We start from the raw sequence: 114392 nt of genomic DNA on the forward strand, positions 1-114392 counted from the left end.
ATCGTCGCGACGACGATTTCGAGCCTGTCGGCCGCGCCGAGCCCACCTCGTCCGCGCATGAGCCGGCCGCGGGCCTCGAAGAAGCTCCCCAGCCCGACATCGAATCCTGGCAGGGCCGCAGTTTCGAAACACAGGCCGCCCCCGCCGCCGAGGAGGCGCCCGCCGAGGTCGCCGTCGACGCCGCGCCTGCGGAAGAGGCCGCTCCCGCCGTGGAGGTCGAGGCCGTCGAAGCGCCCGCCGAAAAGCCCAAGCGCGTCCGCAAGCCGCGCGCCAAGAAGGTGAAGGCCGAGGAAGCGCCCGTCGAAGCCGCGACCGAAGGCGAACAGCCGACCGCGGACGCGTCCGAACCGTCCGACGACGACAAGGGCTCGACGCCCCCGCCATGCCCATGGTCGCGGACGTCGATTCGATCTCCGAAGACGCCCGCCGTCGCGGCGGCGATGACGAGGACGACGACGATGATGACGACATCGACGAAAAGGAAGTGATCGAATCCGTCGGCGCCGAAGACGCCATGGAGGAGGTTCCCGATCGCGTCGTGCGCAAGCCGCGCAAGCAGTACCGCATCCAGGAAGTGATCAAGCGCCGGCAGATCCTGCTCGTGCAGGTCGCCAAGGAAGAGCGCGGCAACAAGGGCGCGGCGCTGACCACCTACCTGTCGCTCGCCGGCCGCTATTCCGTGCTGATGCCGAACACGGCGCGCGGCGGCGGCATTTCGCGCAAGATCACCAGCCCGCAGGACCGCAAGCGTCTCAAGGAGATCGCCCGCGAACTCGAAGTGCCGCAGGGCATGGGCGTCATCCTGCGCACCGCCGGCGCCAACCGCACCAAGGCCGAAGTCAAGCGCGACTTCGAATATCTGATGCGCCTGTGGGAAAACGTCCGCACGAAGACGCTGGAATCGACCGCGCCGTGCCTGGTGTATGAAGAAGGTTCGCTGATCAAGCGCTCGATCCGCGACCTCTACAACAAGGACATTTCCGAAGTCATCGTCTCCGGCGAAGAAGGCTATCGCGAAGCTAAAGACTTCATGAAGATGCTGATGCCGAGCCACGCCAAGGTGGTTCAGCCCTATCGCGACATTCATCCGATCTTCTCGCGCGCCGGCATCGAAGCCCAGCTCGACCGCATGCTGCAGCCGCAGGTGACGCTGAAGTCTGGCGGCTACATCATCATCAACCAGACCGAAGCGCTCGTCGCCATCGACGTCAACTCCGGCCGGTCGACCCGCGAACATTCGATCGAAGACACCGCGCTCCAGACCAATCTGGAAGCCGCCGAAGAAGTCGCCCGCCAGCTTCGCCTGCGCGACCTCGCCGGTCTCGTCGTGATCGACTTCATCGACATGGAAGAGAAGCGCAACAACCGCCTGGTCGAAAAGCGCCTCAAGGACCACCTCAAAAACGACCGCGCCCGCATCCAGGTCGGCCGCATCTCGCATTTCGGCCTGCTCGAAATGTCGCGCCAGCGCATTCGCGCCTCGGTGCTCGAAAGCACAATGCAGGTCTGCCCGCATTGCAACGGCGCGGGTCTGGTGCGCTCGCAGTCGTCGGTGGCGCTGCATGTTCTGCGCGGCATCGAGGAGTTCCTGCTCAAGAGCACGACGCACGACATCATCGTCAAGACGCCGGCCGACACCGCGCTTTACCTGCTCAACCAGAAGCGCGGCACGATCGTCGATTATGAAAACCGCTTCGGCGTCTCCATCACGGTCATGGCCGGCGATGAAGGCGGCGCGCAGCACTTCATGATCGAGCGCGGCGAAGCCGTCGAGAATCCGGTCAAGATCGAGCAGCTCATCCACTTCCCCGTCGAGGAAGAGGAAGACGAAGAGATCGTCGAGATCGAGGACGAAGAAGACGACATCGAGGAGAGCGCTGCGCCGGCGGCCCCGCAGCAGGCGCGCTCCGACGACCAGTCGAACAAGAAGAAGAAGCGTCGTCGTCGTCGTCGCGGCGGCAAGCGTGACGGCGCCGACAACAACGGCGCGAACGGCTCGGACGACAATGGCGACGAAAGTGGCGACGACGATGACGACGCCAGTGAAGCCGACGACGCCAACGGCTCGGCGGAAGAGGTCGAGGGCGCCGACGCGTCGTCTGCCGACGCCGCTTCGGAAAGCGACAGCCGCAAGCGCCGCCGCCGCGGCAAGCGTGGCGGACGCCGGATGCGCGAAGGCGACGTGAACGGCTCGTCCGAAACCAACGACGCCGACGGTGAAGCCGCCGACGGGTCGGAGACGCAAGACGCGGCACCGGAGAACGCGGCCGAACCATCGGCGACAGAAGCGCCCGCTCCGCGTCCGCGACGGGCTCGCGCCAACCGGGCCGAAGCCGCAGCCGCCCCGCAAGCCGTCGAGGCCGTCGTGGTCGAGGCCGCGGCGGAAGAGGCAGCCGAGCCAGTCGTCGCCTCCGAACCCGATGTCCCTTCGGAGCCTGCGGCTTCGACGGTCGCCGAAACGACGACGAAATCCGAGCCGGCCCCCGCGGCCGAACCCGCACCCGAGGACGATGCGTCGGCCGACGAAAAGAAGGTTCGATCCAATCGCGGCGAGGCAGCGCTGCAGGCCTCGCAGCCGGTGGTCGTCTCGTCGTCCGGTCCCGAAAAGACCGAGGACGACGGCAAGCCGAAGAAGGGTGGATGGTGGCAAAAAGGGGTTTCTTTGATGCCCTCATCCGCCTGATCAAAGGCTGAGTTCAGGAGGTCCGTCTCGACATCGAGGCGGATCTTCGCATTTGTGAAGGGTGATTTTTCACGATCCCGCGAGAGCGGCCCCAGAACCGCCTTTTTCTATTTCCACGCCCGAGAGCGACGACTATAAACGGCCCGCCATACCGGCCGCACGAGAGGAAATTCGACGATGAAGACAATGACCTGGGCGGCCGCGCTCGTTTCGCTGATGGCAGCGTTCCAACCCGCGATCGCCGCCGACAGCTTCTCAAGTCAGCAGAAGGACGAGATCGGCGCGATCGTGCGGGACTATCTGCTCGCTCATCCCGACGTCTTGATGGAGATGCAGCAGGCGCTCGAGAAGAAGCAGAACGAAGCGCGCATGGCTCAGGCCAAGGTCGCCGTCGACGCCAACAAGGACCTGATCTTCAACGCGCCCTACGACCTCTCCGTCGGCAATCCGCAGGGTAAGGTCACCGTGGTCGAGTTCTTCGACTACAATTGCGGCTATTGCCGTCGCGCGATGAAGGACATGGACACGATCGTGAAGTCCAATCCCGATGTCCGTTTCGTGTTGAAGGAATTCCCGATTCTCGGACCCGACTCGGTCGCGGCCCACAAAGTATCGGACGCATTCCGCGCGCTGGCTCCGGAAAAATATGGCGATTTCCACCGCGAACTGCTCAGTGGCGACCATGCCGACGAAGCGCGCGCCCTCGATATCGCCAAGACGCTCGGCGTGAGTGAGGAGGCGATACGCGCCGAGATGGACAAGCCGGGTTTCGACGCGCGCGTCCAGGACGCCTACAAGCTGGCGACCGAACTCGGAATCTCCGGTACGCCGTCCTACGTCATCGGCAACGAGACGATTTTCGGCGCGGTCGGGGCCGACGCTCTCAACCAGAAAATCGCCAATGTCGGCCAGTGCGGCAAGACAGTCTGCTGATTTGTTGCAAAAGCCGGGAAAAGCGAATACATGGCTTTCCCGGCCGCCCCGCCTGTGTACAACCCCTCCGGCACCACGCGGCCCTTTCCCTGTCACCCTCCCCGGTCTATAGGAGGGGATGCGTGCATGCAGGAAGAATGGATGACCCAGACTGTCTATATTTTGAACGGCCCCAATCTCAATATGCTCGGCAAGCGGGAGCCGGGAATTTATGGAGCCGCCACGCTCGACACGATCGCGGAGGATTGCCGCAAGACGGGCGCGGAACTGGGTTTTTCGGTGGACTTTCGCCAATCCAATCACGAGGGCGTGCTGATCGACTGGCTGCACGAGGCCAATGACAAGGCCGTCGCCGCGCTGATCAATCCCGGCGCCTACGGTCATACTTCGATCGCGCTGCACGACGCGATCCGCGCCATTTCCATCCCGGTGATCGAACTGCACTTGTCGAACATCCATGCGCGGGAAGAATTCCGCCACAAGACATGGACTGCGCCGGCGGTGAAGGGCGTGATCTGCGGTTTCGGGGCGCATTCGTACACACTGGCCATGCAGGCCGTCAGGACGATCGTCACATAACGATAATAGGACATTGAAAAATGGCTGAGAAGAAGACGGGCATTGATCAGGCGCTGATCCGCGATCTGGCCAACATCCTCAAGGACACGGATCTCACCGAGATCGAGGTCGAACAGGCGGATATGCGCATCCGCGTTTCGCGCAACACCCAGCAGGTGTTCGCCCAGGCTTCCATGCCGGCTTACGCGATGCAAGCGGCGCCGATGGCTGCGCCCTTGGCCGCCGCTCCCGCCGCCGTTGCCGCCGAAGCCGCGCCTGCCGCGCCGGCCGGCTTCAAGCTGACGTCGCCGATGGTCGGCACCTGCTACCACTCGCCGGCCCCCGGCTCCGCGCCCTTCGTGACCGTGGGCCAACAGGTCAAGGAAGGCCAGACCGTGCTGATCATCGAAGCCATGAAGACCATGAACCAGATTCCGGCGCCGCGTTCCGGCAAGATCGCGGCGATCATGGTCGGCGACGCCGCGCCCGTCGAATTCGGCGAGCCCCTGCTTGTGATCGAATAAGGCGGATCCCATGATCTCCAAGATCCTCATTGCCAATCGCGGCGAAATCGCCCTTCGCGTGCTGCGCGCCTGTAAAGAGCTCGGCATCGCGACGGTCGCGGTGCATTCGACCGCCGATTCGGACGCGATGCATGTGCGTCTCGCCGACGAAAGCGTCTGCATCGGCCCGCCGCCGTCGCGCGACAGCTATCTGAACATCCATCAAATCGTCGCCGCCTGCGAAATCACCGGCGCAGACGCCGTGCATCCCGGCTACGGCTTCCTGTCGGAAAACGCCAAGTTCGCCGACATACTCGACGCGCACGGCATCACCTTCATCGGGCCGACCGCCGATCATATCCGCATCATGGGCGACAAGATCACCGCCAAGCAGACGGCGCAGGATCTCGGCATTCCCGTGGTGCCGGGCTCGGCCGGCGAAGTGCTGTCGGACGAGGACGCCCTCAAGACGGCGCGTGAAATCGGCTATCCCGTGCTGATCAAGGCAACCGCCGGCGGCGGCGGACGCGGCATGAAGGTCGCCAAGACCGAAGAAGATCTGCTCGAAGCCTTCAACACGGCGCGTTCGGAAGCGGCCAACGCCTTCGGCAACGATTCCGTCTATATGGAGAAATATCTCGGCAAGCCCCGGCATATCGAGATCCAGGTGTTCGGCGACGGCGCCGGCAACGCCATCCATCTCGGCGAACGCGACTGCTCGCTGCAGCGCCGCCACCAGAAGATCTGGGAAGAAGCCAATTCTCCGGCGCTCAACGTCGAGCAGCGGATGAAGATCGGCCAGATCTGCGCCGACGCGATGAAGAAGCTGAAATATCGCGGCGCCGGCACGATCGAGTTCCTCTATGAAAACGGCGAGTTCTATTTCATCGAAATGAACACGCGTCTGCAGGTGGAGCATCCGGTCACCGAAGCCATCACCGGCATCGACCTCGTGCATGAGCAGATCCGCGTCGCTTCCGGCAACGGCCTGTCCGTGACCCAGGACGAGATCGTCTTCCAGGGCCACGCGATCGAATGCCGCATCAATGCCGAGGATCCCCGGACCTTCGTCCCCTCGCCCGGCACGATCACGCATTTCCACGCCCCAGGCGGCCTGGGCGTGCGCGTCGATTCCGGAGCCTATGCGGGCTACAAGATCCCGCCTTATTACGACAGCCTGATCGGCAAGCTGATCGTGCATGGCCGCACCCGTGTGGAATGCATGATGCGCCTGCGCCGCGTGCTCGACGAATTCGTCATCGACGGCATCAAGACGACGCTGCCGCTGTTCCAGGATCTCGTGTCCAATGCGGACATCGCCAATGGGGATTACGATATCCATTGGCTCGAGCATTACCTGGCCAATGACTGACGGGATTGCGTGATGGCGCGTTTATCGCATACCGCCGCCATCACGCCCGAGATCCTGCTCCGCGCCTATGCCGCGGGGCTTTTTCCGATGGCCGAATCGGCCGACGACCCGGATATCTTCTGGGTTCAGCCCGAGATGCGCGGCGTCATCCCGCTCGACGGCTTCCACGTTTCCAAGAGCCTCGCCAAGACCATTCGCAAACGCCCGTTCGACATCCGCTTCAATACGGATTTCAACCAGGTGATCGCCAGATGCGGCGAGCCTGCGCCTGACCGTCCCTCGACCTGGATCAACCCGTTGATCCTGATGCTCTACAAAGAGCTCCATAAGCTCGGCTACGCCCATTCGGTGGAGGCATGGGAGGGAGGCGAGCTTGTGGGCGGCCTCTACGGCGTATCGCTCGGCTCGGCCTTTTTCGGCGAGAGCATGTTTTCCCGCCGCACCGACGCTTCGAAGATCTGTCTGGTGCATCTGGTCGAGCGGCTGCGCGCAAAAGGCTTTACCCTGCTCGACACGCAGTTCACCACCGAGCATCTGAAGAGTTTCGGCGCGATCGACGTGCCCAAACGCGATTATGAGAAACTACTCGACCAGGCGATGCAATCGCCGGATCTCGATTTCTGAGTCTTTCCGGCAGGCTTAGTTGAAGTTCGGCTCGTCGAAATTCTGCTCGGGAGCCGTCAGGTCCGGCAGATTCTGCATTTCCACGGGCGCGTCCGGGTCCAGCAATTCGCCATCGGCGGGCGGCGCGGGTTGCATCGTCGGAGCTTGCGTGTCCGGCGCATTCTCGGTCGGCGTTTCGGTCTTCGGATCGGGGATCGGCGTCGTATCGATCTTGAAGCCGTCGGGACGCGGCACGTCCGAGGATTGTTTGCAGCCGGTCAGCCAGATGTCGTAGATCGGGTGATCGACGGCATTGAGGCCAGGAGAGGCGGCGAACATCCAGCCGCTGAAGATGCGGCGGATCTTGCGGTCGAGCGTGATCTCGTCGACTTCCACGAAAGTCGACTGCTTCTGCGCTTCGGTTTCGTCGCGGCTGAAGCAGACGCGCGGCGTCACCTGAAGCGCGCCGAACTGCACCGTTTCGTCGATATAGACGTCGAATGTGGTAGTGCGGCCGGTGATCTTGTCGAGGCCAGCGAACTCGGCCACCGCATTCTTGATCTTCGCCGCATCAGCAGGCGTGGCGGCGAGGCTTGCGCCAACCAGAAAGGCTGCGGACAAAACAGTCCGCAGCGTCGTCGATCGCGTCCTAATCGAAGTCATCCCGTTCACGTATCGCAGTCTCCGGCCATGCGGTGTGCGTTAGACGGCAATTATGGCCGGATGAAGGAGGCCTCAGCCGCGCGGGGTCCAGGCGTCGTAATCGCCGGTCACGCGATCGCGTTCGCCACCCGTGGCGAGCGAGCCCTTGGGTCGGTAGGCGGCGGCCGAACCGGTCGGATTGGCGCGATGCGCCTTTTCCCCCATTCGCGCGCCGCATAGGTCTGCTCGGTCGGCGGAACGTCGGTGCGGTAATGCATCCAGCCGTGCCAGCCGGGCGGAATGGCGCTGGCGTCGGCATAGCCGTTATAGACCACCCAACGACGCGTACGGCCTTCGCTGTCCTTGCCGCCGGTGTAATAGGTGTTGCCGAACTCGTCCTGTCCCACCTTCTTGCCGAAGCGCCAGGTGTGAAACCGCGTGCCGATGGTCTGACCGTTCCACCAGGTGAAAATCTGCAGGAGAAGCTTCATGAGTCCGGAACCCTGAATATGCGGCGCGAGACTCCCCGCGCCCGAAAGAATGCTCTGCTTATGCCGCTGCGCAGCAAGAAAGTCCAGCGCCCTCTCACGCAAAATGGACCTGCGCCGGCTTGCAAATCGACTTCGGCGACGCCAATGTCCGCACCGGGGAACGAGACGCGAGGGGAGCGCGGAAGATGATGATGCGAATGATCATGCGGGTGACGGTCGCCCTGACTCTGGCGGCTGCGGCCGCGAACGGCGTGCGCGCCGACGGCATCGCCATCGTGCAGGCGGTCGAACAGGCGACCGGGGTGTGCAACGGCGCCACGGCGGCCGAAGCCTTCGAATGCGCCAGGACAAATGCGTCGCCGCCGGCGCCGCAGCGCGCGAGGACTGCCTGGAAATGACCTGGTGCCAGAGCGGCTGGACCGTCGACGTGTTCATGCAATCCACCGAAGGCCCGCATTGGCACGAATATCATTGCGGCTGGTCGAGCCGCGCGGAAGCCGAAGCTGCGGGCTCGCTCGCCTGCAATCCCGAACGCAAGACGCAGTTGATGGAATGCGCCACCGTCCAGATCTACGATCCCGACGGCAAGGCGATGATGGAGAATTGAAAATGACTGATCTCGGCGACCTCGCCGCCCGCGCGCTGGGAGAAGTCAGCGCCTGCCTCTACAAGACCGATGAAGCGGAGCTGGAGGCGTTGATCTCGCATCTGATCATTCCGCGCCGCATCGCGATCTACGGCTGCGGCCGCGAAGGGCTGATGATGCGCGCATTGTGCATGCGGCTCCATCACCTCGGCCTCGATGTCCACATGGTCGGCGACATGACCACGCCGCCGCTCGGCGAAGGCGATCTGTTTTTGGCGAGTTGCGGCCCCGGCTATCTCGCGACCGTCGATTCTCTGGCGCGGACGGCCAAAGCCGCCGGCGCGGCGATCGCGGTGATCACCGCCGAACCAGACGGAGCGACGATCAGGCTTTGCGACGCCGTGCTGACCATTCCCGCCCAGACCATGGCGCGCGACGAGGATCAGCCGACATCCTTCCTGCCGATGGGCAGTCTGTTCGAAGCGGCGCAATTCATGCTGTTCGAGATTCTGGTGATCCGGCTGCGTGACCGGATGGGCGAGACGGCCGAGACCATGCGCGCCCGCCACACCAATCTGGAATGATCAGAAGCTGAGCGACTTCTCGAGAATGAGCGCGGGGATGCCGGAAGTTTGCGCCCCGCAATTCTTGGTCCAGCCAATTTCCGCGAAGCCGAGCCCCGTATAGAAAGCGACGGCGCGCTCGTTCTTCGGCTCGACGTCGAGCCGCATGCGCTTGGCCGAGGGAAAACAGGTCTCGACTTCGGCGAACAGGTCGCGGCCGATGCCCTGCCCCGTGAGCCCCGGCTCGACATAGATCATGTGCAGAACGGCGACGTCAGCCTCGTCTTCTGCCATCGCCGCATAGGCCATGCCGCCGATGACCTTGCCGTCGTCGGCCACCACGAATTCCGAATCGGGGCGCTTGAGCCGCGTCTTCAGGGCTTCGACGGAATGCCAGGCTGCGGTGATCTCACTGACCTTGTCGGCGCCGTACAGCGCGTCATAGGTCGCATGCCAGCTCCGCCCGAGAAGGGCGGAGACGGCTTTGAGATCGCCTTCGGAGGCTGTGCGGACGAAGAACATCCGCGATCAGTCTTCGAGACCGAGCTTGGCCTTGACCAGCGCCTGAACCGCCTGCGGATTGGCCTTGCCGCCGGTCGACTTCATCACCTGGCCGACGAACCAGCCGGCCAGCGTCGGCTTGGCCTTGACCTTCTCGACCTGGTCGGGATTGGCGGCGATGATTTCGTCGACGGCCTTTTCGATGGCGCCGGTGTCGGTCACCTGCTTCATGCCGCGGGCTTCGACGATCTCTGCAGGATCGCCGCCTTCGGTGAAGACGATCTCGAACAGATCCTTGGCGAGCTTGCCGGAGATCACGCCGTCCTTGATGAGATCGAGGATGGAGCCGAGCTGCGCCGGGCTGACCGGGCTGTCCTCGATGCCCTTGCCCGCCTTGTTGAGCGCGCCGAGCAGGTCGTTGATCACCCAGTTGGCGGCGATCTTGGCGTCGCGGCCTTCGGCGAGCTTTTCATAATAATCGGCGATCGCCTTTTCAGACACCAGCACCGAGGCGTCATAGACGGTCAGGCCGAGATCACGAACGAACCGCTCCTTCTTGTCGTCGGGCAGTTCCGGCAGGTCGGCCAGCAGCGAAGCGACGAAGGCGTTGTCGAATTCGAGCGGCAGCAGGTCCGGATCGGGGAAGTAGCGATAGTCATGCGCGTCTTCCTTGGAGCGCATCGACCGGGTCTCGCCCTTGCCGGCGTCGAACAGCCGGGTTTCCTGATCGATCGCGCCGCCCTCCTCCAGAATGGCGATCTGGCGGCGCGCTTCATATTCGATGGCCTGGCCGACGAAACGGATCGAATTGACGTTCTTAATCTCGCAACGTGTGCCGAACGCGCCGCCCGGCTTGCGCACGGAAACGTTGACGTCGGCGCGCATCGAGCCCTCGTCCATATTGCCGTCGCAGGTGCCGAGATAGCGCAGGATGGTGCGCAGCTTGGTGAGATAGGCCTTGGCTTCGTCGGACGAGCGCATGTCGGGCTTGGAGACGATTTCCATCAGCGCCACGCCGGAGCGGTTGAGATCGACATAGGACATGGTCGGATGCTGGTCATGCAGCGACTTGCCGGCGTCCTGCTCGAGATGCAGGCGCTCGATGCCGATTTCGATATCCTCGAACTGGCCCTGCCGATCCGGGCCGAGCGAAATGACGATCTTGCCCTCGCCGACGATCGGATCCTTGAACTGCGAGATCTGGTAGCCCTGCGGCAGGTCGGGATAGAAGTAATTCTTGCGGTCGAACACCGAGCGATGATTGATCTGAGCCTTCAGGCCGAGACCGGTGCGCACGGCCTGCTTGACGCATTCCTCGTTGATGACGGGGAGCATGCCCGGCATGGCGGCGTCGACGAGCGACACATTGGCGTTCTGCGGCCGGCCGAACTCGGTCGAAGCTCCCGAAAAGAGCTTGGACTGGCTGGTGACCTGGGCATGGACTTCCATCCCGATCACCACTTCCCAATCGCCGGTGGCGCCGGCGATGAAGCGTTTCGGATCGGGGGTGCGGACATCGACTATGCTCATTCTTGAAGCCTTCTTGCATGCATAAAGCGTGGAACTTTCCGGTAGAGCAAATGCGTTTGGGAGGCAAGCGTGGAGTCCTCACCGGACTGACGCAGGCTTGCAACGGGCGGGAAAAAATGCGGGACAACAGTGTGCGGCGCAAAAGCCGCCGGGGCGCCGAGGCTTCTATCAGAGTTTTCTTTCTGATACCGTTTTCGCGGAAAGCAGGTATATAGAGGCCATGTTGAGTTTAAAGGCGCATATACGGGCCTCGTCCTTGATCGCACTTCTGGTCCTTCCGGTTTATGAAAAGCCGGCAATGGCCTTCGAGATCTTCGGGATGAAGTTTTTCGAAGACGAAGACGATGCGGCGGCGGTGTCCGACCCGGTGCGCTATGCGCTGAATTTCGATCCGGGCGAGGACGATCTGCGCAAGGATCTCGAAGGCGCGTCGCTGCTGTTCCAGGAGCAGGAAAAGCCCGTGTCCGGCGATCTCGGCGTGGTCATCAAGGCCCGCGACGATCGCGACCGTCTGCTTGCCGCTCTTTACGAACAAGCGCGATACGGCGCCGTCATCGATATCAGCGTCAACGGCGTGCCGGTCGACGACTTGCCGCCGGTTCCCGATTTCCCGCGTGACAGACCCGTGCCTGTGTCCGTGAAGGTAGCGCCCGGACCTGTCTTCAAGCTTGCCGAGACGAAACTGGGCGTCGACGCCGCACAGTTCGATCCCCGCGATCTCGGACTGAAGACAGGCGAGGCCGTGGGCGCAGGACAAGTGATCACCGCCGCCGGTCGCGTGGTGGAGAATCTCGAAAAGGAGGGCCGACCGCTCGCCAAGCTCACCGGCCGCGAACTTGCCGCCGACCACAAGACCAGTGAGACGACGGTGACCATCAACGCCGAGGGCGGCCCTGTGGCGGATTACGGCAACGTCTCCATCAAGGGCTCTCGAACCGTCGACCCGGAATTCATCCGGCAATGGGCGCGCCTGAACACGGGCGAGCGTTACGACCCCGAAAAAGTGAAGGAAGCGACGGAGAGGTTGCGAAAGCTCGGCGTCTTTTCCTCCATCGCCATCACCAAGTCGCGCCGTCTCGACCAGAGCGGCCGTATTCCGATGGCGATTACGGTTGCGGACGGCAAGCAGCGCTATTTCGGCGCGGGCGCCGAATTCTCGACCATCGACGGCATCGGCCTCTCCGCCTATTGGGGCCACCGCAACCTGTTCGGCGGCGCCGAATCGCTGAAGATCAGCGGCGCGGTGTCGCGCCTCGGCAGCACGCTGGACTGGAAAGAGCTCGGCTACGACTTCTCGATCCTGTTTTCAAAACCCGCCGCCTTCAACCAGATCACCACCTTCAATGCCGGGGTGATCGCCAAGAACGAAAATCCGGACGCCTATCGCGCCTCGACCATCTCGATTTTCGCCAACACCAGTTTCGACGTGACCAGCAAGGATGTGGCGACGGCGGGCGTGGACCTCACCGCCAACCGGACCAAGGACGTGTTCGGCAAGAACGACTATCTGATCGCCTCCGTGCCCTTGAGCTGGACTCGCGACGCCACCGACAATCCGCTCGACGCCACGGAAGGCTACAAGCTCGACCTCTCCGCCATCCCGAGCTACGAAGCGCTTGAAGGAACTCCCTTTTCTTCCTTCGAGGGATCGGTGTCAGGCTATTGGGGTCTCGGCGAAGAGAACGGCGTGGTGCTGGCCGGCAAACTGTCGCTGGGCACGCTGGTCGGCGTCGACCAGTTGAAGGATGTGCCGGCCATCAGACGTTTCTATGCCGGCGGCGGCGGCTCGGTGCGCGGCTACGGTTATCAGGAGATCAGCCCGCGCAATGGCGACGGCGACGCGACGGGCGGTCGTTCCTACGCGATCACCTCGATGGAAGCGCGGGTGAAGGTGACGGAAAAGATCTCCGTCGTGCCTTTCATCGACATCGCCTCGGTCAACAAGGCGCTCTATCCCGATTTCAGCGATTTCCGCGCCGGCTATGGCGTGGGCTTCCGCTACGCCACCGGCCTCGGCCCGATCCGTGTCGATGTCGCCCTGCCCAGCAAGAAATATGATGGCGGGTCGTCCTTCGGCATTTATGCCGGCATCGGCCAGTCATTCTGAGGAGGCGTTCGTGGCCCATATGAGTTTCACCGCCTTCCTGTTTCGCAGCCTGCGCTATGGATTGATCACGCTGCTGTGCCTGATCGCGCTGATCGCGGTTCTCGTCGGCGCGCTCGGCTTCACCGCGCGCGGCAATCAGTTTCTCGCCGACCAGGCGGCCGCCTTCCTCGAAAGCCCCGATCTCAAGCTCGACATCGACGGGCTGAGCGGTCTGCTCGACGGCTCCGTGCATATCGACGGGCTCACCGTCGCCGACAGCCGCGGCGTCTATGCCACAGTTCGGGATGTCGATCTCACCTGGCGTCCTCTCGACCTTCTGAAGGCCCGGGTGCAGATCGATGCGCTGCGGGCAGGCGAGGTCGCCGTGTCGCGACCGCCCGTGACCACAGTGGAGACGGTTGACGACGGCGCGTCTTCCGGCCTGCCTGTGGAGATCGCGCTCGACAGGCTCGCACTGCCGCGCATCGATTTGGGGGCGGCGTTGATCGGCCGCGACGCGTCCTTGTCGGCCGAAGGCTCGGCGAAACTCCTGGCCAACGCCGTCGCTGCGACGCTCAACGCCTCGGAGCGCGCCCGTCCCGAAGCCCGCGCCCGGGCGGTCGTCGACTACCGACTGGACAGCGGCGCGCTGAAAGCGGATATCGACGTCGTCGAGCCCGCCGGCGGTCTGATCGCCAATCTCCTGCAATTGCCGGACCGCCCGGATGTGGCGCTGTCGCTGAAGGGCGACGGCACGCTCGACAACTGGCGCGGCGCCGCCACCGGCATGGTGAGCGGCCGGACCGTGCTGCGCATCGAAGGCGGCGGCGGACGCGCATCCGACGGCGCCGTCACCGTGTCGGTAACGGGCGGCGGCCAGTTCGCCGAACTTCTTCCGCCGGAGATCCGGCCTTTTTTGACCGGCGACACGCGCCTCGATCTCGACGCCTCGCGGTCGGTCGACGGGGCGATCACCATTTCCAAGAGCGCAATCGCCAATGACCGCTTCCGCATCGACGCGCAAGGCAAGCTCGATCCCAAGGGCGAGGCCGATCTTACGCTGACGCTTGTCCCCGCAGGCAACGGCTTGGCGCTGCAAATGCCGGGCGACGACGCCGTCTCGGCGACGGTGCGGAGCGCAAAGCTCGCCCTGTCCGGCCCCTATGGCGCGACGAAACTGTCGGCGGAAATCGACGCAGCGGAGATCAAGACGCCGCAGGCCGGTTTGGCCGATGCGAGGGTGACGGCTCGAAGCGACAGCCTCGATCTCGCCACGGCGTCGGGACGCATCGAATTTGCGGGCGACATCGGCGCGCTGACGATGAGCGACGCCACCGCCGCCAAGCTCTTGAACGGCCCGGCGCGCTTGTCGGGCGCAGCCGTGGTGGACGCCGGCGCCATAACAATCGAGAAATTCAGGCTGGAAGCCGCAAAAGCGTCGGTCGACCTCGCCGGCCGCTTTGACAGAACACAGGGATCGGTTACCGCGGATTTCGCCGTCGACGCCGATCTCGCCGCGATCGCTCCCCCACAGGCGCGCGCCGCGCTGGCTGGACAAACCAAACTCGCGGGCTCCGTCGTCTATTCCGCGCAAGCCGGCGTGGCGTTGGACAATCTCAAGCTCGACGCCGAGGCGCTCGATGCGACCGGCAAAGCGACATTAGGCGCGGATCAGAGCTTGACCGGCGCTTTGGATCTGGCGCTCTCCGACGCCAGCCTCTTCGACCCCAATGCCTCCGGCGCCGCCAAGGCGACGGTGACGCTCTCGGGTTCACTGAACGCGCCGAAAGCCGAGATCGTGCTGTCTTCGGATCAACTGGCTTATGCCGGACAGACGCTCGCGAAACCCGCGGCGACCGTGTCGGCTGGATTGAAAGACGGCGCTCTGGAGGCGACGGTCGACCTTGCGGCCGAGTATCGCGGTCTGCCGCTCTCGCTCACGAGCGGCGTGAGCACGGCCGACGGCGCCGTCGCCGCAAAGAACCTCACCGCCTCGCTCGGCAAATCCTCGGCGGCGGGCGATCTCACCCTCAACGCCCGCGGCGTTCCCGAAGGACAAATCGCCTTCAAGCTGGAGGACCTCGACCAACTCGCCGGTCTCGCCGGCCAGACGGCTCAAGGCGCGCTGGCGGGAACGGCCAAACTTTTCGACAACAACGGCAAGATCGGCCTCGATCTCCAGGCCTCGGGCGACAGGATCGCCGCCCAAGGCGCGGACCTCGCCTCGCCACAACTGACGTTGCGTTCGGATGATCTGCTGGCGCAAGCCGTCACGGGAGACGTCGCCGCCAAGTCCTTGACGGCGCAGGGCGCGACGGTCGTTTCGCCCAAGCTCGACCTGGCCTTTGCGGAGCAGAAGCTGCGTTTCGATCTCGCTGCAGAACTCGACAAGGCGCCGCTCGCGGCGACCGGAACCGTCGACCTCTCCACCCCGTCGCCGCGTGTGACGATGGACCGGCTGGAAGCCGCCCCGCGCGGCGTTCCCCTGAAATTCGGCGCCGGCAAGACCTTGGCGCTGACGGAAGGCGGCAGCGTCACGCTCGACGCGCTGAATATCGCGATGGGCTCCGGCGCCGTCACCGTCAGCGGATCCGCGGGGGCGGAATTGGATCTGACCCTGGACATCAAGGACCTGCCGCTCGATCTCGCCAACCGCTTCGTCGCCGATCAGGCGATCGGCGGCTTCGCGTCGGGCAAGGTCAGGATCACCGGCAAGGCCGCCGATCCCATAGCGGATTTCGATCTCAAAGCCACGGCGCTCAGCGCAAACGCGTTGGCGACCAATGGCCTGCCGCCGCTCGACGCCGATGTCAGGGGCCGCTACGCCGCCAAAATCATAGATGCGACCATCGCAACCACAATCCGCAACGAGCCGGTCACGCTGAAAGCGCGCGTCGACATCTCCACGCCCGGGATCAAGATCGACGGCCTCGACATCCGGGCCGCCGGCGCAAAGATCACTGGCTCCGTCTCGCTGGACACGGCGAACCAGCCGACCGGGACGTTCCAGTTCGACATACCGGACGCAGGCAAACTGGCGGCGCTGGCCGGCCGAAAGGCAGAGGGCGCCTATGACGGCTCGGTCCGCATTGCTCCGATCGACAAGGGTCTGTCCGTCAATGTCACGGCCAAGGGCGATGTGCGCGAGCAGCCTTTGTCGCTGTCGCTCGACCTGACGCGCCAGTCGGGCGTCATCGCGCTGCCGGCGTTCGACCTGTCGCTCGGCCCCAACAAGGCGAACGGCGCGCTGACGCTCAACCCGGACCTGCTGCCGACCGGCAAAATCAATTTCGACCTGCCCGACCTGTCGCTGCTCGCCGCCATGGGCGGGCAGACGGCGGAAGGCGCGCTCAAGGGCCAGGCCGACATCCGCGCCGAAAACGGCCGTCTCGCCGCCGACGTCACCGCCAAGGGCGTGCTGCGCGGTCAGGAGATCGACATCAATCTCAAGGGCGCCCAAACGGCTGCGGGCGGGATTTCCATCCCTTCCCTCAACGCCATGATCGGCCCCAACCGCATCGAAGGCGCGATCGAACTCGACAGCCGGTACAAGCCTGAGGGACAGGTGCTATTCACGCTGCCCGATCTCGGCCTGATCGGCGCTCTGGCGGGGCAACCCATCACCGGCGCGCTGGAAGGCGAAAGCAAGTTCGCCAGCAAGGGCGACGCGATCGAAGCCACCGTCAAGGCCCGCAGCAACAGCTTCTCGGGCTTCGGCGCCGAGATCAAGGGACTGAACGCCGATATCTCGTCGCCCGATCTGCTGCGCGGCGTCGTGACGGGCTCGGTGAAGGCCGATCGCATCGCCCAGGGGGCCAACGCCGTGGACGCGCTGGCGCTCGACTTCGACCGCCAGGGCGCCGCGACGCAATTTGCGCTGACGGCGAAACTCGATGGCGCGCCGGCCGCCGCCAAGGGCAAGCTGACGCCCGAAGGCGATGGATTGCGGCTCGATCTCCAGACGCTGTCGGCCGCCCCGCGCGGCGTGCCGGTCAAACTTACGGCGCCCGCCTCGCTCGTCATCGCCGGCGGCGCTGTCGATCTCGGCGAGATCAAACTGGCGCTGGGCGGCGGCTCCGTCACCGTCAAGGGCGCGGCGGGCGGCGAAAAACTGGCGCTCGACGCGCGCATCTCCGCTCTTCCCGCTCAGCTGGCCAACAGCTTCTCGCCGGGTCTCGGCGCGAGCGGGGCGATCAGCGGGACCGCATCCGTCGCCGGATCGCCGTCGCAGCCGAGGATCGGCTTCGACCTCGCCTGGAAGGGGGCCGAAACCAGCCAGACCCGCGCCGCCGGCCTCGGCGCCTTCGCCATCACCGCCAAAGGCGCCACCAAGGGCGATGCGCTCAGCCTCGATGTGACGGCCAATGGCGGCGGCGGGTTGAACGGCCGCGTCACGGGCTCGGTGGGACTGACCGGCGCCCGCAGCCTGGCTTTGAAGGCCCAGGGCAAGCTGCCCTTCGCGGCGCTCGGCAGCCTCACGGCGCCGCAAGGGCTTGCGCTGAAGGGCGCCGCGGATTTCCAGCTGTCGATCTCAGGCGCAGCGACCAGCCCCAACATCACCGGCCGCATCTCGACCAGCGGCGCCGAAGTCACCGTCATCCGCCAGAACTTGGTGATCAACAAAATCGCCGCCACGATCGATCTCGACGGCAAGCAGGCGCGGATCTCCAGGCTCACCGGCAACTTTGCTTCGGGCGGCTCCCTGGCGGTGGGCGGGACCATCGGCATTGCGCCGGGCTCCAATTATCCCGCCAATCTCACCATCGATCTCAACCGAGCTGTCTATACGGACGGCCGCATCGTGGCGGCGAAATTGAGCGGCAAGCTGACGCTGACCGGCCCGCTTGTCGCCGGTCCCCAGCTCGGCGGCGAAATCCGCATCGCCCGCGCCGACATCACCGTGCCGCAGAGTCTGCCGGGCTCGCTCGGCAAACTGAACATCCGCCATGTCGATCCGCCCGCCGATGTCGCGGCGCAAGCCAAGGCGATCGGCTCCAAGAAGGCGAGCGCCGATCAGGGCGACACGGGCGCCGACGACGCCGGCTTCAAGCTGAACCTGACGATTTCGGCCCCGCGCCAGATCTTCGTGCGTGGCCGCGGCCTCGACGCCGAACTCGGCGGCCGCGTGCGCGTGGCGGGCACGGCGGCCAATCCCCGTGTCATCGGCGCGTTCAATATGCGGCGCGGACGCCTGTCGATCGTCGGACGTCGGCTCGATTTCACGTCGGGCTCGATCTCGTTTACCGGCGGCATGATGCCGGCGCTGGATCTGGTGGCGACGTCGAACCTGAGTTCGACGACGGCGACCGTCAGCGTGGCCGGCCCGGCGAGCGATCCCAAAGTGACGTTCTCGTCGTCGCCTTCGCTGCCGCAGGACGAGATCCTCGCGCAGCTGATCTTTGGCCGGTCGGCTTCCAGCCTTTCGGCGGTTCAGATCGCGCAGCTGGCGGATGCGGTGGTGGCTCGCTGGCCGGCGGCCAGTCGTCGTCGCTGTTCGACAAATTGCGCCAGGGGCTGGGGTCGACGACCTCGATCTCGGCACCGACGAGAACGGCAATACGGCGCTGTCGGTCGGCAAATACATCAACAAGCGCACCTATCTGCAATTCCAGCAGGGCTCGGATTCGAGTTCGACGCGGGCGATCATCAATCTCGATGTCGGCAAGGGCGTGAAGCTCAAGGGCTCGGCGGGCGCGGATGGCTCCACCGGCGCCGGCGTGTTCTATGAAAAGGAATATTGACGATTAGAATTCGCCGTAGACCCGCTGGGTCTCCTGTGGCTGCAGGCGCTTGACGAGACCCACCGTATCGACGTCGCGGTCGAGCTGCGGCGACCAGGAGGCGGTCATCCAGCTGATCTCGTAGCCGTGGTGGCGCAGGAATTCGATCGCCTTCTCGTTCTGCGAATGCGTCTCGATCGTGGCGACCTCATAACCCTGCCCCTCGATTTCGCTTTCTAGACGGGCGAGCAGCAGTTTGCCGAAGCCTTGGGACTGCCAGATCGGATCGACCCAGAGATCGCTGATGTGATTGTCGAGCCGCTCCCGCGCCGCCCAGGCGGCTGCCTGCCCGCCCTGTTCGGCGACGTCGATGGTCAGGAAATTGTTGACGGTGAAAGCGAGGAAGGCGCGTTCGGCATTGCGGCGCAGAAGCCCGATATCGATCCAGCCGGCGACCGCGCTTTCCCAGGCGCGCATGCCGATCGCGGCCAGAGCCATCGCTTCGTCTTCCCGCGCATTCCGGATGCTGGCCATCCGTCCTCCTATCCTGTTCACCTGCAATCGAAATACGGATTCGGGCTTTGGTCAAGCAAGCGTTTGGGAAGGCTGCCCTGTTGACGCGTTTTTAAGCATGTTTTATGAAAACCGGGTCATAGGAGACTGGATGTCGAACTCGTCGGAGCTTGTCTGAACCGTCCTGCCCGGATTTTTTCCGCGCAGGAGTGAAATCACCGCCCGCCTCATCCGAGGCCCGGGCCGTTGTTTCTCGCTCGTCTCTCGAGCCTTCAGGGTTCCGACCATCATGGACATCACCCGCGCCGAACAGCGCATCCTCCACCTGCTCGCCCAGGGCGGCTTCATCGAACGCGACCGCCGCGCCAGCAAGATCTCAACCGTCCGATGCTTCACCCGCGACGGCTGGCTCTATCCCGGCCTCGACATAGACCTCTTCCGCAAATTGAAGCGGCTGAGAGCGATCTCGTCGACATCGGGACAGCCTTATCGCATCACCGAACGCGGATTGGCGCTGGTGCGGGCGCAGCTGGACAATCAGTAGGAATGGGTTGCCGCTCCGCCGCCTGTTGCTCGGGGCGGCAAAACCTTTCCTTCGTCATGCTCGCCCCTGTGGCGAGCATCTGCCCACGCCGCAACACCCGCATCCTCGCCGGCCCCACGGCAGATTCTTGGGACAAGCCCAAGGATGACCACGGCGGAGGCTACAGATCGGCGCGCTATCAAATCTTGCGCGCCTTGCGCAACTCGAAAAATTCGATCTTTCTCTTCTTCAACTCTGCCTGGAACGCATCCGACACTAACAGACTGTCCGGATACCGCCGCTCCCGCCACACATGCAGCCCTCCCAGGGCAGATGTGTCGATGGTTGCGTTAATGTGGCCTTTGTCGGCCGGAAAATATCTAAAGAACATGATTTCATGGTTCTTGGGCGATCCGAAACTTTGTCGAACATCCGATTGGTCATCGACGACGCTGTTTTGTTTTGCATGAATGTTCAGGATGAACCAGCGTCCAGGCTCTGCGCGATTGTCGATGGTGATCGGCATGAATTGGTGCGTACCGGGGTCCATCTCCTCCATGAGCGCCTGTAGCTTTTCGGAGATTATCAATGCCCCGCTCGCCGTTTTGAATATGTCCCGCAAACGCGCTTTTGGACTCTCCAGAACCAAGTGCTCTGGCGTTTCCTCCACAGTTAACAGCCGTACGCCGTTCTTGAAAACTCTCGCAACCTCGACGCGCGCATGAAGATCAGGGACCTTTGTCTCGAAATCAGTTAACGTGGCGATGATGAAATGCGGGGCTTCGGTTCCAAATCTTACAATGTAGGTCATGCATTCTCTCTGCCGCTCCAAACCATACCATCCGAATTAATAAGCACGGGCATGCGGACGCAACTAATTTCCCAACTTGGTTAAACCTCGCTCGACATACGCGCAGCTTGATCCCGAATGCGCGCTCTTCCGTCACACTCGCCCCGATGGCGAGCATCTGCCCACGTCGCGACATCCGCACCCTAACGGCCCCGCAGCAGATCCCTGGACAAGCCCCGGGGATGACGACAGCGGAGGCGACGTGACCATTGCCTATCAAATATCCCGCGCCTTCCTGAGCTCGAAAAATTCGATCTTTCTCTTCTTCAACTCAGCCTGGAACGTATCCGACACCAACAGGCTGCCCGGATATCGCCGCTCCCGCCACACATGAAGCCCTCCCAGGGAAGATGTATCTATGGTTGCGTTGATGTGGCCTTTGTAGGCCGGAAAATATCGAAAGAACATGATTTCATGGTTCTTGGGCGATCCGGAACTTTGTCGAACATCCGATTGGTCATCGACGACGCTGTTTTGTTTTGCATGAATGTTCAGTATGAACCAGCGTCCAGGCTCTGCGTGATTGTCGATGCTGATTGGCATGAATTGGTGAACACCTGGGTCCATCTCCTCCATGAGCGCCCGTAGCTTTTCGGAAATGATCAGGGCGCCATTGTGCGTTGTAAATATCTCACGCAAACGAGCGCGCGGCTTGCTCAGGACCAAGTGTTCCGGCGTTTCCTCCTGTTTCAAGAGACGGTTGCCGTTCTTGAAAACACGGGAAGTGTCCGCCCTGGAATGGATATCCGGGACTTTTTCTCGAAATCGGTCAGCCTCGCTGAAATGAAATGCGGGGCCTCGAGCGTAACTCTTACAATGTAAGTCATATATTCTCTTTGCCGCTCGAAACCATACCAACCGAATTAATAGGCATGGGCATGCGAACGCAACCAATTTCCAAAACTTGGCTAAACGTCGCTCGACATACGGGCAGCGTAAGTCCGATAACGCGCTCCTCCGTCATGCTCGCCCTTGTGGCGAGCATCTGCCCACGCCGCAACACCCGCATCCTCGCCGCACCCACGGCAGATCCTTGTGACAAGCCCAAGGATGACGGCGGAGGTGGAACCCATAAGAAAAAGCCCGCCGGAGCAGCGCTCGGCGGGCTTTGTCAAACATTATTTCGTCGGCTTACCACCACTTGGGCGCTTCGAACTTTCCGGCCGCCTGTTCGATCGCATGGGCGGTCTTGAACAGGGTTTCCTCGTCGAACGGCTTGCCGATCAGCTGCAGGCCGAGCGGCAGGCCCTTCTGGTCGAGGCCGGCGGGGACGGCGATGCCGGGGAGGCCGGCCATGTTCACCGTCACCGTGAAAATGTCGTTGAGATACATCTTGACCGGGTCGTTGGCCAGTTCCTGATCGGCGATGCCGAAGGCGGAGGATGGGGTGGCGGGGGTCAGGATCGCGTCGACGCCGGCGTTGAAGGCCAGTTCGAAATCGCGCTTGATCAGCGTCCGCACCTTCTGGGCGCGGATGTAATAGGCGTCGTAATAGCCGGCCGACAGCACATAGGTGCCGATCAGGATGCGGCGCTTGACTTCCTTGCCGAAGCCTGCGGCGCGGGTCTTCTCATACATGTCGAGAATGTCCTTGCCCTCGACGCGCAGGCCGTAGCGCACGCCGTCGTAACGGGCGAGGTTCGACGAGGCTTCAGCCGGCGCCACGATATAGTAAGCCGGCAAAGCATATTTGGTGTGCGGCAATGAGATGTCGACGATCTCGGCGCCGGCGTCCTTCAGCCAGGCGATGCCCTGCTGCCAGGCGGCGTCGATTTCCTCCGGCATGCCCTCGACGCGATATTCGCGCGGAATGCCGATCTTGACGCCCTTCATCGACTGGCCGAGCGCCGCTTCGTAATCCGGAACCGGCAGGTCGACGGAGGTCGTGTCCTTGGGGTCGACGCTCGCCATGGATTTCAACAGGATCGCGGCGTCGCGCACGTCGCGGGCGATCGGGCCGGCCTGGTCGAGCGACGAGGCGAAGGCGACGATGCCCCAGCGCGAGCAGCGGCCATAGGTTGGCTTGATGCCGACGGTGCCGGTGAAGGCGGCCGGCTGGCGGATCGAGCCGCCGGTGTCGGTGGCGGTGGCGCCGGCGCAGAGCTGGGCGGCGACGGCGGCCGCCGAGCCGCCCGAGGAGCCGCCGGGCACGAGTTCGGCGTTGGAGTTCTTCGCCTTCCAGGGGTTCTTGACCGGACCGTAATAGGAGCTTTCATTGGACGAGCCCATGGCGAATTCGTCCATGTTGAGCTTGCCCAGCATCACCGCGCCGTCGTTGAAGAGGTTCTGGGTGACGGTGGATTCATATTCCGGCTTGAAGCCGTCGAGGATATGGCTGCAGGCCTGGGTGTGCACGCCCTTGGTGGCGAACAGATCCTTGATGCCCAGCGGAATGCCTTCGAGCGCGCCGGCATTGCCGGCGGCGATGCGGGCGTCCGAAGCCTTGGCCTGCCCTCGGGCGATCTCGGGCGTGACGGTCACATAGGCGTTGATCGCGGGATTGGCCGCTTCGATCGCGCTGATATAGGCGTCGGTCAGCTCGACGGCGGAAATCTCCTTGGCGGCGAGTTTTCCGCGGGCTTCGGCAATGGTGAGGCGTGTCAAGTCGCTCATCGGTCGGTCACTTCATGTCTGGCGGGTCACCGCGCGTCAAAAGGGGAATGTCGAAAGTGGGAGGCGGATAACCGCCTCGACCTTATTCGACCACTTTCGGAACCTGGAAGAAATTGCTGTCGGTCAGAGGCGCATTGGCGACGACACGCTCGGGAATATTGCCGTCGGTCACCACATCGGCGCGCTTCTTCATCGCCATCGGCGTCACGGAGGTCATCGGCTCGACGCCGTCGACATCGACTTCCGACAGTTGTTCGACGAAGCCCAGAATGGCGTTGAGTTCGCCGGTGGTCTTCTCGGCTTCTTCCTCGGTCACGGCCAGACGCGCAAGCCGCGCCACACGCTTCACCGTCGCCACATCAACAGACATGTCCTACTCCAAATATCATTCGCCTCGCCCGCTATAAAGCCGCCCGCCACGGCGCGCAACGGCTTTTTCCCCGACGGACGAGGCGATCGACAGATCAGAAGCTCAGGACTTCGCCGACCTTGGGCGCCGCGACCTTCGTCTTGTGGCCCTCCATGCCGGCCACGAATTTTTCGGCCGTCGGATCGAGCAGGCCAAAGGTGGCGTAGTGGCAGGGAATGGCGGTTTCGAACGAGAAGAAACGCTGGCAGGCGAGTGCGGCCACCGCCCCGCCCATGGTGAAGCGATCGCCGATCGGCACGAGTCCGATCTGCGGCTGGTGTAACTCATTGATCAGCGCCATGTCGGAGAAGATGTCGGTGTCGCCCATGGCGAGCACCGAGGCCTCGTCGTCGAAATGCAGCATCAGGCCATTGGCGTTGCCGAGCGCGTGCGAGACGCCGTCTTCGGTGACGTGGGCGGAGGAATGCAGCGCATTGGTGAAGGTGGCGGAAAAACCGTTGAAGGCGATGGTGCCGCCGGTATTGCCCTGCTCGACCTTCTGGACGCCGCGATGGCCGAGCCAAGCGGCGAGATCGGCGTTGGCCAGCACTGTCGCGTCGAGTTCGCCGGCCAGCGCGATCGTGTCGCCGACATGGTCCATATGGCCATGGGTGAGCAGGATATGGGTGACGCCCTTGGCGGCATCCTTGAGATCCTGGCCGGCAAAGGCCGGATTGTGGCTGAGGAACGGATCGATCAGGATCGTGGCGGACGCCGTTTCAAGGCGGAAGGCGGCATGGCCAAGCCAGGTGAGTTTCATATGTCGACCTTTCTGAAAAATGACTCGCAAACTGTTACGCAAGACAAGCGCAAAGGTTCGTCAGCCGTGTGAAGCTCTGGCTTTTTTATGTGGATGGCGCTAGTCCGGCAAGATGAGCATTTTGAGCATCGAAGACCTGTCCACCTTTCTGACGCCCGGCGAAATCGTCGCGGGGCTCGATCTCGGCACGACCACCATTGGACTTTCGGTGTCCGACAAGGGCCGCAGCTTCGCCAATCCCAGGCCGGTGATCAATCGCAAGAAGTTCACGATCGACGCCCAGGTGCTGCTGGCCTTCGCCGAGAAGGAACAGGTGAAGGCCTTCGTGATCGGCCTGCCGATCAATATGGACGGCAGCTCCGGCCCCCGCGCCCAGGCGACGCGCGCCTTCGTGCGCACCATGGGCGACAAGACCGACATCCCCTTCACCTTCTGGGACGAACGGCTGTCGACGGTGGCCGCCGAACGGGCTTTGCTGGAAATGGACGTGTCGCGCAAGAAGCGGGCGGAGCGGATCGATTCCGCCGCCGCGACCTTCATTCTTCAGGGCGCTCTCGACAGATTGTCGTCGATCGAGAGAGAGCCGCCTCGGGCGATTGACCCTCCCCTTTCCAGCGCCTGTAGGCCGCGGCGATCTTCTTGCGGCGGCGGAAGGCCAGGATGGAAAACAGCGCCAGGCTGTCGATGATCACCGCCTTCAAAACCAGCGGCGGGATATCCTCGGGCGGAATGCCGAGCGTCTGGCCATAAATCTCGAAGACGAGGTCATGAAGTTGCCGCGTCAGGATCAGATAACCGAAATTGATGTCGTAATAGGACAGCCAGTACCAGGAGCCGAGCAGCGTCAGCGGCAGGGCCCAGAGGATCAGGATCCATTTCATCGTGCCGCCTCCAATCGTGGAAAGCGCGCCGCGAGCGCTGCGCCGAATATCCGATCGAACAGTCCCAACACGGAGATTCCGATCAGCGGCGCGGTCAGATCCTGCGCGATCAAGCACAGCACGCTTCCGATGGCGATGGCCGTTCCGATGTTCCGAGCGCGTCTACGCATGACACTCACGCCTGTTAACCCTGTCCCGACTGTCACAGGTTAATATTTGAGGCGCAACGTAAACCATTTGTTAAGGTTAATTTCGGCCCGTCCGCTTGTGGACGACGCCCCGATCCGGGGTCACGGATAGACGCCGCGCACCAGCTTCTGCACCGCCTGCTCCACCTTCTTCCAGTCCTTCTCGGTTTTAAGAACCGTCGAGCCGAAGCGCCCGCCGGCTTCGGCGGACAATACGATCTGCTGCACCGCGCCGAGCAGAATCACGTTCATCAGGCCGGTGTCGACGCCCTTGGGCGGCGCCATGCCTGCCCTCACCCGGGCGATCCAGTCGCCCAGCGCGCGGGCCCGGGCGTCGGCCAGCTTGCGCACCTGCGGGCTGTTTTCGGACATTTCCCAAGCGATGATCCTCTTCATCAACGGATCGCTGCGCAGCGCTTCCATGAACAAGAGCAGCAGGCGCTCGACGAGGTCGCCATAGGTCAGCAGAAACCCGCCGCCGCCATTGTCGGGCATCTTCTCCTCGACCCAGCCGGCGAGCTCGCGGCCGATCGCCTCCACAAGTCCGTCCATGCCGCCGTAATAGCGATAGATCAGCTGCTTGTCGCAACCGGCGCGGCGCGCCACCGCGTTGACGCCGAATTTCTGGAAACCGCCCTCGGCGAGCAGTTCGGAGGCGGCTTTCAGGATCCGCGCGGTCGTCGCCGCCCTGTCCCGCATGGGAAGCTCGCCGCCACCCATCATTTCCGTCCTATCCAGCATGACACCCCCGAAAACGCGTTGGTCTTCCGGTGATAGCGAGGCGCCGTGACGGAGGCAAATTGGTTAACGAAAGTTTCAGGGGATAAGTCACCCGACGGTGATGGCGGGATTTGGGGCGCGCCTGCGCGCCCACCTGGCCGCGTCGCCATGCGGCGAGAGCGGATTTTGCTTGCGTCGGCTCATACAGCCGCCCGCGCCGCGACCTCCATCTTGGGTTTGGGCGCGGTCAGAAGCTTGATCGGCACGAGCGGGCTGGCCTCGGAATTCGGCTTTTCCACCTTGTTCCAGCGCACCAGCTCCATCGAGCCGTCGAAATTCTCGATGATGGCCGTGCAGCTTTCGACCCAGTCGCCGGTGTTGATGTATTTGACGCCGCCGATATTCTCGATCACCGCGTGGTGGATATGGCCGCAGATGACGCCGTCGACCTGATTGCGGCGAGCCTCTTCGGCGACGACATTCTGGAACTCTCCGATGAAATTGACGGCGCGTTTGACCTGCAGCTTGGCCCAGGCGGAAAAAGACCAGTAAGGCAGGCCCAGGCGCCGGCGCACCTTGGCGATCAACACATTGAGCGCGATCGCCATGTCATAGGCCCAGTCGCCGAGATGGGCGATGAATTTGGCGTTGCGCACCACCACGTCGAATTCGTCGCCATGCAGAACGAGATAGCGCTTGCCGTCGGCGGCTTCGTGGATAATGCTCTTCTCCACCTCGATGCCGCCGAAATGGATGCCGGGATAATCGCGCATGAAGGAGTCGTGATTGCCGGGGATGTAGACGATGCGGGTTCCCTTGCGGGCCTTGCGCAGCAGTTTCTGGACGACGTCGTTGCAATTCTGCGGCCAGTGCCAGTTGCGCTTCAGCCGCCAGCCATCGACGATGTCGCCGACGAGCACGATTGTCTGGGCGTCGTGGACACGCAGGAAGTCGAGAAGAAAATCCGCCTTGGCGGCTTTGGAGCCGAGATGGATATCGGAGACGAACAGGGTGCGCACACGGCGGGTATTCAGACTATCTGCATCTTGGGACATGACATCGCCTCACGATTTTTACGTGTCCTTGGAAAAGCAGACTCCTGTTTCACCAATGTGACAAGCGGCATGACGGGCCGCGCCGTTAAGCGCGGATTCATGTTTTTCTAGGAATGATCCGATTTTGGGACATGAAATCCACAAAAGAAGGCTCCACGCGCGGTCATGACAAATCGACTGATCCTGCCTGTCATGCTGGCCGGCCTCGCGCTCCCCGGCGTGGCCGCGGCCTCGGAGATTTGCGACCGGCTGCGCTTCGATCTCGCCACGCTGACGACGCGCGAAAGCCCGATCGCACAAGGCTTGAAATACGCCCGCGCGATCAACGACCAGAAATCATCCCTGCGCGAACTGAATGTCGCCCTGAAGGAAAAGGGCTGCTCATCGGGAAGCATCCTCGCCGTCGGCGCCGACACCGACGCGGCCTGTTCCGACCTCGAGGACAAGCAGGCGCGCATGCGGCGCAATCTGTCCATTCTGGAACGAAAGCGCCTCTCGTTGCTGTCGACTGCGGACGATCAGGCGCGGCAACGGCGCCGGCTCCAGCAGGAGCTCGACGCGCAGGCCTGCACGGCCGCGCCGCAACTCGTCAGCGCGCCGGGCGTGACCGAAACGCCCTTGGTGCGGGATGCGCCCGGCGGCATGGAAATCATCCGCGCGCCCGAGATGGAAGACGGGCCCGCCAGCCACGGTTTCGTCGACCTCGGCGGCGCAGGCGCCAATGGCGGCTTGGTGACGATGTGCGTGCGCACCTGCGACGGCGCCTACTTCCCGATTTCGTCGCGCGCCTCCAGCTTCAATTTTCGCCGCGACGCCCAGGTCTGTTCGATGATGTGTCCGGGCCATGAGACGGAGCTGTTCTATCACAGCATCATGAGCGAAAGCACGGAGATGCGCTCGTCGACATCGGGGCAGGCCTATGCGGCGCAATCCTATGCCTGGCGCTTTCGCACCCAGGGGAAAGACGCGCAATGCGGCTGCAATTTTTCGCTCTACTACAGTGAAATGCTGCGGCGTGAGGCTGTGGTGTCCGGCAAGGCGCAGCCGAAGAAACCGGCGGGGTCGATCGTCTGGGTCAAGCCGCAATTGCGGGGCGGACTGCCCGAGGCCGCGACCGAGAACGCCGCCGTGGCCGAACGGCCCTATCAGCCCGATCCGAAGATCCGCGTCATCGGCCCGATATTCCTGCCGGACGACCATGCGATCGATTTCCGCAAGCCGGTCGCGAGCGAAAAAGACGCCGGATAACGCCGTCGGTCAAGGTTCTATCCAGCTTGCTCCTCCACTACAGTCGCGACAGAGAATCGCTGGGGCGGAACGGGCATGAATCATCAGGTCATCATTCATTGGGGAATTTCGAGCTTTTTCGGCTGGGGCGTCTACGGCCTCAACCTCGCGCTGAATTGGGCGGGGATTCCGGCATCGAAGCCCGCACGTCCTTCCCCTACAATCCCGACCAGGTGGTGGTCGATCCGCTGCGCCGGCTGGCGCTGCGGGGTTTCGAATATAATTCCCGCCAGTTCGTGTCGCAGTTGAAGCCTTTCGAAGGCAAGGCGGCGAATGTCGAGGCGACGCTGCTTTCGGCGCTCGGCAACGACTTCTCGATGAGCAAGGGGCCGCACAACACCGAGATTCACGGCAAGCCGACCATCGGCGTGGTGTTCTTCGAGATCCCGCAACTGTCCGCCGAGACGCTGGCCCGGGCCCAGCGCTTTCCGCTGATCGTCTGCGGCTCGACCTGGAACGAAGACATCCTGCGGGCCTACGGGCTGACCAATGTCACCACGGTGATCCAGGGCATCGACCCCACGCTCTTCCATCCGGCCCAGCGCCAGGGCGTGCTGTCGGATCGGTTCATGGTGTTCTCCGGCGGAAAGCTGGAACTGCGCAAGGGCCAGGATCTGGTGATGGCGGGATTTGCCCGTTTCGCCAAGCGCCATCCCGAAGCCCTGCTGGTCAGCGCCTGGCATAGCCCCTGGCCGCAATTCGCCCGCACGCTCGATCGCTCCGGCAAGGCCGCGCCCCTGCCCTTCGGCGCCGACAACAAGCCCGATCTCGCCGCCTGGGCCCGCGCCAACGGGCTTGCGGAAACGCAGTTCCTCGATCTCGGCGCCGTTCCCAACGCTTTGATGCCGCCGATCCTGCGCGAAATGGATGTGGCGCTGTTCCCCAACCGCTCCGAAGGCGGCACAAATCTGGTGGCGATGGAAGCGATGGCCTGCGGCGTGCCGACCATCCTGTCGGCCAATACAGGTCATCTCGACCTGATCGACGGCAAGAACTGCTATGCGCTGGAAACGCAAGCAGGCGTTTCGGGCGAAGGCGCGGGCGTCGGCTCGGTCTCCGGCTGGGGCGAAAGCAGCGTCGACGAAATCGAGGATACGCTGGAGCGCGCCTGGCGCGACCGCAACGACGCGCGTCGCCGCGGCGAGCGCGGCGCGGCCAAGCTCGGCGGCTATTCCTGGTCGCGAACGGCAGAGCAGATGCGCAAGATCGTGCTCGCCAACCTGGCCTGAGGCGCAAGCGTGATGGACATCGCGGTCTATGGCGGCCTGTTCTTCGCCGCCTTCGGCGCCGCGTCGATCCTTCCCATGCAATCGGAAGCCCTGCTGGCGGGGCTGCTGATCGCCGGCGACCATTCCATTCCGCTGCTGATCGCGGCGGCCAGCCTCGGCAATATCATCGGATCCGTCATCAATTGGGCGCTCGGCCGCAGCATCGAACGCTTCGGAGGTCGCCGCTGGTTTCCGGCCAGTCCGGCGCAACTCGACCGCGCCTCGCGCTGGTATCAGAAATACGGGCGCTACAGCCTGCTGCTGAGCTGGGCGCCGATCATCGGCGACCCGATCACCCTGATCGCCGGCGTGCTGCGCGAACCTCTCCTGCCCTTCGTGATCCTGGTGTCGATCGCCAAGATCGGTCGCTATATGGTGGTGGCGGCGGTGGCGCTCAATTGGGCCTGAGCATTGCTTCAGCGCGGGCTGCGGCCCGGGCGATCACTGGCTGATAGGTCTCGCCCGCCGACTGACGCTCGAGCCGCATCGTCGGATACCAGGGCGTCGCATCGCCCGAGGTCTGCCAGCGCCAGTCCGGGACGGCGCGCAACAGCGCGATCGTGGGTCGGCCGAGCGCGCCGGCGAGATGCAGCGGCGCGGTGCAGACCGAGACGACGAGGTCGAGATTGGTCATGATCGCCGCCGTATCGACAAAAGCGTCCGGACCCGAATCCGCATCGGGACCGGGATGCTCCAGAAGATAACTCACGCCCCTGACGCGCCAGCCGGTTCCGAAACCGGTCGGCTCGAGCTCGTCGCGATCGAGCTTCTGCAGAGCGATCAGCCTGGCGTCGGGGATCGCCGCGAACGGAGCCAGTTCCTCGGGCGACGAAAGGCTCCTGCCCTTCTCGGCCGGCGAATTGGGATTGCCTTTCCAGACCAGGCCGATCATCCGGCGTCCGTCGTCACCGAGACGGCTCTTCCAGGCCGACACTGCCTCGACCGGCGCGGTGAGATGGGCGGACATCGAAGGAACCGCCCCCAGCGTCAGCTTCAGCCGGTGTGGCAGGCTGAGCAGCGCCGTGTGAAAATCGCCGTCCGATGCGCCATGGGTCCCCGTCACCTTGACCGGGAACGGCAGCGACGACATCAGCGCGGCCAGCTTTTCCGGCACGTGGAACACGATGTCGCCACCCAGTGACGCAACCAATCCCAACAGGCGCGCGAACTGGATCGTGTCGCCGAGCCCCTGCTCGCCATGCACGATGAGGCGTTTTCCCGCGAGCGGCTCGCCCTGCCACTCCGGAATGTTGCGATAGCTCGGGCGCTCCTTGAAATCGGAGGTCTGCCAGCGCCATTCATATTCGCGGAAGCCGTTGGCGAAATCGCCCAGCCGCATCAGCGCGAGGCCGAGATTGTAGTGGCCTTCGGCGGCATCGGGCCAAAGCGCGGTTGCGCGGCGCAGAAGCGCGATCCCCTCATGCGAACTGCCGCTGTCGACGAGGAGATTGCCCAGATTGTGCAATGCGACCTTGTGAGCCGGCTCCAGCTCGAGAGTCCGACGATAGACGTCTTCCGCCTCGTCGAGCTCGCCATTCTTGGCGAGAGCGATCGCGAGGTTGCAGAGGGTCTGCGCGGTAGCCGGCGCAAGCCGCATCGCATTGCGATAGGAAGAGATCGCCTCCTCGAAGCGTCCGGCGTCGGTCAGCGCGTTGCCGCGATTGAACCAGAACTCCGGACGCGCCGGCTGCATCGCGGCGAGATCGTCGAAGATCTGCAGGGCCTGGTCGAGGCGACCCGATTGCCTCAGGGCCGAAGCCATCAGCGACTGGGCGTCAAAATGACCGCGATTCCAGGCGAGGACTTCGCGATAGATGGCGATGGCTCCGGCATAATCCTTGCGCTTGTGGAGGTCCACGGCGCGGGCGAGCCGCGCCTGCACGTCCTGCTCGTTCATGGTTTGCCGCGGTTGCGCCGTCATCCTCGCCTCCTCATCGCGCCGACGCGATCGCCGCCAGGCGGTCGGCGGCCGGCGCGACCGCTCCCGCCCAGTCTCCGACGGATGTCTGCCGGAACAGCGTCAGCGCCGGATACCAGGGGCTGTCCGACCGCTCGTTGAGCCAGCGCCAGTCGGCGTGATATTTCAACAGGCCGAAAGTCGGCACGCCCAGGCTGGCCGCCAGATGAAGGGTCGCGGTGCAGGACGACACGACGAGATCCAGCGCCAGGATGGCGGCGGCCGTCTCGGCGAAATCGCCGAGGTCCTCGCCCGGAACCAGCATGGAGCGGGCGAAGTCGCAGGCGGCGATCTGGTCGAGCCCGTCCGTCTTCTGCAGACTGACGAAACGGACGCCTGGAACAGCAAACAGCGGCTCCAGCGCCGCCAGCGGCGGCGACCGGCCGGCGTCGGCGCGAGCCTTGGGATTGCCCTGCCAGATCAGGCCGACATTCAAGGCTTCGCCGGCGAAACGGCTCTTCCAGGCGGACACGCGGACGGGATCGATGTTGAAGATCGGCGGCGGCGGCACCGTGTCGACCGTGACGCCGAAAACCAGCGGGAGGCTGAGGATAGGCACTTCGAGGTCCATCTGCGGGCGATTGCGGCCCTGCTCGATCAACACCACGTTCGGCCCGAAATCGATGGAGCCGAACAGGTTGAGCAGAGGTCCGCGCATTTCCAGCAAGACCTTGCCCACGCGGCGCGCCGCTTCCGAGACGAACCGGATGAACTGGATATTGTCGCCGAAGCCCTGTTCGCCGTGAACCAGCAAGACCCGACCGGGCGCAGGCGCGCCATCCCAGCGCGGCACGCTGAAGTCGCGCTTGCGCATTTCCTTGCTGCCCCAGCGCGCTTCGTAATCCAGGAAGCCGCCGGGAAAATCGCCGGCGAACAATTTGGCGTGGGCGTGATCGAGGATCAGATCGAGATCCTCGCCGTCGAGCGACCGGGCGATGTCGAAGGCCGCGAGCGATTCGGCCGGACGATGGAGATCGCGCATGGCGTTGCCCAGGCCGCGATGGGCCTTGGACAATTTCGGCTTCAGCCGGATTGCGGCGCGGTATTGCTCCACCGCCTCCTCGAAGCGGGTCGCGTCCCGAAGGATGTTGCCGTAGGACAGATGCGCCTCGGCCGTCGGCTTGATGGCGATGGCGCGCGACAACAGGCTCATCGCCTGCTGCTGCCGGTTCAGGCGCCGGAGCGCGATGGAATAGTTGGTCAGAAATTCCGGCGAGTTTTCGCCTTCACGCTCGGCCTCGCGGAAGAGCATGGCGGCCTGGGCGTTGCGGTCGAGATGCAGAGCGCTGACCCCCAGCATATGCAGCGCGCTCGGGCGCAGTTTCTTGTAGCCGAGCACGCTGGAGAAACCCTGCTGGGCGGCTGCAAAGTCGTTTCTGCGCTGGGCTTCATGCGCGGCGTTGTAGGCCGCCAAGGGATCGAAGGGCTTGATCTCGCCCGGCGTCGACGGCGCGGCGACGCGGCGCTGCGACAGGTCGCCGTCGACCAGTTTCTGGAGCGCGGCAGCGATGCGTCCCATCACGGCGGCGAAAGGCTTGGGCTCCACCTCGCCCGCGAAGCGGCGGAACAGCCGCGTTTCTGGATACCAGGGACTGTCGGAACGATCCCGGAGCCAGCGCCATTCCGGATGCGCCTTCAGCACGACCCAGCAAGGACGGCCGAGCGCGCCCGCGAGATGGGCGACGGCGGTGTCGGAGGTGACGATGAGATCGAGATTCATCATCGCGGCGGTGTCGGCGAAAGCCTGCTTGCCCGCATCGTAGTCAGGGCCGGGGCGCTCCACCTCGAACAGGCCGTCGAGCGCATCGATCTGTTCCTCGCCCTTGCCCTTCTGGAGAGCGATCAGCCGCACGCCCGGCACTTGCGCCAGCGGTTCGAGCGCGGTGAGCGGATAGGATCGACCCTTGTCCACTTTGGGATCGGGATTGCCCTGCCAGACGATGCCGACGCGGAAGCCTGGCTTTTGCGCCAGCCATTCCGCCCATTTCGTCACCCGTTCGGGATCGGCGGTGAAATAGCTTTCACGCGACGGGATCGTCTCCAGCCGCATTCCGGTCAGGCCGGGCATGCTCATCATATAGGCCATCGCGTCGGTCTTGGGCAGCTTGTCGCCATCGCCGAACACGCCATCGACGCCCGGCACGGTCTTCAGGAGATGACCGATGACGGAGCGGCAGGCGATATAGACCTTGTCGGCGCCGCGCTCCTTGAACCAGGTCGCATAGCGGCAGAACTGGAAAGCGTCGCCGAAACCCTGTTCGGCCATCAGGAGGATCTTCAGCCCTTTCGGGTCACTGCCGTTCCAGAGCGGCACGCGCGGGCGATTGGCCATCAGGCCGAGCTTTTCGGATTTCAGCCGCCATTCGTAGTGCTGGAGGCCGCGCTCGTAATCGCCCTCGTTGAGCAACGCCATGCCGAGCGCGAGATGGGCGTCGGCATAACCGGGACGAACATTGATGGCGGTCATGAAGGCGCGCTTGGCCGCCTCGTCGTCATCGCCCTCCATCTCGGCGATGCCGAGATTGTTCCAGCCTTCGGCATGCTTGGGATCGATGGCGACGGCGCGACGCTGGTAATACAGCGACAGGCCGAGTTCGCCGTGATTGCGCTCGTAGACGCCGAGATTGGACAGTGCGTCGGTGTTCTTGGGATCGAGGAAGGACGCCTGCTCCCATGCCTCCGCCGCCGCCCGGAATTTCTCGGCGGAATTGAGCGTCGCGCCGAGTTGGACCCAGAGCTTGGCGTTTTCCGGCTCGAGGTCGACGACGCGGCGCATCGCCCGCTCCGCTTCGAGATGGTTGCCCATATCGGTGTAGACCGACGAAAGCGCGGTCAACACCGGGATCGACTTCGGTTCGCGCTTGGCCACCGGTTCCAGTCGCGCCAGCGCCTCCGCATATTTGCCCTCGGCGGATTCGCGCTTGGCGAGGGAAACCTGCGACGGCGTGTGAGACGGATTGACGGCGAGCGCGAAACCCAGCGCGCGGCGGGCATCGGCCCGCTGGCCGAGACTGTCCAGCAAAACCGCGAGGTTGCTCCAATAGTCGGCGGTTCCAGGCGCGAGCGCCACGGACTGCAAGGCGAAGGGCAGCCCCTTGCGGGCCGCCTCCGCGCCGCGCCGGCCGCCTTCGAGCAGCGCCATGGCGTTGAGGTTCATCAAATGGGCGTCGCCGCGCCGATAGGCGATCGCCTTGCCGTAAATCGCGATCGCATTCTGAAATTGGCCGAGACCGTGCAGCTTGACGCCGTCCTGAACCGGGCGATCACCATAATCCTGACCGAGCTCCCCGAACAGGGCTTCGAGATCGGCTGCGGCTTCTTCGAAAAGCGGACGCCAGTCGCCGGCCTCTTTCTGCCGGAACAGACGCATATTGGGATACCAGGGCGTCACGCTCCCCTCGCCGCCCCATCGCCAATCCGGCGCCTTTTTCAGGAAGAGCCAGACCGGCCTGCCCAGAAGCCCCGCCAGATGCGCGACCGCAGTATCCGAAGTGATGACGAGATCGAGCGAGAGGATCATCGCCGCCGTGTCGACGAAAGCCTCGTCGCCCGCATCGAAGTCACCGCCCGGAGACAGGATGCGCAGGCCGTCGGGGACCGCTTGGTCGAGACCGTAATGCCGCTGCAGCGAGATGAAATTCGCCCGGTCCGACAGCGACGCCAGCGGAGCCATGGCGGCGAGCGGAATGGACCGGCCGATATCGACCGCAGTCTTGGGATTGCCCTGCCAGCACAGGCCGATCCGCCATGTTGTCTTGGATTCGCCGCGCTGCCCGAAACGGCGCCATTTGGCCATCCGCTCCTCTTCAACGCGGAAACGGCTCACGCCGATGGGCACATTGCCGGGTTCGAGCCTGGCGAGCCGCGGCAGCGACATCAGCGGCAACCAGGCGTCATGCTCCGGCAACGGCTCGACATCGGAGCGCAACCGAATGTCGCCGTTGGTGAAGACGTCGAGGCGCGAGAGAATGTTGAACATCCGCGGATGACAGACGAAGACCAGGTCCCCGACGCGCTTTCGCGCCGCAGGCAGCAGGCGGAGGAACTGAAAAACGTCGCCGAATCCCTGTTCGTGCACGACGACCAGCCGACCTTCCGGCAATTCCTGACCGGACCAGAGCGGCGCATTCGACACCGGGCTCTTTTCGAGCGCCGACGACACTCTGAGCCGTAATTCGTAATCGTCCCAAGCCTGCAGCCAATCGCCGCCATAAAGCCGGTTCACCGCGATATTATAGCGGAGCAACTCCCATTCCGGCCAATGCTTGAGACCTTCGACATAGTGATTGATGGCGGCGTCGATCAAGCCGAGATTACGCAGCGATGCGCCGCCATTGATGAACGCGGTCTTCTGCAAGGGATTTCGCTGCAGCACCCACTCGAATTCCGCCAGCGCTTCGCGGTCGCGGCCGAGCGACTGAAGAGCCGCGCCGTGCGCCAGATGGGCTTCGGGGCTCTCGGGCGCGGCTTTCAGCGCGGCGGCGGCCAACTGCTGGGCGCGGCCTTTTTCGTGCAGATCGAGAGACGCTTGCGACGCCTGGACAAGAAGGCCGGCATTGCCGGGCTCCATCTCCAGCCCCCTGGCGACGGCCTCATAGGCCTCCGCCAGCCGTCCTGCGCGGGACAGGGCCACGCCGAGATTGGTATAGCCGCCGACGCCCGAAGGCCGCAGCGCCACCGCCTGTTGCGCCGCCGCGACCGCGTCTTCGACCAAACCGGCCCCGAGCAAGGCGGTCGCATAATTCTGCCAGACGCTCGCCTGCGTCGCGTCGAGTTCGAGCGCGCGCCTGAAATAATCGAGCGAATCGAGCGACCGCTCCGAAAGATGCAGTCCGACCCCCATATAGTGATAGACGGAGGCGTCGGTGGGATGGAGCCGGGAGAGATCTTCCAGAGCCGCCAGACTTTCCGCCACCTTTCCGTCGCCAAGCATTCGCCGACAATCTTCCACGGAATAGCGCTCGACCCCGGTCATCTCCCCGCCCATGCTCTCTTCGCTCCTGTTCGTCCGGCGGCGACCCGCCTTATTGGACCTTGTATTTCTGGTAGGATTTCTCCTCCATAAGGCCCGACCCTAGCGCGAAGTTGACCTCGCGCTTCAATTCGGCGCGTTTGTCGTTGGTAATGTAGACCGAACGGGCGAGCTGGACGAATTTGTCGCCGAAATCACCGGCGTTTTCGCAATCGCGAATATCGTCCTCGATGTCCCAAAGGGCGGCGTTGACGTCGTAGAGCGCCTTGGTGAGCCTTGAGACCTCGTCATTGCGGGCATGATCGCCGAGCTTTTCTGTCAGCAGCGCCAATTCCTTGCGGACATTGGCCAGCTTCGCCTCGTCGGTCATCCGGTCGGATTTGATCTGCAGGATGGTGATCTTGTCGACCAACTCCCCCAGGACACGGGTGCTTCGATCATCGTCTCTTCCTCGCTTATCAAGAATCATAATCGTCGGTTCGCGAGATTAAGGGAGCGAGGCGAAAACGGAAAACGAAAAGGGCGCGGATCGCTCCGCGCCCTCCCCTTAATTCGAGGCTTCGCCCGTTACACCGACCAGCTGATGTCGGTTTCGCTGAGCTTGCCGGCGGTGATGTTCGACAGCTTGATGCTGAGATCCGCCGAACCGTCGCCGTTGGTGTCGACTTCGAGCAGCTTCGTCGCGGTGACGAAGCGGGCTTCCGCCGCGCCGCTGGAGGTCCAGCCGCTGTTGTCGCCGAGATAGGTCAGCGAGCCGGAGCCGCCCTCGAGGTAGATCACGTCGGTATCCACTGCGAAGTCCGTGATGACGTCGGTATTGCCGGCGTTCGTCGTCACATTGAAGTGGAACTCGTCCAGGCCGCCGCCGCCGGTGACAGTGTCGTCCGCCGCGCCGGAGGTGAAGATATCTCCACCCGAGCCGAGGGACACCACCGCGCCCTGAGAGCCGGTCGTGACGATTTCGTCGATGCGGGTCGAGCCGGTGATGGTTTCCACGTTGGTGAAGGTCACATCCGTGGTGTCACCCGAGAGGATCACCGTGTCGGCGCCCGCTCCACCGTCGACCGTCGAGCTAGAATAGCCCGAAGTCAGGGTGAAGGTGTCGGCCGAACCGCTGCCCGTGATCAGCTCGACCGCCGTAAACGTGCCGGTTGCGGCAGCGCTGAAGGTGATCGAGTCCGTACCCCCACCCAGCGATACGCGGCCGGTGAAGGACGATGTGACGCTGATCGTATCCGCGCCGGTGTCGCCGGTGACGGTTTCGACGCCCGAGATGGTGACCGTATTGTCATAGGCTCCCATCACGATCGTGTCACTGCCGGAGCCCAGGTTGAAGATGCCGCCGGTGCCGCCCGCGAGCGTCACGACATCCGAGCCCGTTCCGCCGGTCACCGTATCGACATTCGACACCGTGAAGACCGAGCCGCTGTCATTCGCGATCAGCTTGTCGCCGCCCGAGATGAAGTCGAACCAGCCGCCATAAGCGCCGCCGTCCCCGATGGTCACCGTGTCGTCGCCGGTGCCGCCGGTGACGCTTTCGATGCTGACGATCGTCAGACCGTTGGTGGCGTTGTCGAGAATGATCTTGTCATTGCCGCCGCCGAAGTCCGCCGACGCCAGCGCCGCAGCGCCGGAGATCGTCACGATGTCGGCGCCGGAGCCGCCCACCAGGCTTTCCGCATTGGCCACCGTGCCGGTGAAGCCCGCGTCGAACCAGGAGAGACGATCGCTCGTGCCGCCGCCGAGGTCGATGAGTTCCGCGCCGCCCGAAGAGATGGTGACGAGGTCGTTGCCGGAGCCGCCGGTGATGGTTTCTGCATTGGCCGCCGTGATCGTGGCGCCCAGGGCCGCATCCAGCGTCAGCTTGTCGGAGCCGGCGCCGAGGTCGATCGTCAGCGCCGTGACGGCCTGGGCGAAGGTCACGAGATCCACGCCTGTGCCACCGGTGATCGTTTCGACATTGGCGACGGTGATGTCGTTGGAGAAGTCGCCGAGCACGATCTTGTCGCGGCCCGCCGCCAGATCGAAGTCGTCGCCCACCACTGCCGTCGAGAATGTCACCACATCCTTGTTGGCCGAACCGACGATGCTTTCGACGTCAGAGACCGAGATCGTGGCGCCCGCCGTCGAGATGTCGAGGACATCGGTACCGGCTTTGCCGTCGATCGATCCGGCGGTGAGAGCCGCCGCGATCTTGATCAGGTCGGCGCCGGTGCCGCCCGTGATCGTTTCGATGTTGGACGCCGTCAGCGTGTTGCCGCCATTGGCCAAGGTCAGGCTATCCTTGCCGCCGAGCAGGTCGATTGCCGCATCGATCTGGTCGACGATGGTCAGCACCTGGGTGCTGCCGCCGGCGATGATCGTTTCGACGCTGTCCAAGGTCGCCGTCACGGCAGCCGCGGAGAAGTCGACGGTGTCGGAGCCGTTGAAGAGGCCCAGGGTGAGGCTCGTCGCCACGCCGGTGATAACGATCTTGTCGTCGCCGGTCGTGCCGACCACAGTCTCGACATTGGCCATGGTGACCGTCGCCGCCGCATCGAGGCGGATGACGTCGATGTCCGTGCCGCCGACCACGCTTTCGACCGCGATGATCGAGATGTCGCTCGCCGTGTTGCCGAGGACGATCTTGTCGTCGCCGGCGCCGAGCGTGTAGAGCTCGCCGGTCGCCGCCGCGGCCACTGTGATGAGGTCGTTGGCGGCCCCGCCGGTCACCGTTTCGAAGTTCGACACGGTGACGGTGGCGCCGGCGGCAGCCAGCGTCAGACTATCGATGCCCACGCCGCCGTCCAGATTGCCGCCGGTATAGGCCGCCGACAAGGTGATCGTGTCGGCGCCGGAGGAACCGACGAGCGTTTCGACGCCCGCAATCGTCAGCGTGTTGGGCGCTGCAGCGAGGGTCAGCGAGTCGTTGCCGGCCCCGAGATCGATGAGCTGCGCCGTGATGCCGCTCAGCATGGTGATGATGTCCATGCTCGCGCCGCCGACGAAGCTTTCGACGCCGTCGAGAGTGGCCGTCACGTTGAAGTCGCCGAAGACCACGTTGTCGCCGGCGTCGCCGCCGAGATCGATCGTCAGCCCGGTCGAGCCGCTGTTGACATACACCTTGTCGACTTCGCTGGATCCGCCGGTCACGGTTTCGACCGAAGCCACCGTGATCGTCTGGGCGCCGTCGAGGACGATGGTGTCCGTACCCGTGCCGCCCGTCACCACATCGACGTCGGTGACGTTGATGGAGTTGGTGAAGTTGGCGAGCGTCACCGAGTTGGCGCCGGCCTTGAGGTCGATTTCCACGCCCGAAGCCGCGACACTGAAGGTGATGAGATCATCACCCGCCGCGCCGGTGACCGTTTCGATGCTTGCGAGCGTGATGGTCGCGCCGCCTGCAGCCGTGGTCAGCGAGTCGTTGCCGCCCTGGCCGTCGAACGTGCCTTCATAGGCAGCGCCGAGGGTGATGAGATCCACCCCGGCCGATCCGGTGACGGTCTCGACATTGCTCACCGTCAGCGTGTTGCCGCTTCCGACCAAGGTCAGAGCGTCTGCGCCGCCGAGCAGGTCGATCGCCATAGCCACCGAGTTGTTGATGGTGATGGCCTGAGTGCTCGCGCCGCCGGTGATCGCTTCGACATCCAACAGGGTCGCAGTCGCGGCCGCATTGGTGAAGTCGACGCTGTCGCCGGTGCCGCCGCCGAGCTCCAAGGTCATGCCCTGGCTCAGACCCTTCACGGTCACGACGTCGTCGCCTGCATTGCCGAACACCGATTCCACATTCTCGACGGTGAACGTTCCGGCGGTAGAGCCGACGAGCGTGACTTCGTCGATGCCGGCGCCGAGGTTGATGTAGGATCCGGTCACACCATCTTCGAAGTAGATGATTTCGACGCCCGTGCCGCCGGTGATCGTTTCGACGGCATCGACCGTCAAGGTCGCGCCGCTGTTGCTGGTGGTCAGCGCATCGTCGCCGCCGTCGAAGTAGTACTTGCCGGAGGCTTCAGCGCCGCTCAACACGACCATGTCGACATTGGAGCCCGCCGCCACCGTGAAGGTGTCCACACCGCTCACGGTCACCGTGCCGCCGTCGTTCAACATCAGAGTGTTGGCGCCGGCGCCGAGCGAGAACGTGCCATCGGCAGCGTCGTCGACGATGATGTAGTCATCGCCGGCCACGCCCACGACCGTTTCCACATTGGTGACGGTGAAGCTGTTGTTCACAGCAGCCAGCGTCAGCATGTCGTCGCCGCCACCGAGGTCGACGACCTGGTCGGTCATGCCCGAGCCGAGGGTGATGACTTCGATGCTCGCGCCGCCTTCGATCGTTTCGACGTTGGTCAGCGTTGCCGTGGTGTGCGCGGTCGCGTCGAAGATGACCCAATCGTCATCCGCGCCGCCGTCGATCACCATGCCGGTATGACCGCCGGTCACGGTGATCTTGTCGTCTTCAGCGCCGCTGTTGATCGTTTCGACATTGGCGACCGTGATGGTCATACCCGCCGAAGCGCCCGCATTGGCGTTGATCGTGTCGTCGCCGGCGCCGAGGTCGATCACCGCGCCTGCTTCGCCGTCGACCAGCGTGACGATTTCGATGCTCGCGCCGCCGGTGATGGTTTCGATGTCGTCGACCGTCAGCGTCGCGCCGAGCGAAGACGTGGTCAGCGTGTCGATGCCCGCGCCGCCGTAGATTGCCATTCCGGCTTCAGCGCCGGACAGGATGATGTTGTCGCTGTTCGTGCCGGTGACGGTGACGACTTCGATGCCAGACGCCGTGATGGTGCCGCCCTGCTCGATCGTAAGCGTATCGGTGCCGCCAGCGAGGTTGAGGACCATATCGGCAGCCGCCGAGGTGTAGATCACGTCGTTGCCGGCGTCGCCGACCACGCTTTCGATGTTTGCGACCGAGAGCGTGTTGGCGAAGTTGCCGAGCGTCAGCTTGTCTGCCGCAGAGCCGCCGAGATCGATTTCGCCGCCGGTCACCTGGGTGAGGATCGTCAGAACTTCGCTGGACGCGCCGCCGACGATGGTTTCGATGTTGGACAGCGTCGCGGTGACGTTGCCCGTGCCGTCGAAGGTGATCTGGTCGTCGTCTGCGGCCAGGTCCACCGTCAGGCCGGTCGCCGCGCCGACGACGATCAGGTCGTCCTTGCCGGAAGAACCGGTGACGTTTTCAACCAGCGAGATGGTCAGCTGATCGGTGGCCGTCATGATGATCGAGTCGATGCCCGAAGAACCGGTGACGGTTTCGATGCCGGTGACGCTAAAGTTGTTGCCGCCGACGGTCAGCAGCAGCGAGTCGTTGCCTGCGCCGAGATCGAGGTTGATGCCGCTGATCACGGTCGCCGCGGTGATGACGTCGTTGCCGCCGGCATCCGCGATGCTTTCGATGTTGGCGATCGTCAGCGTTGCGCTGTTGGTGTCGAAGTCGAGCACATCCGCGCCCGCGCCGCCATCGATATAGCCGCCGTCATAGACGCCGCCCAGGGAGATGAGGTCTATGCCCGAAGAACCGTTGATCGTTTCGACCGCCGTCGCCGTCAGCGTGTTGCCGGCGGAGGCGAGCGTGATCGAGTCGGAGCCGCCTTCCAGATCGACAGCCATGGCGATGCTGTTCGCAAAGGTCAGCACTTCGACGCTGTTGCTGGCGTGGACGACTTCGACATCGGTCAGCGTCGCGGTGACGTTGGCGTCGTCGAAGTAGACGACGTCACTGCCGGCATCGAGGCTGATGGTCATGCCATCGGAGTTGCCTATGACATGGATTTCGTCGGCAGCCGTGCCGACGCCCGTGATCGCTTCGACATTGGCGACGGTGATGAGCAGATATTCGCCGCTCGCGACCGTGACGCTGTCGACGCCATCGCCGAGATCGATGACCGAACCGTCAACGACGTCGGTGCTGAAGGTGATCTTGTCCTTGCCGGAGCCGCCGGTGATGGTTTCTGCGCCGTCCAGGGTCACCGTCGCGCCGAAGTTGGAGGTCGTCAGCTTGTCGACGCCGCCCTCGAAGTAGACGGTCAGGCCGGTCGCCGAAGCGCTCAGCGTCACATCCTGGTTGTTCGCGCCGGTCGTGGTCAGCGTTTCCAGACCGGAGACGGTGACAGTGCCGCTGGAGAGGAAGTCAAGCGTGTCCGAACCGAGGCCGAAATCACCCGTGAGCGTGGTTGCGCCGTCGAGAACGACGTAGTCGTCGTCGCGTCCGCCGGTGATGGTTTCGACATTGGCGATGGTCAGAGAGTTCGCAGCGCTGGCGAGCACGATCGCGTCGTTGCCAGCCTTGAGGTCGATATAGTCGCCGTCGCGCTCGTCGGTGAAGGTGATCACTTCGATGCCGGCTCCGCCGACGACCGATTCCACGCCTTCCAGGGTGACGGTGGCCGCGGTCGAGGAGAATTCGACCATGTCGTCGCCGTTGCCGAGGTTGATCGACATGCCGGTCGCCGTGCCGGTGACCATGACGTCGTCATCGCCGGTGTTGCCGCTGATGACTTCCACATTGGCGACCGTAAGGGTCACGCCGCCGGGGCCGTCGGCATAGATCGCATCGGCGCCCGCGCCGAGGTCGATGGTCGCACCGGTCTCGGTGTCGAGCAGGGTGACGATGTCGATGGACGCGCCGCCGGTGATCGTTTCGATCGAGTCGACGGTGACCGTCGCGCCTGCAGCGGCGAGCGTCAGCTTGTCGGCGCCGTCGCCGAAGTACAGGGTCATGCCGGTTTCGGCGCCCGCCAGGGTGACGAGGTCGACCGAAGTTCCGGTGACGGTGTAGGTTTCGACGCCGGAGATCGTGAAGCTGCCGCCGTTGGACACTTCCAGCGTGTCGGAGCCGGCGCCGAGATTGACGGTCGAGCCGGATGCGGCGCTGTCGATGATCACATAGTCGCTGTCGCCGTTGCCGGTGATCGTCTCGACATCCGTCACGGTCAGCGAGTTGGCGTTGTTGGACAGGGTCAGGAGTCGTTGCCGCCGCCCAGATCGACGCTCGCGCCGTCAGCCGCGGTAGCGAGAACCACGACGTCCGTGGACGCGCCGCCTTCGATGGTTTCGACATTGCTGATCGTGGCGGTGCCGCCCGCATTCAGCGTCAGGGTGTCGTCGCCGTCGTCGAGATCGATCGTCAGAACGCTCTGGGCGGTCAGGATGGTGATGCTGTCGCCGTTGTCGGAACCGACCACGCTTTCCACATTGCTGAGCGACAGCGTCGCGTCGGACGACGTAGCGGACAGATCGACGAGGTCGACGCCGAGGCCGAGATCGTAGGATCCGCCGGTCATTGCGCCGGTGACATAGACGAGATCAGCGCTCTTGCCGCCGACGATGGTTTCGACTTCGTCCACCGTGAGCGTGTTGAGGAAGTTGCCGAGCGTGATCTTGTCGGCGCCGCCGCCGAGATCGACCAGGCGATCATCGACGATCGTCGCGAAGACGACCGAGTCGGAGCCCGCCGCGCCGGTAACCGTTTCGACGCCGTTGACTGTGATCGTGCCGCCGCTGGCCGAAGAAGATGACGGTGTCGTCGCCGTTGCCGAGGCTGATGGTCGCGCCGGTGACGGCGGATGCGCCGCCCAGCGTGATGGTTTCATCGCCTGCGCCGCCGGAAATGGTCTCGACGTTCGTGACTGTGGCGGTCGCGTGGCTCGATCCGGTAAAGGAGACGGTGTCGTTGCCGGCGCCGAGGTCGATCGTGCCGCCGGTCATGTCGGAGGCGACGATGATCGACTGAACCGACGCGCCGCCGGTTACGGTTTCGACGTTCATCACCGAGAAGGTGCCCGTCGCATTGTCGAGCGACAACGTGTCGGCGCCGCCGGCCAGATTGATCTGGGTGGTGGTCTTCATCGCGCCGTAGACGGCGACGATGTCGTCATTGCCGCCGCCGATGATCGATTCGACATTGGTGACGCTGAACGTGCCGGCCGACAGCGTGGCCGAGATGTCGAGCGTGTCGACGCCCACGCCGAGGTCGAGCACCATGTAATCGGCGACATCCGAAGCGACGACGATATCGGCCGATTTTCCGCCGATGACCGTTTCGATATTGGCGAGCGTCACCGTGTTGAGGTAGCCGCCGAGCGTGAGCTTGTCGATGCCGCCGCCGAGATCGATCGTGCCGGAAAGCTGAGAACCAAGGGTGATGACGTCGACATTCGTCGCAACGCCGGCGGTGATCTGCTCGACGCCCGAAACGGTGAATGTGCCGCCTGCGGCGCTGATGTCCAGAACGTCGTTACCGGTCTTCAGGTCGATGGTGACGCCCGCGGACGCGCCCTCGACGATGACCTTGTCGTCTCCGGCGTCGCCGGTGATGGTTTCGACATTCTCAACGGTGACGGTGTTGGTCGCATTGGCGAGGGTCAGCTGATCCTTGCCCGCGCCGAGGTCGATGGACACGCCCTGAGCTGCGTTGCCGAGGGTGACGCGCTCGATCTTTGCGCCGCCGGTGATGGTTTCGGTGTTGGACACCGTGAGGCTCACCGCGCCGGACGAAAGGTCCAGCGTATCCGAGCCGCCGCCCAAATCATAAGAGCCGCCGGTGATGCCGGCGGTGAGCTTGATATATTCGTTCTGGTTCGAACCGGTGATCGTTTCGATGTCGGCGACGGACAGCGAGTTCTGGAAGTTGCCGAGCGTCAGCGAGTCGTTGCCCTTGCCGAGCTTGATCACGGCGTCGGTCAGGATGGTCGAGGCCACCACGACATCGTTGGAGAGACCGCCGTTGACGGTTTCGATGTTGGAGATGGTGAGGGTGTTCAGCGCCTTGGCGAGGGTGATCGTGTCGTCGCCGCCGGCCAGGTTGATGGCGAGGTTAGCCGCGCCGGTGAAGATCACCGTGTCGTCGCCGCTCTTGCCGACGATCGTTTCAATGTCGGAAACCGAAACCGTGGCTCCGTCGGTGTCGAGCGTCAGAGTGTCGTCGCCCGCGCCGAGCTTGACCGTGCCGCTGATCGCGCCGTCGACGGTGACGCTGTCGTCCTTGCTGCCGCCTTCGATGGTTTCGACGTTCGAGACCGTCAGTTCGTTGGCGAAGGAGCCGAGCACGACCTTGTCCTTGCCGCCGGCCAGATCGACCTCGACGTCATAGGCGCGACCGGTGAAGGTCACGGCGTCGACGCCGGTGTTGCCGGTGATGTTTTCCACGCCCTTGACGCTGATCGCGTTGGCGCCCTTCGCCATGATGACGGTATCGTCGCCGGCGCCGAGGTTGAGGTTGATCTTCTTCGTGACGAGGCCGAGCGTGATTTTGTCGTCGGCTTCGTCGCCGATCACCGTCTCGACGTTCGAGATCGTCACGGTCGCGCCGTTCTCGTCGATGATGAGCTTGTCGTCGCCGGCGGCGAGGTCGATCTTGCCGCTGTTATAGGCGCCGTCGAGATAGACGATGTCGGAAGAGGCGGCGCCGACGATCGATTCGACCTTTTCGAGATAAACGGTGTTGTTGAACTTGCCGAGCGTGACCTTGTCGTTGCTTCCGCGCATGTTCACTTCGACGCCGCGAGCGGCGGCGGTGAAGGTCACGTTGTCGGCGCCGGTGCTGCCCGTCAAGGTTTCGATGTTCGCCACGCTGACGGTCGAGATCGCCGTCAAGGTCAGTTCGTCGTCGCCGCCCCCGAGATCGACAACCGCCTTCTGCGACGTTGCGAACGTAATGTCGTCATCGCCAGCGCCCCCGCTGACGGTTTCGACGCTTGTGAGCGTAAGCTTGTTCGTGGAGCCGTCCAGCGCGAGGCTGTCGGTGCCGCCCGCCAAATCCAGCGATCCGGAGACCGAGGAGTCGATGAGAATGATTTCGGACTTGGAGGTGCCAGTGACCTCGGCCAGGCTACTGACAGTTACGGTCTTACTTCTAATCGCCATGATACAGCCCCTTTTGCGTATTTGGGGGCATCGTATGCGGGAATGATTACTTAAAACTTACCGTATAGGTACTAGAAAGCATGTCGCGATTAAAATTCTTCAATATTTTCAATAAGGCTCACTTAGTGAAGAGCATTTTTGCCGCCTAGGATTTTAATAAACTGATTTACACACGGCGACGATTCAGACGCAATGAGTGGCGGTTATTTTATCATTATGACCTAAATTAAGCACAGCCCGGACGCCTGAAGTGTCGGCGCATGGCGTTTCTCGACCGACGCAAGTTCAACGCACATCGCCGCGAAAGGACGAGCTTCGATCTACCTGAACATGGCGGGATATAGAGTATAGGGGTCGTGACACCTCCGCCTTGTCGGTGGGAGCCCGCCCGCGGATGCGCGTTGTCAGATGGCGCAGAAGCGTGACAAGCTTCACGGAAGAGAAGATTCGCCCCGCTTCTTCGGAACATGCAAACAACACTGGGTTGAACCTAACGAGGAATTGAACATGGCCAATTCGGACTTGATGTCGACGATCTCCACGTCCCCGGCGGCGGGAGGAGCCACGTCTGTCGGGGGAACCGGACGGAATATCATCGACGGTGTGTTGAGCGGATATAAATGGAAAGGCGACGCGTTGTTCTACGCTTTTCCCGACAAGGCGTCGGACTATAGCTACGGCGGTGAGAAGAACCATGGTTTCGGCGCGGTAGAGCAGAACATCCGATCGGCGGCGCGTTACACTCTGGACCAATCCTATGCCGGCAAGGCCAATGACGGTTTCTCGGTCGAAGGTTTCACCAAGCTTAGAATCGCCGAAGGATCCGACGCCAAGTCGGATATACGCTACGCCGATTCCACCTCCGCCAATCCAACCGCCTATGCTTATTATCCGAGCAACCATTCGAGCGGCGGCGATGTCTGGTTCGGCGACAACTTCGACTACGGAAACGCCAGAATGGGCAACTACGCCTATCTGACCGTCATTCACGAAACGGGACACGCGCTCGGCCTCAAACACCCGCATGAGGCGAGCAACGGCTTCGGACAAATGGCGCGCGGACTGGATTCGCTCGAATATTCGGTGATGTCTTACCGGAGCTACACCGGGGCTTCGACGACGGCGGGTTACACCAACGACGTGTGGGATTATCCGCAGAGCTTCATGATGGCGGACATCGCCGCTCTGCAGCATCTGTATGGCGCCGATTATTCGACGAATGGCGGCGACACCGTCTATCGCTGGAGACCCGACAGCGGCGCGACCATCGTCAATGGAGACGCGGCCTTCAAGCCCGGCGCCAACCGGATCTTCGCAACCATCTGGGACGGCGGCGGCGTGGACACCTACGATCTCCGCGCCTACAAAAACGATGTGACCATCGACCTGCGGCCCGGTGAGGAATCGCGGTTCAGTCGCAGCCAGAGCGCGCATCTCGATTTCGACAATCCGTCCAGGCTGGCCAAGGGCAATATCTACAACGCCCTCCTTCACGAGAAGGATGAGCGTTCGCTGATCGAAAACGCCAAGGGCGGCGCGGGCGACGACGTGCTGAGGGGCAATCAGGGCGAAAATCGGCTCTGGGGCGGCGATGGCGGCGACAGGCTGATGGGCGGCGGCGATCAAGACGTCCTGGTCGGCGGCGGCGGCGCTGACGTCTTCGTGTTCGAGAAGGGCTGGGATCGCGACCGAGTGCAGGATTTCGGAGGGGCCGATCTGATCGATCTCAGCGATTTCAACATTAAGTCCTTTGCGGCGCTGAAACAACATTTCGAACAGATGAACTATGGCGTGGTGCTCGATTTCGGCGGCGGCGACGCCCTGGTGGTGGCCGGCGCCAAAATCGCCCAACTCGACTCCGGCTCCTTTATCCTCTGACGGCGTCGCAGAGTGAGCAAACGAAAAGGGCCGCCCGACATCCGGGCGGCCCTTCCGATTCTATAGAGAGTAAAGACGAAGCTTATTCGCCGGCGTCTTCGGCGGCGGCCTTCTTCTTCGGCGCAGCCTTCTTTTCGGCGCAGCTTCGACGGCCTCGTCGCCGGCCTCTTCGGCCTTGGCTTCCGCCTTCGACGCCTTCTTCTTCGGCTTTTCAGCCTTGTCTTCCGAAGAGGCTTCAGCCTCGTCGTCGGCCATCAGCTCTTCCTTGGTGACGACCTTGTCGGTGACCGAGATCTGCGTCAGCAGGTGATCGACGACCTTTTCTTCGAAGATCGGGGCGCGCAGGCCGGCAATGGCGCCGGGCGTTTCGCGGAAATACTTGATGATTTCCTTTTCCTGGCCCGGGAACTGCTGCATCTGCGCGTAGAGCGCCTTGTTCAGTTCGTCCTCGGACACCTCGACGCCGGCCTTTTCGCCGATTTCGGAGAGAACCAGGCCGAGCTTGACGCGGCGTTCGGCGAGCTTGCGATATTCTTCGCGCGCCTTTTCTTCCGTCGTGTCTTCGTCTTCGAAGGTCTTGCCGGACTGGGCGAGATCGGAGGCGATCTGACGCCAGATCTGCTCGAACTCGGCGTCGACGAGGCGAGCCGGGGTGTCGAAGGCGTAGAGCGCGTCCATCTGGTCGAGCAGCTGGCGCTTCAGCTTCTGGCGGGTCACCGTGCCGAACTGGCTCTCCAGCTGGCCGCGGACGATTTCCTTCAAGCGATCGACGGATTCGATGCCGAGCTTGGAAGCGAGCTCGTCATTGACTTCGAGCGCTTCGGCGGCAGCGACGGCCTTGACCTTGATGTCGAAGGTGGCGTCCTTGCCGGCCAGGTTGGCGGCGGGATAGTCGGCCGGGAAGGAAACGTTGATGACCTTCTCGTCGCCGGCCTTGACGCCGACCAGCTGGTCTTCGAAGCCGGGAATGAAGCGGTTGGAGCCGATCACCAGTTCGGCGCCCTCGTCCTTGCCGCCGTCGAAGGGAACGCCGTCGAGCTTGCCTTCGTAGTCCATGGTCACGCGGTCGCCGTTTTCAGCCGCGCCGTCCTTGTCGGCATAGCTGCGGGCGCTCTCGGCGATGCGGAGGATCTGCTCTTCGACTTCGGAGTCGGGAATTTCCACGACTTCGCGGGTCACGGCGATGGAGCTCATGTCCTTGAGTTCGATCGGCGGGATCACTTCGTAGGACAGGGTGAATTCGAAATCGGCCTCGGCGGCGAGGATCTTGTCGGCTTCCGCCTGATCTTCCGTCATGGCGATTTCCGGCTGGGTGGCGGACTTTTCGCCACGACCGGTGAGGATTTCGGTCGGCCGGTCACGAATGATCTCGTTGACCAGCTCGGCCATCACCGACTTGCCATACATCTTCTTCATATGGGCGAAGGGCACCTTGCCGGGACGAAAGCCGTTGATTCGGACGCGGCCTTTCACTTCCTCAAGCCGCTCGTTCATCCGAGCTTCCATGTCCTTGGCCGGGATGACGACCTTGAGTTCGCGCTTCAGCCCGTCCGCGAGCGTTTCGATAACCTGCATGTTCCTACCTTCATAATCGCGGCGGCGCAGCAGAACGCGCCAGCCTCTCGTTGTAGATGAACTCCACCGCTCATCCGCCGGAAAAGCGCTTTATGCAAATTCGAGTCCTTTTGCAAGCAAAATGGGCCGGGAGAGCCGGAGTTCCCGTCTTTTCCGTGCCGTTCGCCTGTGCATGCCGATTGTGCGGGAAAGAACCCGCTTCATATAATTCCGCCAGAGGCTGGTGCGGGTGGAGGGACTCGAACCCCCACGCTTTTGGCGCGAGAACCTAAATCTCGTGCGTCTACCAGTTCCGCCACACCCGCATCACATACACCGCGTCGAGCGGCGTCTTGGGCGCGTCCTTAGCACCCGCTTTTCGGCATGGAAAGAAAAAAGATCCGTAATCGGCCCGGCTTTTACACAATGTAAAGCAGAGCTTACTAAAATGGCTCCATGGCTGGTCTTCCGGAAAGCCATGCAAGGACAGCATACCGCCCCTGAGTTTTTGCGCTGCAAAAAAGAGATTTGTCATACTATTCTCTCTTTCAACGACAGGGCGGACCTGACGAGACGGATTGGCAATACGTCGGCGCGCAAGCGCAACTGCCCTCCCGCAAGGGTGAATCGAATTCGGGGTCGCGATCTCCTCCTCCCACGCGCCCCGATGTGACTGACGACACTCCTCCTCCCAGTCGTCGGTCAAATCCAACGACGCCCACCGGACCTCCTCCCCCGGTGGGCGTTTTGATTCCGGGGCTCGCAGTCGTTTGCGCGCCTGGAAGGCGTTCTGGGGGCGACTGGTCGCGACCGGAGCGAACGCCGGCCGGATTTGCCTCGGATACCGCGATCGCATGTTTCCTCATGCGCGGATCGGCGCGCTTCTCATCCATCGCCGCCGCCGGGGACATGATCTCGACTTCGGTCTCCAGTTTCGGCGTCTCGGTCGTCGCAAACCGCCTCGACGCCTAGAAAAGAGGCGAATTGATCACAAAAGAGCCGCGGATTTGCCAAAGTGATTAATAAAAGCCAAATCTTGTGAGATACTTAGGTTAATGAGATGCGATTTTTGCATAGGTGCACTGCTGCATTGGCGCTGGTTTCATGTGCGCCGCAGCATTATCTTCGGATCATGAAATTCAGAGCGGCCAACCGGACCGCTCCAGACCGAAAAGGAACCGCATCATGAACATCGCTCGCGCTTACAACAACTGGGTCAAGTATCGCCAGACCGTCACCGAACTCGGCCGCATGACCAATCGCGAACTCAGCGATCTCGGCATTGCCCGCGAAGACATCCGTCGCGTTGCTCGCCAGGCCGTTCGCTAAGCCTCGCAACACATCCGATTTTCGAAAGCCGCCGGAGCGATCCGGCGGCTTTCGCGCGTTATGGCCGTGACGCTGCACAGCACCCAGCTCGCGCGCGCCTCGCGGCTCCTCTGTCTTCGTCGGAAACGCCGGAGAACCAGCCTTTGGTTAACGCGGATTTGGGAAACGCACGGCCGTTAACCAGTGGCGAAACTTTGCCCCGCGCCTCGTTATTGTGCAATGCATGCTTATTTGCATAGCAGGTGCACATAATTCGCACTCCACCTTATTATTATTCGCATGTATAAAGAGCACATCAAGTTTCGAGCCGGGCAGAAAGCCAGGCCGCTAGAGAAAAGTCTAAAGAGGAAACGTCCATGAACCCGCTTCGCATCGCCATCAATTGGGTCAACTATCGCCGCACCATCTCCGAGCTGTCGAACCTCTCGAACGACACGCTCCAGGACATCGGCGTGAACCGCTACCAGATCCGCAACATCGCGGCTCGCTCTTTCCGCTAATCGCGCGAGAGCACAAATTTCGATCATGTCGACGGCGCCCGATTGGGCGCCGTTTGCATTTGCGGGACGCTATTCAGGGAACGGGCGGCGGCTGCGCCGCCGCCCGCCGGATCAGACCAGTTCGCCGAGGGCGGCCGGGCTGAACTCCTTGAGAGCGTCGAATTCACCCTTTTGCACCTTGGTGACCCATTGGGGATCGTTGAGCAGCGCGCGACCGACCGCGATCAGGTCGAATTCGTCGCGCTCCATGCGTTCGATGAGGTTGTCGAGGCTGGCGGGCTTGGAGCTCTCGCCGCCGAAGGCCGCGATGAACTCGCCGCTGAGGCCGACCGAGCCGACGCTGATGGTCGTCGCGCCGGTGAGCTTCTTGGCCCAGCCGGCGAAGTTCAGGCCCTTTTCACCGTCGATTTCCGGGAATTCAGGCTCCCAGAAGCGTCGCTGCGACGCATGGATGACGTCGACGCCGGCGTCGACCAGAGGCTGCAGCCAGCTTGCCATTTCCTCGGGGCTGTTGGCGAGTCGCACCGAGAAGTCCTGTTGTTTCCATTGGCTGGCGCGGAACAGGATCGGAAAGTCGGGACCGACGGCGGCGCGGACGGCCTTGGCGACTTCGACGGCGAAGCGGCTGCGCTCGGCGATGGTCGAGCCGCCCCACTGGTCCTGGCGCTCATTCGTGCCGGCCCAGAAGAATTCGTCGATCAGATAGCCATGCGCGCCGTGGATCTCGACCGTGTCGAAGCCGAGACGCTTGGCGTCTGCGGCCGCCTGGGCGAAGGCGGCGATGGTGTCGGCGATGTCGGCGTCGGTCATCGCCTTGCCGCGCGGCTGGCCCGGCGCCAGCAGGCCCGACGGGCTCTCGATGCCTTCGGGATTGTAATCCTTGTCGGCGATGGTGCTGCCGGTATGCCAGATCTGCGGGCCCATGCGGCCGCCGGCGCCATGCACGGCGTCGATGACGGTCTTCCAGCCGGCGAGCGCCGCATCCCCGTGGAAGAACGGGATATTGGGATGGTTCTTCGACGCCGGGCGCGCCACCACCGTGCCTTCGGACAGGATCAGGCCCACATCGGCTTCGGCGCGGCGGCGATAATAGTCGGCGACATTCTGGCCCGGCACGCCGTTCGGAGAGAAGGTGCGCGTCATCGGCGCCATCACAATTCGATTCTTCAGCGTCAGGCCCTTGATGGTCAGCGGCCGGAACAGCGTTTCTGCGGTTTTCGTGGTCATTTCGTCCTCTTTGAATATCGCACCTCGGGAGGTGGACTCCTATGTATAAATTGTATACCAAGTAGCAAGAACGCACTCCGAAGCTACCAGATATACAGGAGGAAACCGCATGCCCGGCGACGCCTGCATCCCGATCCGGACCGGCATCTCGAACCGGCTGATCCTCGACCAGATCGCCGACAAATGGTCGATTCTCATCCTCGCCGTGCTCTGCCAGCAGCCGCGACGCTTCAACGACATCCGGCGCGCGATGGACGGGGTCACCCAGAAGGCCCTGACGCAGTGCCTGAGACGGCTTGAACGCAACGGACTGGTGTCCCGCCGCGTCATCGCCGGTTCCCCCATCGGCGTCGAATATGCGATAACGGCACTCGGTTCTTCGCTGAAGGAGCCCATTCGCGCGCTGCATGCCTGGACGCTCGACCACGAGGAGGAAATCCTCTCGGCGCAGCGCAGCTACGACACTGCGCAGAGCGTGTTCAGCCAAGCGGCCGAGTGACGCGCGTTTACCGCCTTGGTTTTTTGCCGATCGTCATGTTAAGAGCCGCCTCATGAGCACATATCCCTCCCCCATTCATGTCGTCGGCGGCGGTCTGGCCGGCTCGGAAGCCGCCTGGCAAATCGCCAATCGCGGCGTCCCCGTCGTCCTGCACGAAATGCGCGGCGTGCGCAAAACCGACGCGCACCAGACCGACAGCCTTGCGGAATTGGTCTGCTCAATTCCTTCCGCTCCGACGATTCCACCTCCAACGCGGTCGGCGTGCTGCATGCCGAAATGCGCATGGCGGGATCGCTGATCATGGCGGCGGCCGACGCCAATCAGGTGCCGGCCGGCGGCGCCCTGGCGGTGGACCGCGAAGGCTTCGCCGAAGCCGTGACGAAAAGGATCGCCGAGCATCCGTTGATCACCGTCATCCGCGAGGAAATGACGGCGTTGCCGCCCGAGGAATGGGACAATGTGGTGGTGTCGACCGGACCACTGACCGCGCCTGATCTCGCCGAATCCATCCGCGCCGCCACAGGCGCCGATTCCCTCTCCTTCTTCGACGCCATCGCGCCGATCGTTCATCGCGACACGATCAACATGGACATCGCCTGGCACCAGTCGCGCTACGACAAGGTCGGGCCGGGCGGCACGGGCAAGGATTACATCAACTGCCCGATGACCCGCGAACAATACGACGCCTTCGTCGCCGCGCTGATCGCCGGCGAAAAGACCGAATTCAAGCAATGGGAGCACGTGCCCTATTTCGACGGCTGCCTGCCGATCGAGATCATGGCCGAGCGCGGGCCCGAGACGCTGCGCCACGGCCCGATGAAGCCGATGGGCCTGACCAATGCGCATAACCCGGCGGTGAAAGCCTATGCCGTGGTGCAGTTGCGCCAGGACAATGCGCTGGGCACGCTGTTCAACATGGTCGGCTTCCAGACCAAACTGAAATACGGCGCGCAGACGGAGATCTTCCGGATGATTCCCGGCCTCGAGAATGCGGAATTCGCGCGCCTCGGCGGCCTGCATCGCAACACCTACATCAATTCGCCGGTGCTGCTCGACGCTTCGCTGATGCTGAAGAGCCGCAAGGGCTTGCGCTTCGCCGGCCAGATCACCGGCTGCGAAGGCTATGTCGAAAGCGCCAGCATCGGGCTTCTCGCCGGTCGCTTCGCCGCAGCGGATCGGCTGGGCGAAGCGCTATCGGCGCCGCCCGCGACCACCGCTTTCGGCGCCCTGCTCGGCCATATCACCGGCGGCCACCTGGCGACGGACGAAGAGCCCGGCAAGCGCTCCTTCCAGCCGATGAACATCAATTTCGGGCTATTTCCCGAGCCGGAGCCGGGCAGCGTCGCCACGATGTCGGAAGGCAAGCGGCTGCGCGGCAAGGAGAAGACCATCGCCAAGCGCAAGGCCATCGCAGCCCGCGCGCTCGCACATTGCCGTGACTGGCTGGCGGAAGGACGCTCGGCGGCCTAAAATCGAAGCCCGCGAAAGAGCGCCGGGCGCTCAGAGGTTGGCGCTCGGCTCCATGTCCCTGTCGATGCGGGTGGCGACCGAGCCCAGCAGCCAGAGCGACACTTCGGCGGCGTCTTTTTCACTCTTGAAGGAGTAGACGCCGGTCAGGGCGGCGTGATCGTGGAATTCGATCGAGATCGTCTTGGGATCCGCCGTCGCGGACAGCGTGACGCGTTCGGCGTCGATCAGGCTGCAGAGATAGCGGCTGGAGATGCGGCGCATGCATCCGGCGCCGCCGGTCCACAATCTCAGGAACACCATCTCGCCGTCGCCGGAGATCACGAGATTGCGGATCGCTTCATGAGGATAGGCGCGGGCGAATTCGAGCACAGCGAGGCCGGCGTCGAACCGCTCGTCGGCTTCGCTTTTGCGCACGAAGCCGGTCGCCCAGTAGAAGAAACCCAAGGCGGCCCCGAGGATCACCACCCAAATCGCCAAGATCATCGGCCAACTCCAGCATCAACACCCTCACGGCTAGCCGATCAAGCTTGCGTGAATGTGGGCCGACGCGCAACAACGGCCCATGCAAAAGCGCCGGAACAGACCGTTCCGGCGCTTTTTCAGTCAGGACGATCCGTCACTCGGCCTGGGCGACCGGGCGCACCAGCGGCGTGATTCGCCTGATGGTGACGCGGCGATTTTCGCGGGCGGCTTCCTCGGTGTTGATCTTGAGATAGCGCTCGCCATAGCCCTGCGTGACCAGGTTTTCAGCCGGGATCTCGAACATGTCGGACAGCACCTCCGCCACCGATTCGGCGCGGTGATCGGACAGGACGAGGTTGGATTCGTCGGAGCCGACGGCATCGGTATGACCTTCGATCAGGAAGGTCTCGCCCGGATCCTCGTCGAGGATCTGCTTGATGGCGGCGCCGACGCGCTTCAGCGAAGAGGCCTGGCTCATCGAGATATCCCAGCTGCCGGTGTCAAAGGTGATCGTGTCGAGATCGATGCGACGAACCTTGTCGCGGATGCGGGCCGAGTACTTCACCTCGTCGACCGAGTAGACGCGCTCGACCGGCTCCACCGGCGGTTCTTCCAGGAATTCCACATAGTTGCGGTTCGGTTCCTTGGAAACGTCGATGATGTAGTCCTCGACCGGAATGCTCAACCGCATCGGCGGCAGGCGGGCGCCGGGATCGCGCAGATAGAGGCGATCGGCGCGACCGGCGTCGAGGATCGGCGAATAGAAGATCACCACTTCGCGGCCGGCGCGCTCCACCCGGGTCCGTTTGATGATTTCGCCATAGCGGTTGCGGACGGTGACGATGCGGACGCCATCCGGACGCACCACGACCTCACGCACGCGGTTGTTGGCGAGGCGCTCGTAGCGGGTGTCGCCGCGACGGCCGAGACGATCGCGATCGTCGTCGCGGACGATCACGCGATCGCCGAGCTTGATGATGACGCGGTTGTCGCGATCGTTCAGGCGGCGTCCTTCGCCGAGATCATAGCCCTGGAAGCCGGTGATGCGCTCACCCTTTTCCTCAAGCGCGGGGCGAACGCGAATCGGCTTGCCGTCCTTGTCCTTGAAGCCAGCCTGAGCTTCGCGGTCGGAGCGCGGCGCGCGGACGGGTTCGGCCTCCTGACGCTCGCGGCGGCGGCGTTCGCGGGCGGTTTCGTCACCCTTGTCGGCGTCCTTCTCGCTGTCGAGAACGGCCGCGCCGTTCTTGACCGGCAGGCGCTTGGGTTCGCCGTTCTTTTCGCCGGCGTCCGCCTGGCCGTTGCGCGGACGCTGGGTCTCGACCTCCTCGACGGAGCCGTTGTTGCGCTTGCGCGGCTTTTCCGCCTGATCGGCCTGACCGGCATTGTCCTCGGCCTGATTGTTGCGCTTGCGCGGCTTGTCCTGGCTCTGGTCTTCGTTGACGCGGTTTTCCTGGGCCTCGGCGTTGTTGCGCTTACGATCCTTGCGGTTCTCTTCCTGCTGCTGGCCCTGCTGCTCTTCCTGCTGGCGCTTGCGCTCCTGGCGGCGCTGCTCCTTCTGGGTGTCGGCGTCGTTCTGGCGCTGCTGCTCTTCCTGCTTCTGGCGCTGACGCTCCTGCCGGCGCTGTTCGCGCTCCTGCTGGCGCTGTTCGCGCTCCTGCTGGCGCTGCTGGTCCTGCTGCTGGTCCTGCTCCTGCTGCTGACGCTGCTGCTTCTCCTGCTGACGCTTCTGGCGCTGCTCGCCCTGGCCTTGTTCCTGTTCCTGCTGGCGCTGTTGGCGCTCCTGCTGACGCTGCTGCTTTTCCTGCTGGCGTTGCTGGCGCTCCTGACGGCGCTGCTCCTTCTGCTGGAGGAGCTCTTCCTCGGACTGGACCTGCACGACATCCGTGCTCTGCGGCGCGGCGATGACCGCCTGCGGCATGGTGGCCGCCCAAACCGGGGAGAGGCCCGTCAGGGCGATCAGCGGAATCGCCGCGGTGGCCAAAAGCTTGTGTCGTAACGCCATGAGACTGTTTCCTCGCGCTTCGTGTTGTTCTGTTTTCCGAATCTCAATCGATTCGAGGCCTTTTTATGTTTCCATCCGGGCCGTGCCGAAAGACTTACGAAATCCGGCCTTTATCAACACTGAACCGACGGTTCAGTTCCCGTTCATATTCGGGACGTCGAATTTTCGTGGGGACGTCGATGCGTTTCTGTGTTGCAATTCGCTTTGGAAAAGGACCATTATTTCAAGGCGAGGCGCTATGGAAAATGCGCCAGCAGACAACTGTCGGGCGCAAGGCCCGCATCGCATACAGGGGAAAATCATGAACATCGCACGTCGCCTGACCTTGGCCGCGACCGTTTCGGTCATGGCAGCCTTCGCCGGCGCAAGCTTTGCCGCCGACAAGATCGTGATCGGCACGGAGGGCGCTTATCCTCCCTTCAACAATCTCGAGGCCGACGGCACGCTGACCGGTTTCGACATCGATATCGGCAAGGCGCTCTGCGAAGAGCTGAAGGCCGAATGCACCTTCGTGACCAACGACTGGGACGGCATCATCCCGGCTCTGCAGGCCAAGAAGTTCGACGCCATCCTCGCCTCCATGTCGATCACGCCGGAGCGCAAGGAAAAGGTCGACTTCACCGTCAAGTATTACAACACGCCGCCGGCCATCGCCGTGCCGAAGGATTCTCCGATCAAGGAAGCCAGCGAAGCCGGCCTCGACGGCAAGGTTCTCGGCGCGCAGTCTTCGACCACCCATTCCAACTATGCCGAAGCGCATATGAAGAAGTCGGAGCTGAAGCTCTACCCAACCGCGGACGAATATAAGCTCGACCTCGCCAACGGCCGCATCGACGCGGTGATCGACGACGTCGTCGTTCTCTCGGAATGGCTCAAGACCGAAGACGGCGCCTGCTGCAAGATCCTCGGCACGCTGCCGGTCGATCCCACCATCAACGGCGACGGCGCCGGCATCGCCGTCCGCAAGGGCGACGACGCGTTGCGCGAAAAGCTGAACGGCGCCATCGCCGCCATTCGCGCCAACGGCAAGTACAAGGAAATCAACGCCAAGTACTTCCCCTTCGACGTTTACGGCGAATAATCACGAGCCCGGCTCGGAAATGCGGCGGGAGACTTGCTCTCCCGCCTTTTTTGACTGACAAGAAGAGAGAGAAATCCCGCAAAGGGAACAAAGGGGAAAAGAATGCAGGGAGAAGCCGTTTCGACGGCGGAGAGCAGCGCGTCTCTCCTCGCTTCCATCTCGGCCGCTGTCGATGCGCTGTTCAGCGCGCTCTGGGCGCTGCTTCATCCGATTCTGGCGACGTTGGACCCGCTCTGCGGACCCGTGGGCGTTTTCAACATCTTCCTGTCGAAGTCGCTGCTCGCTTGCGGCGCGGCGGGATGGGGCGACGAAATCGCCTTCGGTTTCTACGTCACGGCGTCGCTCTCGCTCTGCACGCTGCCCTTCGGCCTGTTGCTCGGCTTCTTCCTGGCGCTGGCCAAACAATCGCAGGAGCCCTATCTGCGGCGCGCCGCCGACATCTACATCACGCTGTTTCGCGGGCTGCCCGAACTCCTGACCCTGTTCATAATCTATTACGGCATGCAGCAGGCGCTGCAATCGGCGCTGGCCGGCATGGGCTATGACGGGCCGGTGGAGATCAACGCCTTCGCAGCCGGCATGATCGCGCTCAGCGTGGTCTTCTCCTCCTATTGCGCCGAAGTGCTGCAATCGGCTTTCAAGGCCATTCCGCGCGGCCAGTATGAAGGCGGATACGCCGTCGGCCTCTCGCGCGGCAAGACCATGCGACTGGTGGTGCTGCCGCAACTGATCCGCATCGCCCTGCCCGGCCTCGGCAATCTCTGGATGACGCTGCTCAAGGATACGGCGCTGGTGTCGATTGTCGGCCTGTCAGACATCATGCGCCAGACGCAGATCGCCGCGCGCGTCAGCAAACAGGCGTTCTTCTTCTACGGCAACGCCTGCCTGCTCTATCTCGTTCTCGCCATTCTCTCCTCCTTCGTCTTCTCCTGGATCGAACGAAGGGCCAAGCAGGCGGAGGTGCGCGCATGAGCATCGCGCATGATCTGATCCCGCCGCAGCCGGCCCCGCCCGCCCCGCCCCGCGCCTTTACGCTGGAGCGACTGGCCGGCATCGTGTTCATGGGCGTCTGGCTCGCGGCCATCATCGCCGCCGGATTCTCGATGGTGGAGGGCTTCAGCGGCGACAAATTCGCCCGCTACGCGCCCAAACTTCTGTCCGGCCTGGTGATCACGCTCGAACTGGTCGCCGTGTCGATCACGCTCGGGGCGCTGCTGTCGCTGCCGATCGCCTTTGCCCGCATGAGCAGCAACCGGCTGCTGTCGGCGCTGTCCTACGGCTATGTCTATCTGTTTCGCGGCACGCCGCTGATCGCCCAGCTCTTCCTGATCTATTACGGTTTCGGCAGCTTCAAGGGCTTTTGGGAAAGTCTCGGCCTCTGGTGGTTCTTTCGCGAAGCCTATTACTGCGCGATCCTGTCGTTCACGCTCAACACCGCCGCCTATCAGGCGGAAATTCTGCGCGGCGCGATCGAAAGCGTGGCGCGAGGCCAGGTGGAAGCCTGCCACGCCCTCGGCCTCAACCGCTTCCACGCCTATCGCAAGGTGATCCTGCCGCAGGCGATCATCGTAGCGCTCAGGCCTTACGGAAACGAAATCATCCTGATGATCAAGGGCTCGGCGATCGTGTCGATCGTCACCGTGCTCGACGTGATGGGCGAGACGCGGCGCGCCTTCTCCCGCACCTTCGACTACCAGATCTATATCTGGGCGGCCATCGTCTATCTGGTCATCGTGGAGACGCTGCGCAATGTCTGGAACTGGCTGGAAATGCGGTTGACGCGCCATCTGAAACGCTGAAGCGCCTTGGCAGCACTCTTCATGAGATGCTGCCAAGCTGCTGATTTTTCACAGGAATGTCATAAACCACGCGACTTCTTAAGCTTTGGTCAACCATGAGGGCGTTCAATGGAACGGCAAGCTCAGGGAACTCAAACATAAGAGGTTGCCGTGCATCACGAACTCGACATGCGGCTCAAGGGCTACGGCCTGACCACGGCCGAAATCATTTATCGCATGCCCGATCATCCCAACCTGCTGCAGAGTTACGTCTGGCAGCATTACGATCTCGCGCCGGACTTTCCAGAAATGATGAATTTCCTCGCTTTCTGGCGGGCGAAGCTCGACGGAGCGCTGCATTCGGTCCGCTATGTCCACAACCGGCTGATCACGCCGACGGAATGGCGGGCGCTGAAGGGCGAGATGATCCTGCATTGATTTTGCCGGCCATCAGCCGTATGAGCCCTTGAAAACGGCGAAGGACGGCGAGTGATGGCCAAAAAGAAGAAGATCGACGAACAGGCGCTCGCAGACGCCTATAACCGGGCACTGTCGCTCGAGAAATCGGGCCAGTTCACGGAAGCGGCCGAGGCCTACAGGAAGGTCCTGGCGCTAGACCCTGACGATCATGGCGGCGCGGCGGTGCGTCTCGCCTCCATGGGTCTCGGCGACACGCCGCCCAAGGCGCCCGACGCCTATGTCGCCACGCTGTTCGACCAGCATGCGGAAGCCTTCGAAAGCATCCTCGTCGACCAGCTCGAATATTGCGTGCCGATGCTGACGCGTCAGCGCATCCAGGCGCTCGGCCTCGGCCCGTTCAAGAAGATGCTCGATCTCGGCTGCGGCACGGGGCTAACGGGCGGGGCGCTGCGCGACATCGTCGAGGACATCACCGGCCTCGACATTTCCGAAAACATGGTCGAGATCGCCCATGAGAAGGATCTCTACGAGACCCTCTATGTCTCGGAAGCCGCCGATTATCTCGAAGACAACGAGGACGGCCCCTTCGACCTCGTCACCGCAACCGACGTGCTGCCCTATCTCGGCTTTCTCGAAGAACTGTTCTTCGGCGTCGCCGACAATATGACCGCAGGCGGCTACTTCATCTTTTCCTCCGAAACGCTGCCCGAGGACACGCTGCAGGGCCGCGACTTCATGGTCGGCCCCCACCAGCGCTTCGCCCATGCGAGCGCCTATGTCGCCCGCGCGCTCGACGGAGCCGGCTTCGACGTGATCGAGATGATCGACATCACCGTGCGGCTGGAGGACGGCGCGCCGATCGCGGGGCACCTGGTGACGGCGAAGAGGCGGGCAGAATAAACCGAAAGTTTATTAATTTCTATTTTTCACCTTATGCATGCAGATGGTTGGTGGCGTTGTCCGGATCCTGTTGCAATCCTCCGTAAAAAAACAGGGGAATTGCAATGGGAAACGAACTTACGGGCGGCGTCTTGAGCGCATTCATGACATCGCCGACCGTCACAGCCGCCGCTGTCGCCGGATTGACGATTTTCTCGCTCCTTTTCGGGCATTTCGAAATCCGTCTGCGGCGGCTCAGATTGATCCGCGATTATATCAAGACATTCCCGAACACAGCCCACTCGTTTGAAAATGCGGGCATCAATCCATCTTTCGAGTTCGTTCGCAGCAAATATAGCGCCGATATCAACCTGGACCTCAATCGTCGCGACAGCATGACAGAGGTCGACGAACAGATAGCCCAGATCGATGCAACAATCAATGCAACGCGAGCCTTCGGGAATACAGGCGACATCAGATTGCTACTCGGCTCACTCACCTATGCCGTCGTTATTTTTGCCGGATTTCAGTTATTATTTACGAATATACTTTGCAATTCAGGGCAAAGCCCGTGCGGAAGCAGCGCATGGCTGAGCGTATTCGTACTTGGAGGCAACGCCGGGACCACAAGTTTCGCCGAAAATCCAGGTCTCCTCTGGTCGGCGCAAAACATCGCCACGATTGCCAGCTTCGCATTCGTCGGAGCCTTTGCCTCATCCATCAGGTATCTCGTGCGGGCGTTGTCCGTTTTCGATTTGCAGGCGTTCACATTCATTCGGCAAGCCGCCGTCACGACGATCACCGTGCTGGTGACGATCGCTCTTTATCGTGCGGTCCCGGATCCGATGTCGTTGATCGACTCCATACGCAGCGGCGAGCCGGCCATTCTCCCGGCGACCAATCCCGGAGTGTCCTTCACATGGATGTTGCTCGCGCTCGGATTTGGACTTCTGCCGGAAAGCGCGGCGCGTTTTGCGTTGCTGCGGATTTCGCCCTGGACAAAATGGCTCAAATCCACAGATGACCGCTTCCTGACGTGGACGCGCATCGTTCCGCTTGATGTGATCGACGGCATCGACTTCTTCACGCGTTTTCGGCTGGAAGAATGCGGCATCAACGAAGTCCAGGCGCTCGCCACGTACAATCCGATCATGCTGCATATCGAAACGCCCTACGGAATTTACCAGGCGATCGACTGGATTGCTCAGGCGCAGCTTTGCTGCGTTGTGGGGCTCGATCGTTTCCTGCTTTTGCGACAGTTCAACATCCGAACGATCTTCGATCTTGAGCGCGCGATCATCCAGGACTCACCGGTCAGGCGCGAAGATTCCGCGGTCATCGATAAGTTCGACGCCTTTTACGCGGGGATTCTTTTCGCCCCGAATATGGCGCTGACGGGAATTCAGAAAGAAAGCCATGCCAAGTTCCTCATCACTCAGGACAACGTTACGAAGGAAGTGGACGCGGCCGAGTTCGCCAATTGGGGACGCAGCATGTTCATCGACCCCAAATCCGCCACTCAGGCGATTGAGCATGTCATGATGTGGATTGGAGACGATCTGCATGTCCGCAGGCTGCGCAGACTTTGGAACGAGATCAGCGTGCGGCTTGGCCCGGATTCTGTTTCGCTGTTCACCAACGAGCGGATCGAATTGCAAAGCAAAGCTTTGCAGGCTGTCCTGGCGTCCAGCAGCAAAGTCCGCTGAAAGGCCTCATATTCGCCGGGTGGCGCCCTTTCCCAACACCTAGCAATCCTCTAAACCTCCCGCAGATCATCTGACATGCGGGAGTTTTCCATGGCCAAAGTGGCGTTTATCGGGGCGGGGTGATGGGTTATCCCATGGCCGGCCATCTCAAGGTCAAGGGCGGCCATGAGGTCACCGTCTATAACCGCACCACGGCGAAAGCTGAAAAATGGGCGGCGCAGTTCGGCGGCGCATATGCGCTCACGCCGGCGGAGGCGGCCCGGGACGCCGATTTCGTCTTCACCTGCGTCGGCAATGACGACGACCTGCGATCGGTCACCACAGGCCCCGACGGCTGCCTGTCGTCCATGAAGCCCGGCGCGATCCTCATCGACAACACCACGGCCAGCGCCGAGGTGGCCCGAGAGCTCGAGGCAGCGGCGGAGGCGCGCGGCGGCTTCTTTGTCGACGCGCCCGTTTCGGGGGCCAGGCCGGCGCCGAAAACGGCGTGCTGACGGTGATGTGCGGCGGCAAGCCCGACATATTCGAGCGCGCCAAGCCCGTCATCGACGCCTATGCGCGCATGGTCGGCCTGATGGGCCCGGCCGGATCTGGTCAGCTCGCCAAGATGGTCAACCAGATCTGCATCGCCGGTCTCGTCCAGGGTCTCGCCGAGGGCATCCATTTCGCCAAGAAGGCCGGGCTGGACGTCGAGAACCTGGTGAGCGTGATCTCCAAGGGGGCCGCAGGCTCCTGGCAGATGGAAAACCGCCACAAGACCATGAACGAAGGCAAGTTCGATTTCGGCTTCGCCATCGACTGGATGCGCAAGGATCTCGGCATCTGCCTCACCGAAGCCCGTCGCAACGGGGCGAAATTGCCGGTGACCGCGCTGGTCGACCAGTTCTACGGCGACGTTCAGGCCATGGGCGGCAATCGCTGGGATACGTCGTCGCTGCTCGCCCGCTTGGAGAAATGAGCGGGCTCGCTAGAACATCTGACGCAAACGAGGTCATCGCCGCGCTCAGGGCGATGGCCAGCTCGGACAATGTCGCCGGCATGGCCCGGTTCGGCATCGTCACGGAGACGGCGCTCGGCGTCTCCAACACCGATCTCCGGGCGCTTGGCCGCAAGATCGGTCGCGACCATGAGCGCGCGCTCGCCCTTTGGGACAGCGGCATTCGCGAAGCACGGCTGCTCGCCGCTTTTACAGAACAGCCGCAGCGGATGACGGTCGACCAGGCGCGACGCTGGGCTGCGGATTGCAATTCCTGGGAACTGGTCGACGCCGTCAACGAGCCGATCATGCGCGCCGGCCATGGGCCCGTCCTAATTGCCGAATTCGCCGCAGACGAACGCGAATTCGTCCGTCGCATGGCCTTTTCGATGATCTGCTGGGGCGCGGTGCATCAGAAGACATTGGCGGACGAGGATGTGATCGCCTGGCTCGCCTTCGTCGAGGCCCGATCCCGCGATCCGCGCAATTTCGTGCGCAAGGCGGTCAACTGGGCGCTCCGGCAGATCGGCAAGCGCAACCGCGCCTGTCACGCGGCGGCGCGGACTCTTGCGGAAGAGCTCGCCGAGAGCGCCGACAAGACGGCGCGCTGGATCGGCAAGGATGCGCTCCGCGAGTTGGAGAGCGAGGCGGTCTACAAGCGCCTCGCCAGACGCGACTGACTATTCCTCGTGGTTTTTCGGCTGTTCGAGGATCATGTAGTCGAGCGGCAGTTCGGTGGTGTATTTGATCTGCTCCATCGCAAACGCCGAGGAGACGTCGCGGATTTCGATCTTGGCGATCATGCGCTTGTAGAAGGCGTCATAGGCGGCGATATCCGGCACGACCACGCGCAGGAGGTAATCGACATCGCCGCTCATGCGATAGAACTCGACCACTTCGGGAAATTCGGCGATCACTTCGGAAAAGCGCTTCAGCCATTCGATGGAATGGGAATTGGTGCGGATCGACACGAAGACCGTGACCTTCGTATTCACCCTGATCGGGTCGAGAATCGCCACGCGGCGCTTGATGACGCCATCCTCTTCCATTTTCTGGATGCGCCGCCAGCACGGCGTGGTCGAAAGGCCGACCTTCTTGGCGAGGTCCGCGACCGCTAGCGTCGAGTCCTCCTGAAGAAGTCTCAAGATTTTTCTATCGAGCCGGTCCATTCACGCCTCCAGGGGAATATTATTTCTCATAATTGCATGTTTCTCCCAAAAAGACAGACGAACAATCAGATAATCCACCGCGAAACAATCGCCCGCAATTCCGGCAGCAGATCCGTCGCGAACCAGGTGTTGCGTTTCAGCCAGCCGGTATTGCGCCAGCTCGGATGCGGCAGCGGCAGGACTGCGCTCTGAAGATGGAGCCTCCAGTCTCGCACGGTCTCGGTCATCGGCGCTCTTCGTCCGAGATGCCAGGCCTGCGCATAGCCGCCGATGGTCAGCACCAGTTCGACCTGCGGCATCAGGCGCAAGGCGCGGGCGCGCCAGGCCGGCGCGCATTCCGGCCGCGGCGGCAGATCCGACCCGTGCCGGTCGTAGCCTGGAAAACAAAAGCCCATCGGAAGGATGGCGAACTTGTCGGGATCGTAGAATTGGTTTCGGTCGACGCCGAGCCAGTCCCTGAGGCGATCCCCCGACGCGTCGTCGAACGGCAGGCCGCTTTCATGCACCCGCAATCCCGGCGCCTGGCCGGCGATGAGGATGCGCGCCCTGTCGGAGAGAATGGCAACCGGACGCGGCTCATGCGGCAATCGCCGCTCCGGCCCGCCGGCGGGCGCATCGCGGCACACACGGCATTCGGCGATTTCCGCAGCGAGCGCCGCAATCTCAGGCCTCACAGCGCCGCCGTGCACGCGCGCGAGCCGATCCGGTCGCGCCAGGCGATCAACGCGCCGCAGTCTTCCGGGCAGGCCAACCGGGCCGCCTTGAGAAAATCGAAGGCGACAAGCAGCGTGATGTCGGCGATGGAGAAATAGTCGTCCACCAGCCAGGACTGCCCGTCGAGATGCCGGTCGAGAAAGCGCAAGGCGTCGAGCGCCTTCGGCCGGTTCGCATCCGCCCATTCCTTGACTTGCGGCTGTTCGGCCATCGCCATGCCGGGGTGACCATGGCGGAAGGCGGCGCTGATATGGGAGAACAGGCCGAGCTCCACCCGACGGTTCCACATCTCGACCAGCGCCCTCTCCCGCGCGTCGCGGCCGAACAGCGCCGGCTCGGGATGCAGGTCTTCGATATAGCGGCAGATGGCCACCGATTCCGCGATATGGGTTCCGTCGTCGAGCTCCAGCACCGGAACGCGATGCAGCGGATTGATGCGGGCAAATTCGGGTTGTTTATGCGCCCCGGACTTGAGATCGACCTGAACACGCTCGATGCGGACGCCCTTCTCGGCGAGAAAACACTGCACCCGGCGCGGATTGGGCGCCCAATCGGAATCATAGAGTTTCATTCGCCTGACCTGTCGTCTCGCTGAGTCCGACGCAGCATAATGGCGCGGCTTCCGGATGTCTAAGGAAGGTCGAAAAAACGCGCAAGGAAGGAGCCGCCATGCTCCTGCTCGTCGGCCATGGCGTGGCGATGTCCCTTTCGCCAATCGGACGGACGCTCGAACTCGCCCGCCCACACGCCCCGGCGCGCCTGCTGAGCCTCGCCCTCCTCCGCGCGGTAACCGCCGAACGCCAGCGCCATGCCCGATCGCACCATCGCGGCGTTGACATCCTCGCGTCCCGCCACACACTCCACCAGCAGGCGACGATACTTGTCTTGCCGTCCGCCGGAACAGACGACGCCGTCGGCGGTCATCAGGCTTTCGAGCGCGTCGCGCGCCTCGACGCCGCAGGGCCATGCCGCTCCCGCGCGCAGACAGGTCTGGGAGAGCTCCGGCGCATCGATGGATCGAAGCCGGAGCTTGCGGCCGCCGAGCTCGAGGCTGTCGCCATCGACGACCCTGAAAGCGCCGCCCAGCCGCTCGGTCTCGTCCTGCCGCAGTTTGAGCGCGATCAGGCCCATGAGGCTCAAGAAGCAGAGCGTGAGCAACAAGTCCTTGGCCAATCTCATCGTGTCGTCCCGTTATGCGTTTGAGAGGGCTATAGACGGCAATGTCGGCATGGCAAACGAATGCTTAGCGAGGCAGCATCTTTTTAACGAATAAGAGATAATCTCGCCCCTTAATTTGGGTGCGCCAGTTCGGGTCATGAGTCAGAAAGCCAGTTTGTCTCCAGACAAGATCATCGTGGATCGATCCCGCGTGTCCCGGAACAGGGATGTCGCCCGGGCGGTGAAAAACACGCGTGAACGGCTGCAGATCACCTCCGGCGCCGCCACGTCCTTCGACAAGGAACTGCTCGCTCTCCACCTCTCCTCGATACAATACAGCGCTGCGGCCCTGCCATTGTTCGTGATCGTCATCAGCCTGTTCGCCAATTCGGTGTTCACCGGCGTCAATCTGTTCGGCTGGATGCTGGCGAGCCTCGCGGCCCATGCCCTGCAGATCGCCATTTCGGTGCGCGCCCAGCGCAGCGAGATCACCTACGAAAATGTCCAGCGTTGGCGTCGCATCCTGATGTTTTCGCAGATCCCGGTCGGCTTGTGCTGGACCTGGTTTGCGCTGATCGGCTGCGACGCCTGCGGCGGCGACACCTATTTCTACTTCAAGAGCGCCGTTCTGGTGCTGGCTTTATCGGCGACGTCGATGGCGCAGTCCATGCTGCGCGGCGCGGCGCTCGCCACATTCGCCCCGGTCGTTGTCGCCCTCGCCTATTCGGCCTTCGTCACGCGCGCGCCGACCGATCTCGCCCTGACGGCGGTGTTCACCGCGTCGCTCATCCTGTTCGTGTTCATCACCAGCCGGCTCTACAGCTCGAATATCCGCGTCATGTCGTTCCAGTCGGAAAAAGACGACCTGATCGCCGAACTCGAAGTGGCGAAATCGATGTCGGACGAGGCTCGCCGCCGCGCCGAAGAAGCCAATCTGGCCAAGTCGCGCTTCCTGGCGTCGATGTCGCACGAGTTGCGCACGCCGCTCAACGCCATTCTCGGCTTTTCCGAAGTGATGGCGACGGAGGTTCTCGGCCCGCTCAACAACCCGACTTACAAGGAATACGTCACCGACATCCACACGTCGGGCCAGCATCTGCTCAATCTGATCAACGAGATCCTCGATCTCTCGCGCATCGAGGCGGGCCGCTACCAGCTCAACGAAGAGGCCGTACAGCTGGTGGACATCACCGAGGACTGCATCGGCATGGTGCAGCTTCGGGCAAAGTCGAAGTCGATCCGGATCGTCGAGCAGTATGAACCGGCGATGCCGTCGATCTGGGCCGACGAGAAAGCGGTGCGTCAGATCGTGCTCAACATTCTCTCGAACGCGGTGAAGTTCACACCGCAGGGCGGCGAGATCACCGTCAAGGCGGGCTGGACCGCCTCGGGGGCCAATATGTGTCCATCAAGGACAATGGGCCCGGAATCGCCGAAGAAGAAATCCCCGTGGTGCTCTCGGCCTTCGGCCAGGGCTCCATCGCAATCAAGAGCGCCGAACAGGGCACCGGCCTGGGCCTGCCGATCGTGCAGGCGCTGCTGCACAAGCATGACGGCCAGTTCTATCTGAAATCGAAGCTGCGTGAAGGCACCGAATGCATCGCCATCCTGCCCGCCAAGCGCGTGCTGCAGACGGTTCCGGCCGTGGAGGAAACCTCAGCCATCGATCGGAAGAAGAAAAGCTTCGCCTGATTCCGCAGCCGGTCGGTCAGAGCAAGACGACCCAGGCCATGTAGAGCCCCACCGACACCAGCATGCAGAAAACCGCGAAAGAGCCGAGATCCTTGGCGTGTTTGCCGGTCTTCGACACTTCCGGCGACACCCGGTCGACCAGTTCCTCGACGGCGGTGTTGAGCGCCTCGAAGCCGAACAGGATCATGAAGAGTATGACGAGGATGAGATATTCCGCCAGCGTCGCGCCGACGACCGCGAACAGGATCAGCGCGACGAGAAACATGATGATCTCGTGCCGGAAGGCGGATTCGCCCAGAGCGCGCCGAAAGCCGGCCAGCGAATAGCTGGCGGCGGCGAACAGATGCGCCAGGCCCGTCTTCTTCTCTTCCGGCTCTTGCATCCGCATCTCTCCCGTTTCTATCGTCGCAATCGCGCCAGACTGATCCCATCAGCCGAGGAATCACAGAATCCCTCAGCAGATCTTTAGCAAACCGATCCTGTCGCGAGGCATGCGGCGGGTCAGCCCTTGTTGGAAACGCCCGCGCTGTCGAAGGTCGCCATGCCGGCATGGCAGGCGGCGGCGGCCTTGACGATGCCGGCGGCGAGCGCTGCCCCCGAGCCCTCGCCCAGCCGCATGCCGAGCGCCAAGAGCGGCGTCTTCCCCAGCTTTTCGATCGCCTTCATATGCGCGGGTTCGGCGGAGACATGGCCGATCAGGCAGTGATCGAGCGCGGAAGGATTGGCGGCCTTGAGTATGGCGGCGGCGGCGGTGACGACGTAACCGTCGAGCAGCACCGGGATGCGCTCCATGCGGGCGGCTAGGATGGCCCCGGCAATGGCGGCGATTTCGCGTCCGCCGAGACGACGGAGGATTTCGAGCGGATCGGAGAGATGATCCTTGTGCAGCGCCACGGCCTTGTCGACGGCGGCGATCTTGCGCTTCAGCACTTCGCCTTCGGAGCCGGTGCCGGGGCCGACCCAATCTTCGGCTGTCCCGCCATAGAGCGCGAGATTGATCGCGGCGGCGATGGTGGTGTTGCCGATGCCCATTTCGCCCAGGCAGAGCAGATCCGTGCCGCCGGCGATGGCCTCCATGCCGAAGGCCATGGTGGCGGCGCAATCGCGCTCGGAGAGCGCCGCTTCCTCGGTGATGTCGGCGGTCGGGTAGTCGAGGGCGAGATCGAAGACCTTGAGACCGAGATCATAGGTCGCGCAGATCTGGTTGATCGCCGCCCCGCCATTGGAGAAGTTCGCCACCATCTGTTTGGTGACTTCGGGCGGATACGGCGTAATCTTCTGCTTGGTGACGCCGTGATTGCCGGCGAAGATGGCCACGAGCGGACGGTTGACGGCAGGCTTGCGACCGGTCCAGGCGGCGAGCCAGAAGGCGATTTCCTCCATGCGGCCGAGCGATCCCGCCGGTTTGGTCAACTGGCTGTCGCGATCGCGCGCCGATGCGAGCGCCAAACTGTCGGGGCCGGGCAAGTTTGCGATCAGATTGCGAAAATCGTCGAATGGCAGGCCGCTCACGCTCATGACCCAGGTCTCCTGTTTTTTCTTTTCCGGCGAGGCACGCGTCCCTATTATCCGCAGTCACCGCAGGCGGCAACCTTCATCACGCCGCCGCCGGTCGCAAAGGAATGAACTTGATGACGCATGCAAATCTGGTCGTGGACACCGCCCGCGCAACAGGCTTTTTGAGCCGGCTTCCTGTGCCCGACCACTTTTTCGAAGGCCATGACGGATCGCTGACGAAGGCGTCGCGCGCCTTTCCCCTGGCCGGCGTGGTCGTGACGGCGCCGGCCGGCCTGGCGCTGGCGCTGACGCTCGGCGTGGGTCTCGAGCCGCTGGTCGCCGCCATGCTCGCCTATGCGGTGGTGGCCATGACCACCGGCGCGCTGCATGAGGATGGCTTGAGCGACGCCGCCGACGGGCTGGGCGCGACGCGCGACCGCGAGCGGGCGCTGACCATCATGCGCGACAGCCGGATCGGCTCCTTCGGCGCGGCGGCGCTGATTCTCTCCTATGGACTGAGAGCGAGCGCGCTCGCAGCCGTCGCCGCCGTCATCGGACCGCTCGGCGCCCTATCCATTTTCCTGGCGGTCGCCGCGCTCAGCCGCGCCGCCATGGTCTGGCATTGGCGGGTATTGCCGCCGGCGCGGACGGATGGACTGGCGGTGGCGATGGGAGGGCCCGACGGAGCGAGCGCGTTGTTCTCAACCGTCTCGGCGGCCGCAATCGCCGTCGTGCTGATCGGCGTCGCCGCCGGGCCGCTGCACGCGCTGGGCGCAATCGCGGCGGCGGCGGCGGTTACAGCCGGGTTCAGCCGCTATGTCCGCAAGCGCCTCGGCGGCCAGACCGGCGACACGATCGGCGCCACACAGCAGGTGTCGGAGATCGCCGCGCTGCTTGCCCTTGCGCTCCTGACCTGACAAACCCCATATTCTAGGCGACGCGCACCAGAAGGGCCATCATGGAATCTCCCTGCATTCTCGTCTGTTCGATCGACGACAAGACCGGTTACTGTTTCGGCTGCGGGCGCACCCGCGACGAGATCGGCGCCTGGACACTGTATTCCGGCGAAGAACGCCGCACGATCATGGCCTCGTTGCCGGCCCGGCTGGAGACGGTGGAGCGCAAGCCGCGCCGCGAGACGCGCCGGACGCGGATGGCGCGAGGGAGCGACAGCTGATGCAGCGCTTGTTGATCGCCGTCATCGCCGGCCTCCTGCTGCTCATCGGCGCCATGGCGCTGGCGCCCGACAGTTTCGACATGGACGGCGACCAGATCGCCCAATTGGTGAAATACGGCATGATCGCCGCGCTGATCGGCTCGGGCGTGCTGGCCAGCCAGCGCAATCTCGGCCAGGCGGCGCGCAGCCTGGCCATCTGGTCGCTGATCGCGCTGGCGCTGGTCGCCGTCTATCTCTACCGCAACGACGCGCAGGATGTCGCTTCCCGGTTGACCGCCGGTTTGATCCCCGGCCGCGCCTCCACCTATACCGACGCCCAGGGCTTCAACACGGTGGTGCTCTACAAGGCGAGCAACGGCCATTTCCAGGCCGACGTATCCCTCAACGGCAAGACCGTGCCGATGATGGTCGACACGGGCGCGAGCATGATCGCCCTGACCTACGAGGACGCCGAACGCGCCGGCCTCGACATGGCCGGCCTTTCCTTCACCTCGCCCGTGATGACCGCCAACGGCCGGGCAATGATGGCGCCGGTCACTATTCCCGTGCTCAGCATCGGCGGCATCGAACGCACCAATATCCGCGCCGGCGTCGCCGAACGGGGCCGGATGGACGAAAGCCTGCTCGGCATGAGTTTTCTGCAGACGCTGAGCGCCTTTTCTTTCGAAGGCGATGAATTGAAACTCAGGGACTGATCACAGCAGGCTGACGAAGAAGCGGATCGAGACGACGGTCAGAAACAGGCCGAAGCCGATTTCGAGTTGTCGCTTGTCCAGCGCATGCGCGAGTCTGACGCCGTAAGGCGCGACGATGAGAGTCATCGGCATGACCAGCGCCACCGTGATCCAGTTGACGAAGCCGGTCGAGAAAGGCGGCAGGAAGGGCTCGCCCCAGCCGGCCCAGACATAGCCGATCAAACCGGGAATCGAGATCAGCACGCCGACGCCCGAGGCGGTGGCGACCGACTGGTGCACGCTGCGACCGAACAGGGTCATCCAGAGATTGGACAGCACCCCGCCGCCGACCCCCATCAGGCCGGAAAACAGGCCGATGCCGAAGCCCGCGCCGGCATTGATCGCGCCCTTGGGCAGATCGTCGCCCAGCCGCCAGCTCTGACGGTTGAGAAACATGCGAATGGCGATCAGCATCGACAACACCGCGAAGATGCCGCGTAGTTCTGCGCCGGAGACATAGGCCGCGATCAACGCGGCCGCCACGACGCCGACGGGAATCGACAAGGCCCAGCCGCGCAACACGTCCATATCGACGGCGCCGCGGGCCTTGTGGGCGCGGAAGGAGCGGATCGAGGTGGGCACGATGATGGCGAGCGACGTTCCGACCGCGACATGGGTTCTCACAGCGTCCGAGACGCCGAGCAGGCCGTAGACCTGGTAGAAGACCGGGACGAGGATCGCGCCGCCGCCGACGCCGAACAGGCCGGCGAGCAGACCCGACACGACGCCCGCGGCGATGAGAGCGAGGGCGAAAACGATCAGTTCGGAAAGTTCGGGCATCAGCGGGCTCCTGAGGGCGGATCACCTCCGCTAAGCCCGTGTCGGTCGCGCTGCAAGCCGCGCCGGCCGCCAATCCGTCAGGATCGGCTGTACGGAGCCTTATTTCCACTGGCCATCGACGTCACATCCCTTGGGCGGAATAGGGAGATCTCCGAAACGCTTGCGCAACATGCCACAGCCGTACCGGTTGATCGGTCCCGGCATCATCGCGTTCAGGCTCGCACCGACATCATCGAAAGGACTGTCGGCATGGGCGACATAGGAATACCATTTCCCGCCGGTCAGCAGAAGAACGGCTGCAAGCAAAGTCGGCTTGGCGAATTTATAAAATCTCGAAATCGATGTTTTGGTCATGGCGGCAACTCTCTTCGTCGCCGCTATAACGCGCCGCCATTAAGGACTGTTCATGGCGAAACAAAAAATCTTAACGATTGTGGCCGCGGTCAGAGACTGCAATGGCGATATCCACGCTTGCGCGCGCGCAAATCAAAGTGGAAGTGATCGCCGTGATAGGCATCGCCGGGCCCGAGCACGGTGGTGAAATAGCGGCAGGAATCCTCGCGGACCGTCTTGAGCAGCCCTTTCTCGCGGAACTGGAAGAAGCCCTTCTTGCGGACGTCGATTTCCTTGCCGTTGTTGAGAACGAATTTGCCGATGTCGATGGCGTTGCCGCGCGCATGCTCGGACCAGGGATTGTTGGATCGAGAATTCATCTTGCGACAGGAATAGGACGACATCTGGTGAATGGTCTTGATGCCGGAGAAATAGCGGTAGCGGGAAGCGGGCACGAGTTCGTTGCGCACCCATTTGGCGAAGGCGCGCGTGACGTTGCAGTTCAGCTTGGCCGCAGGTTTCAACTGCACGCCGCTCGCGAAGCCGCTGACCAGAATGGGATGGGCGATGCCGCAGCTCGGCCCGTTCGAGATCGCCGGAATGTCCTGGAAGCGCACGCCGAGTTTCTCGAGATCCTGGCGGCAGGCCTTGTCCGCCTTGGTCAGACCGCCATAGGATTCCGGAACCTGCATCGGATCGGAGAAACGCGGCAGGAACGCCACCTTCTGCTCGGGCGCGTCCCTGCGACGGCTGGGGAGCGTGATCTGGTTGGCCTCCCGCGCCTGGTCGAACGGCACGGTCTGCGGCGTCGACGGAGACGACATGTCGACGAGTTCGTCGGTGCCGACGCCGGCGACGACGGGCTGCGACGTGGCGCCCTCGGCGATGTCGCCCGCCTGTTCCTCCGCAAGCCCGACGGGAGCAACGCCGAGGCCGTCGTCGATATTGACGCCCTGGTCGGGGATCGTCATCGCCTGCGCGTCCGCAGCCAGCGGCCCGGCCGCCTGCGGCGCGGCGTCGACCAGCGGCTGATCCAGCGAAGCAGCCCGATCGGCGCTCGCGTCGCCCATGCCGGCGAGATTGGGCTGGTCGAGATAGGGATCGACGTTTTCGGTGGTCTGCGCCGCGTTGACGAGCGCCGCATAGGTCGCCTGTCGGGTATGCCGGGTGACCTTGACGCTGGAGACGGTTTCCGAGCCGATGTCGGCGGGCGGCGTAAGATCCCCCGAACAGGACGTCAGCGCGACGGCGACGCCGACCGTCAGCAGACGCCGGCTCCAAGTGATGCAAAACGCAATACGCATAGTCTCATCCGTCGGCCACATTCCGATACGATTGCTCAGTTTAAGGCCGAAAGGGTTAGCGGAGCGTAAAGCCTGGCGGAACTCTCGGAAGAATCAGAAGCCGGCGCGGCGGTGGGCGCGCCACAGGCGCCACATCCTGAGCCATTGCGGCGAAACAGCCGGCTCTGTCAGGCAGATCGGGCCGAGTTTTTCCGCCTTGTCGAACACCGCCTGCGCGAGAGCAACCGGCAGATAGGCGTCGGCGGCGGGTTGCGCCAGTTCGTCTTTGCGGCGGCGCGCGCGGCGGCCAGATGGTCGCGGCCGTAGCCGATGAAGGCGGAAAGAGCCTGCGCCATGGCGGGCCCGTCGCCGTCCAGAAATGTCGCGGCGGTCAGGCCGGTGGCGGCGAGGATGTCCCCGGCAGATAGACCTGCCTGCGGCTGCGATGCAACGGCGTCAGCAAGAGCGTTCCGGCCACCAACTGTGCGATGCCGGCATGACCGGCGGCGTCGGCGAGCCTGGGGGCCGCGTCGGGGGCCAGGATCAGCGTCGTCATCTGGATGAGAGCGGAAGACGTCTCTCCGGCATAGCCTTCGAACATGCGGCGGCTTTCCATCGGGTCGTCATAGAGATCGAAGATGCGCGCTTCGGTCATCGCGGCCAGCGCCGGGCGCGGCAGCCTGTATTCGTCGACGGCGTGTATGAGGCCGGCGGCGAGCGGATTGGCCATGGCGTCGCCGGCGCCCTGCCCCTCGACGAGATCGCGCCACCATTGCAGGCGGATCTCGCCCGGCAAGGATCGCGCACCACGTCGCGCACCCGCGCCAGTTCGGCGTTGAAGGCGTAGAGCGCGGCGACTGCGCCGCGCTTGTCTTCCGGCATCAGGAGACAGGCCAGATAGCGGTCGAGATCGGTCGAACGCAGCGTGGTCAGGCACGCGTCATAGGCGTCGTGGCGGCCCATGGCCATGGCTCACTCCACGGCGATCAGCGCGGCTGCGACCGCACGGTTTTCGGCGAGCAGAATGTTGAAGGTGCGGACCGCCGCCCCGGTGGACATCGGGTCGGCGGAGATCTGCGCCTGTTTCAAAGCATCCCGCAGCGGTCGCTTCAGCGGCATCAGGTTGACGCCAGTGCCGACGAGCAACACCTCGATCTCGGCGGCCTCGGACAATACGCGCGCGAGGCCCGCCTCATCGATATCGGCCCCGTCGGCGACATCCCAACCATAGATACCCGAGGGCAGGCAGAGGATGGATCCCCTGTGGCTCATATCGGCGAACCGGAAGCCGCCGTTGCCATAGGCGTCGATCGGCGCCCGCCCGGGGAAATGCTGTTCGCGGATGATGATGCCTCTGGCCACGCCTTACACCGCCTGAGCTTCGCCCGCCTTCTCGTCCTTTTCATCCTTCTTGTCGAACGCATCCGACCGAAGCTTGAAGAGGATGAGGACCGGCGCCGCCATATAGATCGACGAGAAGGTGCCGACCACGACGCCGAACAGCATCGAAATCGTGAAGCCGCGAATGACTTCGCCACCGAACAGAACCAGCGCCGCGATGGCGATCATCGTAGTGACCGAGGTCAGAATGGTCCGCGACAGCGTCGAGTTGATCGAGGTGTCGATGAGCACCTCCAGCGGCATCTTTTTGTATCGCCGCAGATTTTCTCGCATTCGGTCATAGACCACGACCGTGTCGTTCAGCGAGTAGCCGACGATGGTCAGGATGGCCGCGATACTGGTGATGTCGAATTCGAGACCGGTGAACACGAACAGGCCGAGCGTCAGCAACAGGTCGTGCAGCGTCGCCACGATCGCGCCGACGGCGAACTGCCATTCGAAGCGGAACCAGATATAGACCATGATCGCCAGAAGCGAGAGGCCGACGCCGATCGCGCCCGTCATCGCAAGCTCGCCCGACACGGACGGACCAACCACTTCGACGCGGCGGAAATCGTAATCCTCGCTCAATTCGCCGCGGATCTTGTTGACGGCGGATTGTTCGGCGTTTTCGCCGGCGTCCTGACTCTGAACGCGCACCAGCACCGAACTCGGATCACCGAAGCCCTGCACCTGGACGCCGCCGAGGTTGAGGCCGCCCAGACGATCGCGGATGTCGCCGAGATTGGCGTCGCCCTGCTTGGCCTTGAGCTCGATCATCGATCCGCCGGTGAAGTCGATGCCGAGTTCCAATCCCTTGGTCGCAAAACCGACCACGGATGCGACGGCAAGCGCCGCCGAAATTGCGAAGGTCCATTTGCGCACGCTCATAAAGCGGATCTGCGCGAAATCGAAGAAGCCGGTGCGCACGCCCTTTGGCAGCGCTTTCGGACGGGTGCGGCGCAACCAGATCGAGATCATCAGGCGCGACACGGTATACGCCGTGAACACGGTGGTGATGATGCCGATCGACAGCGTGACGGCGAAGCCGCGCACCGGACCGGAGCCCATGTAGAACAGGATCACGGCGGCGATCAGCGTCGTCAGGTTGGCGTCGATGATGGTGCCGAAGGCTTTGTTGAATCCGGTCTCCATCGCCTGGGTGATGGGCCTGCCGGCCTTCACCTCTTCGCGGAAGCGTTCATAGAACAGCACGTTGGAGTCGACCGCCTGGCCGATCGTCAGGACGATGCCGGCGATGCCGGGCAGGGTCAGCGTCGCCCCGAGCATCGACAGGATGGCGATGATCATCACGACGTTGATCACCATCGCGACCGAGGCGATGGCGCCGAGCGTGCCGTAGAAAAGCTGCATGAAGGCGATCACGGCGATGAGGCCGATTACGCCGGCGATGAAGCCGGCGCGGATCGAGTCAGCGCCGAGGCCGGGTCCGACGGTGCGTTCTTCGACCACGGTCAGGGTGGCCGGCAGCGCGCCTGCGCGCAGCAGGACGGCGAGATCCGAGGCGCTCTGGGCGGTGAAATTGCCGGAAATCTGACCGGCGCCGCCGAGGATCGGCTCGTTGATGACGGGGGCGGTGATCACCTGATTGTCGAGCACGATGGCGAAGGGCTCGCCGACATGCTCCTGGGTGATGCGGCCGAATTTCTGCGCGCCGGCGGAATCGAAGCGGAAAGAGACGATCGCGGCGTTGTTTTCCGGGTTGAAGCCCGGCTGCGCGTCGACGAGATTTTCACCCGTCAGGATGGCGCGCTTCTGCAGAAGATAAGGGACAGGCGGATCGTCGTTCGAGTAGACGACTTCCGAACTGGCCGGAGGACGGCCGTTCATGGCTTCCTGCACCGGCATCGAATTGTCAACGAGGTGGAAGGTCAGCTTGGCGGTCTTATTGAGAATGGCCTTGAGACGCTGCGGATCGTCGAGACCGGGCACCTGGACGATGATGCGGTCGACGCCCTGGCGCTGGATCAGCGGCTCGGTGGTGCCGAGTTCGTCGACGCGGCGGCGGACCACTTCGATCGATTGGGAGACGGCGGACTGGATGCGGTAATTGAGGCCTTCATCGGTGAGGTTGACCTCGAAGGAGCCATCGGCGGCGTTGCTCACCGTGGCTTCCTGGATCGAGGAGCCGGCGAAGCCGCCGACGCTGACCAACTGGGTCAGGTCCTTCAGGGCTTCCTTTGCGGCGTCGATCTGGCTCGGATCGCGCAGCTTGAACGTCACCTGCTGGCCACGGGTGGCGAGACCGGTATAACCGATCGACGCCTTGCGCAGATTGCCGCGGACATCGTCGAGCACGGTCTCCATGCGCTCCTTGACGATGTCGCTGCGTTCGACCTGCAGCATGATATGCGAGCCGCCCTGAAGGTCGAGACCCAGCGTCATGGTCGTCTTCGGGAACCAAGACGGCATGCTGTCCAGCACATCCTTGGGGATGAAATTCGGCGCGGCGATCAGGATGCTGACCAGCGTCACAAGCCAAATGGCGATGGCCTTCCAGCGCGAAAAATAGAGCATGAGCGTCTCGATATGGTTCCGTCAGGCGAAAATGCGAAACGGCGCGAGAACCGCGCCGTCTGAAAATCAGGGCTTGTTGGCTGCGACAGGCTCGCCCTTGACGCGGACTTCCGCGATCATGGCGCGGACGACGCGGACCTTCACGCCTTCGGCGATTTCGGCCTCGATCTCATCCTGGCCTTCGGTGACCTTGGTGACCTTGGCCACCAGACCGCCGCCGAGCACCACCTGATCGCCGCGACGGATGTTCTTCAGGATTTCCTCGCGCTTCTTGACCTGCTGGCGCTGCGGCCGGAAGATCAGGAAATAGAAGACGACCATCATCGGCACGAAGAGGAGAAGAATGTCCAAACCGCCCCCAGCGGCGAGGACTGCGACGTTGCCGACTGCGCGAAGGCTTCCGTGAAAATCATCTGATACTCCCGACGATGAAACTTGGACGGCCAGATTTGGCCGGTTTTCTGGCCGCCGGAATATAGGAAGATGGCCTGTCAATGCAACAGGAGGCTTGGAAATAACCATTCGTAAACCGACGTTTTCACCGGCTTCCGACCTTTCGGGGCTCTGCCGCGCATGTTAGCTGCCTCGCCAACAGGAAAAAGGAGCGACACGATGAACGATGAAATCCTCTCCGCGATCCTCAATGAACTGAAAAGACTGGCCGACGCCGCCGAGCGTACGGCAGGCCCGAAAGCGCCGACGGTAGACTGGGCTGCGGCGGACTGCTTCGTCTGGGCGCCCGAGCGGCTGGCGCTGCAGCCGGTGTCGAGACCCAACCGCGTCGAGCTTTCGCTGATCAAAGGCGTCGATCACGTCAAGTCGATTCTGCATGACAATACCGAACGTTTCGGCGCGGGTTTTCCCGCCAACAACGTGCTGCTCTGGGGCGCGCGCGGCATGGGCAAGAGTTCGCTGGTGAAGGCGGTGCACGCCGCGGTGAACGAAGATCTCTCGATTCGGCTGAAACTCGCCGAGGTGCATCGCGAGGATATCGACACCCTGCCCGCGCTGATGGAGGTGCTGAAGACCAGCAACGAGCGGATCGTGCTGTTCTGCGACGACCTCTCCTTCGATCACGACGACACGTCCTACAAGTCGCTCAAGGCGGCGCTCGACGGCGGCGTCGAGGGCCGGCCCGACAATGTCGTGTTCTACGCGACGTCCAATCGCCGACACCTTCTGCCGCGCAACATGATCGAAAACGAGCAGTCCACGGCGATCAATCCATCCGAGGCGGTCGAAGAGAAAGTGTCGCTGTCGGACCGTTTCGGCCTGTGGCTCGGCTTCCACAAATGCAGCCAGGACGACTATCTGGCGATGATCGACGGCTATGCCGATTACTTCAAGCTGACGGTCGAGCGCGAGCGCGTTCATGCCGAAGCGCTGGAATGGGCGACGACGCGCGGTTCGCGCTCCGGCCGCGTCGCCTGGCAATTCATCCAGGATCTCGCGGGTCGCCTGCGGCAGACGCTCTGAAGCCGCCTCGAAAACGAAGGAAGCCCGGCTGAGGGGCCGGGCTTCTCACGCGCGATCCTCCGACGCAATACTTACTGGAGGAACGTCATCGGGTTGACGGCCACGGCGTTCTGCCGGACCTCAAAATGGAGCTTGGGACGCTTTGCGCCGCCGCTCATGCCGGAATTGGCGATGACCTGGCCGCGGGTGACCTTGTCTCCGCGCTTGACGTTGAGGCCGGCCGCATTGCCGTAGACCGTGACGGTCCCGTCGTCGTGGCGGACGAGAACCGTGTTGCCGAGATCCTTCAGGCCGCTGCCCGAATAGATCACGACGCCGTTTTCGGCCGCCTTGACCGGCGTGCCTTCCGGTACGGAGATGTCGATGCCGGTGTTGCGCGCGCCGTCGACATTCTGGCCGTAGCCGGCGATGACCGCGCCGCGCACCGGCCAGCGGAACTTGCCGATGCCCGTGGCGTCGGGCGCGTCTTCGCCGTTGTCGGACGACTTCTGCACTTCGGCGACGCTCTTTTCAGCGGCCGGCGGCGTATAGGTCTTCGGCTTGGCGGCCGTCGCCTGCTTGACGGCCTGGCCTTCCGGAACGGCTGCGGTCTTGACCGGATCGGCGGCGATGGCGCCTGCGGCCGGGATGACGAGCTTCTGGCCGATGCGGATATCGGCGACCGCCATGCCGTTGGCCTTTTTGAGCGCGTCGACGCTGACCTTGTTGGCGCGGGCGATCTTGGCGAGCGAATCGCCCGGCTTGACCACGTAGCCTGCGCCATCGGGGGCGTCGCCGGCATCGGCCAGCTTGGCGTCGACGGCCTTCTTCTTGTCCTGCAGCGACGCCGTGGCCGGCAAAACGGCCTGATCATGAGCCGGCGCCTTGCCCGGAACCGGAACCTTCTTGGACGTCTCGACCGCCGGAGGCATGGCCTGGGCCATGGAATCCGTCACCGGGATCACGACGGTTCGGCCATATTTCAGGTCGGCGGCGCTTTCCATATTGTTGGCGCGCAGGATTTCCCGCTGCGGCACGCCGTATTTGGCCGACAGGCCGGACAGGGTCTGACCGCTTTTGATTTCGACGCGCGGCGACCGCGTGGTCACCTTCCAGATCGACTGGGCGCTGCCGGTGCGGATCGGATCGGCGGCCCGCTGGCTGTCGAGCGTCATGACCTGACGCGCCGGCATCGGCTGGGCGAGCGCCACGCGCTCCTGGCTCTGGCCGGGGGCGGTGAGTTCGGCGCGCTGGACGCGGCTGGGAGCCGCGGGAACCGTGCTCGTGGCCAAGGCGTCATAGGGCTGACCCGGATAGGGCTGGTTCAGCGCGGCGTCGCCGGACACATCGCCACGGGCCAACTCGGCCCTCGGCGTCGGAACCTTGCCGTTGACGGCGTTGACCCGATGCGGAACCGACGCCGTCGTCAGCGTGTCCGTCCGCGAGCGGGAGAACAGGCTGTCGAAACGCGTGACATCCGAACTGCAACCGGTCGCCGCGCCGGCGAGGAGAAGCACCGTGATCAAACGGATGGAAGACATTCTGGACTTTACGACTTCATAGCTACGCATGACTGCAACCCGTGCAACGCATTACCTTGGCTATGATTAAAGCGCGTTAGAGTTACCGTGCGGTTAACTGCGCCGGCATCCTTAAAATAAATCTAGAAAACGATAACCTTAACAACGTCTTGTAAAAGGGCTCAAAGCCCTCAGTCACAGGGTCTGCGCGACCTGCTGGACGATCGGCTGAAAAGGCGTCTCAAAGAGATCTTCACGCTCGAAACGACTGCCGGCTTTGACGAGACGTATCATCCGGGCGACGCCGTCCTCGCCCAGCACGGGCGCCAGCATGACGCCGCCCGACACGAGTTGCTCGGCATAGATTCGCGGGAATGCAGAAAAACCGGCCGTAATCAGAATCCGGTCGAAGGTTCCTTCCCCCTGGAGCCCGATATTGCCGTCGGCCTGACGGACGATGACATTGCGCAAGGCCAGCTTGTCCATGCGCTCCTGGGCGAGATTGACCAGCGTCCGATAGCGATCGATGGTCAAAACACGTTCGGCCACCCGCCCCATCACGGCGGCGGTGAAGCCGCTGCCGGTGCCGATCTCCAGCACGCGATGGCTCGGCTTCAGCTTGAGAAGGTCGATCAGGACGGCGGCCAGATCGACGCCTTCCATCACCGCGCCGCATTCGATCGGCAGCGTGCGCGAACTCCAGGCGCTTGAGATGAAGTCCGAAGGCACGAACAGGTGCCGCGGCGTCTGCTCGATGGCGTTGAGAAGCTCGGCGCTGGTGACGCCTTTGGCGCGCAGCCGAAGGCAGAGAGCGGCAAATCCTTCCTTGCTGCTCACGCTATGGGGCATGTCAGGCGCTCTTCAGGGCCTGATCGATCCGGTCGAGCAGGCTGTAATCGGTCAGGTCCAGTTTCAACGGCGTGACCGAGATCTTGCCGGCCTTCAGCGCGTGGATATCGGTGCCCTCCCGGAAATCGCCCTGGCGGCTGTCGAACTTCAGCCAGTAATAGGGGAAGCCGCGGCCATCGATGCGGCGTTCGACATTGACGCCGAAATCGAGTTTGCCCTGCGAGGTCACGTCCACACCGGTTACCTCGGCAGGCGCGCAGTTGGGGAAGTTGAGGTTCATCAGCGTCCAGGCGGGCATTTCCACACTAAGCAGCTTCCGGATCAGGTCCGGCGCGTAGAGTTCGGCGATCTCCCAAGGGGTGACGCGTTCTCCATCGACATAGGCCGCCGCCTGGCTGAGCGCGAAAGACTTGACGCCCTGAAGCGTGCCCTCGATCGCGCCGGCGATGGTGCCCGAATAGGTCACGTCATCGGCCATATTGGCGCCGGCGTTGACGCCGGAGAGAATCAAATCGGGCGTTCCCGGCAGAACTTCCTTGCAGCCCATGATCACGCAGTCGGTCGGCGTGCCGCGCAGGGCGAAATGCTTGTCGGAGATCTTCCGGAGCCGCAGGGGCTCCGAAAGGGTCAGCGAATGAGCGAGCCCGCTCTGATCGGTCTCCGGCGCAATGATCCAGACATCGTCCGAAAGCGTGCGGGCGATGCGTTCCAGCACCGCCAGCCCCTCGGCATGGACGCCGTCGTCATTGGTCAGGAGGATCCGCATGATGTCAGCTCGCTTTCTCGATCTTCTTCAGGCCGCCCATATAGGGAAGCAACACGTCCGGAATGGTGATGGAGCCGTCTTCATCGAGATAGTTTTCCATCACGGCGATCAGCGCACGGCCCACGGCGGTGCCGGAGCCGTTGAGGGTATGCACGAACTTGACAGCCTTGTCGGCGCGGTCGCGATAGCGCGCATTCATCCGGCGCGCCTGGAAATCGCCGCAGACCGAGCAGGACGAGATTTCCCGATAGGTGTCCTGCCCCGGCAGCCAGACCTCGATGTCATAGGTCTTCTGCGAGCCGAAACCCATGTCGCCGGTGCAGAGCGTCATGGTGCGGAAATGCAGGCCGAGCTTCTTCAGCACGGTTTCGGCGCATTCGGTCATGCGCTCATGTTCGGCGATCGAGGATTGGGCGTCGGTGATCGAGACGAGCTCGACCTTGTTGAACTGGTGCTGGCGCAGCATGCCGCGGGTATCGCGGCCGGCGGAGCCGGCTTCCGAGCGGAAGCAGGGGGTGAGCGCGGTGAGGCGCATCGGCAGGGCGTCGTGCTCGAGAATCTGCTCGCGCACGAGATTGGTCAGCGGCACTTCTGCCGTCGGGATCAGCCAACGGTCGTCGGTGGTGCGGAACAGGTCTTCGGCGAATTTCGGCAGCTGGCCGGTGCCGTACATGGCGTCGTCGCGCACCATCAGCGGCGGCTGCACTTCGGTGTAACCGTGCTCCATCGTATGCGTGTCGAGCATGAACTGGCCGATGGCGCGTTCCAGCCGCGCGAGCTGGCCCTTGAGGATGGTGAAGCGCGCGCCGGCGATCTTGGCGGCGCCTTCGAAATCCATCCAGCCCAGCGCCTCGCCGATTTCGTAATGCTCCTTGGCGGGATGGTTCCAGCGCGGCTTGTCGCCGGTGACGCGCGCCACGACATTGTCGTTCTCGTCCCTGCCGACCGGGACATCGGCGAGCGGTATGTTGGGAATGCGCGACAGCGCGTCGTTGAGCTCGGCGGTGATGCGGCGCTCTTCTTCCTCGGCTGCGGGCAGATCCACCTTGATCGCCGCCACCTCGGCCTTGAGTTTTTCGGCCAGCTCCATGTTCTTCTGGCCCATCGCCGCGCCGATCTCCTTGGAGGCGGCGTTGCGGCGCGACTGCATGTCCTGCGCCTTCTGGACGACGGCGCGGCGCGCCTCGTCGAGCGAAATCAGGGTTGCGGACTGGGCGTCGGCTCCGCGCTTTGAGAGCGCGGCGTCGAGAGCCGCCGCATTGTCGCGAATCCATTTGATATCGAGCATGTGAACACCGTCTCTTGGCTCAGGGGCGGAATCCCGACAAGCGTGATTCCGGATCACCGTGGTTTTGGCGCGCGGAGAGCGGAAAAACAAGCCGCAAGCGCGACTTGCCCGTCAAATCAGGCCGATCCGTCGGCGCTTTCTTCGGAGATCCGAAGCCGGCGGCTCTTTTCGATCAGTCTCGCGGCATAGATGGCGACTTCATAGAGAATGATCGTCGGAATAGCCAAACCAAGCTGCGACATCGGATCCGGCGGCGTCAGCACGGCGGCGACGATGAAGGCGATGACGACCGCGTATTTGCGCTTCTCCGCCAGCGTCTTCGAACTCAGGAGATCGACGCGCACCAGAAGCGACGTCACCACCGGCAACTGGAACACCAGACCGAAGGAGAAGATGAGCGTCATGATCAGGCTGAGATATTCCGAGACTTTTGGCATCAGCGAGATCGCCACCTGCCCTTCCCCGCCCGCTTGCTGCATGGAGAGGAAGAACCACATGACCATGGGCGTGAACAGAAAGTAGACCAGCGCGCCGCCCAGCAGGAACAAGGCCGGCGAAGCGATGAGAAACGGCATGAACGCGGCGCGTTCGTTCTTGTAGAGACCCGGCGCCACGAATTTGTAGATCTGCGTCGCGATCACCGGAAAGGCGATCACCATGGCGCCGAACATCGCCACCTTGATCTGGGTGAAGAAAAATTCCTGCGGCGCGGTGTAGATCAGTTCGGTCTTGGAAACGTCGAGATGCGCCCATTCCACCGCGATGCGGTAGGGTACGACCAAGGCATTGAACAATTCCTTGGCGAAGAAGAAGCACACCAGGAAGGCTGCGAAAAACGCGACGACGGCCCAGATCAGTCGCTGGCGCAGTTCGATCAGATGCTCGATGAGCGGCTGCGGCTTGTCCTCGATCTCTTCAGTCATGCGTCACCGGTTTCATCGGATTTCTTGGCGGGCTTCTTCCGCGGCTTCGGCGCATCCGCCGCTTCGCCCGCCGTCTTGGCCGTGGACTTGCGCGGCGCGCGCGCCGGCTTTTCGACCTCGCCTTCGGCCTTTTCCGGCTTGGGCCTGGATGTCCGCTTGGCCTTGGGCTTTTCGTCCACGACGACCGGAAGCGGATTGGCTTCCACCACGGCCGGAACAGGCTTAGGCTCGATCACCGCCGGGGGCGACGCCGGAGTGACGACGGCCGGCGGCGTTTTCAGGGCCTCGGCTTGCGTATCGGCAGGCGCGGGCGCGAGCGCCGCAACCGGCTCCAGAACCGGATTGGCCGCTGGGGCCACGGGCTCGCCCGGCTTTTCCGCCTCGGGGCCCGTGACGGACGGCTTGGACTCGTCCTTGATATCCGTCGCCTTGCGCAGGTCGGACTTGATGTCCTCGCCGAGTTTGCGGATCGGGTTGATGGCGTCGCGGAGGCTGTTGGTCGGGTTGAGCTTGTTGACCTCGCTCAGACCTTTTCGAACATCGTCGAGTTCGGCTTCGCGAAGCGCCTCATCGAATTGTGAACGGAACTCGTTGGCCATGCCGCGCACGCGGGTCGCCATGCGACCGAACGTCCTGAGCATTCCAGGCAGGTCCTTGGGACCCACCACGATGATGAGTATGAGCGCGATGACGAGGATCTCGCTCCAGCCGACTTCCAGCATGTTGATTATCCTGCGGCTGGAGCGGCTCGGGCCGCCCCTGCCGGCGTCCTGTTACTTCACTTCGTCGGCCTTGTGGTCCACGGACGGCGTCTTGTCGGCGGTTTCTTCCTCGGCCATGCCCTTCTTGAAGTTCTTGATGCCCTTGGCGACGTCGCCCATCAATTCCGGGATCTTGCCGCGGCCGAAGAAAATCAGAATGACGGCCAGAACGATCAGCCAGTGCCATACGCTAAAGGAACCCATGCTCACACTCCCAGTTTTGTGCCAACAAGACTTAGTCGGTCTTTATGGCTTTTTCAAACACCAATGTATCACGTTCGTTCACCGAGACAACGACATCCCTGAGACCATGCGGCACTTCGTCCGCCCTGATGCGCGCCCGGATCGGCTCATCGAGCCCTTCGACCGCCAGTGTGAACATATCGACCACGCCCAGAAAGCGGCGAGACAGGATGCGCGCCTTGGCGCCCCTCGCCGTCCGGGGCGATTCTCAGGCCCGACAGCCGCAGGGCGACATCCACAGTTTTCTGTTCGGCAATGCCGGGGGCGGCGATTGCGCCGAGCGGAGTTTCGACCTGGCCGCGTAAAACCACGCCTTCGATCAGGTTGACCTCGGAGAAGAACGACGCGGCGAAGAGATTGGCCGGATTCCGATAGAGAGCGTTTCGGAGGGTCCAACTTGCACCAATCGACCGTCCTTGAGGAGCGCGATGCGGTCGGCCATGCGCATGGCCTCCTCGGCGTCATGGGTCACCACGATCGCGGTCACCCTCGCCTCACGCAAAATTGACAGCGTGTCGGCGCGGATCGAGTCCTTCAGCCGGGAATCGAGGCCGGAAAAGGGTTCGTCCATCAGCAGAACGGCGGGCCGGGGCGCGAGCGCGCGCGCCAAAGCGACGCGCTGTTGCTGCCCGCCGGAGAGCCTGTGCGGATAATCGTCCGCATAGTCCGAAAGCCCGACCCTCTCCAGAGCGCTGAGCGCCTCGGCCTTCGCCTTGTCCTTCGGCAACGCCGTCAGTCCATAACGAACATTGTCGACGATGGTCATATGCGGAAACAGGGCGAAATCCTGAAACATCAGGCCGACGCCGCGCCGCTCCGGAGGCAGAAAAGCGTTGGGGCCGGCGATCTCGCGCCCGTTCAGAAGAACACGGCCCGCGCTTTGCGCCTCGATGCCGGCTGCGATGCGCAGAAGCGTCGTCTTGCCCGAACCCGACGGACCGAGCAGGCAGAGCACTTCGCCCGGCTCGACGGTGAGCGAGAGATCGAGAAGGATCGGCTTGTCGCCATAGCTATGGGTGATGTTTTCGAAGCTCAGCCCGGCGGCGAAGGTCACGCCGGCCGATCGGCGGGGGCTCTGCGCATCCTTCAGGCTGTTGTTGCTCGGCACTGGCGTTTCTATCCCGGCGGGATGAGGCCCGCATATTAAAAGATGACGCTATTCATCCGCTTCACCCCTGGTGTCAAGAGGCCGAGTTCTTCGAGATCGAGCTGCGTAATCGGGTCCTCGTCGCCGGCAAGCTCGTCGTCGCTCTTCGGGATCGGCGCGGACAATCCGGCGGGAATGCGTCCGGTCAACAGGCCCGCGGCCTTGAGTTCCTCGATGCCGGGGAGATCGCGGATCTCTTCGAGACCGAAGTGATCGAGGAAATCGCGCGTGGTGCCGAAGGTCACGGGACGGCCCGGCGTGCGGCGGCGGCCACGGAACTTGACCCAGCCGGCTTCCAGCAAAACGTCGAGCGTGCCCTTCGACGTCTGCACGCCCCTGATGTCCTCGATCTCGGCGCGCGTCACAGGCTGATGATAGGCGATGATGGCCAGCACTTCGAGCGCGGCGCGCGACAGCTTCTTGGGCTCCTGTCCTTCCTGCCGCACGGCGAAGGACAGATCGGCGGCGGTGCGAAAGGCCCAGAAGCCGTCGATCTTGACCAGGTTGACGCCGCGCGCAGCATAGAAGCGGCTGAGCTCGGCGAGGATGCGCGGCACGTCAGCGCCGCGCGGCAGCCGCTCGGTGAGATAATGTTCCGACACCGGATTGGCGGAGGCGAAGATCAGCGCTTCAGCCGCCCGCGCCGCATCGGAATTCAAGATGTCGCCCATGAGCGCGATGGTTTCAGGCGCGAGCGCGTCAGTCACGTCCCGCCTCCATGGCTTCGAGTCGGCGTCGGTGATGGGGTTCGAGCCGGTGCGCATGAAGATGGGTTGGAACGCCCCCTCCTGCCGCACCTCGATGCGGCGTTCGCGGATCAGCTCCAGCGTGGCGGCGAAGGAGCTGGCGATGGCGGTGGCACGCTCTTCCGGATCGCTCGCGTAACGGATCAGGAATGTGTCCAGCGCGGTCCAATCGTCGAGCGCGCCGACGAGGCGGGCCAGCATCAACCGGGCGTCGGCGAGCGACCAGACCTTGCGCCGCTGGATGGTGACATTGGTGATCGCCTGCCGCTGGCGGAGATTGGCGTAGGCGGACAGGAGTTCATAAAGCGAGGCGTCATAAGCGGACTTGCGCTCTTCGGGAATGAATTCCGGCGCGCCGCGGGCGAAGAAGTCCCGGCCCAGCCGGTTGCGGTTGACGAGCCGCATGGCCGCGTCGCGGATCGCTTCGAGCCGTCGGAGCCGGTAGGCGAGCGTCGCCGCCATCTCCTCGCCAGAGGGACCGTCGTCCTTCGGCGCCTGCGGGATCAGCAGGCGCGACTTGAGGTAGGCGAGCCAGGCGGCCATCACCAGATAATCGGCCGCCAGCTCCAGCCGCACGCGGCGGGCGCTTTCGATGAATTCCAGATATTGCTCGGCCAGCGCGAGAACCGAAATGCGGGCGAGATCGACTTTCTGATTGCGGGCGAGATGGAGCAGCAAGTCGAGCGGCCCTTCGAAGCCGCCGACATCAATGACCAGCGCCGGCTCGACCTCGGCGGCCGGCAGGGTCTCGTCGACACGGACGGGGCGATCCTCCCAGAGTTTCTCGAGAGGCGCCTGATCCTGCGCGTCAGCCCCTGCCGCCATAGCTCCGCCTCACGCCGTGGGAAGGAGTGCGGCGAATTCGGCGCGGAGATCGGCCTCATTGCTGTCGTCGGGAGCGGCGAAGGCGGCTTCGGCGCGGTCGGCGCGCTCTTTCGTCTTGCCGGCGAGCGGCTTCACCTGCGCGATGACATCCAGCATCTCGGGCATCGCGCCATTGCAGTGGAGCACGACATCGACGCCGTTGGAGGCGATGGCGCGGGCGCGTTCGCCCAGCGTGCCTTTGAGCGCGTTCATGGAGCTGTCATCGGAAAGCAACAGGCCGTCGAAGCCGAATTCGCCGCGGATGATCTCCTCGATCACCTTCCGCGAGGTCGTGGCGGGGTTGTCCGGATCGACAGCGGTCAGCACCACATGCGCGGACATTCCCATCACCTCGTTCGCCATCGCCTTGAAGGGCGGGAAGTCATGGGCGCGAAGCTCCTCGAGCGACGTGTCCACCACCGGCAGATCATGGTGAGAATCGGCGAAGGCGCGGCCATGGCCCGGCATATGCTTCATCACCGGCAGCATGCCGCCGGCCTTGAGGCCATCGGCCGCGGCGCGCCCCATCTGGGTGACGATTTCGGGATTCTTGCCGTAAGCGCGATTGCCGATCACGTCGCTCGCGCCTTCGATCGGCACGTCGAGCACCGGCAGGCAGTCGACGTTTACGCCGAGCTTCAGGAGGTCGAAAGCGTGCAGGCGCGACATCAGCCAGGCGGCGCGAACGCCTTTGGCCGGGTCCTGCCGCCAGATGTCGCCGAGGTCACGACCCGAGGGATAGCGCGGGCAAAGCGGCTCGCGAATGCGCTGGACGCGCCCGCCCTCCTGGTCGATCAAGACGGGCGCATCGCGCCCGACGCTGTCGCGCATATCGGCGACCAGGCGCTTGATCTGCTCGGCGTCGGCGGAGATGTTGCGCGCGAACAGGATGAAGCCCCAGGGATTGGCCTCGCGGTAGAAGGCGCGTTCGGCTTCGGTGAGGTCGAGGCCGCTCGCCCCGAAGATGACGGCGTTGATATCGCTCATGGATGATCTTTCGTGTCGCTGTTCGCAGATCGCGGGCGCGGAACGACGGGGTCCGCGGCCCGATGGGCTGGAAACACGCGCGGCCGGAACGAAATGTCCCGGCCGCGCGCAGATTAATCGTAAACCTTACTTGGAAACAAGGCAGGAACCGCCGGCGGCCTTGTAGCGGGCGCAGAGCTCCTGAGCGTCCTGCTTGGAACCCACGGGGATGCGGACGCGATAATAGGTGCCCTTGTTGGCGATCGCCGCCCGCTTGATATCGACGCCGCGGCCACCGATCACGCCGGCGAATTTCGTCGACAGACGCTTATAGGAGGACTCGGCGTCGGCCTGGCTGGGCAGCGAGGCGATCTGGATCACATAGGAGCCGGCCGGCGTCGGCGTCTGGGCGACAGGCGCTTGCGTCTGCGGCTCTGCATTCGCCGTCTGCGGCGCGGCGGCCGGGTCGTCGGTGACGCGGCCCTGATCGGTGACGGAGCCGATCACGTTGACCGGCTGTTCGACCGGGCGATTGCTCGGCACCGGCGTGTTTGCCGGCGCGGATGCGGTTTCGACCGGCTGAGCGGGCGGCTGTTCCGCCGGCGCGGTTTCGGTCGCGTCGGTCGCGGCAGGCACGTCCACCTGCGAAGCGGCGGCGATCGCGGCCTGATCGGTGATCACCGCGCCATCCGTCGGATCGCCTGTCGCCGTTTCGGCAGCGTCGGTCTGGTTGTCGGCGGCGGACTGCGTGTCGGCGACGGGCTGCGTTTGCGTCGCAGCCGCTTGCACCGAGCGGGCCGCCTGTTCCTGGCCTACGGACGGATCGGCCGAAGCCTGCTCGATGGTGCGCGAAATATCATCCGGCGGCAGCCGCTCGGGCACGTCCACCGGCTGGGCGGACGCTGTCGCCGGCGCATCCGGCGTGGCGGCGGCCGTGTCGGCGACGATCTCTTCGCGCGGCACCAGCGAACCGTCCGGCCGGACGATCATGGTGCGCACCTTGCGGGGCGCGACGCCGGTGGCGACCTTTTCCGAAGTCGACACGTTTTCGGTCGCGCCTTCCGGCAGAAGCCGGGCGTCGGTCGTGTCTTCGGTCGGTGTGCCCATGGCGTCCTGTTCGTCGTCCAAGGGCAGGTTTTCCGGCATCAGCGTCTTCTGGACGACGTCGACGGGCTCTTCGTTCGAGGTCACGAGACGAGGCTGCTTCGCCTCTTCGGTGCTCGCGCCCGATACGCGGTCATAGACCGCCTTGTCCTGGTTCGGCACTTTCTGGCCACCCGGGTTTTCGGGCGCAACCTTCATCGGTTCCTTGTCGGCGAGGATGATCTTCGGTTCGCCGGAGGTCGCGACCAGGCCGCCGGCGCCGCCGATGAACGCGTAGACGCCGGCGCCGCCGAGCAGCGCGACGCCGACGACGGATGCCGCCAGAACCAGAACCCGCCGCGAACGACCGCGGCGGTCCGACGTCTCTTCCACGTCGACAGGCGTGAGCGGAACACGGTCGAGATTGACGGTGGCGCGGTTTTCAGACAGCGAACGACGGAAATCCTCTTCCAGCGCCTTTTCGAACTCGTCGAAATCGCCAGTCGATTTTTCAGGCGCCGCCGCAAGCTGAGCAGCGCTTTCGACGCGCCCCGGCGTCCGGCTCGGAAGGATCGCCGCCGGCTCGGGACGCGCGGCGAAAAACTCCGCCATATCGGCGTCGATATCGAGATCGTAATCGGCCGGATCCGTCGAGGCCTGTTCCTGTTCGACCACCGGAAGTTCCGGCACGTCGATCTCGGCCAAAGGCTCCAGCGCATCTTCCTCGACGGAGATCTGCGAGGGATCGAACGGCAACGAGGTCAGGTCCCCGATGTCGGATCGCACCGGAGCGGCGTCGATGACGACGGGCGCCTCCAGCGCCGGCTTCGCGATGTTCTCCACCGCAGGATAGGAATCGTCGATCGGCTCCGGCTCCGGAGCGGCCACAACCGGCTTGGCGGGCGGCGCATCGTCCATCACGTCGAGGAGATCGAGTTCGATTTCACGAAGATCGAGTTCGAACGCGTTTTCATCGAAGAGTTCGGCATCGGAGAAAAACGGGAAGTCGTCCTCGTCGGATGTTTCCACGACGTCCTCGCGCGCCTTTTCGACCGCCGGCTGAACCGCGACGGATGCGAGGGCCGACGCCTGAGCAGTGGGCGACGGGACCGGAGGCGCAACCGTTTCGGCCTGAGGGACGAGCGGGATCGCCGGCTCGCGAGCCGCCGGAGCCAAATTGCCGCCGACGGGCGCGAAGGCGGTCGAGCGCGACCAGCCGGAGCGCGTGACCACCGGATACCGCTCGACATCGGCCAAAAGACGGTCGAGCGCCATGGCGTCCGCGGTCGACGGCTGAGAACGGGGCTGAGGCGCAGCCTCTTCCTCGACGACGGAAACATCGGCCTCGGGCTCACGCCAGAAGGCGTCGTCGTCGAAGGAGGCCGGATCGACAGAAGGAGTGGACCAGGCGAGATGTTCCTGCGCGACGCGCGGCTCTTCCATGACGTGGTCTTCGACATCGGCCGTATCGAGCGAATCGGCCATGGAGCGATGCAATTCGTCTTCCAGCGCTTCCACCAGGGTATCGGCCGGAAAATAGTCGGCGTCGTCCCAGTGAGCTTCGACGAAAGTATGCTGCTCCTCGACGAGAGGCTGTGTTTCGGGCTCGACGTCGACATCGAGCGCGCCGTCGCCTTGCGCGAAATCGGCGTCTTCCAGACGCCAGCCGTCTGCCGCGAGGTCGTCATCCGCCTGCAGCGGCGCGACTTCCGGCGCCGGGGCATAGACCGGCGGCTCAGGCTCGCGTCGGGAGAGCGTCGGCTCGAAGGCGTTTTGCGGCGCCGGCCCGTCGCGACGGGCGTCAAAAGCCGCAAATTCCTGCATGATCTCTTCTTCAAGATCGAACAGCGATCGACCGACGGGATCCAGACGCGGCTGCGGCGCGGCGTCGAAGACCGGTTCGGCGGGCGACGGGACGTAGGGTAGCTCGGAAACGGGGCTCGCGACAGGCTCGACCGGCGCATAGAAGGCCGGCTCCTCCCGAACGGGGCCGAATGACGGCTCGACCGATCGCTCGCGCACGACAGGCGCCGCGGCGGAGCGAACGTCGTGATCGACATTCGGGGCGACGAAGGCGGCTTCCGCGCTCAGGTCCGGCGCGTCGTCTTCGACCTCGTATTGTTCGAGCCCCTTGAGGAGCTCGTCCTCGAGATTGAATTCCGGTTCCCGCCGAGGCGTGGAGATCCGCGCGCGGCTCGGCGTGACGGGAAGGTCGAAATTGACGATCCGGGCAAGCTCTGCCAACGGATCGTCTTCCGCCAGGAAGCCGTCGTCGGCGTTTTTCTTCAGCACCCGCTGGTTATCTGCCATTTCACCACTCGATCACGCATCTCGCACAGAACATGCCAGCGCATTGTGGGCAAATGGTGGCTTCGTTACATCTCGTCCGGCGCGGATGTGCCGAGAATCGACAATCCGGATTTCAGAACAGCAGCAACGGCGCGCACCAGCCCAAGCCTGGCCTGGGTCAATTCTCTATCGTTAGCCTTAACAAACCGTAACTCGGGATTATCACGGCCCTTGTTGTAATGCGCGCTGAAAACGCCCGCCAGGTCGTAGAGGTAATACGGCAGGCGGTGCGGCTCCATCGCGGAGGCGGCTGATTCGATCAATCTGGGATATTCTGCCAGTTTAGCGACAAGCTGCAACTCGTTCGGGTCGGTAATCAATTTTTTCGCCGCTTCGGACAGGGCTTCGGCGCCGATATCGAGATCCGGGAAAGCTTCCAGCGCCTGACGGACCACCGAAGCGCAACGCGCATGCGCATATTGCACATAGAAGACCGGGTTGTTGCTCGACTGCTCCGTCACCTTGGCGAAGTCGAAATCGAGCTGCTCGGTGCTCTTGCGATAGATCATCATGAAGCGGACGGCGTCGGAGCCGACTTCGTCCACCACATCGCGCAGCGTGACGAAATTACCGGCGCGCTTGGACATCTTGAACGGCTCGCCGTCCTTGTAGAGATTGATCAGCTGGTAGAGCAGCACGGTCAGCTTGGCCTTGCCCTCGGACACGGCGCGCGCCACCGCTTCGAGACGCTTGACATAGCCGCCATGGTCGGCGCCCAGCACATAGACCATCTCGGAGAAGCCGCGATCGTACTTGTTCTTGAAATAGGCCACGTCGGCGGCGAAATAGGTGTAGGAGCCGTCGGACTTCATCAACGGACGGTCCATGTCGTCGCCGACATCGGTGGAGCGGAACAGCACCTGTTCGCGGTCCTCCCAGTCTTCCGGAACCTGGCCCTTCGGCGGCGGCAGCGAGCCGCGATAGACATGGCCCTTATAGGTCAGGTCGTTGATGGCGCTCTGGATCAGCGCGCCGCCATCGGCATGCAGCGAGCGCTCAGAGAAGAACACGTCGTGATGGACCTTGAGCATGGCGAGGTCGTCGCGGATCATCGCCATCATCGCGTCGATGGCGCGTTCCTTGATGATCGGCATCCATTCGGCCTCGGTCATGCCGCGAAGCTTCGAGCCGAATTCATCCTTGAGCGCATGACCGACCGGAACGAGATAATCGCCCGGATAGAGGCCCTCGGGAATATCGCCGATCGTTTCGCCCAGCGCCTCGCGGTAACGCAGGAAGACCGAACGGGCCAGCGTATCGATCTGCGAGCCGGCGTCGTTGATGTAATATTCCTTGGTGACCTCATAGCCGGCCGCGATCAGCACATTGGCGAGCGAATCGCCCACCACCGCGTTGCGGCAATGGCCGACATGCATCGGGCCGGTCGGATTGGCCGAGACATATTCGACATTGACCTTGCGGCCGCCGCCGATGGTCGAGCGGCCATAGGCCTCGCCCGCCACGATCACCCCCGCGAGGAAACGGCTCCAATAGGCGCCGGAAAGGCGGATATTGATGAAGCCGGGGCCGGCGACCGCCACCTCGGCCACATCGGCGTCTTCCTTCAGATGCTTGATGATCTCCTCGGCCAGCGCGCGCGGCGCCATGCCCATCGGCTTGGACAGAACCATGGCGGCATTGGTTGCGAGGTCGCCATGCGAGGCGTCGCGCGGCGGTTCGACGACGACGCGGGCGAGATCAGCGCCACGCTTGTCCTCCGGAATGACCTTGTCGGTCAGGATGGATTTGATCCGGGTTTCGAATTCCGCAAACAGGTTCATCGCATATCCTTTCGGCGGCGGTCGCTGGTGCAGCCGCCGTCTCAGCCTTGTCGCGGGCTGCCCTATCGCAAATCCGGTGTGTGGTCAAACAAGCGCCTATGGGCCGCGACGGCGTAATTGTCGGTCATGCCGGCGAGATAATCGCCGACATGGCGCGCTTTGATCTGCTCGGGCATGCTGTCGAAGCGATCGTACCAGTAATGGCTCTGCATCTCCTTCGGCGCGGCCATGAAGGCGGAATAGAGATCGGTGACGATCTGGGCGGCGCCGGCGCGGATGCGCATGATCTCGGGATGCCGGTAAATATGGGTGAAGAGCAGCTTCTTGATCTGCTTGTCGGTGACCGCCATGTCCTCGGCGAAGCTCGCGAAGGTCAGGCCTGCGGTCCTGATGTCGTCCGCTGTCTCCGGCCTCACATCCTTGAGCCGCTGCTGGGTGACGCCGATCACGTCCTCCACCATGCGGGTGATCTGGCGGCGCATGATCTCATGGGTCAGCCGGCTTGCCTCGAGACCGGGGTAACGGTCCCGCACCTCACGGATCAGCCCCGACAGAAAGGGCACTTCCTCCAGCATGTCGAAGGTCAGGTAGCCCGAGCGCAGGCCGTCGTCGATGTCATGGGTGTTGTAGGCGATGTCGTCGGCGATGGCCGCCACCTGGGCTTCCAGGCTGGCGTGATTGGAGAGTTCGAGATCGTGAAGGGCGCAGTAGTCCAGGATCGGTTGCGGCACGGGACCGCGCGTCCCTTGCCCGTCCGGGCCGACCAGCGGGCCGTTGTGCTTGACGAGCCCTTCGAGGCTTTCCCAAGTCAGGTTCAAGCCGTCGAATTCCGCGTAACGGCGTTCGAGCTTGGTGACGATGCGCAGCGACTGGGCGTTGTGGTCGAAACCGCCATAGGGTTCGAGGGCTGCGTGCAGCGCATCCTCGCCGGTATGGCCGAAGGGCGTGTGGCCGAAATCATGCACCAGCGCCACGCCCTCGGCGAGGTCCTCGTCCAGCTTCAGCGCGCGCGCCAGAGCCCGGGCGATCTGCGCCACTTCGATCGTGTGGGTCAGTCGCGTGCGATAATGATCGCCGTCATGGGCGATGAACACCTGCGTCTTGTGCTTGAGGCGCCGGAAAGCGGTGGTGTGGACGATGCGGTCGCGATCGCGCTGGAAATCGGAGCGCGTCGGGCTGCCGCCTTCGGAAAACAGTCGTCCGCGCGTCTTCCAGGCGTCCGCGGCATAAGGCGCGAGCGCGCCGACGCCGAAACCGAGGGCCTGCCTGTCTATCGTCATGAACTCCATTCCCATTGACGCCTGTGAGCCTCCTACTTACCTAGTGCGTCCAGTCAATAAAAGCAGGACATTGCCCGAAGCTTCTCTTTTGGCGTATCATCAACTCACCCAACGGACCTTGACCCCGATTGGAGAGGAAGACCAGCATGAGCAACATGATTTCACTCACCGACGCGGCCGCCCGCCGCATTGCCGCAATCGTCTCCAAGGACCCCGCCAAGACCGCACTGCGCGTCTCGGTCGAAGGCGGCGGCTGTTCGGGCTTTTCCTACAAGTTCGATCTGGTGAGCGACCAGGGCGACGACGATCTGGTGATCGAGAAAAACAGCGCCAAGGTGCTGATCGATTCGATGTCCGTCGTCTATATGGAAGGTTCCGAAATCGACTTCGTCGACAATCTGATGGGCCAGAGCTTTCAGATCAAGAATCCGAATGCGGTGGCAAGCTGCGGATGCGGAACGAGTTTCGCCATCTGAGGCTGTTCGGCGATTGATTCAGGATCTGGCAGCACATGCCGGAAAAGGTTAGACAAACCCTCCGAGACATCGATCGCCGAGGAAGATCCGCATGAAAATCGCCACCTGGAACATCAACGGCGTCCGCGCGCGCATCGACAATCTGCTGGCCTGGCTGAAAGAATCGGCGCCGGATATCGTCTGCCTGCAGGAAATCAAATGCCAGGACGACGCCTTCCCGCGGGGCGAGATCGAAGCGCTCGGCTACCATGTCGAAACCCATGGCCAGAAGGGCTTCAACGGCGTGGCGCTGCTTTCCAAGTTGCGCCCCGAAGACGTGCTGCGCGGCTTGCCCGGCGACGATGCGGACGAGCAGTCGCGCTATATCGAGGCGGTGTTCTCGGTCGAGGGCGGCGCAGTGCGCGTCGGCTGCCTCTATCTGCCCAACGGCAATCCGTCCGCCGATCCGGTCAAATATCCTTACAAGCTCGGCTGGATGCAGCGCCTCGAGGCGCATGCGCGGGACCGACTGGCGCTCGAAGAGCCGTTCATTCTCGCCGGGGACTACAACGTTATCCCCGAGCCGCATGACTGCTGGGACCCGAGAGTCTGGGAGGGTGACGCGCTCTTCCTGCCGGCGACGCGGCAGGCGTTCCGGCGGCTCGAAAATTTCGGCTTGACGGACGCCGTCAGGGCGACGTCGGACGGCGCGCCGCTCTATACGTTCTGGGATTATCAGGCCGGCAGCTGGCAGAAGAATTGGGGCATCCGCATCGACCACCTGCTGCTGTCGCCGGAGGCCGCCGATCGGCTGCAATCGACCAGCGTGGAAAAATATGTCCGCGACTGGGAAAAGCCGTCGGACCATGTGCCGGTCGCTGGCGTCTTCGCTTTCTGAGACGGTCAGCCGAACAGGCGATCGCTCGCGAAAATCAGCGCATGGCCGTGGATGCCGAGCGCGGCGTAATAGGCGAAGCCGACCAGCATCCGCTCGGCGGGCGTCATCTCGTCGAGTTCATGCCGCGGCTTCACCGTCGATTTGCCCTGGGTCAGAAAGCTCAGAGCCAACATCACCGCAAGGCCCCCGTAAAGCGCGGTCATCGGAATACCGATCCGCCAGCCGATCCATAGCACCGCCGCAGTGACCAGGAATGTCGCGCCCATCAAGCCGTCGCGGGTCGGAAACACCTGGCGGATCACCTGACCGCCGTCGAAGCGCGACATCGGCAGCAGGTTGAGCATGTTGAACGCGCCGCTGACCAGCAGGAACAGAAGCACCAGATCGGCCGCTTGCGGATTGGGTCCGGACGCCAGGCCGTGCAGAGCCACGCCGATCGGCACGAGAAAGGCCGAAAAGCCGGCGCCCATCAGGGCGCAGACCGCGACTTCCAATTTCGAATTATAGGGTCTGCCGCCGACCGCCAGCCCCCGAGCAGCGGTATGAAGATCATCCGCACCTTCTGATGACCGAACGCGCGATAGGCCGCCATATGGCCCAACTCGTGACACACGATCGTTACGGTGAGCATCGTCGACAGCATCAGGCCGTGGGTGGTCAGGCCGAGAAACGGCCAGAGCAGCAATGTGGACAAAACCGCCAGCAGGACTTGCGTCATAGGACGCTCCAGCATCCCCGTCTGTTCAGCTTTCCCCGTCTTCAACCAGGTCTCGATATCGCGCAGTTCCCGCCGGAGCATGATGACGCGATAGAGAAAGAACGCCAATCCACGGTAGCGATCGGCCAGCTCCACCGTCAATTCCGACCTGCCGTCCCTCGCCGTCACGCTGCGCGTCTCCGCATAGTCGGACCAGAAGACGGGGTCCAACGCCGAATCTTCGACCACGCGCGCGGCATAGGCGAGTTGGCCATGAGCCGGGATGCTTTCCAGCGCGAGGATGCGACGGATCGGCTCTCCCCGGCGATCGTGGTGGCTCATGGTCTGGAGCACGCGACCTTCGCCCTCGCCGGCCTGGCTTTCGACAATCTTGGGCGACCAGGTGGCGTGCGCGCCGAGCGGATGAACCATCGCCCAGACCTGTTCCGGCGCCGCGTCGAAGGTTCGGCGCATGACGATGCGGCGACGGCCGAGCGGCGCGGCCATCAGCAGCCAGAGCAGCCCGACATTCAACGCAAGCAACAGGATCGAGGAAGGTGACAGGGGCATGGGCGCTCCAAAAGAAGACGTTGACCCATGTTTAGACGCCGGACTGTTGAGACCGTGCTGTGTCTTTCGTTAAATTTCGAACGGTGTCACTCGAAAGCGTGATTTTCGCTGCACGGCTTGAAGTGAACCGCCACCACGGCGCCGTCCCTGTTGAAAAACCGCGCGTCCCCACGCAATCCGTCGGCGAAAGACTGGATCAGGCGGAACCCGAGCTGACGGCTGGTCGACGGATCGAAATCCGCGGGATAGCCGCCGCCATTGTCCTGCACCTCGAGAATCGCCGATCCGTCCTCCTGACGCTTGAGCCCGAGCGACAAGCGAAGCCTGCTCGAGGCAGAGCCGGCATGTTTCAGCGCGTTCATCAGCGCTTCGAGCACGATCATCGACAGATTGGTGAGCTGCTGCACGCTGAGTTCGATGGGATCGCAATCGACGGCGAGTTCGTAGTCGCTGACGCCGCCGGTGGTGAGCAGATCCTCACATAATTCGCGGAAAAACTTGTCGAGCCGGACGGCGTCGGTCGAAGGGTCGTAGAGCCGGCGATGCACGCGCGACATCTGGTCGATCCGCAGCCTCGCATCCTGCAGAACATCCACGGCTTCGGGAATATGCTTGAGCTTACGCTGGCTGATCGACAGAAGCGAGGCCACCATGGCGAGATTGTTCGCCGTTCGGTGCTGCAGTTCCTGAAACAGTGAGCGTTGATGGCGGGCGAGGTCCAGCCGCTCTTCAGCCAGCTTGCGGCTCCGCTCCTTTTCGATTTCGAGCGCCGCGATCGACTTGTTCAACCAGGCGATGATCGTGATGTCGATCGTGGCGACCAGCGCGAAATAGGCGAGAGCGAGAATGACCGGCGCGCTGACGCCGAATTCGCTATATGGCGCAATGAAGAAATACCAGGCGGACAGCAAGGAAAGGACGGCGCATAGTATACCCGCGCGCGCGCCGCCGAACACACTCGACAAGATGACCGCAGGAAAAAACGTCAAAAAGGGAAAGCCAGGCGGCAAATAATCGTCCGACGCCATACGAAGGACAAGCGCCAATACGAACGAGACGAGCGCAAGGCCGTATCCAAACCCGGGAACCCGTTGGACGTTGCTGGCGAACCGATGTAATCCGATCAAGCGACGTTCATACCAGGCACCGTCTGTCCACATGTCACTCCGCCTTTCGATTGCGGCATATTCGCAAATCTTTCAAAGACATCCCGCAGCAAATTAGAAGATAAGTCAACACGAAGATTTGATAAAAGCCACGTGTCTCGCCGGCATTGCAACGCAAAAAGCCCGCCTTGAAAGGCGGGCTTTTTGATTGGTGCGGTCGAGAAGACTCGAACTTCCACGGGTTGCCCCACAGCGACCTCAACGCTGCGCGTCTACCAATTCCGCCACGACCGCATCGTGGTAGAGTGCCGAACTCCGTCGGCGAGGGAGCATCTAGCAAATGGATTCCGGCCGCACAAGAGCGGTGTGAAAGATTTTTGACGATATTTTTTCGGCGCCGCCGCAAAGCGGTGAAACTCTCGGCTTCGCCTTGCGCGGCTTGCCTTTGTGGATAAATTTCCCCACATAGGCGCAAGATCGCTTTCGAGGACTTTTTCGCCATGCAGCGCGCCGAACTCTCCCAGTCCATGTGGCCCCAAGTGGGTGGAAATCCAGTGCGCTGGCGCATTTCCGACGGGCTGGTGGACTATCTGGACGCGGTGGCCGAGATGGAATCGGAAGTCGCGAGAATCGCCGCCGGCGAGGCCGACGAACTGATCTGGCTGTTGGAGCATCCGCCGCTCTACACCGCCGGCACAAGCGCCGACGCCAAGGATCTGCTGTCGCCGGACCGCTTCCCGGTCTTCGCAACGGGGCGCGGCGGCGAATACACTTATCACGGCCCGGGACAGCGGGTCGCCTATGTGATGCTGGATCTCAAGCGGCGCCGGCAGGACGTGCGCGCCTTCGTCGCCGCACTGGAAGACGTGGTGATCGGCTCTCTTTCCGACATGAATATCCGCGGCGAACGCCGCGAGGATCGCGTCGGCGTCTGGGTGCAGCGGCCGGAGCGCCCTCGCCTGCCCGACGGCTCCATGACCGAAGACAAGATCGCCGCCATCGGCATCCGTTTGCGCAAATGGGTGAGTTTTCACGGCTTCTCCCTGAATGTCGACCCGGAACTCGATCATTTCGGCGGCATCGTGCCCTGCGGCATAGCGCAATACGGCGTGACCAGCCTCGTCGACCTCGGGCAACTGGTGATGATGAGCGATGTCGACACCATCCTGAAAGCCAATGTGGAGCGGGTGTTCGGGCCGGTGGAGATAGAGCGCCGCCTCTGATGCGCTTTCGTTCCGCCCGCCCCGACCCGTCTTCGGCGGAGCGCCGATTGCGAGCGTGAAGCCGGAGTGCTATGGCCTCGGCGAACGCGCCGCGCCGCGCGACCTACAAGACCAAGCGACTGTTATGGGAGACGCGCAGATGCACAGACCGATCCGGATCGCCCCCTCCATCCTCGCCGCCAATTTCGCCCGGTTGGGACAGGATGTGACGGACGCCGTGGAGGCTGGCGCGGACTGGATCCATCTCGACATCATGGACGGACATTTCGTCCCCAACATCTCCTTCGGCCCCGATGTGGTGAAGGCGCTGAGGCCGCTGACCGACGCGGTGTTCGACTGCCATCTGATGATCGCGCCCGCGGACCCTTATCTCGAAGCTTTCGCCAAGGCGGGCGCCGACATCATCACCGTGCACGCCGAAGCCGGCCCGCATCTGCATCGCTCGCTGCAGGCGATCCGCGCGCTCGGCAAGAAGGCCGGCGTCTCGATCAATCCCGCCACGCCGGAAAGCGTGCTCGACTATGTGCTCGACCAGGTCGATCTCATCCTGGTGATGAGCGTCAATCCCGGCTTCGGCGGCCAGAAATACATTCCCGCCGTGACCGAAAAGATCGCCCGCATTCACAAGATGATCGGCGACCGCCCGATCGAACTGGAAGTCGATGGCGGAATCACCGCGGAGACGGCCGGCATTCCGGCGGCGGCCGGCGTCAATGTGCTGGTGGCGGGCTCCGCCGTCTACAAGGGCGACGGCGTCGAGGCCTATCGCGCCAATATCGCCGCCATTCGCGCAGCGGCGCAAAAGGCGCGCGGATGAAAACGCGCCTCCGAGCCCTCCTGTTGTCAATCGCCTTCGCGGCTGGCGTTTCCCAGACCGGCCCCACGCGCGCAGGCGATGCGGCGGAAATGCGGGTGATCGGCTTTTCCGCCGATGCAAGGATGTTCGCCTTCGAGGAATTCGGCGTGCAGGACGGCTCTGGTTTTCCCTATTCCAACATCTATGTGATCGATCTCGAGCGAGACAAATTCGCGCCGGGATCCCCCGTTCGGGTAACGGTCGAGCGCGAGGCGCCGCTCAAGGAGGCGCGGGCGCTCGCCTGGGCAAAGGCGAAAGGGCTGATCGTCCGCTACGGCGCGGATTCCGACCCCGGCGCCTTCGCAGCCTATCGCGCCGCCGCCGATATCGGCGCGAATGCCGAGACGGTCCGCTTCAACCGCTATCCGCGGGCTCCGGGCGTGGCGAAACCCTATTCGGTGAAACTTCAGGCTAAACCGTTTCCGGCCACGAAAGACTGCCTGAACGCCAGCAACGGCTTCAACGGCTTCCTGCTGAAGCTCGTCGAAGCGAGCGGTAAAGCCGTCGACCGGATTCTATACGAAGATGGGTCGGTTCCCCCGAGCCGCAAATGTCCGACCGGATATCGGATCGGGGCGATCGTGATGGACAACGATCGAGCCGCGACCTCCGTCGCCATGATCCAGGCCTCCAGCCAGGGTTTCGAAGGCGACGACATCAGATGGATCGCAGTCCCTGTTCATCTGGATGCGCCATGACCTCGGCGCGCAGCCGTCTGGGCTCATTCGTGGCGCGGATGGCGGACACGGCCCCGACGCCGGCGGCCGTCCTTTTCGGTTCCCCGTGTTCGGAGCGTTGATGGGTCTCGTGGCCGGGATCGATCTTTATGACCGCAATCAGTTCCTGACGCCGCAATGGCCGGCGGTGCTGGCGATGTTCTTTCTGGGCGGCGCGCTTGGTTTCGCCCCGGCGCTTTGGCTGTCGCGGCTGGCCTTCGGCAGACGCAGGCGGATCGCCCGCACGATGGGCGCGACCCTCGTCGCGGCGCTCGCCACCCATCTGGCGCTCGCAGCGTTGTTCGCGCTCGAATACCGCTTCTATTATTCCCATTGGCATGCGCCCGCTTTCACGATCGTCTGGGGCTTTCAATTCGCCTTCACCACGCTCAGCGCCGCCTATCAGTTCACCGTCATCTCCTTTTCCATCTACGGATTCCCGGGAGCCGCGATTTTCCTGGGTTTCGGCCTGTGGTTTGGCCGCTCATCGCATTGAAGCGGGCGGCCGCATTTGTTAGACGGGCCGCAACCCCAAGCGCCGCAAGGAAAGCCGCCGATGATCCCGCGTTACTCCCGCCCCGAAATGGTCGCCATCTGGTCGCCGGAAACCAAGTTCCGCATCTGGTTCGAGATCGAAGCGCATGCCTGCACGGCGCTCGCCAAGATCGGCGTCATTCCCGAGGAGTCCGCCAAGACGATCTGGGAAAAGGGATCCGCCGCGCAGTTCGACGTGGCGCGCATCGACGAGATCGAAGCCGTCACCAAGCATGACGTCATCGCCTTCCTCACCCATCTCGCCGAGTTCATCGGCCCCGACAGCCGCTTCGTCCACCAGGGGATGACCTCGTCCGACGTGCTCGACACGACGCTGAACATCCAGCTCGTCCGCGCCGCCGACCTTCTGCTCGCCGGCATGGATCGCGTGCTCGCGGCGCTCAAGACACGCGCCTTCGAGCACAAAGACAGCGTCCGCATCGGCCGCAGCCACGGCATTCATGCCGAGCCGACGACGATGGGCCTGACCTTCGCACGCTTCTACGCCGAGATGAGCCGCAACCGCGCCCGCCTCGTCGCCGCCCGCGCCGAGATCGCCACCGGCGCGATCTCGGCGCCGTCGGCACCTTCGCCAATATCGATCCTTCGGTTGAGGAATATGTCTGCGAACAACTCGGCCTCGCTCCGGAGCCGGTGTCGACCCAGGTCATTCCGCGCGACCGCCATGCGATGTTCTTCGCGACGCTGGGTGTGATCGCCTCGTCGATCGAGAATGTCGCCATCGAGATCCGCCACATGCAGCGCACGGAAGTGCTGGAGGCCGAGGAATTCTTCTCGCCGGGTCAAAAGGGCTCGTCTGCCATGCCGCACAAGCGCAATCCGGTGCTGACCGAAAACCTCACGGGCCTCGCCCGTCTCGTGCGCATGTCGGTCGTCCCCGCCATGGAAAACGTGGCGCTCTGGCATGAGCGCGACATCAGCCATTCGAGCGTCGAGCGCGCCATCGGCCCCGACACCACGATCACGCTGGATTTCGCGCTGAACCGTCTGGCCGGCGTCATCGAGAAGCTGGTGATCTATCCCGACAACATGCTCAAGAACATGAACAAGTTCCGCGGCCTCGTCATGAGCCAGCGCGTGCTGCTGGCGCTGACCCAGGCCGGCGTGTCGCGCGAAGATTCCTATCGCCTCGTGCAGCGCAACGCCATGAAAGTGTGGGAACAGGGCAAGGACTTCCTCGAAGAACTGCTCGGCGACGCCGAAGTGCGCGCGGCGCTGAGCGAAGACGAAATCCGCGAAAAATTCGACCTCGGCTATCACACCAAGCATGTCGACACGATCTTCCGCCGGGTGTTCGGCGCGGCGTAAGCCCTCATCGATCCGAGATTGAAACGGCGCGGCTCGCGATGGGCTGCGCCGTTTTCTTTGGGATGTCTGTGACATTTTTCGAAATGCGCGCGCTTTCATAGCTTTATTCCGCTTGGATGAGCGATGATGGATGGAATAAAATCGCGGCGCCGGCCGTCAAGGGGAGGCAATGGCGCGATCCCGGCGCGCACAGGTTTGAACCCGGGGCATGTTCAAGGGGCCACTATGCCACGCATTATCCGCAGCGTCCTGCCAGCGACGCTTCTTTCATTGGGTCTCGCCATGAGCCCCATGACCTCAGTCGCCACTCATGCGGCGCCATCCGCCGCCTACCAATCCAAGAAGCTGAACGCCGCCCAGCTGCTGGACAAACAGGCCCAGGCGATCCTGGTGACCGCACGCGCGATCAATGCGCTTCCCAGGAGCAAGCGGGGCAAATCGGCGCCCTTGCTCAAGGCGCTTGCCGAAGCCGCCAAGCAATTGAAGGCCGTCGATAAGGCAGCGCGCTCCAAAAATTCCGCCAATCTCGCCAAAAGCCTGCCAAAATACGCCTCCGCCGTCGCCCAGGTGGAGTTGAGCTACGGTCTTTCCGGGATCAAGGACAGGAAGGTCAAGATCGGCGTCGAAACGCTCGGCAAAGCCTGGGAAAACTATCTGAAGCGAGTGAAGGGCGGCAAAGCCGCCAACGCCAAGGATGCTGCCGTCAAGAACGGTCGCCGTCTGGCCGCGATGCAGAAGCGGCTCGCCGAGATGGCTGCGCTGAAAGCGCTGAACGCCAGCCAGAGGAAGGAAGTCGAGAGGCTGCAACGCCTGCTCGATCGCGCCTCACGCGCAAACCGGCTGCCGAGCCAGCAATGGCAGACGATCTACCTGATCGCGACGTTCGAAGGCTATTACTCCGGTTATTATTACTGGTATGCGGCCTATGAACCGGAATATTACACCGTCTATCGCGACCAGTGGGATTACATCTCGACGGCAACGACCTATTTCTACGAGGAGACGACCTACTACTACGAATCCTATTCTTGGGAGACATATCAGGAAACCGTTCAAGTCTCACAAAGCTACGACTTCTCCTACTCCGCAGAAGAATATCAGTCGTTCACCAGCGAATATGAAAGCGTCGAATCCAATTTCGCCGAAACGGTCGAGGAGGCATACGCGTCCGAGGAAGAGGTGAAGCAAATCGAAGCCGCCGAAAGCTACGACTCGCAGGAGGTGATCGAGGATGCGGCTGAAATTGCCGATCCGCAAGCGGACGAAGCGGCGACGCTGGAAGACGAGCCCGCCACCGCCGCTGACGACGAGCAGGCTATGCCCGTCGATGATCCGGACGACGTCATGGCCGACGATGCGCAGGATCAGCCGGCCGACGCGGCCGATGCGCCTGCGGACGTTTCCAATCAGGAGCAGGCGGCGCCGAAGGACAATACCGGGGAGATGAACGCCGACGAACAGTCGCAGGAGCAGGAGCAGGCGCCGGACGCGAGCGATCGGGACAATCTCCAGGACGAGCAGGCCGCGCCTCAGGAAGACAATTCCGAACAGGCCGCGCCTGCCCAAGACGATGGCGAGCAGGCCGCTCCGGTCGACGAAGCGCCGGAGGAAGCGGCGCCTGCAGACGACGGCTCCGATCATGCCGCGCCGATGGAGGAAGAGCCTACAGACGCGGCGCCCGCCGAGGATGAAACCGAGCAAGTCGCGCCTGCCCAAGACGATGGCGAGGAACCCGCCCCCGTCGACGAAGCGCCGGAGGAAGCCGCCCCTATGGACGACGGCTCCGACCAAGCTGCACCGATGGAGGAAGAGCCTGAAGAAGCGGCGCCCGCCGAGGATGATCAGAGCCAGATGGATGAGCCGGCCGATGATGGCGGCGAGGCCATGTCAGACGACTCGGGTGGGCAGGAAGAAGCCGCGCCCGATGACGGCGGAGCCGACATGCCCGCGGAGGAGTCTGCCGACGACGGCGGCGAAGTCGAGTAATAGTGCGAACCGACATAGTGGGAAGTCACTCAGCGCAACTGACCGATAGCCACGGGCAGAGCGCTTGACACCGCCGCCGCACGAACGCATTTGAGGGGAATGAAAGCTTCTGAAACTGACATTCTCCTCATCCCCGGAGTCGGCGCGCCGCACCCGGACCACTGGCAGAACCGATGGTCCGCACGGCTCGGCACCGCGCGGCGCGTGGAGCAGGCCTCCTTCACCCAGCCGGACCGCGACGCCTGGATCGAGACCATCCGCAAGGCCATCACCGAGGCCGAGCGGCCGGTCGTGCTCGTGGCGCATAGCCTGGGAATCGGAGCGGCTTTGCACGCTCTCGACGGAGCCGCCGACAAGGTCGCCGGAGGTTTCTTCGTCGCGCCGCCCGACTTGACGCTCAAAGGGCCGCGCAAGAAGATCTTCGAGACCTTCGGCCCTTATCCCAATGCGCCCTTGCCCTTCCCCTCCATCACCGTGGCGAGCCAGAACGACATCCACGGCTCCTATGAGCATGCGGGCGACGTGGCCAACGCCTGGGGCTCGTTTCTGGTGGACGCGGGCAATTCCGGCCATATCGACATCGACTCGGGTCATGGCCCTTGGCCCGAGGGCACGATGGTCTTCGCGCAATTTCTGTCGCGGCTGAAGCCGCGGGCCTGACGCCTGTCGCAAAGCAACAAAAAAGCCGCCCCGAAGAGCGGCTTTCACGGTGAGGATGGCTGAACTCAGCCCTTTTCGATCTGGTCGGCGGCCACCGACAGCAATTCCGACAATTTGGCGCGGATCTCTTCGGCGGACTTGGACACGCCGCCTGCGGTCAGATCGCCTTCGACCTTGCGCACCACGTCTTCATCGCCGGCTTCCTCGAAATCGGCCGCGACGACTTCCTTCGCATAAGCGTCCGCATCGGTCTTGCCGAGCAGTTCGGCGGCCCAGAGGCCGAGCAACTTGTTGCGCCGGGCGATGATCTTGAATTTCTTTTCTTCATCGTGGGCGTATTTGTTTTCGAAGGCCTTTTCGCGATCGCTGATAGCCGACATTGGGGTCTCCCGAATTGTTGCATCGTCCGCGACGCTTATAGTCGTTCAATTCGGAAATCGAAAGTGCGATTTCGTCTCAGGCGCCCGACGGTTCGCGGCAAAACCGCATAGGACAACCGCCCCGACGGAAAATCCCGGCGGAGCGGCTGAAAGTGGAGTTATATCGGATCGGTCAGGCGGCGACGGCCTGCTGCTCGGCGAAGAGAAGCTCGACCATCTTCACGCGGACTTCGTAATGGGCGCAGGCAATGCCGGCCCGGTTCAGGTCGAGGCGCACCTTGCCGGCCATCACGTCGTCGTCCGGTGTCGCGAGATAGAGGTCGGAGAGCTGCGAGGCGTAGGCGTCGGCATCGGCGCCGATCTGTTCGGCGGCCCAGGCGGCGAGGCGGCGGGTGCGGCGCATGATGGCGTGGAAGCGCGCATCCTCGTCATGAGCGAACTTGTTTTCGAGCGTGCTTTCGATTTTCTTGATGTTCTTCATTTTCTCGTCCCCGTTTGTCTGTGATCTTGGCGATCATCGTTTCGACAAGACCGGTTATACAACTTGCGACTGAAAACTTCGCAAAACGGTTCATTACAATTCTCTCTAAGCGCCGATCTCTGGACAGCGGACGATGCGTGATTGTGAATTCCGATCTTTTCGGCTAATGAGCGTTTAACGCATCGACGGGGCGCCGCAGTCCGCGTGAGTCCCCGCCAAACGAAAAGAGAAGACTTTATGAACAACCGCCGCCGCCGGATTTACGAAGGCAAGGGGAAGATCCTTTACGAAGGTCCGGAACCTGGCACGCTCGTGCAATTCTTCAAGGACGACGCCACAGCGTTCAACAAGAAGAAGCACGAGATCATCGATGGCAAGGGCGTCATCAACAACCGCATCTCCGAGTTCGTCTTCACGCATCTGAACCGGATCGGCATTCCCACGCATTTCATCCGCCGCCTCAACATGCGCGAGCAGTTGATCCGCGAAGTTGAGATGATCCCGCTCGAAGTCGTGGTGCGCAATGTCGCCGCCGGCGAACTCGCCTCGCGCCTCGGCATCGAGGAAGGGCTGGTGCTGCCGCGGTCGATCATCGAATTCTACTACAAGTCGGACGCGCTCGACGACCCGATGGTGTCGGAAGAACACATTACCGCCTTCGGCTGGGCGAGCCCGCAGGAACTCGACGACGTGATGGCGCTTGCCATCCGCATCAACGATTTCCTGACCGGCCTCTTCCTCGGCGTCGGAATCCAGCTCGTCGATTTCAAGATCGAATGCGGCCGCCTCTATGAAGGCGACATGATGCGCATCATCCTCGCCGACGAGATCTCGCCGGATTCCTGCCGTCTCTGGGACATCGAAACCCGCGAGCGGCTCGACAAGGATCGCTTCCGCAAGGATCTCGGCGGTCTGCTCGACGCCTATCAGGAAGTTGCGCGCCGTCTGGGCATCATCAATGAGAACGAGCCTATCCGCGGCGCAGGCCCGGTGCTCGTCAAGTCGGACTGAACGGTCCGCAGCCAGCTTCTATCGGATATGCAGAGGGACATATGATCAAGGCGCGTGTAGTTGTTACGCTGAAGAACGGGGTTTTGGACCCGCAGGGCAAGGCCATCGAGGGCGCGCTGTCGGCGCTCGACTTCTCCGATGTCGGCAGCGTCCGCCAGGGCAAGGTTTTCGACATCGAAATCGCCCATGACGACAAAGCCAAGGCGGAAGCCGATCTCAAGGCGATGTGCGAAAAGCTGCTCGCCAACACCGTGATCGAAAACTACAGCGTCAGCCTGGGCTAATCTGAAGCTCGTAGTTGAACTTGAGGCCGCTGCGGGATTTCTCGCGGCGGTTTTTTGCATTTTGACCATTCTCATGCCTAGGATCTACCCTAAAGAAGATATATGGTTGTCGAGCTCGTTATGGTTGAGGAACAGCCGATGGCCGACGTGACGCAGGAATTGATGTTCGAAATCTTGAAGAACCTTCAGCAGCGCTTCGACAAAGTGGATCACGCGGTTTCCGAGTTGCGGCAGGACATGCTGTCCATTCGTGGCCATCTTCACAATGTACAGGGTGATCTGAATGGCATTAGGAGCGTTTGCGCCCGTATTGATGATCGGACCGATCGCATCGAGACGCGGCTCGACCTGCGCGAATTCGCAGAAGCGGCGCAAAAGCCCCTGACGCCTTGAAACATCGTGATGCCCACTGACGCCCAGATTTCCAAATTCATGAGCTATGTTCTGCGCCATGCGCCGCACGAGCTCGATCTTGAACTCGACCCGCATGGCTGGACCGACTACTCGCAGTTCAGCGACAGGCTGTGCGAGAAGCTCGGCGCGTCCGACGACGACATCCGGCGCGTCATCTCCGAGAACGCCAAGAAGCGGTTCACACTTGAAAATGGCCGTATCCGCGCCGCCCAAGGGCACAGCGTTGACGTCGATCTGGCGCTGGAAGCGGTCACGCCTCCGAGGATCCTCTATCATGGAACGACGGCGGCAGCCTGGGAGGAGATCCGGACATCCGGCCTGAAACCAGCCATGTCCATCTGTCGCCCGATCTCGAAACGGCCAGGCAGGTCGCCATGCGGCGACGCGGTCCGCATATGCTGTTGACGGTGGATGCGGTGGCCATGGCGGAAGCAGGTTATGCTTTCCTTCGCGCCGACAATGGCGTATGGCTCACCGCGAACGTCCCGCCGGACTATTTGTCCCCCGTTACGGAGATTGCCCGATGAAATCCGCCGTCGTCCAGCTTCCTGGCCTCAACCGCGACCGCGACATGATCGCCGCCCTGACCAAGATTTCGGGCCAGGCGCCCTTGACCATCTGGCAGACCGAGACCGAGATCCCCGACGTCGACCTGATCGTCATCCCCGGCGGCTTCTCCTATGGCGACTACCTGCGCTGCGGCGCGATCGCGGCGCGCATGCCGGTCATGCAGGCGATCCGCGAAAAGGCGGACAAGGGCGTGAAGGTGATGGGCGTCTGCAACGGCTTCCAGATCCTGCTCGAAGCCGGCATGCTGCCGGGCGCCCTGATGCGCAACGCCTCGCTGAAATTCGTCTGCCGCGAAGTGAAGCTCGAAGTGGTCAACGCCGAAACCGACTTCACCCGCGCTTATGAAAAGGGCCAGATCATCCGCTCGCCGGTCGCCCATCACGACGGCAATTATTTCGCCGACGCCGAGACGCTGGCGCGGATCGAGGGCGAAGGACAGGTGCTGTTCCGCTATACGCCCGAGACCAATCCGAACGGCTCGATCAACCACATCGCCGGCCTGATGAACGCCAAGGGCAATGTTCTCGGCATGATGCCGCATCCGGAAAACTTGATCGAAGCCGCCCATGGCGGCTCCGACGGCAAGGGCATCTTCGCCTCGGCGCTCGACGTCATCGCCGCCTGAGACCTCCCAAAGCTGCAACCTGTCCGACCTCGTTCGACGGAGACATTCGGCATGCGCCTTCCGGCCCGCACCGCGCTCATCGCCTTTTCGGCGCTCGCTGCTTCCTGTTCGACGCCCCAGGCCCCTGCCCCGCAGGCGTCGATGCGCGCGCTGCCGGTGATGGAGCGCGTCGCACTCGGCGCCAATGCCTGCTGGTTCAAATCCGGCGACCCCGCTTTCAAGAAGTACCGCCTCGCCCCGGAACTCAATTCGTTCAGCGGCACGCCGCGCATTCTCCTGGTGCCGGCGCATTCGCCCGAATCGCGGCCGCTTCTGGTCGTTCAGGCGAGCGGTGAGCGGGCCAAACTCAGCGCTTTCGGGCCGATGATGCAGGACGCTTCGGTGTCCGGCCGGATCAACGCCGACGTGCTGCGTTGGGCGCGCGGCGGCAAGGGCTGCTGATCTGCGCCAATTCGGCGCGACGAAGGCGTCCGAATTCGGGACAGGCTGCAACAATTCGGAAACCAGCCCGTCGCGCATAACGCGAACTTTCGATAGAATTCTCAGCTTCAGGCTGCCGATCAAGCTTCGGCGGCGGTCTTCATGTGGACGAAAGCGTTTCACCTGTGAGCCGATTAGAATTTTAGCGAAACGCTTAACCGGGATTTCAATCCGGAAAGCGAGGCTTGCCCCGATCAATCCAGGGGAGAGAGCCATGAAGACTCCGACATCCATGCTTGTCGACCGAAGCGGCAACTTCGCGCTGATGGCTGCGCTGGTGGCCACGCCGGTGATCATGGCTTCGGGCATCGCGATCGACATGATCACCGCCTACACCACACGGACCGAAATGCAGAACGCAGCCGATGCGGCCGTGCTGGCGGCGGCGAGTTCGGGCGAAACGGAGCCCACGGTTCTCGAGACAATTGCGAAGAATTCGTTCGAGGCCAATTTCAAGTCGGCCTTCGCGAGCGAGGTGCGGATCACCGATTTCACCGTATCGTCCGACAACCGCATCACGCTGAAGGCGTCCGCCAGGACGCCGTTGACGCTCGCCAAGATCATCCGGCCCGACGGTATCGATGTGAAGATCCTCTCCCAAGCGCAATCCGGCAGCGAAGACGATATCGAAATCGCGCTTGCGCTCGACAACACCTATTCGATGACCGGCCAGAAGCTGACCGATCTCAAGGCGGCGTCGAATGCGCTGCTGGACGTCTTCGAGAAGATGGACGCCAAGCAGAAGAAGGCGCGGTTCTCGATCGTGCCGTTTTCCCGTTACGTCAATGTCGGCATGTCCTATCGCAACGCCAGCTGGCTCGACGTGAAGGACGACTATTCCACGACGGCGCGGGTCTGCACCAAGTCGCGACCGGTCGTTTCGCAAAGCGGTTGCACGACGGAGAAGAAGACGGGCTACAATGACGGCGTGCCCTATACCTACGACCAGAAGGTTTGCAGCAACACCGTCTATGGCGATGAGGTCGAAACCTGCTCCAACAAGACGACGAACTACAAATGGAGCGGCTGCGTCGGCTCACGCACCAACCCGCTCGACACCCAGGATATCAGCCCGGACAAGAAATATCCGGGGCTCATGAACATCAAGTGCGGCGCCGCGATCACCACGCTGACGAGCGACTACACGAAACTGCGCGCAGCGATCAAGGCGATGGTCGCCAATGACGAAACCTACATCGCGCCCGGCGTACTCTGGGGCTGGAACACGCTGTCGCAAGGCGAGCCCTTCACGGACGGAAAAGCCTATGACGCCGACGTCAAAAAATTCATCATCATCATGACGGACGGCACGAATACGGTCTCTCCCACCTATCCTACCCACACCAAGAAGGACACGGTCAAATCCAACACGCTGATGAGCACCGTCTGCCAGAACGCCAAGAACAAGGGCGTTACGATCTTCACCGTGGCCGTTGGAATCGACAAATCCTCCAGCACTGCGGTCGAGCTCGGAAAATGCGCTTCCGATGCCGATAAAGCTGTGCTGGTTCAGAATCGAATACGTTGATCGGCGTGTTCGAGGGAATCGCCGGGCAGATCCTCACGCCGAGACTGACGATGTAGACCGGTTCACTCCGGGTCTGCGCCTTCACGGCCAGATCCAGCGCCGCGCCTCGGCTTCCGCCTGGCGGCGACTGATCCCGATATCCTCGAGCGCTGCATCGGTGAGGTCGGCGAGATGAAGACGGGTCCGCCGGTTGCGGCGCATGCGGAGGAAAAGCCACACCAACCTGCGCGCCAGCAATGGCTTGATTTCGCTTATATCGCGCGATATCATTGTCTCTATTGTCATCATTTGCACTCGCTTCAAATGAACATTGTCTCGTAATGCTCCTATGCCTTGACTGTTGAAAGGTGACAATATATAGAATTGTCACCATGACACATTGGCTTCCAGACCTTAAAGCCGGCACAGGCCCGCTTTATGTCCGCATAGCGGACGCCGCCGAGACGGCGATCAAGACGGGCGCGCTCGCGGATGGCGCGAAATTGCCGCCGCATCGCGACCTCGCCTATGATCTCAAGGTGACAATCGGGACAATCACTCGCGCTTATGCGCTGCTTCGCGAGCGCGGCCTGGTCTCCGGCGAAGTCGGACGCGGCACCTATGTGCAGGGCGGAAGGCGCGACGCGTCGCCCGCCGGCGACCCGCTGACCTCTGCGTATGGCGGCACTCGGGCCCTCGTGCCGCCATCGGGCAAGCTCCGCTTCGACACGACCGCCGCCGTCGATGTCGGCCAGGCCGAGAT

Annotated in this window: 96 protein-coding genes, 2 tRNA genes and 13 pseudogenes (2 of these 111 running past the window's edge); 52 read left to right on the forward strand and 59 right to left on the reverse strand. The window is 63.1% G+C overall.

Going from position 1 to position 114392, the window contains the following annotated elements; all coding sequences use genetic code 11:
- The 6 genes and pseudogenes from H2O14_RS03215 to aat all read left to right on the forward strand — a co-directional run.
- Positions 1-2683: pseudogene (locus tag H2O14_RS03215) on the forward strand (ribonuclease E/G); it begins 289 nt to the left of the window's first position.
- Between the two features lie 177 nt (positions 2684-2860).
- A complete protein-coding gene (locus H2O14_RS03220) occupies positions 2861-3616 on the forward strand; it encodes a DsbA family protein (RefSeq protein WP_182826485.1) in 756 nt (251 codons plus the stop codon).
- 141 nt (positions 3617-3757) lie between these two features.
- Positions 3758-4195 carry a type II 3-dehydroquinate dehydratase gene (gene aroQ, locus H2O14_RS03225; RefSeq protein WP_182826486.1) on the forward strand — a complete coding sequence of 146 codons (438 nt, stop codon included), beginning with the start codon at positions 3758-3760 and terminating at the stop codon, positions 4193-4195.
- A 20-nt stretch (positions 4196-4215) separates the two neighbouring features.
- Positions 4216-4698 (forward strand): acetyl-CoA carboxylase biotin carboxyl carrier protein, encoded by a 483-nt coding sequence (gene accB / locus H2O14_RS03230; RefSeq protein ID WP_182826487.1) that lies wholly within the window; start codon positions 4216-4218, stop codon positions 4696-4698.
- A 10-nt stretch (positions 4699-4708) separates the two neighbouring features.
- Positions 4709-6049, forward strand: coding sequence for an acetyl-CoA carboxylase biotin carboxylase subunit (gene accC, locus H2O14_RS03235; RefSeq protein ID WP_182826488.1), 1341 nt, complete (start codon positions 4709-4711; stop codon positions 6047-6049).
- A 12-nt stretch (positions 6050-6061) separates the two neighbouring features.
- Positions 6062-6673, forward strand: a complete 612-nt coding sequence (gene aat, locus H2O14_RS03240) for a leucyl/phenylalanyl-tRNA--protein transferase (protein WP_182826489.1) — start codon at positions 6062-6064, stop codon at positions 6671-6673.
- A gap of 15 nt (positions 6674-6688) precedes the next feature.
- On the opposite strand, the gene H2O14_RS03245 is transcribed toward aat, so the two are convergent.
- Positions 6689-7315, reverse strand: coding sequence for a DUF2155 domain-containing protein (locus tag H2O14_RS03245; RefSeq protein ID WP_182829254.1), 627 nt, complete (start codon positions 7313-7315; stop codon positions 6689-6691).
- Between the two features lie 72 nt (positions 7316-7387).
- Positions 7388-7785, reverse strand: a pseudogene (locus H2O14_RS03250) (NADH:ubiquinone oxidoreductase subunit NDUFA12).
- A 119-nt stretch (positions 7786-7904) separates the two neighbouring features.
- Between H2O14_RS03250 and H2O14_RS03255 the strand changes: the two are divergent.
- Genes H2O14_RS03255 through H2O14_RS03265 form a run of 3 tightly spaced genes read left to right on the forward strand, consistent with a single transcriptional unit; the run spans position 7905 to position 8955 of the window.
- On the forward strand, positions 7905-8183 hold the full coding sequence (locus tag H2O14_RS03255; protein ID WP_182826490.1) for a hypothetical protein: 279 nt from the start codon (positions 7905-7907) through the stop codon (positions 8181-8183).
- Positions 8180-8392, forward strand: a complete 213-nt coding sequence (locus tag H2O14_RS03260) for a hypothetical protein (protein WP_182826491.1) — start codon at positions 8180-8182, stop codon at positions 8390-8392. Before H2O14_RS03255 ends, H2O14_RS03260 begins: the two co-directional genes overlap by 4 nt.
- Before the next feature lie 2 nt (positions 8393-8394).
- On the forward strand, positions 8395-8955 hold the full coding sequence (locus tag H2O14_RS03265) for an SIS domain-containing protein (protein WP_182826492.1): 561 nt from the start codon (positions 8395-8397) through the stop codon (positions 8953-8955).
- Here H2O14_RS03265 and H2O14_RS03270 read toward each other — a convergent pair whose 3' ends face one another.
- Positions 8956-9456: a GNAT family N-acetyltransferase gene (locus H2O14_RS03270; RefSeq protein WP_182826493.1), complete on the reverse strand. Its 501-nt coding sequence runs from the start codon at positions 9454-9456 to the stop codon at positions 8956-8958.
- Positions 9457-9462: 6 nt separating this feature from the next.
- Positions 9463-10965: an Asp-tRNA(Asn)/Glu-tRNA(Gln) amidotransferase subunit GatB gene (gene gatB / locus H2O14_RS03275; protein ID WP_182826494.1), complete on the reverse strand. Its 1503-nt coding sequence runs from the start codon at positions 10963-10965 to the stop codon at positions 9463-9465.
- Positions 10966-11185: 220 nt separating this feature from the next.
- Here gatB and H2O14_RS03280 point away from each other — a divergent pair, with 220 nt between their 5' ends.
- The 3 genes and pseudogenes from H2O14_RS03280 to H2O14_RS29220 all read left to right on the forward strand — a co-directional run bounded on the left by H2O14_RS03280 (position 11186) and on the right by H2O14_RS29220 (position 18792).
- Positions 11186-13072: an autotransporter assembly complex protein TamA gene (locus H2O14_RS03280; RefSeq protein ID WP_182826495.1), complete on the forward strand. Its 1887-nt coding sequence runs from the start codon at positions 11186-11188 to the stop codon at positions 13070-13072.
- A gap of 3478 nt (positions 13073-16550) precedes the next feature.
- Positions 16551-18446: pseudogene (locus H2O14_RS29215) on the forward strand (translocation/assembly module TamB domain-containing protein); the annotation flags it as partial.
- 55 nt (positions 18447-18501) lie between these two features.
- A complete protein-coding gene (locus H2O14_RS29220; protein ID WP_409526896.1) occupies positions 18502-18792 on the forward strand; it encodes a translocation/assembly module TamB domain-containing protein in 291 nt (96 codons plus the stop codon).
- A gap of 3 nt (positions 18793-18795) precedes the next feature.
- Here H2O14_RS29220 and H2O14_RS03290 read toward each other — a convergent pair whose 3' ends face one another.
- Positions 18796-19305: a GNAT family N-acetyltransferase gene (locus H2O14_RS03290; protein WP_182826497.1), complete on the reverse strand. Its 510-nt coding sequence runs from the start codon at positions 19303-19305 to the stop codon at positions 18796-18798.
- A gap of 268 nt (positions 19306-19573) precedes the next feature.
- Here H2O14_RS03290 and H2O14_RS03295 point away from each other — a divergent pair, with 268 nt between their 5' ends.
- Positions 19574-19828 (forward strand): YjhX family toxin, encoded by a 255-nt coding sequence (locus H2O14_RS03295; RefSeq protein WP_182826498.1) that lies wholly within the window; start codon positions 19574-19576, stop codon positions 19826-19828.
- A 178-nt stretch (positions 19829-20006) separates the two neighbouring features.
- Here H2O14_RS03295 and H2O14_RS03300 read toward each other — a convergent pair whose 3' ends face one another.
- The 5 genes from H2O14_RS03300 to H2O14_RS03320 form a co-directional block, all read right to left on the reverse strand.
- A complete protein-coding gene (locus H2O14_RS03300; RefSeq protein ID WP_182826499.1) occupies positions 20007-20618 on the reverse strand; it encodes an imm11 family protein in 612 nt (203 codons plus the stop codon).
- A gap of 255 nt (positions 20619-20873) precedes the next feature.
- Positions 20874-21551, reverse strand: coding sequence for an imm11 family protein (locus H2O14_RS03305; RefSeq protein WP_409526897.1), 678 nt, complete (start codon positions 21549-21551; stop codon positions 20874-20876).
- Positions 21552-21788: 237 nt separating this feature from the next.
- Positions 21789-23270 carry an Asp-tRNA(Asn)/Glu-tRNA(Gln) amidotransferase subunit GatA gene (gene gatA / locus H2O14_RS03310; RefSeq protein WP_182826501.1) on the reverse strand — a complete coding sequence of 494 codons (1482 nt, stop codon included), beginning with the start codon at positions 23268-23270 and terminating at the stop codon, positions 21789-21791.
- Between the two features lie 82 nt (positions 23271-23352).
- The gene (gatC, locus tag H2O14_RS03315; protein ID WP_137153533.1) at positions 23353-23640 is read right to left on the reverse strand and encodes an Asp-tRNA(Asn)/Glu-tRNA(Gln) amidotransferase subunit GatC; all 288 of its coding nucleotides are present in this window, start codon (positions 23638-23640) and stop codon (positions 23353-23355) included.
- Between the two features lie 94 nt (positions 23641-23734).
- A complete protein-coding gene (locus H2O14_RS03320) occupies positions 23735-24439 on the reverse strand; it encodes a metal-dependent hydrolase (RefSeq protein WP_182826502.1) in 705 nt (234 codons plus the stop codon).
- A 112-nt stretch (positions 24440-24551) separates the two neighbouring features.
- Between H2O14_RS03320 and ruvX the strand changes: the two are divergent.
- Positions 24552-25019: pseudogene (gene ruvX / locus H2O14_RS03325) on the forward strand (Holliday junction resolvase RuvX); the annotation flags it as partial.
- On the opposite strand, the gene H2O14_RS27045 reads toward ruvX, so the two are convergent.
- From H2O14_RS27045 to H2O14_RS03340, 4 genes are all read right to left on the reverse strand, one after another.
- Positions 24976-25320, reverse strand: coding sequence for a DUF6105 family protein (locus tag H2O14_RS27045; protein ID WP_246697278.1), 345 nt, complete (start codon positions 25318-25320; stop codon positions 24976-24978). The pseudogene ruvX and the gene H2O14_RS27045 sit on opposite strands and share 44 nt — an antisense overlap.
- Positions 25317-25490, reverse strand: coding sequence for a hypothetical protein (locus tag H2O14_RS03330; protein WP_182826504.1), 174 nt, complete (start codon positions 25488-25490; stop codon positions 25317-25319). Before H2O14_RS03330 ends, H2O14_RS27045 begins: the two co-directional genes overlap by 4 nt.
- A gap of 120 nt (positions 25491-25610) precedes the next feature.
- Positions 25611-26249 (reverse strand): TetR/AcrR family transcriptional regulator, encoded by a 639-nt coding sequence (locus tag H2O14_RS03335; RefSeq protein ID WP_182826505.1) that lies wholly within the window; start codon positions 26247-26249, stop codon positions 25611-25613.
- 179 nt (positions 26250-26428) lie between these two features.
- Positions 26429-27283 (reverse strand): UDP-2,3-diacylglucosamine diphosphatase, encoded by an 855-nt coding sequence (locus H2O14_RS03340; protein WP_182826506.1) that lies wholly within the window; start codon positions 27281-27283, stop codon positions 26429-26431.
- A gap of 165 nt (positions 27284-27448) precedes the next feature.
- Between H2O14_RS03340 and H2O14_RS03345 the strand changes: the two genes are divergently transcribed.
- The 3 genes from H2O14_RS03345 (at position 27449) to H2O14_RS03355 (ending at position 30246) form a co-directional block, all read left to right on the forward strand.
- Positions 27449-28531: a DUF2865 domain-containing protein gene (locus H2O14_RS03345; RefSeq protein ID WP_182826507.1), complete on the forward strand. Its 1083-nt coding sequence runs from the start codon at positions 27449-27451 to the stop codon at positions 28529-28531.
- A gap of 155 nt (positions 28532-28686) precedes the next feature.
- Positions 28687-29799 (forward strand): glycosyltransferase family 4 protein, encoded by a 1113-nt coding sequence (locus tag H2O14_RS03350; RefSeq protein ID WP_182826508.1) that lies wholly within the window; start codon positions 28687-28689, stop codon positions 29797-29799.
- A 9-nt stretch (positions 29800-29808) separates the two neighbouring features.
- Positions 29809-30246, forward strand: coding sequence for a YqaA family protein (locus H2O14_RS03355; RefSeq protein ID WP_182826509.1), 438 nt, complete (start codon positions 29809-29811; stop codon positions 30244-30246).
- Here the strand turns inward: H2O14_RS03355 and H2O14_RS03360 are convergent.
- The 5 genes from H2O14_RS03360 to H2O14_RS03380 form a co-directional block, all read right to left on the reverse strand.
- A complete protein-coding gene (locus H2O14_RS03360; protein WP_182826510.1) occupies positions 30233-31759 on the reverse strand; it encodes a tetratricopeptide repeat protein in 1527 nt (508 codons plus the stop codon). The genes H2O14_RS03355 and H2O14_RS03360 overlap by 14 nt on opposite strands.
- A gap of 10 nt (positions 31760-31769) precedes the next feature.
- Positions 31770-36782: a tetratricopeptide repeat protein gene (locus H2O14_RS03365; RefSeq protein WP_182826511.1), complete on the reverse strand. Its 5013-nt coding sequence runs from the start codon at positions 36780-36782 to the stop codon at positions 31770-31772.
- A gap of 37 nt (positions 36783-36819) precedes the next feature.
- Entirely contained in the window at positions 36820-37179 is a 360-nt protein-coding gene (locus H2O14_RS03370; RefSeq protein WP_246697279.1) for a DUF6165 family protein, read from the reverse strand.
- Positions 37180-37334: 155 nt separating this feature from the next.
- On the reverse strand, positions 37335-43676 hold the full coding sequence (locus H2O14_RS03375; protein WP_182826513.1) for a calcium-binding protein: 6342 nt from the start codon (positions 43674-43676) through the stop codon (positions 37335-37337).
- 483 nt (positions 43677-44159) lie between these two features.
- A complete protein-coding gene (locus tag H2O14_RS03380) occupies positions 44160-46610 on the reverse strand; it encodes a beta strand repeat-containing protein (RefSeq protein WP_182826514.1) in 2451 nt (816 codons plus the stop codon).
- 507 nt (positions 46611-47117) lie between these two features.
- Here H2O14_RS03380 and H2O14_RS03385 point away from each other — a divergent pair.
- Entirely contained in the window at positions 47118-48488 is a 1371-nt protein-coding gene (locus tag H2O14_RS03385; protein ID WP_182826515.1) for a M10 family metallopeptidase, read from the forward strand.
- Positions 48489-48570: 82 nt separating this feature from the next.
- Here the strand turns inward: H2O14_RS03385 and tig are convergent.
- Together tig and H2O14_RS03395 are read right to left on the reverse strand one after the other, a co-directional pair.
- Positions 48571-50063, reverse strand: a pseudogene (gene tig / locus H2O14_RS03390) (trigger factor).
- 221 nt (positions 50064-50284) lie between these two features.
- A tRNA-Leu gene (locus H2O14_RS03395) sits at positions 50285-50368 on the reverse strand.
- 859 nt (positions 50369-51227) lie between these two features.
- Between H2O14_RS03395 and H2O14_RS03400 the strand changes: the two genes are divergently transcribed.
- Together H2O14_RS03400 and H2O14_RS03405 are read left to right on the forward strand one after the other, a co-directional pair.
- On the forward strand, positions 51228-51371 hold the full coding sequence (locus tag H2O14_RS03400; protein WP_182826516.1) for a DUF1127 domain-containing protein: 144 nt from the start codon (positions 51228-51230) through the stop codon (positions 51369-51371).
- A 356-nt stretch (positions 51372-51727) separates the two neighbouring features.
- Positions 51728-51871, forward strand: a complete 144-nt coding sequence (locus H2O14_RS03405; protein ID WP_137158085.1) for a DUF1127 domain-containing protein — start codon at positions 51728-51730, stop codon at positions 51869-51871.
- A 111-nt stretch (positions 51872-51982) separates the two neighbouring features.
- Here H2O14_RS03405 and H2O14_RS03410 read toward each other — a convergent pair whose 3' ends face one another.
- Positions 51983-53098, reverse strand: a complete 1116-nt coding sequence (locus H2O14_RS03410) for an NADH:flavin oxidoreductase (protein ID WP_182826517.1) — start codon at positions 53096-53098, stop codon at positions 51983-51985.
- Positions 53099-53207: 109 nt separating this feature from the next.
- Between H2O14_RS03410 and H2O14_RS03415 the strand changes: the two genes are divergently transcribed.
- Together H2O14_RS03415 and trmFO are read left to right on the forward strand one after the other, a co-directional pair.
- A complete protein-coding gene (locus H2O14_RS03415; protein WP_182826518.1) occupies positions 53208-53597 on the forward strand; it encodes a winged helix-turn-helix transcriptional regulator in 390 nt (129 codons plus the stop codon).
- A gap of 52 nt (positions 53598-53649) precedes the next feature.
- Positions 53650-55067: pseudogene (trmFO, locus tag H2O14_RS03420) on the forward strand (methylenetetrahydrofolate--tRNA-(uracil(54)-C(5))-methyltransferase (FADH(2)-oxidizing) TrmFO).
- 30 nt (positions 55068-55097) lie between these two features.
- Here the strand turns inward: trmFO and H2O14_RS03425 are convergent.
- A complete protein-coding gene (locus H2O14_RS03425; protein WP_182826519.1) occupies positions 55098-55550 on the reverse strand; it encodes a hypothetical protein in 453 nt (150 codons plus the stop codon).
- A gap of 133 nt (positions 55551-55683) precedes the next feature.
- Positions 55684-57531 (reverse strand): OmpA family protein, encoded by a 1848-nt coding sequence (locus H2O14_RS03430; RefSeq protein WP_246697280.1) that lies wholly within the window; start codon positions 57529-57531, stop codon positions 55684-55686.
- 301 nt (positions 57532-57832) lie between these two features.
- Here H2O14_RS03430 and H2O14_RS03435 point away from each other — a divergent pair, with 301 nt between their 5' ends.
- From H2O14_RS03435 to H2O14_RS03470, 8 genes and pseudogenes are all read left to right on the forward strand, one after another.
- Positions 57833-58612, forward strand: a complete 780-nt coding sequence (locus H2O14_RS03435) for an ABC transporter substrate-binding protein (RefSeq protein WP_182826520.1) — start codon at positions 57833-57835, stop codon at positions 58610-58612.
- A gap of 102 nt (positions 58613-58714) precedes the next feature.
- Positions 58715-59584 carry an ABC transporter permease gene (locus tag H2O14_RS03440; RefSeq protein WP_182826521.1) on the forward strand — a complete coding sequence of 290 codons (870 nt, stop codon included), beginning with the start codon at positions 58715-58717 and terminating at the stop codon, positions 59582-59584.
- Positions 59581-60411, forward strand: coding sequence for an ABC transporter permease (locus H2O14_RS03445; RefSeq protein WP_182826522.1), 831 nt, complete (start codon positions 59581-59583; stop codon positions 60409-60411). Before H2O14_RS03440 ends, H2O14_RS03445 begins: the two co-directional genes overlap by 4 nt.
- Positions 60412-60579: 168 nt before the next feature.
- Positions 60580-60828 (forward strand): usg protein, encoded by a 249-nt coding sequence (locus H2O14_RS03450; protein ID WP_210275503.1) that lies wholly within the window; start codon positions 60580-60582, stop codon positions 60826-60828.
- Between the two features lie 54 nt (positions 60829-60882).
- Positions 60883-61710 (forward strand): methyltransferase domain-containing protein, encoded by an 828-nt coding sequence (locus tag H2O14_RS03455; RefSeq protein ID WP_182826524.1) that lies wholly within the window; start codon positions 60883-60885, stop codon positions 61708-61710.
- A gap of 104 nt (positions 61711-61814) precedes the next feature.
- Positions 61815-63395: a hypothetical protein gene (locus H2O14_RS03460; RefSeq protein ID WP_182826525.1), complete on the forward strand. Its 1581-nt coding sequence runs from the start codon at positions 61815-61817 to the stop codon at positions 63393-63395.
- Positions 63396-63485: 90 nt separating this feature from the next.
- Positions 63486-64353 (forward strand): annotated as a pseudogene (locus H2O14_RS03465) (NAD(P)-dependent oxidoreductase).
- A complete protein-coding gene (locus tag H2O14_RS03470; protein WP_182826526.1) occupies positions 64350-65051 on the forward strand; it encodes a DNA alkylation repair protein in 702 nt (233 codons plus the stop codon). Before H2O14_RS03465 ends, H2O14_RS03470 begins: the two are co-directional and overlap by 4 nt.
- Here H2O14_RS03470 and H2O14_RS03475 read toward each other — a convergent pair whose 3' ends face one another.
- From H2O14_RS03475 to H2O14_RS03490, 4 genes are all read right to left on the reverse strand, one after another.
- A complete protein-coding gene (locus tag H2O14_RS03475; RefSeq protein ID WP_182826527.1) occupies positions 65052-65540 on the reverse strand; it encodes an Lrp/AsnC family transcriptional regulator in 489 nt (162 codons plus the stop codon). It abuts the gene before it with no gap.
- A 65-nt stretch (positions 65541-65605) separates the two neighbouring features.
- Complete coding sequence (locus H2O14_RS03480; protein WP_182826528.1) at positions 65606-66214, reverse strand: uracil-DNA glycosylase family protein; 609 nt, start codon at positions 66212-66214, stop codon at positions 65606-65608.
- A complete protein-coding gene (locus H2O14_RS03485) occupies positions 66211-66825 on the reverse strand; it encodes a glutathione S-transferase family protein (RefSeq protein WP_182826529.1) in 615 nt (204 codons plus the stop codon). The genes H2O14_RS03480 and H2O14_RS03485 overlap by 4 nt, the downstream gene beginning before the upstream one ends.
- A 59-nt stretch (positions 66826-66884) precedes the next feature.
- Entirely contained in the window at positions 66885-67433 is a 549-nt protein-coding gene (locus H2O14_RS03490) for a thermonuclease family protein (RefSeq protein ID WP_182826530.1), read from the reverse strand.
- Between the two features lie 136 nt (positions 67434-67569).
- On the opposite strand from H2O14_RS03490, the pseudogene H2O14_RS03495 reads away from it, so the two are divergent.
- Positions 67570-69104, forward strand: a pseudogene (locus H2O14_RS03495) (sensor histidine kinase).
- A 16-nt stretch (positions 69105-69120) separates the two neighbouring features.
- Here the strand turns inward: H2O14_RS03495 and H2O14_RS03500 are convergent.
- Together H2O14_RS03500 and cobT are read right to left on the reverse strand one after the other, a co-directional pair.
- The gene (locus H2O14_RS03500; protein ID WP_182826531.1) at positions 69121-69486 is read right to left on the reverse strand and encodes a diacylglycerol kinase; all 366 of its coding nucleotides are present in this window, start codon (positions 69484-69486) and stop codon (positions 69121-69123) included.
- Positions 69487-69605: 119 nt separating this feature from the next.
- Positions 69606-70622, reverse strand: a complete 1017-nt coding sequence (gene cobT / locus H2O14_RS03505) for a nicotinate-nucleotide--dimethylbenzimidazole phosphoribosyltransferase (RefSeq protein WP_182826532.1) — start codon at positions 70620-70622, stop codon at positions 69606-69608.
- Between the two features lie 113 nt (positions 70623-70735).
- Between cobT and H2O14_RS03510 the strand changes: the two genes are divergently transcribed.
- The 3 genes from H2O14_RS03510 to H2O14_RS03520 are packed head-to-tail and all read left to right on the forward strand — an operon-like array spanning position 70736 to position 72473.
- Positions 70736-71518 (forward strand): adenosylcobinamide-GDP ribazoletransferase, encoded by a 783-nt coding sequence (locus H2O14_RS03510; RefSeq protein WP_409526898.1) that lies wholly within the window; start codon positions 70736-70738, stop codon positions 71516-71518.
- Between the two features lie 41 nt (positions 71519-71559).
- Entirely contained in the window at positions 71560-71778 is a 219-nt protein-coding gene (locus H2O14_RS03515) for a DUF1289 domain-containing protein (protein ID WP_182826534.1), read from the forward strand.
- On the forward strand, positions 71778-72473 hold the full coding sequence (locus H2O14_RS03520; protein ID WP_182826535.1) for a TIGR02281 family clan AA aspartic protease: 696 nt from the start codon (positions 71778-71780) through the stop codon (positions 72471-72473). The genes H2O14_RS03515 and H2O14_RS03520 overlap by 1 nt, the downstream gene beginning before the upstream one ends.
- Here the strand turns inward: H2O14_RS03520 and H2O14_RS03525 are convergent, their stop codons facing one another.
- The 8 genes and pseudogenes from H2O14_RS03525 to yajC all read right to left on the reverse strand — a co-directional run bounded on the left by H2O14_RS03525 (position 72474) and on the right by yajC (position 79239).
- Entirely contained in the window at positions 72474-73292 is an 819-nt protein-coding gene (locus H2O14_RS03525; RefSeq protein ID WP_182826536.1) for a sulfite exporter TauE/SafE family protein, read from the reverse strand.
- 99 nt (positions 73293-73391) lie between these two features.
- Positions 73392-73646, reverse strand: a complete 255-nt coding sequence (locus H2O14_RS03530; protein ID WP_182826537.1) for a hypothetical protein — start codon at positions 73644-73646, stop codon at positions 73392-73394.
- 89 nt (positions 73647-73735) lie between these two features.
- Positions 73736-74929: an extensin family protein gene (locus H2O14_RS03535; protein WP_182826538.1), complete on the reverse strand. Its 1194-nt coding sequence runs from the start codon at positions 74927-74929 to the stop codon at positions 73736-73738.
- 370 nt (positions 74930-75299) lie between these two features.
- A complete protein-coding gene (locus tag H2O14_RS29225) occupies positions 75300-75638 on the reverse strand; it encodes a squalene/phytoene synthase family protein (protein WP_409526899.1) in 339 nt (112 codons plus the stop codon).
- A complete protein-coding gene (locus H2O14_RS29230; RefSeq protein ID WP_409526900.1) occupies positions 75560-75877 on the reverse strand; it encodes a squalene/phytoene synthase family protein in 318 nt (105 codons plus the stop codon). The genes H2O14_RS29225 and H2O14_RS29230 overlap by 79 nt, the downstream gene beginning before the upstream one ends.
- Positions 75878-75880: 3 nt before the next feature.
- Complete coding sequence (locus H2O14_RS03545; RefSeq protein WP_182826539.1) at positions 75881-76270, reverse strand: Mth938-like domain-containing protein; 390 nt, start codon at positions 76268-76270, stop codon at positions 75881-75883.
- Positions 76271-76273: 3 nt separating this feature from the next.
- Positions 76274-78826: a protein translocase subunit SecDF gene (gene secDF / locus H2O14_RS03550; RefSeq protein ID WP_182826540.1), complete on the reverse strand. Its 2553-nt coding sequence runs from the start codon at positions 78824-78826 to the stop codon at positions 76274-76276.
- Positions 78827-78892: 66 nt separating this feature from the next.
- Positions 78893-79239 (reverse strand): annotated as a pseudogene (gene yajC / locus H2O14_RS03555) (preprotein translocase subunit YajC).
- A gap of 199 nt (positions 79240-79438) precedes the next feature.
- On the opposite strand from yajC, the gene H2O14_RS03560 reads away from it, so the two are divergent.
- Positions 79439-80302, forward strand: coding sequence for an ATP-binding protein (locus H2O14_RS03560; RefSeq protein ID WP_182826541.1), 864 nt, complete (start codon positions 79439-79441; stop codon positions 80300-80302).
- A gap of 71 nt (positions 80303-80373) precedes the next feature.
- Here H2O14_RS03560 and H2O14_RS03565 read toward each other — a convergent pair whose 3' ends face one another.
- The 14 genes and pseudogenes from H2O14_RS03565 to H2O14_RS03630 form a co-directional block, all read right to left on the reverse strand.
- Positions 80374-81822, reverse strand: coding sequence for a peptidoglycan DD-metalloendopeptidase family protein (locus H2O14_RS03565; protein ID WP_246697281.1), 1449 nt, complete (start codon positions 81820-81822; stop codon positions 80374-80376).
- A gap of 174 nt (positions 81823-81996) precedes the next feature.
- The gene (locus tag H2O14_RS03570) at positions 81997-82650 is read right to left on the reverse strand and encodes a protein-L-isoaspartate(D-aspartate) O-methyltransferase (protein ID WP_182826543.1); all 654 of its coding nucleotides are present in this window, start codon (positions 82648-82650) and stop codon (positions 81997-81999) included.
- Between the two features lies 1 nt (position 82651).
- Complete coding sequence (gene surE, locus H2O14_RS03575; RefSeq protein ID WP_182826544.1) at positions 82652-83416, reverse strand: 5'/3'-nucleotidase SurE; 765 nt, start codon at positions 83414-83416, stop codon at positions 82652-82654.
- 4 nt (positions 83417-83420) lie between these two features.
- A complete protein-coding gene (serS, locus tag H2O14_RS03580) occupies positions 83421-84704 on the reverse strand; it encodes a serine--tRNA ligase (protein WP_182826545.1) in 1284 nt (427 codons plus the stop codon).
- A gap of 116 nt (positions 84705-84820) precedes the next feature.
- On the reverse strand, positions 84821-85627 hold the full coding sequence (gene tatC / locus H2O14_RS03585; RefSeq protein WP_182826546.1) for a twin-arginine translocase subunit TatC: 807 nt from the start codon (positions 85625-85627) through the stop codon (positions 84821-84823).
- Positions 85624-86349: a Sec-independent protein translocase protein TatB gene (gene tatB / locus H2O14_RS03590; RefSeq protein ID WP_182826547.1), complete on the reverse strand. Its 726-nt coding sequence runs from the start codon at positions 86347-86349 to the stop codon at positions 85624-85626. Before tatB ends, tatC begins: the two co-directional genes overlap by 4 nt.
- A gap of 51 nt (positions 86350-86400) precedes the next feature.
- Positions 86401-86592: a twin-arginine translocase TatA/TatE family subunit gene (locus H2O14_RS03595; protein WP_182826548.1), complete on the reverse strand. Its 192-nt coding sequence runs from the start codon at positions 86590-86592 to the stop codon at positions 86401-86403.
- Positions 86593-86623: 31 nt separating this feature from the next.
- Positions 86624-87721: pseudogene (locus H2O14_RS03600) on the reverse strand (ABC transporter ATP-binding protein).
- A gap of 53 nt (positions 87722-87774) precedes the next feature.
- The gene (scpB, locus tag H2O14_RS03605; RefSeq protein WP_246697513.1) at positions 87775-88449 is read right to left on the reverse strand and encodes an SMC-Scp complex subunit ScpB; all 675 of its coding nucleotides are present in this window, start codon (positions 88447-88449) and stop codon (positions 87775-87777) included.
- 28 nt (positions 88450-88477) lie between these two features.
- Positions 88478-89349 (reverse strand): annotated as a pseudogene (locus H2O14_RS03610) (segregation and condensation protein A).
- 9 nt (positions 89350-89358) lie between these two features.
- A complete protein-coding gene (gene nagZ / locus H2O14_RS03615; RefSeq protein WP_182826550.1) occupies positions 89359-90375 on the reverse strand; it encodes a beta-N-acetylhexosaminidase in 1017 nt (338 codons plus the stop codon).
- Between the two features lie 126 nt (positions 90376-90501).
- A complete protein-coding gene (locus H2O14_RS03620) occupies positions 90502-93747 on the reverse strand; it encodes an SPOR domain-containing protein (protein WP_182826551.1) in 3246 nt (1081 codons plus the stop codon).
- Between the two features lie 65 nt (positions 93748-93812).
- Positions 93813-95567, reverse strand: a complete 1755-nt coding sequence (gene argS / locus H2O14_RS03625) for an arginine--tRNA ligase (RefSeq protein ID WP_182826552.1) — start codon at positions 95565-95567, stop codon at positions 93813-93815.
- A gap of 62 nt (positions 95568-95629) precedes the next feature.
- A complete protein-coding gene (locus H2O14_RS03630) occupies positions 95630-96847 on the reverse strand; it encodes a deoxyguanosinetriphosphate triphosphohydrolase (protein WP_182826553.1) in 1218 nt (405 codons plus the stop codon).
- A gap of 146 nt (positions 96848-96993) precedes the next feature.
- On the opposite strand from H2O14_RS03630, the gene erpA reads away from it, so the two are divergent.
- Both erpA and xth read left to right on the forward strand, forming a co-directional pair.
- A complete protein-coding gene (gene erpA, locus H2O14_RS03635) occupies positions 96994-97323 on the forward strand; it encodes an iron-sulfur cluster insertion protein ErpA (protein ID WP_182826554.1) in 330 nt (109 codons plus the stop codon).
- A 91-nt stretch (positions 97324-97414) separates the two neighbouring features.
- Complete coding sequence (gene xth, locus H2O14_RS03640) at positions 97415-98200, forward strand: exodeoxyribonuclease III (protein ID WP_182826555.1); 786 nt, start codon at positions 97415-97417, stop codon at positions 98198-98200.
- A 5-nt stretch (positions 98201-98205) separates the two neighbouring features.
- Here xth and H2O14_RS27050 read toward each other — a convergent pair whose 3' ends face one another.
- From H2O14_RS27050 to H2O14_RS03655, 4 genes are all read right to left on the reverse strand, one after another.
- Positions 98206-98694: a hypothetical protein gene (locus H2O14_RS27050; RefSeq protein WP_246697282.1), complete on the reverse strand. Its 489-nt coding sequence runs from the start codon at positions 98692-98694 to the stop codon at positions 98206-98208.
- A complete protein-coding gene (locus tag H2O14_RS27055) occupies positions 98670-99467 on the reverse strand; it encodes an SRPBCC family protein (RefSeq protein WP_246697283.1) in 798 nt (265 codons plus the stop codon). The genes H2O14_RS27050 and H2O14_RS27055 overlap by 25 nt, the downstream gene beginning before the upstream one ends.
- An 86-nt stretch (positions 99468-99553) precedes the next feature.
- Positions 99554-100627, reverse strand: coding sequence for a sensor histidine kinase (locus tag H2O14_RS03650; protein WP_182826556.1), 1074 nt, complete (start codon positions 100625-100627; stop codon positions 99554-99556).
- Between the two features lie 155 nt (positions 100628-100782).
- A tRNA-Leu gene (locus tag H2O14_RS03655) sits at positions 100783-100867 on the reverse strand.
- Between the two features lie 206 nt (positions 100868-101073).
- Here H2O14_RS03655 and lipB point away from each other — a divergent pair.
- From lipB to H2O14_RS03690, 7 genes and pseudogenes are all read left to right on the forward strand, one after another.
- Positions 101074-101796, forward strand: a complete 723-nt coding sequence (gene lipB / locus H2O14_RS03660) for a lipoyl(octanoyl) transferase LipB (protein WP_182826557.1) — start codon at positions 101074-101076, stop codon at positions 101794-101796.
- A gap of 139 nt (positions 101797-101935) precedes the next feature.
- Positions 101936-102613: a ribulose-phosphate 3-epimerase gene (rpe, locus tag H2O14_RS03665; RefSeq protein ID WP_182826558.1), complete on the forward strand. Its 678-nt coding sequence runs from the start codon at positions 101936-101938 to the stop codon at positions 102611-102613.
- Entirely contained in the window at positions 102610-103350 is a 741-nt protein-coding gene (locus H2O14_RS03670) for a DUF2259 domain-containing protein (RefSeq protein WP_182826559.1), read from the forward strand. Before rpe ends, H2O14_RS03670 begins: the two co-directional genes overlap by 4 nt.
- 100 nt (positions 103351-103450) lie before the next feature.
- Positions 103451-103864, forward strand: coding sequence for a hypothetical protein (locus H2O14_RS03675; protein WP_182826560.1), 414 nt, complete (start codon positions 103451-103453; stop codon positions 103862-103864).
- A gap of 60 nt (positions 103865-103924) precedes the next feature.
- Positions 103925-105231 (forward strand): annotated as a pseudogene (gene purB, locus H2O14_RS03680) (adenylosuccinate lyase).
- Between the two features lie 282 nt (positions 105232-105513).
- A complete protein-coding gene (locus H2O14_RS03685) occupies positions 105514-107217 on the forward strand; it encodes a hypothetical protein (RefSeq protein WP_182826561.1) in 1704 nt (567 codons plus the stop codon).
- Between the two features lie 99 nt (positions 107218-107316).
- Positions 107317-107877, forward strand: a complete 561-nt coding sequence (locus tag H2O14_RS03690) for an RBBP9/YdeN family alpha/beta hydrolase (protein WP_182826562.1) — start codon at positions 107317-107319, stop codon at positions 107875-107877.
- Between the two features lie 65 nt (positions 107878-107942).
- On the opposite strand, the gene H2O14_RS03695 is transcribed toward H2O14_RS03690, so the two are convergent.
- Positions 107943-108257 (reverse strand): DUF1476 domain-containing protein, encoded by a 315-nt coding sequence (locus tag H2O14_RS03695; RefSeq protein ID WP_182826563.1) that lies wholly within the window; start codon positions 108255-108257, stop codon positions 107943-107945.
- Positions 108258-108429: 172 nt separating this feature from the next.
- Positions 108430-108738: an ATPase inhibitor subunit zeta gene (locus H2O14_RS03700; protein WP_182826564.1), complete on the reverse strand. Its 309-nt coding sequence runs from the start codon at positions 108736-108738 to the stop codon at positions 108430-108432.
- A gap of 237 nt (positions 108739-108975) precedes the next feature.
- On the opposite strand from H2O14_RS03700, the gene purC reads away from it, so the two are divergent.
- The 7 genes and pseudogenes from purC to H2O14_RS03735 all read left to right on the forward strand — a co-directional run bounded on the left by purC (position 108976) and on the right by H2O14_RS03735 (position 113650).
- A complete protein-coding gene (purC, locus tag H2O14_RS03705; RefSeq protein ID WP_182826565.1) occupies positions 108976-109749 on the forward strand; it encodes a phosphoribosylaminoimidazolesuccinocarboxamide synthase in 774 nt (257 codons plus the stop codon).
- A gap of 41 nt (positions 109750-109790) precedes the next feature.
- Positions 109791-110033, forward strand: coding sequence for a phosphoribosylformylglycinamidine synthase subunit PurS (gene purS / locus H2O14_RS03710; RefSeq protein ID WP_137158142.1), 243 nt, complete (start codon positions 109791-109793; stop codon positions 110031-110033).
- 138 nt (positions 110034-110171) lie between these two features.
- Positions 110172-110426, forward strand: coding sequence for a hypothetical protein (locus H2O14_RS03715; RefSeq protein WP_182826566.1), 255 nt, complete (start codon positions 110172-110174; stop codon positions 110424-110426).
- Positions 110427-110435: 9 nt separating this feature from the next.
- Positions 110436-110974, forward strand: a pseudogene (locus tag H2O14_RS03720) (RNA 2'-phosphotransferase).
- The gene (gene purQ, locus H2O14_RS03725; protein WP_182826567.1) at positions 110971-111642 is read left to right on the forward strand and encodes a phosphoribosylformylglycinamidine synthase subunit PurQ; all 672 of its coding nucleotides are present in this window, start codon (positions 110971-110973) and stop codon (positions 111640-111642) included. Before H2O14_RS03720 ends, purQ begins: the two are co-directional and overlap by 4 nt.
- A 51-nt stretch (positions 111643-111693) precedes the next feature.
- Positions 111694-112083: a hypothetical protein gene (locus H2O14_RS03730; RefSeq protein WP_182826568.1), complete on the forward strand. Its 390-nt coding sequence runs from the start codon at positions 111694-111696 to the stop codon at positions 112081-112083.
- Positions 112084-112336: 253 nt separating this feature from the next.
- Positions 112337-113650: a TadE/TadG family type IV pilus assembly protein gene (locus H2O14_RS03735; RefSeq protein ID WP_182826569.1), complete on the forward strand. Its 1314-nt coding sequence runs from the start codon at positions 112337-112339 to the stop codon at positions 113648-113650.
- Between the two features lie 81 nt (positions 113651-113731).
- On the opposite strand, the gene H2O14_RS03740 is transcribed toward H2O14_RS03735, so the two are convergent.
- Positions 113732-113869, reverse strand: coding sequence for a DUF1127 domain-containing protein (locus H2O14_RS03740; RefSeq protein ID WP_210275405.1), 138 nt, complete (start codon positions 113867-113869; stop codon positions 113732-113734).
- A 152-nt stretch (positions 113870-114021) separates the two neighbouring features.
- On the opposite strand from H2O14_RS03740, the gene H2O14_RS03745 reads away from it, so the two are divergent.
- Positions 114022-114392: the 5' end (the start) of a PLP-dependent aminotransferase family protein gene (locus H2O14_RS03745; RefSeq protein ID WP_182826571.1), read on the forward strand. Its footprint extends 1045 nt past the window's final position; 371 of the gene's 1416 nt are visible here — the first part of the coding sequence; it begins with the start codon at positions 114022-114024; its stop codon lies beyond the right edge, outside the window.

The organism is Rhizobium sp. G21 (genome assembly GCF_014158035.1).
Taxonomy (GTDB): Bacteria; Pseudomonadota; Alphaproteobacteria; order Rhizobiales; family Rhizobiaceae; genus Rhizobium_E.

What these genes read in the sequence shown, in the direction of transcription:
- H2O14_RS03300 (WP_182826499.1), bottom strand. Translation starts at nt 20,618, where the DNA reads ATGACCTACATTGTAAGATTTGGAACCGAAGCCCCGCATTTCATCATC.
- secDF (WP_182826540.1), bottom strand. Translation starts at nt 78,826, where the DNA reads ATGCTCTATTTTTCGCGCTGGAAGGCCATCGCCATTTGGCTTGTGACG.
- purC (WP_182826565.1), top strand. Translation starts at nt 108,976, where the DNA reads ATGAACAACCGCCGCCGCCGGATTTACGAAGGCAAGGGGAAGATCCTT.
- aroQ (WP_182826486.1), top strand. Translation starts at nt 3,758, where the DNA reads ATGACCCAGACTGTCTATATTTTGAACGGCCCCAATCTCAATATGCTC.
- H2O14_RS03650 (WP_182826556.1), bottom strand. Translation starts at nt 100,627, where the DNA reads ATGTGGACAGACGGTGCCTGGTATGAACGTCGCTTGATCGGATTACAT.
- H2O14_RS03675 (WP_182826560.1), top strand. Translation starts at nt 103,451, where the DNA reads ATGGGTCTCGTGGCCGGGATCGATCTTTATGACCGCAATCAGTTCCTG.
- H2O14_RS03265 (WP_182826492.1), top strand. Translation starts at nt 8,395, where the DNA reads ATGACTGATCTCGGCGACCTCGCCGCCCGCGCGCTGGGAGAAGTCAGC.
- H2O14_RS03430 (WP_246697280.1), bottom strand. Translation starts at nt 57,531, where the DNA reads ATGGCGTTACGACACAAGCTTTTGGCCACCGCGGCGATTCCGCTGATC.
- H2O14_RS03435 (WP_182826520.1), top strand. Translation starts at nt 57,833, where the DNA reads ATGAACATCGCACGTCGCCTGACCTTGGCCGCGACCGTTTCGGTCATG.
- H2O14_RS03260 (WP_182826491.1), top strand. Translation starts at nt 8,180, where the DNA reads ATGACCTGGTGCCAGAGCGGCTGGACCGTCGACGTGTTCATGCAATCC.
- aat (WP_182826489.1), top strand. Translation starts at nt 6,062, where the DNA reads ATGGCGCGTTTATCGCATACCGCCGCCATCACGCCCGAGATCCTGCTC.
- H2O14_RS29225 (WP_409526899.1), bottom strand. Translation starts at nt 75,638, where the DNA reads ATGGCCAATCCGCTCGCCGCCGGCCTCATACACGCCGTCGACGAATAC.
- H2O14_RS03535 (WP_182826538.1), bottom strand. Translation starts at nt 74,929, where the DNA reads ATGCGTATTGCGTTTTGCATCACTTGGAGCCGGCGTCTGCTGACGGTC.
- H2O14_RS03450 (WP_210275503.1), top strand. Translation starts at nt 60,580, where the DNA reads ATGCGGCTCAAGGGCTACGGCCTGACCACGGCCGAAATCATTTATCGC.
- H2O14_RS03525 (WP_182826536.1), bottom strand. Translation starts at nt 73,292, where the DNA reads ATGCCCGAACTTTCCGAACTGATCGTTTTCGCCCTCGCTCTCATCGCC.
- argS (WP_182826552.1), bottom strand. Translation starts at nt 95,567, where the DNA reads ATGAACCTGTTTGCGGAATTCGAAACCCGGATCAAATCCATCCTGACC.
- H2O14_RS03620 (WP_182826551.1), bottom strand. Translation starts at nt 93,747, where the DNA reads ATGGCAGATAACCAGCGGGTGCTGAAGAAAAACGCCGACGACGGCTTC.
- serS (WP_182826545.1), bottom strand. Translation starts at nt 84,704, where the DNA reads ATGCTCGATATCAAATGGATTCGCGACAATGCGGCGGCTCTCGACGCC.
- H2O14_RS03400 (WP_182826516.1), top strand. Translation starts at nt 51,228, where the DNA reads ATGAACATCGCTCGCGCTTACAACAACTGGGTCAAGTATCGCCAGACC.
- H2O14_RS03340 (WP_182826506.1), bottom strand. Translation starts at nt 27,283, where the DNA reads ATGTCCCAAGATGCAGATAGTCTGAATACCCGCCGTGTGCGCACCCTG.
- H2O14_RS03560 (WP_182826541.1), top strand. Translation starts at nt 79,439, where the DNA reads ATGAACGATGAAATCCTCTCCGCGATCCTCAATGAACTGAAAAGACTG.
- H2O14_RS03595 (WP_182826548.1), bottom strand. Translation starts at nt 86,592, where the DNA reads ATGGGTTCCTTTAGCGTATGGCACTGGCTGATCGTTCTGGCCGTCATT.
- H2O14_RS03245 (WP_182829254.1), bottom strand. Translation starts at nt 7,315, where the DNA reads ATGACTTCGATTAGGACGCGATCGACGACGCTGCGGACTGTTTTGTCC.
- H2O14_RS03670 (WP_182826559.1), top strand. Translation starts at nt 102,610, where the DNA reads ATGAAAACGCGCCTCCGAGCCCTCCTGTTGTCAATCGCCTTCGCGGCT.
- H2O14_RS03445 (WP_182826522.1), top strand. Translation starts at nt 59,581, where the DNA reads ATGAGCATCGCGCATGATCTGATCCCGCCGCAGCCGGCCCCGCCCGCC.
- gatC (WP_137153533.1), bottom strand. Translation starts at nt 23,640, where the DNA reads ATGTCTGTTGATGTGGCGACGGTGAAGCGTGTGGCGCGGCTTGCGCGT.
- H2O14_RS03510 (WP_409526898.1), top strand. Translation starts at nt 70,736, where the DNA reads ATGACGCATGCAAATCTGGTCGTGGACACCGCCCGCGCAACAGGCTTT.
- H2O14_RS03335 (WP_182826505.1), bottom strand. Translation starts at nt 26,249, where the DNA reads ATGCTGGATAGGACGGAAATGATGGGTGGCGGCGAGCTTCCCATGCGG.
- accC (WP_182826488.1), top strand. Translation starts at nt 4,709, where the DNA reads ATGATCTCCAAGATCCTCATTGCCAATCGCGGCGAAATCGCCCTTCGC.
- H2O14_RS03630 (WP_182826553.1), bottom strand. Translation starts at nt 96,847, where the DNA reads ATGACGATAGACAGGCAGGCCCTCGGTTTCGGCGTCGGCGCGCTCGCG.
- H2O14_RS03500 (WP_182826531.1), bottom strand. Translation starts at nt 69,486, where the DNA reads ATGCAAGAGCCGGAAGAGAAGAAGACGGGCCTGGCGCATCTGTTCGCC.
- H2O14_RS03490 (WP_182826530.1), bottom strand. Translation starts at nt 67,433, where the DNA reads ATGAGATTGGCCAAGGACTTGTTGCTCACGCTCTGCTTCTTGAGCCTC.
- H2O14_RS03700 (WP_182826564.1), bottom strand. Translation starts at nt 108,738, where the DNA reads ATGAAGAACATCAAGAAAATCGAAAGCACGCTCGAAAACAAGTTCGCT.
- H2O14_RS03270 (WP_182826493.1), bottom strand. Translation starts at nt 9,456, where the DNA reads ATGTTCTTCGTCCGCACAGCCTCCGAAGGCGATCTCAAAGCCGTCTCC.
- H2O14_RS03570 (WP_182826543.1), bottom strand. Translation starts at nt 82,650, where the DNA reads ATGCCCCATAGCGTGAGCAGCAAGGAAGGATTTGCCGCTCTCTGCCTT.
- H2O14_RS03685 (WP_182826561.1), top strand. Translation starts at nt 105,514, where the DNA reads ATGAGCCCCATGACCTCAGTCGCCACTCATGCGGCGCCATCCGCCGCC.
- purS (WP_137158142.1), top strand. Translation starts at nt 109,791, where the DNA reads ATGATCAAGGCGCGTGTAGTTGTTACGCTGAAGAACGGGGTTTTGGAC.
- cobT (WP_182826532.1), bottom strand. Translation starts at nt 70,622, where the DNA reads ATGAGCGTGAGCGGCCTGCCATTCGACGATTTTCGCAATCTGATCGCA.
- H2O14_RS27045 (WP_246697278.1), bottom strand. Translation starts at nt 25,320, where the DNA reads ATGAAATGGATCCTGATCCTCTGGGCCCTGCCGCTGACGCTGCTCGGC.
- H2O14_RS03415 (WP_182826518.1), top strand. Translation starts at nt 53,208, where the DNA reads ATGCCCGGCGACGCCTGCATCCCGATCCGGACCGGCATCTCGAACCGG.
- H2O14_RS27055 (WP_246697283.1), bottom strand. Translation starts at nt 99,467, where the DNA reads ATGCCCCTGTCACCTTCCTCGATCCTGTTGCTTGCGTTGAATGTCGGG.
- H2O14_RS03690 (WP_182826562.1), top strand. Translation starts at nt 107,317, where the DNA reads ATGAAAGCTTCTGAAACTGACATTCTCCTCATCCCCGGAGTCGGCGCG.
- gatA (WP_182826501.1), bottom strand. Translation starts at nt 23,270, where the DNA reads ATGAGCGACTTGACACGCCTCACCATTGCCGAAGCCCGCGGAAAACTC.
- H2O14_RS29230 (WP_409526900.1), bottom strand. Translation starts at nt 75,877, where the DNA reads ATGGCCATGGGCCGCCACGACGCCTATGACGCGTGCCTGACCACGCTG.
- tatB (WP_182826547.1), bottom strand. Translation starts at nt 86,349, where the DNA reads ATGCTGGAAGTCGGCTGGAGCGAGATCCTCGTCATCGCGCTCATACTC.
- purQ (WP_182826567.1), top strand. Translation starts at nt 110,971, where the DNA reads ATGAAATCCGCCGTCGTCCAGCTTCCTGGCCTCAACCGCGACCGCGAC.
- erpA (WP_182826554.1), top strand. Translation starts at nt 96,994, where the DNA reads ATGAGCAACATGATTTCACTCACCGACGCGGCCGCCCGCCGCATTGCC.
- rpe (WP_182826558.1), top strand. Translation starts at nt 101,936, where the DNA reads ATGCACAGACCGATCCGGATCGCCCCCTCCATCCTCGCCGCCAATTTC.
- H2O14_RS03345 (WP_182826507.1), top strand. Translation starts at nt 27,449, where the DNA reads ATGACAAATCGACTGATCCTGCCTGTCATGCTGGCCGGCCTCGCGCTC.
- H2O14_RS03440 (WP_182826521.1), top strand. Translation starts at nt 58,715, where the DNA reads ATGCAGGGAGAAGCCGTTTCGACGGCGGAGAGCAGCGCGTCTCTCCTC.
- H2O14_RS03410 (WP_182826517.1), bottom strand. Translation starts at nt 53,098, where the DNA reads ATGACCACGAAAACCGCAGAAACGCTGTTCCGGCCGCTGACCATCAAG.
- H2O14_RS03470 (WP_182826526.1), top strand. Translation starts at nt 64,350, where the DNA reads ATGAGCGGGCTCGCTAGAACATCTGACGCAAACGAGGTCATCGCCGCG.
- H2O14_RS03475 (WP_182826527.1), bottom strand. Translation starts at nt 65,540, where the DNA reads ATGGACCGGCTCGATAGAAAAATCTTGAGACTTCTTCAGGAGGACTCG.
- H2O14_RS03515 (WP_182826534.1), top strand. Translation starts at nt 71,560, where the DNA reads ATGGAATCTCCCTGCATTCTCGTCTGTTCGATCGACGACAAGACCGGT.
- H2O14_RS03425 (WP_182826519.1), bottom strand. Translation starts at nt 55,550, where the DNA reads ATGATCTTGGCGATTTGGGTGGTGATCCTCGGGGCCGCCTTGGGTTTC.
- H2O14_RS03220 (WP_182826485.1), top strand. Translation starts at nt 2,861, where the DNA reads ATGAAGACAATGACCTGGGCGGCCGCGCTCGTTTCGCTGATGGCAGCG.
- H2O14_RS03295 (WP_182826498.1), top strand. Translation starts at nt 19,574, where the DNA reads ATGGACATCACCCGCGCCGAACAGCGCATCCTCCACCTGCTCGCCCAG.
- accB (WP_182826487.1), top strand. Translation starts at nt 4,216, where the DNA reads ATGGCTGAGAAGAAGACGGGCATTGATCAGGCGCTGATCCGCGATCTG.
- H2O14_RS03280 (WP_182826495.1), top strand. Translation starts at nt 11,186, where the DNA reads ATGTTGAGTTTAAAGGCGCATATACGGGCCTCGTCCTTGATCGCACTT.
- H2O14_RS03385 (WP_182826515.1), top strand. Translation starts at nt 47,118, where the DNA reads ATGGCCAATTCGGACTTGATGTCGACGATCTCCACGTCCCCGGCGGCG.
- H2O14_RS03715 (WP_182826566.1), top strand. Translation starts at nt 110,172, where the DNA reads ATGGCCGACGTGACGCAGGAATTGATGTTCGAAATCTTGAAGAACCTT.
- lipB (WP_182826557.1), top strand. Translation starts at nt 101,074, where the DNA reads ATGCAGCGCGCCGAACTCTCCCAGTCCATGTGGCCCCAAGTGGGTGGA.
- H2O14_RS03485 (WP_182826529.1), bottom strand. Translation starts at nt 66,825, where the DNA reads ATGAAACTCTATGATTCCGATTGGGCGCCCAATCCGCGCCGGGTGCAG.
- xth (WP_182826555.1), top strand. Translation starts at nt 97,415, where the DNA reads ATGAAAATCGCCACCTGGAACATCAACGGCGTCCGCGCGCGCATCGAC.
- H2O14_RS03405 (WP_137158085.1), top strand. Translation starts at nt 51,728, where the DNA reads ATGAACCCGCTTCGCATCGCCATCAATTGGGTCAACTATCGCCGCACC.
- scpB (WP_246697513.1), bottom strand. Translation starts at nt 88,449, where the DNA reads ATGGGCGACATCTTGAATTCCGATGCGGCGCGGGCGGCTGAAGCGCTG.
- tatC (WP_182826546.1), bottom strand. Translation starts at nt 85,627, where the DNA reads ATGACTGAAGAGATCGAGGACAAGCCGCAGCCGCTCATCGAGCATCTG.
- H2O14_RS03460 (WP_182826525.1), top strand. Translation starts at nt 61,815, where the DNA reads ATGGGAAACGAACTTACGGGCGGCGTCTTGAGCGCATTCATGACATCG.
- H2O14_RS03695 (WP_182826563.1), bottom strand. Translation starts at nt 108,257, where the DNA reads ATGTCGGCTATCAGCGATCGCGAAAAGGCCTTCGAAAACAAATACGCC.
- H2O14_RS03730 (WP_182826568.1), top strand. Translation starts at nt 111,694, where the DNA reads ATGCGCCTTCCGGCCCGCACCGCGCTCATCGCCTTTTCGGCGCTCGCT.
- H2O14_RS03380 (WP_182826514.1), bottom strand. Translation starts at nt 46,610, where the DNA reads ATGGCGATTAGAAGTAAGACCGTAACTGTCAGTAGCCTGGCCGAGGTC.
- H2O14_RS03320 (WP_182826502.1), bottom strand. Translation starts at nt 24,439, where the DNA reads ATGAAACTCACCTGGCTTGGCCATGCCGCCTTCCGCCTTGAAACGGCG.
- nagZ (WP_182826550.1), bottom strand. Translation starts at nt 90,375, where the DNA reads ATGAGCGATATCAACGCCGTCATCTTCGGGGCGAGCGGCCTCGACCTC.
- H2O14_RS03360 (WP_182826510.1), bottom strand. Translation starts at nt 31,759, where the DNA reads ATGACGGCGCAACCGCGGCAAACCATGAACGAGCAGGACGTGCAGGCG.
- H2O14_RS03520 (WP_182826535.1), top strand. Translation starts at nt 71,778, where the DNA reads ATGCAGCGCTTGTTGATCGCCGTCATCGCCGGCCTCCTGCTGCTCATC.
- H2O14_RS29220 (WP_409526896.1), top strand. Translation starts at nt 18,502, where the DNA reads ATGCGGTGGTGGCTCGCTGGCCGGCGGCCAGTCGTCGTCGCTGTTCGA.
- H2O14_RS03455 (WP_182826524.1), top strand. Translation starts at nt 60,883, where the DNA reads ATGGCCAAAAAGAAGAAGATCGACGAACAGGCGCTCGCAGACGCCTAT.
- H2O14_RS03290 (WP_182826497.1), bottom strand. Translation starts at nt 19,305, where the DNA reads ATGGCCAGCATCCGGAATGCGCGGGAAGACGAAGCGATGGCTCTGGCC.
- H2O14_RS03330 (WP_182826504.1), bottom strand. Translation starts at nt 25,490, where the DNA reads ATGCGTAGACGCGCTCGGAACATCGGAACGGCCATCGCCATCGGAAGC.
- H2O14_RS03735 (WP_182826569.1), top strand. Translation starts at nt 112,337, where the DNA reads ATGAAGACTCCGACATCCATGCTTGTCGACCGAAGCGGCAACTTCGCG.
- gatB (WP_182826494.1), bottom strand. Translation starts at nt 10,965, where the DNA reads ATGAGCATAGTCGATGTCCGCACCCCCGATCCGAAACGCTTCATCGCC.
- H2O14_RS03565 (WP_246697281.1), bottom strand. Translation starts at nt 81,822, where the DNA reads ATGTCTTCCATCCGTTTGATCACGGTGCTTCTCCTCGCCGGCGCGGCG.
- H2O14_RS03530 (WP_182826537.1), bottom strand. Translation starts at nt 73,646, where the DNA reads ATGACCAAAACATCGATTTCGAGATTTTATAAATTCGCCAAGCCGACT.
- H2O14_RS03365 (WP_182826511.1), bottom strand. Translation starts at nt 36,782, where the DNA reads ATGGGCGGGGAGATGACCGGGGTCGAGCGCTATTCCGTGGAAGATTGT.
- surE (WP_182826544.1), bottom strand. Translation starts at nt 83,416, where the DNA reads ATGCGGATCCTCCTGACCAATGACGACGGCGTCCATGCCGAGGGGCTG.